This is a genomic window from Paraburkholderia sp. NMBU_R16 (assembly GCF_013282575.1).
Classification (GTDB): Bacteria; Pseudomonadota; Gammaproteobacteria; order Burkholderiales; family Burkholderiaceae; genus Trinickia.
In genome coordinates this window covers 112,106-201,045 of the sequence record NZ_JAAAYE010000002.1, presented here as the reverse complement: position 1 = coordinate 201,045, position 88,940 = coordinate 112,106, and the positions used below count along the sequence as shown (strand labels likewise).

General features: G+C 63.7%; 77 protein-coding genes and 2 pseudogenes (1 of these 79 cut by a window edge). 29 read left to right on the top strand and 50 right to left on the bottom strand.

Features of this window, described 5'->3' with window-relative positions:
- The first annotated feature begins 173 nt into the window (after positions 1 to 173).
- Entirely contained in the window at positions 174 to 1,070 is an 897-nt protein-coding gene (locus GWC77_RS01835) for a DMT family transporter (RefSeq protein ID WP_302181255.1), read from the top strand.
- Here the strand turns inward: GWC77_RS01835 and rsmA are convergent.
- The 4 genes from rsmA to GWC77_RS01815 all read right to left on the bottom strand — a co-directional run bounded on the left by rsmA (position 1,067) and on the right by GWC77_RS01815 (position 6,848).
- Positions 1,067 to 1,885: a 16S rRNA (adenine(1518)-N(6)/adenine(1519)-N(6))-dimethyltransferase RsmA gene (gene rsmA / locus GWC77_RS01830; protein WP_173255141.1), complete on the bottom strand. Its 819-nt coding sequence runs from the start codon at positions 1,883 to 1,885 to the stop codon at positions 1,067 to 1,069. The genes GWC77_RS01835 and rsmA overlap by 4 nt on opposite strands.
- 105 nt (positions 1,886 to 1,990) lie before the next feature.
- Positions 1,991 to 3,007, bottom strand: a complete 1,017-nt coding sequence (pdxA, locus tag GWC77_RS01825) for a 4-hydroxythreonine-4-phosphate dehydrogenase PdxA (protein WP_173255140.1) — start codon at positions 3,005 to 3,007, stop codon at positions 1,991 to 1,993.
- Between the two features lie 11 nt (positions 3,008 to 3,018).
- Entirely contained in the window at positions 3,019 to 4,389 is a 1,371-nt protein-coding gene (locus tag GWC77_RS01820; protein ID WP_173255139.1) for a peptidylprolyl isomerase, read from the bottom strand.
- 92 nt (positions 4,390 to 4,481) lie between these two features.
- Positions 4,482 to 6,848, bottom strand: coding sequence for an LPS-assembly protein LptD (locus tag GWC77_RS01815; RefSeq protein WP_173255138.1), 2,367 nt, complete (start codon positions 6,846 to 6,848; stop codon positions 4,482 to 4,484).
- A 211-nt stretch (positions 6,849 to 7,059) separates the two neighbouring features.
- Here GWC77_RS01815 and GWC77_RS01810 point away from each other — a divergent pair, with 211 nt between their 5' ends.
- The 3 genes from GWC77_RS01810 (at position 7,060) to GWC77_RS01800 (ending at position 10,228) form a co-directional block, all read left to right on the top strand.
- Positions 7,060 to 8,097, top strand: a complete 1,038-nt coding sequence (locus GWC77_RS01810; RefSeq protein ID WP_173255137.1) for an aminoglycoside phosphotransferase family protein — start codon at positions 7,060 to 7,062, stop codon at positions 8,095 to 8,097.
- A 20-nt stretch (positions 8,098 to 8,117) separates the two neighbouring features.
- Positions 8,118 to 8,843 carry an N-acetylmuramate alpha-1-phosphate uridylyltransferase MurU gene (gene murU, locus GWC77_RS01805; RefSeq protein WP_302181254.1) on the top strand — a complete coding sequence of 242 codons (726 nt, stop codon included), beginning with the start codon at positions 8,118 to 8,120 and terminating at the stop codon, positions 8,841 to 8,843.
- A 329-nt stretch (positions 8,844 to 9,172) separates the two neighbouring features.
- A complete protein-coding gene (locus GWC77_RS01800; protein WP_173255136.1) occupies positions 9,173 to 10,228 on the top strand; it encodes a hypothetical protein in 1,056 nt (351 codons plus the stop codon).
- Between the two features lie 139 nt (positions 10,229 to 10,367).
- On the opposite strand, the gene GWC77_RS01795 is transcribed toward GWC77_RS01800, so the two are convergent.
- Positions 10,368 to 12,266 carry an ABC transporter ATP-binding protein/permease gene (locus GWC77_RS01795; RefSeq protein WP_173255135.1) on the bottom strand — a complete coding sequence of 633 codons (1,899 nt, stop codon included), beginning with the start codon at positions 12,264 to 12,266 and terminating at the stop codon, positions 10,368 to 10,370.
- Positions 12,267 to 12,408: 142 nt separating this feature from the next.
- On the opposite strand from GWC77_RS01795, the gene GWC77_RS01790 reads away from it, so the two are divergent.
- Positions 12,409 to 12,801, top strand: coding sequence for an acyl-CoA thioesterase (locus GWC77_RS01790; protein ID WP_173255134.1), 393 nt, complete (start codon positions 12,409 to 12,411; stop codon positions 12,799 to 12,801).
- A 23-nt stretch (positions 12,802 to 12,824) separates the two neighbouring features.
- Here the strand turns inward: GWC77_RS01790 and GWC77_RS01785 are convergent, their stop codons facing one another.
- Both GWC77_RS01785 and GWC77_RS01780 read right to left on the bottom strand, forming a co-directional pair.
- Positions 12,825 to 15,923 carry an EAL domain-containing protein gene (locus GWC77_RS01785; protein ID WP_173255133.1) on the bottom strand — a complete coding sequence of 1,033 codons (3,099 nt, stop codon included), beginning with the start codon at positions 15,921 to 15,923 and terminating at the stop codon, positions 12,825 to 12,827.
- Between the two features lie 186 nt (positions 15,924 to 16,109).
- Positions 16,110 to 16,598: a nitrate reductase associated protein gene (locus GWC77_RS01780; RefSeq protein WP_173255132.1), complete on the bottom strand. Its 489-nt coding sequence runs from the start codon at positions 16,596 to 16,598 to the stop codon at positions 16,110 to 16,112.
- A 135-nt stretch (positions 16,599 to 16,733) separates the two neighbouring features.
- Here GWC77_RS01780 and fdhD point away from each other — a divergent pair, with 135 nt between their 5' ends.
- Positions 16,734 to 17,564, top strand: a complete 831-nt coding sequence (gene fdhD, locus GWC77_RS01775; protein ID WP_173255131.1) for a formate dehydrogenase accessory sulfurtransferase FdhD — start codon at positions 16,734 to 16,736, stop codon at positions 17,562 to 17,564.
- A 6-nt stretch (positions 17,565 to 17,570) separates the two neighbouring features.
- On the opposite strand, the gene GWC77_RS01770 is transcribed toward fdhD, so the two are convergent.
- The 18 genes and pseudogenes from GWC77_RS01770 to GWC77_RS01685 form a co-directional block, all read right to left on the bottom strand.
- Entirely contained in the window at positions 17,571 to 18,335 is a 765-nt protein-coding gene (locus tag GWC77_RS01770; RefSeq protein ID WP_173255130.1) for an enoyl-CoA hydratase, read from the bottom strand.
- A 107-nt stretch (positions 18,336 to 18,442) separates the two neighbouring features.
- Positions 18,443 to 19,642 (bottom strand): acetyl-CoA C-acyltransferase, encoded by a 1,200-nt coding sequence (locus GWC77_RS01765; protein WP_173255129.1) that lies wholly within the window; start codon positions 19,640 to 19,642, stop codon positions 18,443 to 18,445.
- A 25-nt stretch (positions 19,643 to 19,667) separates the two neighbouring features.
- Positions 19,668 to 22,106 carry a 3-hydroxyacyl-CoA dehydrogenase/enoyl-CoA hydratase family protein gene (locus GWC77_RS01760; protein ID WP_173255128.1) on the bottom strand — a complete coding sequence of 813 codons (2,439 nt, stop codon included), beginning with the start codon at positions 22,104 to 22,106 and terminating at the stop codon, positions 19,668 to 19,670.
- Between the two features lie 126 nt (positions 22,107 to 22,232).
- Positions 22,233 to 24,020, bottom strand: coding sequence for an acyl-CoA dehydrogenase C-terminal domain-containing protein (locus GWC77_RS01755; RefSeq protein WP_173255127.1), 1,788 nt, complete (start codon positions 24,018 to 24,020; stop codon positions 22,233 to 22,235).
- Positions 24,021 to 24,242: 222 nt separating this feature from the next.
- Positions 24,243 to 24,827 (bottom strand): annotated as a pseudogene (locus GWC77_RS01750) (TetR/AcrR family transcriptional regulator); the annotation flags it as partial.
- 178 nt (positions 24,828 to 25,005) lie between these two features.
- Complete coding sequence (locus GWC77_RS01745) at positions 25,006 to 26,253, bottom strand: phosphatidylserine/phosphatidylglycerophosphate/cardiolipin synthase family protein (protein ID WP_173255126.1); 1,248 nt, start codon at positions 26,251 to 26,253, stop codon at positions 25,006 to 25,008.
- Positions 26,250 to 26,726, bottom strand: coding sequence for a dihydroneopterin triphosphate diphosphatase (gene nudB / locus GWC77_RS01740; RefSeq protein WP_173255125.1), 477 nt, complete (start codon positions 26,724 to 26,726; stop codon positions 26,250 to 26,252). Before nudB ends, GWC77_RS01745 begins: the two co-directional genes overlap by 4 nt.
- Before the next feature lie 69 nt (positions 26,727 to 26,795).
- Positions 26,796 to 28,598 (bottom strand): aspartate--tRNA ligase, encoded by a 1,803-nt coding sequence (aspS, locus tag GWC77_RS01735; protein ID WP_173255124.1) that lies wholly within the window; start codon positions 28,596 to 28,598, stop codon positions 26,796 to 26,798.
- A gap of 58 nt (positions 28,599 to 28,656) precedes the next feature.
- Positions 28,657 to 29,307 carry a DUF502 domain-containing protein gene (locus GWC77_RS01730; protein ID WP_173255123.1) on the bottom strand — a complete coding sequence of 217 codons (651 nt, stop codon included), beginning with the start codon at positions 29,305 to 29,307 and terminating at the stop codon, positions 28,657 to 28,659.
- A 130-nt stretch (positions 29,308 to 29,437) separates the two neighbouring features.
- A complete protein-coding gene (locus GWC77_RS01725) occupies positions 29,438 to 29,803 on the bottom strand; it encodes an FmdB family zinc ribbon protein (protein ID WP_173255122.1) in 366 nt (121 codons plus the stop codon).
- Between the two features lie 155 nt (positions 29,804 to 29,958).
- Complete coding sequence (locus GWC77_RS01720; protein ID WP_173255121.1) at positions 29,959 to 30,579, bottom strand: methyltransferase domain-containing protein; 621 nt, start codon at positions 30,577 to 30,579, stop codon at positions 29,959 to 29,961.
- 16 nt (positions 30,580 to 30,595) lie between these two features.
- Positions 30,596 to 32,173 carry a ubiquinone biosynthesis regulatory protein kinase UbiB gene (gene ubiB, locus GWC77_RS01715; RefSeq protein ID WP_173255120.1) on the bottom strand — a complete coding sequence of 526 codons (1,578 nt, stop codon included), beginning with the start codon at positions 32,171 to 32,173 and terminating at the stop codon, positions 30,596 to 30,598.
- 19 nt (positions 32,174 to 32,192) lie between these two features.
- Positions 32,193 to 32,819, bottom strand: coding sequence for an SCP2 domain-containing protein (locus GWC77_RS01710; RefSeq protein ID WP_173255158.1), 627 nt, complete (start codon positions 32,817 to 32,819; stop codon positions 32,193 to 32,195).
- Positions 32,820 to 32,999: 180 nt separating this feature from the next.
- Positions 33,000 to 33,998, bottom strand: a complete 999-nt coding sequence (locus tag GWC77_RS01705) for a Tim44 domain-containing protein (RefSeq protein ID WP_173255119.1) — start codon at positions 33,996 to 33,998, stop codon at positions 33,000 to 33,002.
- A gap of 37 nt (positions 33,999 to 34,035) precedes the next feature.
- Entirely contained in the window at positions 34,036 to 34,767 is a 732-nt protein-coding gene (gene ubiE / locus GWC77_RS01700; RefSeq protein ID WP_173255118.1) for a bifunctional demethylmenaquinone methyltransferase/2-methoxy-6-polyprenyl-1,4-benzoquinol methylase UbiE, read from the bottom strand.
- A 31-nt stretch (positions 34,768 to 34,798) separates the two neighbouring features.
- Complete coding sequence (locus GWC77_RS01695; RefSeq protein WP_173255117.1) at positions 34,799 to 35,221, bottom strand: gamma-butyrobetaine hydroxylase-like domain-containing protein; 423 nt, start codon at positions 35,219 to 35,221, stop codon at positions 34,799 to 34,801.
- Positions 35,222 to 35,284: 63 nt separating this feature from the next.
- The gene (locus GWC77_RS01690; RefSeq protein WP_173255116.1) at positions 35,285 to 35,713 is read right to left on the bottom strand and encodes an HIT family protein; all 429 of its coding nucleotides are present in this window, start codon (positions 35,711 to 35,713) and stop codon (positions 35,285 to 35,287) included.
- Positions 35,714 to 35,779: 66 nt separating this feature from the next.
- Entirely contained in the window at positions 35,780 to 39,796 is a 4,017-nt protein-coding gene (locus GWC77_RS01685; RefSeq protein WP_173255115.1) for an FAD/FMN-binding oxidoreductase, read from the bottom strand.
- A gap of 460 nt (positions 39,797 to 40,256) precedes the next feature.
- Between GWC77_RS01685 and ilvA the strand changes: the two genes are divergently transcribed.
- Both ilvA and queF read left to right on the top strand, forming a co-directional pair.
- Positions 40,257 to 41,786: a threonine ammonia-lyase, biosynthetic gene (gene ilvA, locus GWC77_RS01680; protein WP_173255114.1), complete on the top strand. Its 1,530-nt coding sequence runs from the start codon at positions 40,257 to 40,259 to the stop codon at positions 41,784 to 41,786.
- A 41-nt stretch (positions 41,787 to 41,827) separates the two neighbouring features.
- Entirely contained in the window at positions 41,828 to 42,652 is an 825-nt protein-coding gene (gene queF, locus GWC77_RS01675; RefSeq protein ID WP_173255113.1) for an NADPH-dependent 7-cyano-7-deazaguanine reductase QueF, read from the top strand.
- Positions 42,653 to 42,686: 34 nt separating this feature from the next.
- Here queF and GWC77_RS01670 read toward each other — a convergent pair whose 3' ends face one another.
- Complete coding sequence (locus tag GWC77_RS01670) at positions 42,687 to 44,171, bottom strand: amidohydrolase family protein (RefSeq protein ID WP_173255112.1); 1,485 nt, start codon at positions 44,169 to 44,171, stop codon at positions 42,687 to 42,689.
- Between the two features lie 201 nt (positions 44,172 to 44,372).
- Here GWC77_RS01670 and GWC77_RS01665 point away from each other — a divergent pair, with 201 nt between their 5' ends.
- On the top strand, positions 44,373 to 45,647 hold the full coding sequence (locus GWC77_RS01665; RefSeq protein WP_173255111.1) for an amino acid deaminase: 1,275 nt from the start codon (positions 44,373 to 44,375) through the stop codon (positions 45,645 to 45,647).
- Here the strand turns inward: GWC77_RS01665 and GWC77_RS01660 are convergent.
- Both GWC77_RS01660 and GWC77_RS01655 read right to left on the bottom strand, forming a co-directional pair.
- Positions 45,611 to 46,081 (bottom strand): MarR family winged helix-turn-helix transcriptional regulator, encoded by a 471-nt coding sequence (locus GWC77_RS01660; RefSeq protein ID WP_173255110.1) that lies wholly within the window; start codon positions 46,079 to 46,081, stop codon positions 45,611 to 45,613. The genes GWC77_RS01665 and GWC77_RS01660 overlap by 37 nt on opposite strands.
- Before the next feature lie 25 nt (positions 46,082 to 46,106).
- On the bottom strand, positions 46,107 to 47,702 hold the full coding sequence (locus tag GWC77_RS01655; protein ID WP_173255109.1) for a DHA2 family efflux MFS transporter permease subunit: 1,596 nt from the start codon (positions 47,700 to 47,702) through the stop codon (positions 46,107 to 46,109).
- Positions 47,703 to 47,831: 129 nt separating this feature from the next.
- On the opposite strand from GWC77_RS01655, the gene GWC77_RS01650 reads away from it, so the two are divergent.
- The gene (locus GWC77_RS01650) at positions 47,832 to 48,683 is read left to right on the top strand and encodes an EcsC family protein (RefSeq protein ID WP_173255108.1); all 852 of its coding nucleotides are present in this window, start codon (positions 47,832 to 47,834) and stop codon (positions 48,681 to 48,683) included.
- Here GWC77_RS01650 and GWC77_RS01645 read toward each other — a convergent pair.
- The 9 genes and pseudogenes from GWC77_RS01645 to GWC77_RS01605 form a co-directional block, all read right to left on the bottom strand.
- Positions 48,650 to 49,612 carry an alpha/beta hydrolase fold domain-containing protein gene (locus GWC77_RS01645; protein ID WP_173255107.1) on the bottom strand — a complete coding sequence of 321 codons (963 nt, stop codon included), beginning with the start codon at positions 49,610 to 49,612 and terminating at the stop codon, positions 48,650 to 48,652. The genes GWC77_RS01650 and GWC77_RS01645 overlap by 34 nt on opposite strands.
- Positions 49,613 to 49,623: 11 nt before the next feature.
- The gene (locus GWC77_RS01640) at positions 49,624 to 50,061 is read right to left on the bottom strand and encodes a CHRD domain-containing protein (RefSeq protein WP_173255106.1); all 438 of its coding nucleotides are present in this window, start codon (positions 50,059 to 50,061) and stop codon (positions 49,624 to 49,626) included.
- Between the two features lie 146 nt (positions 50,062 to 50,207).
- Positions 50,208 to 50,600, bottom strand: a complete 393-nt coding sequence (locus GWC77_RS01635) for a surface-adhesin E family protein (RefSeq protein WP_173255105.1) — start codon at positions 50,598 to 50,600, stop codon at positions 50,208 to 50,210.
- 186 nt (positions 50,601 to 50,786) lie between these two features.
- Positions 50,787 to 51,398, bottom strand: a complete 612-nt coding sequence (locus GWC77_RS01630) for a lytic transglycosylase domain-containing protein (protein ID WP_173255104.1) — start codon at positions 51,396 to 51,398, stop codon at positions 50,787 to 50,789.
- 178 nt (positions 51,399 to 51,576) lie between these two features.
- Positions 51,577 to 52,155, bottom strand: coding sequence for an FMN reductase (gene msuE / locus GWC77_RS01625; protein WP_173255103.1), 579 nt, complete (start codon positions 52,153 to 52,155; stop codon positions 51,577 to 51,579).
- 27 nt (positions 52,156 to 52,182) lie between these two features.
- Positions 52,183 to 53,031 (bottom strand): annotated as a pseudogene (locus GWC77_RS01620) (ATP-binding cassette domain-containing protein); the annotation flags it as partial.
- Positions 52,917 to 53,780, bottom strand: a complete 864-nt coding sequence (ssuC, locus tag GWC77_RS01615; RefSeq protein WP_367948981.1) for an aliphatic sulfonate ABC transporter permease SsuC — start codon at positions 53,778 to 53,780, stop codon at positions 52,917 to 52,919. The gene ssuC and the pseudogene GWC77_RS01620, both read right to left, overlap by 115 nt.
- Positions 53,781 to 53,823: 43 nt before the next feature.
- On the bottom strand, positions 53,824 to 54,981 hold the full coding sequence (gene ssuD / locus GWC77_RS01610) for an FMNH2-dependent alkanesulfonate monooxygenase (RefSeq protein ID WP_173255156.1): 1,158 nt from the start codon (positions 54,979 to 54,981) through the stop codon (positions 53,824 to 53,826).
- 27 nt (positions 54,982 to 55,008) lie between these two features.
- A complete protein-coding gene (locus GWC77_RS01605) occupies positions 55,009 to 56,004 on the bottom strand; it encodes a sulfonate ABC transporter substrate-binding protein (protein WP_173255101.1) in 996 nt (331 codons plus the stop codon).
- Between the two features lie 129 nt (positions 56,005 to 56,133).
- On the opposite strand from GWC77_RS01605, the gene GWC77_RS01600 reads away from it, so the two are divergent.
- From GWC77_RS01600 to GWC77_RS01585, 4 genes are all read left to right on the top strand, one after another.
- Positions 56,134 to 57,597, top strand: coding sequence for an MFS transporter (locus GWC77_RS01600; RefSeq protein WP_173255100.1), 1,464 nt, complete (start codon positions 56,134 to 56,136; stop codon positions 57,595 to 57,597).
- Between the two features lie 57 nt (positions 57,598 to 57,654).
- On the top strand, positions 57,655 to 58,179 hold the full coding sequence (locus GWC77_RS01595; RefSeq protein WP_173255099.1) for a hypothetical protein: 525 nt from the start codon (positions 57,655 to 57,657) through the stop codon (positions 58,177 to 58,179).
- A complete protein-coding gene (locus GWC77_RS01590) occupies positions 58,154 to 58,885 on the top strand; it encodes a nucleotidyl transferase AbiEii/AbiGii toxin family protein (RefSeq protein WP_173255098.1) in 732 nt (243 codons plus the stop codon). Before GWC77_RS01595 ends, GWC77_RS01590 begins: the two co-directional genes overlap by 26 nt.
- 307 nt (positions 58,886 to 59,192) lie before the next feature.
- The gene (locus GWC77_RS01585) at positions 59,193 to 60,434 is read left to right on the top strand and encodes a glycosyl hydrolase family 28 protein (protein WP_173255097.1); all 1,242 of its coding nucleotides are present in this window, start codon (positions 59,193 to 59,195) and stop codon (positions 60,432 to 60,434) included.
- 225 nt (positions 60,435 to 60,659) lie between these two features.
- Here the strand turns inward: GWC77_RS01585 and GWC77_RS01580 are convergent, their stop codons facing one another.
- From GWC77_RS01580 to GWC77_RS01565, 4 genes are read right to left on the bottom strand one after another with little or no spacing between them, the layout of a single operon-like run.
- Entirely contained in the window at positions 60,660 to 61,115 is a 456-nt protein-coding gene (locus GWC77_RS01580) for a spore coat U domain-containing protein (RefSeq protein WP_173255096.1), read from the bottom strand.
- Positions 61,112 to 63,466, bottom strand: a complete 2,355-nt coding sequence (locus GWC77_RS01575) for a fimbria/pilus outer membrane usher protein (RefSeq protein ID WP_173255155.1) — start codon at positions 63,464 to 63,466, stop codon at positions 61,112 to 61,114. The genes GWC77_RS01580 and GWC77_RS01575 overlap by 4 nt, the downstream gene beginning before the upstream one ends.
- A gap of 52 nt (positions 63,467 to 63,518) precedes the next feature.
- Complete coding sequence (locus GWC77_RS01570) at positions 63,519 to 64,256, bottom strand: molecular chaperone (RefSeq protein ID WP_173255095.1); 738 nt, start codon at positions 64,254 to 64,256, stop codon at positions 63,519 to 63,521.
- Between the two features lie 19 nt (positions 64,257 to 64,275).
- Complete coding sequence (locus GWC77_RS01565) at positions 64,276 to 64,815, bottom strand: spore coat U domain-containing protein (RefSeq protein ID WP_173255094.1); 540 nt, start codon at positions 64,813 to 64,815, stop codon at positions 64,276 to 64,278.
- 449 nt (positions 64,816 to 65,264) lie between these two features.
- Between GWC77_RS01565 and GWC77_RS01560 the strand changes: the two genes are divergently transcribed.
- Positions 65,265 to 65,645 (top strand): nucleotidyltransferase family protein, encoded by a 381-nt coding sequence (locus GWC77_RS01560; RefSeq protein ID WP_173255093.1) that lies wholly within the window; start codon positions 65,265 to 65,267, stop codon positions 65,643 to 65,645.
- 325 nt (positions 65,646 to 65,970) lie between these two features.
- Here the strand turns inward: GWC77_RS01560 and GWC77_RS01555 are convergent, their stop codons facing one another.
- Together GWC77_RS01555 and GWC77_RS01550 are read right to left on the bottom strand one after the other, a co-directional pair.
- Positions 65,971 to 66,492, bottom strand: coding sequence for a single-stranded DNA-binding protein (locus GWC77_RS01555; RefSeq protein WP_173255092.1), 522 nt, complete (start codon positions 66,490 to 66,492; stop codon positions 65,971 to 65,973).
- Positions 66,493 to 66,509: 17 nt separating this feature from the next.
- Positions 66,510 to 67,721: an MFS transporter gene (locus GWC77_RS01550; protein WP_173255091.1), complete on the bottom strand. Its 1,212-nt coding sequence runs from the start codon at positions 67,719 to 67,721 to the stop codon at positions 66,510 to 66,512.
- Between the two features lie 163 nt (positions 67,722 to 67,884).
- Between GWC77_RS01550 and uvrA the strand changes: the two genes are divergently transcribed.
- Both uvrA and GWC77_RS01540 read left to right on the top strand, forming a co-directional pair.
- Positions 67,885 to 70,746, top strand: coding sequence for an excinuclease ABC subunit UvrA (uvrA, locus tag GWC77_RS01545; protein WP_173255090.1), 2,862 nt, complete (start codon positions 67,885 to 67,887; stop codon positions 70,744 to 70,746).
- A 71-nt stretch (positions 70,747 to 70,817) separates the two neighbouring features.
- Positions 70,818 to 71,903, top strand: coding sequence for an AI-2E family transporter (locus GWC77_RS01540; protein ID WP_173255089.1), 1,086 nt, complete (start codon positions 70,818 to 70,820; stop codon positions 71,901 to 71,903).
- Positions 71,904 to 71,918: 15 nt separating this feature from the next.
- Here GWC77_RS01540 and purU read toward each other — a convergent pair whose 3' ends face one another.
- From purU to GWC77_RS01515, 5 genes are all read right to left on the bottom strand, one after another.
- Positions 71,919 to 72,788, bottom strand: coding sequence for a formyltetrahydrofolate deformylase (gene purU / locus GWC77_RS01535; protein WP_173255088.1), 870 nt, complete (start codon positions 72,786 to 72,788; stop codon positions 71,919 to 71,921).
- A 41-nt stretch (positions 72,789 to 72,829) separates the two neighbouring features.
- Positions 72,830 to 73,687, bottom strand: a complete 858-nt coding sequence (locus tag GWC77_RS01530) for an NUDIX hydrolase family protein (protein WP_173255087.1) — start codon at positions 73,685 to 73,687, stop codon at positions 72,830 to 72,832.
- A gap of 17 nt (positions 73,688 to 73,704) precedes the next feature.
- Positions 73,705 to 74,319 carry a LysE family translocator gene (locus GWC77_RS01525; RefSeq protein ID WP_173255086.1) on the bottom strand — a complete coding sequence of 205 codons (615 nt, stop codon included), beginning with the start codon at positions 74,317 to 74,319 and terminating at the stop codon, positions 73,705 to 73,707.
- Positions 74,320 to 74,406: 87 nt separating this feature from the next.
- Positions 74,407 to 74,973 (bottom strand): adenine phosphoribosyltransferase, encoded by a 567-nt coding sequence (locus tag GWC77_RS01520; protein WP_173255085.1) that lies wholly within the window; start codon positions 74,971 to 74,973, stop codon positions 74,407 to 74,409.
- A gap of 81 nt (positions 74,974 to 75,054) precedes the next feature.
- On the bottom strand, positions 75,055 to 77,058 hold the full coding sequence (locus GWC77_RS01515; RefSeq protein WP_173255084.1) for a monovalent cation:proton antiporter family protein: 2,004 nt from the start codon (positions 77,056 to 77,058) through the stop codon (positions 75,055 to 75,057).
- 138 nt (positions 77,059 to 77,196) lie between these two features.
- Here GWC77_RS01515 and kdsD point away from each other — a divergent pair, with 138 nt between their 5' ends.
- From kdsD to GWC77_RS01460, 11 genes are all read left to right on the top strand, one after another.
- Positions 77,197 to 78,180: an arabinose 5-phosphate isomerase KdsD gene (gene kdsD, locus GWC77_RS01510; RefSeq protein WP_173255083.1), complete on the top strand. Its 984-nt coding sequence runs from the start codon at positions 77,197 to 77,199 to the stop codon at positions 78,178 to 78,180.
- Positions 78,180 to 78,728, top strand: a complete 549-nt coding sequence (locus GWC77_RS01505) for an HAD family hydrolase (RefSeq protein ID WP_173255082.1) — start codon at positions 78,180 to 78,182, stop codon at positions 78,726 to 78,728. The genes kdsD and GWC77_RS01505 overlap by 1 nt, the downstream gene beginning before the upstream one ends.
- Positions 78,725 to 79,324 (top strand): LPS export ABC transporter periplasmic protein LptC, encoded by a 600-nt coding sequence (gene lptC, locus GWC77_RS01500; RefSeq protein ID WP_173255081.1) that lies wholly within the window; start codon positions 78,725 to 78,727, stop codon positions 79,322 to 79,324. The genes GWC77_RS01505 and lptC overlap by 4 nt, the downstream gene beginning before the upstream one ends.
- A 29-nt stretch (positions 79,325 to 79,353) precedes the next feature.
- Entirely contained in the window at positions 79,354 to 80,016 is a 663-nt protein-coding gene (gene lptA, locus GWC77_RS01495; RefSeq protein ID WP_173255080.1) for a lipopolysaccharide transport periplasmic protein LptA, read from the top strand.
- A 77-nt stretch (positions 80,017 to 80,093) separates the two neighbouring features.
- Positions 80,094 to 80,819, top strand: a complete 726-nt coding sequence (gene lptB, locus GWC77_RS01490; protein ID WP_173255154.1) for an LPS export ABC transporter ATP-binding protein — start codon at positions 80,094 to 80,096, stop codon at positions 80,817 to 80,819.
- Positions 80,820 to 80,998: 179 nt separating this feature from the next.
- Entirely contained in the window at positions 80,999 to 82,504 is a 1,506-nt protein-coding gene (locus GWC77_RS01485) for an RNA polymerase factor sigma-54 (protein ID WP_173255079.1), read from the top strand.
- 171 nt (positions 82,505 to 82,675) lie between these two features.
- A complete protein-coding gene (raiA, locus tag GWC77_RS01480) occupies positions 82,676 to 83,032 on the top strand; it encodes a ribosome-associated translation inhibitor RaiA (protein ID WP_173255078.1) in 357 nt (118 codons plus the stop codon).
- Positions 83,033 to 83,324: 292 nt separating this feature from the next.
- On the top strand, positions 83,325 to 83,780 hold the full coding sequence (gene ptsN / locus GWC77_RS01475; protein WP_173255077.1) for a PTS IIA-like nitrogen regulatory protein PtsN: 456 nt from the start codon (positions 83,325 to 83,327) through the stop codon (positions 83,778 to 83,780).
- 122 nt (positions 83,781 to 83,902) lie between these two features.
- Positions 83,903 to 84,871 carry an HPr(Ser) kinase/phosphatase gene (hprK, locus tag GWC77_RS01470; protein WP_173255076.1) on the top strand — a complete coding sequence of 323 codons (969 nt, stop codon included), beginning with the start codon at positions 83,903 to 83,905 and terminating at the stop codon, positions 84,869 to 84,871.
- A gap of 94 nt (positions 84,872 to 84,965) precedes the next feature.
- Positions 84,966 to 85,865, top strand: a complete 900-nt coding sequence (gene rapZ, locus GWC77_RS01465) for an RNase adapter RapZ (protein WP_173255075.1) — start codon at positions 84,966 to 84,968, stop codon at positions 85,863 to 85,865.
- Positions 85,866 to 85,907: 42 nt separating this feature from the next.
- The gene (locus GWC77_RS01460; protein WP_173255074.1) at positions 85,908 to 86,543 is read left to right on the top strand and encodes an LON peptidase substrate-binding domain-containing protein; all 636 of its coding nucleotides are present in this window, start codon (positions 85,908 to 85,910) and stop codon (positions 86,541 to 86,543) included.
- A 67-nt stretch (positions 86,544 to 86,610) separates the two neighbouring features.
- On the opposite strand, the gene mutY is transcribed toward GWC77_RS01460, so the two are convergent.
- Together mutY and mutM are read right to left on the bottom strand one after the other, a co-directional pair.
- Positions 86,611 to 87,690: an A/G-specific adenine glycosylase gene (mutY, locus tag GWC77_RS01455; RefSeq protein WP_173255153.1), complete on the bottom strand. Its 1,080-nt coding sequence runs from the start codon at positions 87,688 to 87,690 to the stop codon at positions 86,611 to 86,613.
- Positions 87,691 to 87,761: 71 nt separating this feature from the next.
- Complete coding sequence (gene mutM / locus GWC77_RS01450) at positions 87,762 to 88,589, bottom strand: bifunctional DNA-formamidopyrimidine glycosylase/DNA-(apurinic or apyrimidinic site) lyase (RefSeq protein ID WP_173255073.1); 828 nt, start codon at positions 88,587 to 88,589, stop codon at positions 87,762 to 87,764.
- Between the two features lie 107 nt (positions 88,590 to 88,696).
- Here mutM and GWC77_RS01445 point away from each other — a divergent pair, with 107 nt between their 5' ends.
- Positions 88,697 to 88,940, top strand: the start of a protein-coding gene (locus GWC77_RS01445) for a tetratricopeptide repeat protein (RefSeq protein ID WP_173255072.1). The gene runs 1,601 nt beyond the window's last position; the window shows 244 of its 1,845 coding nt (coding positions 1-244); it begins with the start codon at positions 88,697 to 88,699; the stop codon falls past the right edge of the window.

The window sequence follows — 88,940 nt, the reverse complement described above, 5'->3', positions numbered from 1 at the left end:
ATGACGGGGGACTGCTCGGCGCGGCGTGGCGGCAGCGGTTCCGGGCTACGCCCTTCACCGCTGCCGCCACGCCAGTACTCTCATCCTGATTGACGCGCTGCTCTCATCTTGTTTGACGCGCGGCAGCCTCCGCCTCGCCGCCGCTACGGCGCGCACCGGACACTCTCGCCATTCTGACGATGATCGTGCTCTGCTCGATCTGGGGATTCCAGCAAGTCGCGATCAAATCGACGAACGGATTGATCGGGCCGATGCTGCAGGCCGCCCTGCGCTCGGCGATCGCCACAGCGCTCGTCTGGGGCTGGACACGCGCCCGCGGGACACGGCTTTTTGCGACGGACGGCACGCTCGGTGCCGGGCTCGTTGCCGGTCTGCTCTTTGCCGGTGAATTCATCTGCATTTTTCTCGGCCTGACTTTGACGAGCGCGTCCCGTATGGCGGTCTTCCTCTATACGGCGCCCTGTTTCACCGCGCTGGGGCTTCATCTTTTCGTACCGGGCGAACGCATGCGGGCCGTGCAATGGCTTGGCATCGTCATCGCCTTCGCAGGCATGGCGCTCGCGTTCGCCGACGGCTTCGCAGGCGCCCCCGCGGCCGGCGCGGTGCTCCCGGGCCTCGCCGGCGACGCGCTCGGCGTACTGGCCGGGGCCCTCTGGGCCGCGACGACGGTCGTCGTGAGAGCTACGTCGCTGTCGCACACGAGCGCCAGCAAGACGCTCTTTTATCAGCTCTCGGTTTCCGCCGTCGTACTGTTCGCGCTGGCGCTCCTGCGCGGCGAGACGCACACGGTTCATATCACCGCGCTGGCCGTGGCGAGCCTCGCCTACCAGGCGGTCATCGTGGCCTTCGTGAGCTATCTGACGTGGTTCTGGCTGTTGACGCGCTATATGGCGTCGCGCCTGTCCGTGTTCTCGTTCCTCACCCCGCTGTTCGGCGTGACCTTTGGCGTCGTATTGCTGGGGGAGTCGTTCAGCACCCGCTTTTTGGTCGCATCGGCCCTCGTCTTGGCCGGCATCGTACTCGTGAACGCACCCGCTCGTCGGTTCGGCGCGAGTACTCCATCCGCCTAGGAAGACGTCAGCGCCTGCGTCGCACGCACGTATTCCTCGACCGGAACGTCTTCCGCACGGCGCGCGAGATCGAAGCCGAGTGCCTCGAAGTCGATTCGGTCGCGATAGGCTGCAAGCGTGTTCCGCAGCATTTTTCGGCGCTGCGAAAAGGCCGCGGTGACCAGCTCGCCGAACGCCCGCTCGTCGACGGGCACGAGCTCGTCCGGTCGATAGGGAATCATTCGCACGATCGCGGAATCGACTTTCGGCGGGGGCTGGAACGATTCGGGCGGCACATCGAGCAGCTTGTCCATCGCATACCGGTACTGCAGCATCACCGAAAGCCGTCCGAACGCCTTCGTCCCGGGCTCGGCCACCATGCGCTCGACCACCTCGTTTTGCAGCATGAAATGCTGATCGACGACGATCGGCGCCCATGCCATCAAGTGAAAGAGCAGCGGACTCGAGATGTTGTAGGGCAGATTGCCGACGATACGCAGCGTTGGACGCGCTTGCGTGTCGACGAGCGTCGCGAAATCGAATGCCAGCGCATCCCCGGCGTGTAGCGCCAAGCGGTCTCCGAACTTGTTCTTCAGTCGCGCGATGAGATCGCGATCGAGCTCGATGGCGTGAAGCGGCGAACCGGGCGCGGCCACGTGCTCGATCAGCGGTTCTGTCAGCGCACCGAGCCCCGGGCCGATCTCGACCATCCGCTCGCCGGGCAACGGCCGAATGACCGCAACGATCGAGTCGATGACGCCCGGATCGACGAGGAAGTTCTGACCGAAACGCTTGCGCGCGAAATGGCCCTGATGCTGTTTGCTGCTGTTGGACATTGCGTCGTTGAAGCGCCGAATGAAAAACGATGAATTGCGAGCGGATAGGTTGCGGTTTCGCGCGGCCCGCCGACCCGGCCGGACGGATGGGGACCGCCGAAGCGATCAGCCGCCGCGCCGGTTGCGTGCCATTGCGACGGCGGTATCGATCGCGGCAATGAGACTGCCCGCGTCGGCGCGGCCGGTGCCGGCCAGATCGAGCGCCGTGCCGTGATCGACCGACGTTCTAATGATCGGCAAACCAAGCGTCACATTGATGCCCTCGCCGAACGTCGCGTACTTGAGCACCGGTAGACCTTGGTCATGGAACATCGCCAGCACGCAATCGGCTTGCTCGAGATAACGCGGCTGAAACAGCGTATCGGCCGGATAAGGGCCACGCGCATCGATCCCGCGCTGCGCCGCAATCGCCAGCGCCGGTGAAATCACATCGATCTCCTCGCGCCCCAAATAGCCGCTCTCGCCTGCGTGCGGGTTCAATCCGGTCACGAGAATACGCGGTACGGGCAGTCCAAAATCGCGGCGCAGGTCCCGATCGATGATGGCGAGCGTCTCGACGAGGCCATCGATCGTCAATGCGCCCGGGACATCCTTCAGCGGCAAGTGCGTGGTGGCCAGCGCGACCCGTAGCGGCCTCACACCCGTTCCCGCGAGCATCATGACGACGCGCGGCGTATTCGTCCTCTCGGCGAGATATTCGGTGTGGCCCGTGAAAGGCACCCCAGCGTCGTTGATCGTGCTCTTTTGCAGCGGAGCGGTGACGATGGCGTCGAGCCTGCCGGCCAGCGCGCCGTCGATGGCGTCATCGAGCAATCGCAGCACATAAGGGCCGTTCGCCGCATCGAGCCGCCCTGCCACCGCCGGCTTGGCGAGCGGCCGATGCTCGACGCACACGGACGCAGCCCGCCCCGGCGCTGCATCGGCGACGAGCGACGCCCAATCGACGCCCACCGCGCGCGCGCGGGCAGCGAGCAACGTGGCGTCGCCGAACACGGTGAAGCTTGCATCGGGCCAGTGCGCCGCGGCGCCGGCGAGCGCCATCGCCGTCAACTCAGGACCGACACCGGCGGGTTCACCGGTCGTAATCGCGATCCGCAGCGGGGAGTGAGGGGCGCGCACCATGGCTCAATGACTCATTGCTGCGCGAGCGAGCCGCCGAGCTTGTATTCGATGTACGCGGAATCGCGCAACTGGCGCAGCCAGTCCGCGTAGGCTTGCTCGGCCTTGCGCTGGCCGATCGCCTGCCGCGCGAGGTCCATTTGCTGCTGAACCGAGCCCTGTGCCTCGCGACGGCCAAGTACCTGTACGAGGTGGTAGCCGTATTCGGTGCGAATCGGTTGGCTGATCTCGCCGTCCTTGAGATTGTTCATCGCGCGCTCGAACTCCGGTACGGTCTCGCCCGGGCTGATCCATCCGAGATCGCCGCCTTGCGACGCCGAACCGTCTTGCGAGTAGGTCCGCGCAAACTTGCCGAAGTCGCCGCCGGCCTCGATCTGCTGACGGATATCGAGCTCCTGCTGGCGCGCCTGTTGTTCGGTGACTCCGCCCGGCCCCACGCGCAGCAGTATATGCCGCACGTGCGTCTGGACGAGCTTCGGCGCATCGCTTGCGGTACCGCCGACACCGGTGCGGCGATCGACGAGGCGCACGATCTCGAAGCCGTCCGCCGTGCGAACGAGATCGGGGCTCACCTCCCCTGGACGCAGCGCCGAGGACGCCTTGACGAACTCTTCGGGCAGCCGGGAAGGCGGCAGAAAGCCGAGGTCGCCGCCCTTTTTGGCGTCGGCGGCCTGGGACTCTTCTTTCGCGAGCGACTCGAATTTCGTGCCGCTCCTGGCGCGATCGAGGATCGACTGCGCCTTTTTCTGCGCGGCCGCCAGCGCATCCTGCGACGCGCCGTCCGGCACCTTGACGAGAATGTGCTCGATACGCAGGTCCTGCTGCACCTTCGCGTCGGGCCCGCGCTGGCTCGCGATGTAGTTCGCCACCTCGGCATCGGACACGGTGACCTTGCTGTCCACCTCGCGCTCGCGCAGCTTGGAAAGCGTCAACTCGGTACGCGCGTCGCGCGTAAACACCGACCACGGCACGCCCTGCGCCTCGATACGCGCGCGGTAGATCTCGAGCGACAAGTTGTTCGCCTTCGCGAGACGCTGCAGCGCCGCGTCGACAGCCGCGTCGTCCACGGTGATACCGTCTTCCTTCGCGCGCTGCAGTTGAATGCGCTCGAGGATCATCTGATCGAGCACCTGGCGCGTCAGCTGGTCGGCGGGCGGCACCGGCGCGTTTTGCTGCCGCAAGCGGCGCCCCACGAGATCGACGCGCAATTGCAGCTCGCGCTCCGTGATGACATCGTCGTTGACCACGGCCGCAACGGAGTCGACCGACTGCCCGCTCGGAGCTGCCACTGCCTGGGCCGCGGCCGGCCCCGCCGGCATGAAGACCAGCGCGGCCCCGATACCGGCCGCGAGCGTTGCCCAGCGAAGCTTATTCGAAATTGCCACAGCTACTCCATTCATATCGGGCCGCCGAAATCGAGCCCTGCCCCGTTTTGCGAAAATCGATCGCGCACATGCGAGCCCCGCATGGTCGCGCTTCATTCATAGTTCGAATAACGCGAAACCGGCAGCGGCGGGGGCGGCGGCGGTGTGTACCCCGCCACGCTGGCCCTGAATGCTGCCGTGAGTCCGTTGTCGACATTCGACAAGCCTTTCAGCGTCAACTGCGCGAGCATACGCGTCGACGAGCGGGCTCCGCCTGCCGAATTGATGCCGTTCGCGTAGCGCTGGACGCCGACGCCGAGCGTCCAGCAATCGGCATCGTACTGGAAGCCGACCAGCCCGTCGACGATGCGGTGACCGGCCAGATCGTAGTTGAACCGCCCGACGCCATAGAGCCGGCGCGTGATCGGCCATTCGCCCGACACCACGAACTGGTTGATCGGCTCATTGTCGAGCGTGTCGTTGGCCCGCGTGTAACGATAGGCCACGTTCACGACCTTGCGCGCCTCCGGACTGAAGCCGAAGCCGACGCTCGAACGCACCAACTGGTTGTTGTCGGCATTATATTGGAACGCCGTTTCCGAGGCGAAACCCGCGCCGAGCTTGATCGACGCGCCCGCGATCAGGTCCGAATGGCTCGTGGCCGGAATCGGGTCGCTCGACGTGAGTCTCACGCGTTGATCGCGGAAATAATACTGCTGCGCGATGACGAACCGCGCGCGCTCATCGCCCGTCGCCGCGTTGATGAAGCGCGTCGTGAGGCCGGCCGTGACGCGGTTCGCATCGGCAATGCGGTCGTTACCGACGAACGTATTGGGCGTGAAGATTTCCGCGAGCCCGAAGTCCGATTCCGCGGTATCGAACAGCGGCGCGAAGTTCTGATTGCGATAGGGCGTATAGACGTAGTAGAGCCGCGGCTCCAGCGTCTGGATATAGTCTTCGCCGAAAAGCCGCAGCGAGCGCTCGAAGATGAGGCCCGTATCGAAGCTGTAGGTCGGAATCGACTCGGTGAAGTTCTTCGGCTGGCCGGCGGGGGCCGACGAGCCGAGCGTCGTCAGGTTGTACGACGCGAAGTGCAGCTGCACTTTCGGCACGACGAAGTAGCCGGGCCCGATCAATCCGTACGAAAGGTACGGATTGAACATGAGCCGGTTGCCCTGCGTCGCATCGTCGGCCGTGATGTGGAAGCGGGTGTAGTCGGCTTCCACGCCGTAATCGAACCCGCCGACGTTGTACCGCGTGTATTTCACGTTCAACTGCGGTTCGCGGCCGTAGGGCGCCGCGGCATCGTTGTAGGTCTGCCAATGTTGCTCGCGCGCCAGCACGGACCAGGGCCCGTTGTTGTACGTGATACCCGCTTCCTGATCGTAGATGATCTGCGTGCCGACCAGGAACTGATTGCCGACGGTCGCGAGATCCTGCGAGTAGGTGTCGTCCGATACCCGGTTGTAGTTCACGTACGCGCCGAAGCCGCCGCCCAGGTTTTGGCTATGCTGCCAGTAGATCGCGTAGCGATCCTTGCGCTTGATCGCATCGTTCGGCAAATACTCGGCCGTGAACGTGCCGGTGTACGTCGGCGAAAGATATCGAAACGACCCTTGCGTCTGCACGCCGCGTTTCGAAATGATGCGCGGCGTGAGCGTGAAATCGCGATTCGGCGCAATGTTGAAGTAGTACGGCTGCGAGAATTCGATGCCGTTGGTCGAGCTCACCGAGAAAAGCGGCGGCAGCAGACCGCTGCGCCTTTCGCCGCTCAGCGGAAACGAGAGCCAGGGGCTCGCGAAAATCGGCACGCCCTGAAAAAACAGCACCGCATTGCGGGCCACGCCTTCATCCGAGCCGGTATCGAAATCGAACTCGCTGCCACGGATGTACCACGCGGGCCGCGTCTCGCATTGGCAGCCCGTATAGGTGCCATCGGTAAACACGGAGCGCTCGCGGTCGAGCAGTTCGACGCGCTTTGCGCTACCCGATCCGCCACGCAGCGAGAAGCGATATTTCGGTACGGGCATGTATCCCGCGTTCGCCTCGACCCACAAATGCGCCTCAGGCCCGGCAAACGACACGCCATTGCCGATCAGACGTACGTTGCCGTAGGCATCGGCGCGATCGGTATCTTCGTCGTAGTGAAGGGCATCGCCCTTGATGACGTTGGCCGGCCGCCGAATCTCGGCCGACCCTTTGGCCGCGACATCGCGATCGGCGGTACCGCTCGTGCCGTCGCCCAGCACGAACGTGGCAGGCGAAGCACCGGTCGCGATCGAATGCTCTTCGATCTGCGGAGCGAGTCTCAGGCCCCATGGCGCGTCGAGCTGCTGCGCTTCGGCGGCCGCGCCCGTCAGTTGCGCGTGCGAGACCGACGGCATCAGACCCGGCATGGCGATCAGCGCAGCCGCGAGGCGTTTCATGCGCGGCGCGCTATCGCCGGAGAAATTCGTTCGAAGAAACTGTCTGGGCGGCATGTATCGATTGGCGAATCGGCCCGGCAGCCAGGCACGGCGCCGTCGCACGACGTGCACCGCCGGTATCCGGTGGCGGTCTCGTCGTGCACGAGCGGCGTGCTCGACGCACGGGACGACGGGCGGTCAAACTGGACCGTGCAAAGGCCGACACGGGGCGCATCGTGAAAAGTCGTCGGGTATTATATGGCAAGACGTTTTGCCTCCCCCCGTTATGACGAATACTTGTCCGGCCGATGCCCGTATCGACGCGCTTGCCAATTGGCTGCGCGCGCACCAGGCCCGTTATGGCCTGAACCTCTCGACCCTCGCCCCTGCATCCGCCGATGCGAGTTTTCGCCGTTACTTCCGCCTCGAGAGCTCGGGCACGCATGGGCCGACACTGATTGCCGTCGATGCCCCGCCGCCGGAAAAATGCCGCGAGTTCGCACAGATCGCAGGTCTGCTCGCGAGTGCGGACGTCCATGTTCCGCGGGTACTCGAGTGCGATTTCGAGCAGGGCTTCATGCTCGTCACCGATCTGGGCACGACGCCCTACATCGAAGTACTCGATCCCGGCGACCCGCAAGCCGCGCGGCCGCTCCTGCGAGACGCGCTCGACGCCTTGATCCGCTGGCAGTCCGGCTCGCGCGAGGGCGTACTGCCGGTTTTCGACGAGGCGTTCTTGCGCCGCGAGATGGAACTGATGCCCGAATGGTTCATCGAGCGGCACCTCGGACGCACTGTCGACGAGAAGATCCGCGGCGTCCTCGATCGCACCTACACGCTGTTGATCGCCAGTGCGCGCGCGCAGCCGCAGGTCTATATGCTGCGCGACTTCATGCCGCGCAATCTGATGGTCTGCGAGCCGAATCCCGGCGTGCTCGATTTTCAGGACGCCGTCCATGGCCCGATCACGTACGATGTCGCGTCGCTGCTGCGCGATGCGTTCCTGAGCTGGGACGAGGAGTTCGAGCTCGATTGTTTCGCCTACTACTGGGAGCGCGCAAAAAAAGCGGGGCTGCCTGTCGATGCGGACTTCGGCGAGTTCTACCGGCAGATCGAGTGGATGGGGTTGCAGCGGCACATCAAGGTCCTGGGGCTTTTCTCACGACTCTTCCATCGCGATGGCAAATCGCGCTATCTCGCCGACTTACCGCGTTTCATGGGCTACGCTCGCAAGGTAAGCGAGCGCTACCGGCCGCTTGCGCCATTCGCACGATTGCTCGACGAGCTCGAGGGACGTGCGCGCGAAGTCGGCTATACATTTTGACCGCCCCGCGCACGATGAAGCTGAATCCACTTTTGACCCACGCGATGATTTTCGCGGCCGGGCGAGGCGAAAGAATGCGCCCGCTCACCGATACCTGTCCCAAACCATTGCTCGAAGTGGGTGGCAAGCCGCTCATCGTCTGGCAACTGGAGCGGCTGGCCCGGGCTGGTTTCGAGACGATCGTCATCAACCATGCGTGGCTCGGCGAACAGATCGAAGCGGCGCTCGGCGACGGTTCGATCTGGGGCGTACGCATCGCCTACTCGGCGGAAGGGGCCGCGCTCGAGACAGCCGGCGGCATCGCTCAGGCGTTGCCGCTGCTCGAGGAGGACGGAGCGCCTACGGTCTTCGCCGCGGTCAGCGGTGACATCTACTGCGACTTCGGCTATGAACGGCTTGCCGAGCCCGCCGCGCGACTCGCGGCGATGGCAGAGCCCGGCATGCATCTCGTGATGGTGCCGAATCCATCGTTTCATCCCGACGGCGACTTTGCGCTCGTCGACGGGGCGCTCTCGCTCGACGGTTCGCCACGTTATACGTTCGGCAATATCGGACTTTACGACACGCGGATGTTTCGGGGACTGGCGCGCGGCGAGCGGCGCGCGCTGCGGCCTTACTATCGCGAGACCCTTGCCGCCGGGCGCGCAAGTGGCGAAGTTTTCGATGGCTTATGGGAGAACGTCGGCACGCCGGCGCAGCTCGATGCGCTCGATCGACGGCTGAGGGACCGCAGATCTGTCCGATAACGAGCCGAGCCGGGCGAATTCGGCCATCGGAGAAGCCGCCAATCGGCGCCGAATAGCAGACGCCGTAGATTCGAGTACTCCCCTGCTTCATACACCACGGGCGTAAATCGCGCGCCGGGCATCGGCTGCGCGGCCGTCCGGCGCTGCACGTTCGTACCCATACCTCATTTGCCGTATAGCGGCCGACCCCGATTCATCTGCAGAATGGTTTCGCGCGGCCCCAGTGTCACGAGCCGGCGCGAGGACCTGCGATCGAACAGCGGTTCTTGTTTGAGACTACCCCTGCATTTCTCGTCGAGAGCTTTCGAAATTAATTAGGAGAACTAATTGTGAACTGGAATCGCGCCTTTACCGATTTGATCCGCAACGGTCGCCCGGCCTACTGGGGCAACTGGACGCTTTCACCTAAACTCGCCCCGGGCGCCGTCGGCATCATTACGCCGGACACGGGCGACTTCACGCTCGTCAGGGAGGCAACTCCGGGCATCGCCCACAGTAGCCGCACCGTTCCGAATCAGTGGAAGCTGTCGTCGAGCAACGTTCACCGCACGGAAACCCAAGTCAATCTCGACGGATCGGGTACCGATCCGGAGACGGGAACGAAGGTCAAGGCCGGCATCGAAGTGAAGTGGGAGTTTTCTTCCGCAGGCGCAATCGCATCGGAATTCAGCATTGAGTCGGAAAAGTACATCAATGACCTGACCTCACTGACGAAGCCTGAAACGCTGAAGTGGCTCGCCGAACAGGCCCAATCGGTAAGCATGGGCTCCGATGGGAAGATCTCGCAGGGCTTCGGCGTCATCACCAGTGCGATCTATGCGCATAGCGGCGTGAACGCGGGCTCCCAGGACAGCAGCTCGTCGTTTGCGCTGACCGGTTCGGCGAGCGCGGTGCATGACATGCTCGGCGGGGTCAACGGCAAAGGTTCGTTCCTCTCGGTCAACCAACAAAAAAGCGTCGATCAGCACCTGTGGCCGTTCAAGCCGGGAGAGATCGCTCCCGATGCCATACCGATCGCCTATACGGTTGCATCGTTCGATGGACAACTGCTGATTCCCAACTGGATCACGCGCCTCGGCGCGTTCGAGATTTTCTTCAACAACAAGCCCGGCTGCACTTACATCACGCATATCAAGTTGGCTTACGACACACCGCACGGACGGCAAGACAACGAATTTACGCTCTCCGGGGGTATTTCGAAGACCGTCAGCAACATCCCGCTGCATGCGACGAACATCCATGTCGAGGTGAAATTCAAAGGCGTGGTCAATGACGACGACTACACCTTCCATTGGGCCACTCCGTTGGGGCAATGGTTGACGGGACGTCGCGAGATCGAAATGAGCGGCGTCTGGCCGGGCGCCACCCACGCGCGGGAAGTGTAGAAGACGGCAGCGGCAAGCATGCACTAACCGGCATGCGTAGATTCAACGAGCGTGCGTACGGCCCGCAGTCCCCTACGCGACTGTCGGGCCGGCTCTCCCAAGCAATCCGGACCTGTCAGGGCATCGCACGCTTGCAGATCTAATCCGCTGCCTGCCGAAGTACCCCGTCATGCTGCTCACCTGAACCCATATCGCGAACCGCGCGCTGCTGCTGCAATGCCCACATCTGCGCGAACGCCCCGCCGGCAGCCAGCAATTGCGCGTGCGTTCCGCGCTCGACGATCCGGCCGTGCTCCATGACGATGATCTGATGCGCGTGAACGACAGTCGACAAGCGATGCGCGATCACGAGCGTCGTGCGCCCTCGCGCAATCTGATCGAGCTCCGCCTGGATGGCGCGCTCCGAGCGCGAATCGAGTGCCGACGTCGCCTCGTCGAACACGAGTATCGGCGGATTCTTCAGCAACGTGCGCGCAATCGCCACGCGTTGCTTCTCGCCGCCCGACAGCTTGAGCCCGCGCTCCCCCACCGGCGTCTCGTATCCTTTAGGCAGTCCCTCGATGAAATCGTGAATGTGCGCCGCGCGCGCGGCCGCAACGACTTCCTCCCGCGTTGCCGTCGGCCGGCCGTAAGCGATGTTGTAGTAGATCGTGTCGTTGAACAGCACCGTATCCTGCGGCACGATGCCGATTGCCTGACGCAGCGAGTCCTGCGTCACATCGCGAATGTCCTGCCCATCGATACGGATCGAACCGCCCGACGCGCGCTCAAGATCGTAAAAGCGAAACAAGAGCCGCGCGAGCGTCGACTTGCCGGAGCCGCTCGCGCCGACGACGGCGGTCGTCGTACCGGCCGCTATCGTAAAGCTCACGTCATACAAAATCTGCCGCGCGGCCTCGTAGCCGAACGACACGTGCCGGAATTCGAGTTCGGCCCCGCGCACCGCGAGCGCCTGGGCGCCAGGCTCGTCGGGGATCTCGCGCTCGGCGCCGAGCAGCGTGAACATGCGATCCATATCGGTGAGTGCCTGCTTGAGCTCGCGATAGACGACGCCCAGGAAGTTCAGCGGGATATAGAGCTGCAGCATGAACGTGTTGATGAGCACGAGGTCCCCGAGCGTGAGTCGCCCCGCCATCACGCCCGACGTCGCGCGCCATAGGATGAAAACCAGCGCGGTGCCGATGATCGTTTGCTGACCGAAATTCAACAGCGACAGCGAGTTCTGCGATTTGATCGCCGCTGCGCGAAATCGCTTGAGGTTTTCGTCGTAGCGCTGCGCTTCCCATGCTTCGTTGCCGAAGTACTTGACCGTCTCGTAGTTGAGCAGCGAATCGATTGCTCTAGAATTCGCGCGCGAATCGAGTTCGTTCATCGCGCGGCGCAAATGCGTGCGCCACTCGGTCACTTTCACCGTGAAGACGATGTAGACAACGAGGGCAACGAGCGCAACGATGGCGTAATACGCCTCGTACTTGACGATGAAGAACCCGAGGACGAGCCCGACTTCGACCAGTGTCGGCAAGATGCTGTACAGCGAATAGGAGATCAGTTGCTGAATGCCGCGCGTGCCGCGCTCGATATCGCGCGACATCCCGCCCGTTTGCCGTTCGAGGTGAAAGCGCAGCGAGAGCGAATGCAGATGGCGAAAAACCTTGAGCGCTAGCTCCCGCACAGCGCTTTCGGTGACCTTCGAAAAGAGAATCTCGCGCAACTCGGTGAAAAGCGAAGTCGATAGCCGCACGACGGCATAGGCGACGACCAGCAATCCGATCCCTCCCGCCAGCACGATCGCAGGATCGTTCGCCGCGCGGCCGAGCGCGGTCAGCTGCCGCATCGAGACCAGCCCATCGACGATGCGCTTCATGACGATCGGCACGCCCAGGTTGGCGACCTTGGCGCCGATCAGGCAAGCGAGCGCCAGTGCGACGCGTGCCTTGTAACCGGCCAGATAAGGCAACAGCGAGCGAATGGTTTGCCAATCGCGCCGCGGCGCGCTCGAAGGCGGGGCGAGTTCACTCGAAGCGGAATAGCGGCGCATGGCAGTATCGGGGGCCGTGAGGACGGCGGTTATCTGTACAATTCCTACGCTCGACTCAGCGCACCAAGTATTGTCGCAGAAGCGCATCGGGCGCGTTGGCGCCGTCCACGGCCGCGCCTTTTTCCCTTTTCACGGTGTTTTTATGACTTCCCCTCTGCTTCCGCAAAAGGTTTGCACGCTGCGCGTCGTGCCGCAGCCCGCCGACGCGAACGTCCACGGCGACGTCTTCGGCGGCTGGATCATGGCGCAAGTCGATATCGCAGGTTCGATTCCGGCCAGCCGGCGCGCCAACGGCCGCGTGGCGACGGTCGCCGTCAACTCGTTCGTCTTCAAGCAGCCCGTGTTCGTCGGCGACTTGCTGAGCTTTTATGCCGACATCGTCAAGACGGGGAATACGTCCGTCACCGTGGATGTGGAAGTGTTTGCGCAGCGCATGAGTTTGGCCGAAGAAGTCGTCAAGGTGACCGAGGCCACGCTCACTTATGTCGCGACCGACCACGAACGCCGTCCGCGCAAGCTGCCCGATCTCAAATAGCGCAACGGGCCCGCGCGGGACGCTCAGATTACTGCGGCGCCCGAGCGCTCCGCTTGCAGCAGATGCGGAATCGCGTCGTGCGGCATCGGGCGCGAAAAGAAATACCCCTGCATCTCGTGGCACGCGCGCTCTTTCAGGAAGTCGAGTTGCGCGGCCGTCTCGACGCCCTCGGCGATCACCTGCAGATCGAGCGAATGGGCGAGCGCGATGATCGCGGAGGTGATCGTCTCGTCGTCGCTCGACGCGCCGATGTCCGACACGAACGAGCGGTCGATCTTCAAGCGATCGACGGGGAAGCGCTTCAAGTAGCTGAGGCTCGAATAGCCCGTGCCGAAATCGTCGATCGCGAGCCCGATGCCGAGCGCATGCAGTTCATTGAGCATCACGACGGCCTCCTCGGCGTTTCGCATGATCGCGCTTTCGGTCAACTCGAGCTCGAGGTACTGGGGCTCGAGGCCAGTCTCCTCGAGAATCGACATGACGAGCCGCGCGATGTCGCGCTGCTGGAACTGCCGGGCCGAAAGGTTCACCGAGACGCGCGCAGGTGGCAGCCCGACGTCCTGCCAGGCCTTGTTCTGCCGGCACGCCTCGCGCAGCACCCACTCCGAAAGGGGGCCGATGAGCCCGCTCTCCTCCGCCACGGGAATGAAGGCGGAAGGCGGCACGAGCCCGACTTCGGGGTCCAGCCAGCGCACCAGCGCTTCCATGCCGACGATGCGGCCTGTTTCGATATCGACCTGCGGCTGGTAGTGCAGCAGGAACTCACCGTCGCGCAACGCGCGGCGAAGCCGTCTTTCGAGGTTGAGCCGGGCGCCGACGCTCGTGTTCATTTCGGGCTGATAGAACTGGAACGTATTGCGGCCCATGTCCTTTGCGCGATACATCGCGAGATCGGCCTTTTTCAGCAAGGTTTCCACATCCTCGCCGTCCTGCGGATAAAGGCTCGCCCCCATGCTGCATCCGACATAGAGCTCCGTGCCGTCCAGCATGACGGGCTCGGAGATCGTCGCGCGCACGCGCTCCATCCAATGAATCAGCGCGTCTTTTTCGACGAGATCCGCCAATACGATCACGAACTCGTCCCCGCCGTGGCGTGCAATCGTATCGCCCGGGCGCGCGCTGCGCGCGAGCCGGTCGGCGACGACGGCGAGCAGGCGGTCGCCGACGCTGTGGCCCAGGCTGTCATTGACGTTCTTGAAGCCGTCGAGATCGATGAAGACGACGGCGAGATTCAAGCCTCGCGCGATCGATTGCTGCAGACGTTCGCGCAATAGATTCCGATTGGGCAGCCTCGTCAGGCTGTCGTAGTTCGCCTGATACTCGAGTTGCTCCTGGTAGCGGATCAACTCGGTCACATCGTTGATGACGCCGATATGATGGGTCGTCTTGCCGTCGGGATCCGGCACCGGCGCGATAAACAGCTGATTCCAGAACAGCGCGCCATCCTTGCGATAGTTGCGCAGCACAGCGCTCACCTCGCGATTTGCCGCCAAGGCTTCGCGTATTTCCGCGAGACCCTCCTGGTCGCGGTCGTTGCGTTGAAGGAAACGGCAATCCTGGCCGACGACTTCGGCAGGATCGTAGCCCGTGATCCGCTTGAACGCGGGGTTCACGTATTCGATCAAATGTCCGCGTTCGGCGGCACCCGTGATCAAGATCGCATTGACGCTCGCGTCGAGCGCTCGGCTTTGCAATCGCAGCGCGAGATCGGAGCGCTTGCGATCGGTGACATCCGTATAGGAGCCCAGTACGCCGATGACCTTGCCATCACCGTTCGTCAGCGGAATCTTGCTCGTGATACCGGCGCGGTGCGCGCCGCCGATCATCACTTCGAACTCGGCGTTCATTTTCGGCACACCGGTTTCGATTACCTCGAGGTCGGAGCGCTGGAGCGCCTCGGCCATGTTCTTCCACGGCAAGTCGTAATCGGTCTTGCCGACGACCTGCTCCGTGTAGGCAAGCCCGGCGTCCCGGGCGAAGGCCATGTTGCAGCCGAGATAGCGCGATTCGCGGTCCTTCCAGAAAATGCGCTGAGGAATATTGTCGATGATGCTTTCGAGCATCTGGTTGGAACGCTGTGCCTCCGCTTCGGCCTGAATCTGCTCGGTCACGTCATCGGCCAACACGAACATTGCGGGGCGGCCCATGAAGCTCAGCGCGTGATTCGAAATATCGGCCGACAGCTGGGAGCCGTTGCGCCGCTGATGGTGCCAGACGCCCGCCATCACGCGGCCGCGCCTCGGCAGCGTAGCGCTGCGGTCGAGATACGTCTCGAGGCGGGGCAGTTCGTCGGAAGGATGGATATCCCGGATCGTCATCGAAAGCAACTCGCTTTCGGTATAGCCGTACTGCTCGAGCGCCGCGGCATTCACCGCCAAAAACCGCAGCGTTTCCCGGTCGTAAATCCACATCGGCACCGGGTGTGCGTCGAAGAGTTCGCGAAACCGCTCGTCGCTGCGCCGCATGGCCCGGGCAACGCGCAGCTTCGCGCGTGCGGCGCTTTCACGCGCGCCGAACATGTAGATAAGCAGGCCGCAACCGAGAACCATCGTGAGGACGACGAGCAATGTCGCAAGACGGGCCGAGCGCGTCGATTCGGCAAGCGATGCCTCGAGCGCCTCGTCCTCGCGAATGCGCAGCGCGGCGAGCGCATCGTCCACCCGATCGAATCTGGCCCCCAGCCGGGCGTACGCCGATGTCGCCCACCCATGTGCGTCGGAATCGTCATCGGCCGCCGCGCGTTCCAGCGCGGCAAGCGTTCCCGCTTCGGCGGCGTCGCCAGCTGCGAAAAGCGTCTCGAGCGGGGCGCTCATCGCCGGTTCGTCGGCCAGTTCGGCCGCAAGCCGCCCCTTGATGTCGGCAAGGCGGGCTTCCTGGGCGGCGGCGAGCGTCGGCGATACGGCCGAGCTGGAGATTTCGAACCGCCCAAGCGCGGCGAGGCCCGCTCCGAGCGTCATGCGGTACGCGTCGAGATCGCGCTTGACGCTCATCGAGCGCAGCGTACGCTCGTTCGTCGCACGCTCGCTGCGAATCTGGGTATAAGCGACAAACGCATTAGCGCCCACCGCGGCAGCCACGACTAGCAGGTTGATCAGCAGCCGCTTCGATAAAAAGGAAGTCATGGATTCGGAACGCCGTTCGAACGGGGGCTGAGCACGCCTCGGTCGCCGACGGCGCCGGGCTCACCAACCTATAGGGTGGCACCGCGAGTAAATCGAATTTTTGACGTGCCAACCTATCGATAACGGCAGCGATCGCGAAAACTTGAGGGGCACGCCCAGAAAATCGCCCCCAAAGGAAGTCCGGCGCTACGGTCGGGCGAGGTCCGCGAGCCCGAACTCGCGCATCGCAGGCACGAAATCGTGATTGCCGTCGGGTTTGCGCGAAAGCTTCGTCAGGACATACCGCTTGAATGGATCGAGCCCGGCCCAGCGCGCGGCCTCGACGGGCTCGAACCCGGCAATCCGGCACTGATTTTGCACCCCGTCGGGCACGACCGACGTCTCGCGCCACGCCGGGTTCGGCTCCGGCGCGAACCAATCGGGCTCGACGTTGGCGTGGGTACGCATCATTTCGAACAGCGCATGGTCGAAGTTCGGCTCGATGGCCGTGTCCTCGTCGACGGGAAACCGCGCCAGCAATACGCGATCGGCATGAGGCAGGCTCTGCCACTGGGCGAGTGAAATGCGCAGTCCGAAGCGATCCAGATTGAAGCGGACCGACATCGGCATGAATTTGAGGTTTTCCGACGATACGGCTTCGAAATCGAACATCAGCGGCGATTCGTGCAATCCCATGACCGAGTCCTCGTGTTTCGAGGCGGCGATGCCTCGTCCGGCAGGCTGAGCCGGCTTCGGGTATTTTAGAACCTTATTCGACCGACAACGGCGCAACGCACCGTCCGGTCGCCTGGAACATGCCGAGGAGCGACCTTGAACGACCCCCTGGACTACGCCGAGCAAGCCGGCGCGATCGAACAACCGGTGCGCCGGCACCGAGCGGGCGCGGTCGAGTCCGTGACCGACCGCATCGGCCAGGAATGGCCCGTCGCGCTCGTCTTCAACGGGATTTCGCATGCGGTGATGATGTGCACCCCGCGCGATCTGGAGGCGTTCGCCGTCGGGTTTTCGATTTCCGAGGGCATCGTCGAGCGCGGTAGCGATATCCATGACATCGAGGTTGCGATCCATGCCGACGCGGCACCCATTCCCTACGCCGAGGTGGCGCTGACGGTCGTTCAGCAGGCATTCGTCGCGCTCAAGGACCGCCGCCGCGCGCTGGCGGGCCGCACGGGCTGCGGCGTCTGCGGCATCGAAAGCATCGACTTGCTCGATCTCACCCCAGAACGAGTACCCGAGCATGGCTTTCTCGCGCGGCTGGCTCCCGATGCGATCGCGCGCGCGGCGCGCGAGTTGCCCGAGCATCAAGTCCTGACGAGACTCACGGGCGGCTTGCATGCCGCCGCCTGGTGCGACAGCGAGGGCTCCATCGTCGCGGCGTTCGAGGACGTGGGACGCCACAATGCGCTCGATAAACTGATCGGCCATCTCATACTGCAGCGCGCCGATACGACGAACGGGTTCGTCTTTCTATCGAGCCGCGCGAGCTATGAGCTCGTACGAAAAGCGGCACGTGTCGGCATCCCGATGGTCGCGACGATCTCGGCACCTTCGTCGCTGGCGGTTTCAATCGCCCGGCAAGCCGGAATTCGCTTGCTCAGTTTCTGCCGCGAAGCGGGCTACGTGGACTACACGACGGCCTAGGCCTGTTCAATCGAACTGCGTGAAATCGGGTTTGCGCTTTTGGAAAAACGCGGTCATCGCCTCGCGCGCCTCCGGCGAAAGCAGCATCTTGCCGAAGTGGACGACTTCGTCGTTCATGCGCTCGGCGACTTCATGCGCGTGCGCGTGTTTCATCAGCATCTTCGTGACGCGCAGCGACGAAGCGGGCAACGCAGCCAGCTTCGTCGCCTGCCCGAATGCAAAGGCTTCGAGGTCGGCAGCCGGTAGCAACCGATTCACGATCCCCATTCTGTGCGCTTCGTTGGCGTCGAACGGCTCGCCGAGCAACAGCTTCTCGGCCGCGAGCTGATGGCCGCAAAGACGCGGCAGCAGCAAGCTCGATGCGGCCTCGGGGCACAGCCCCAGTTGCACGAACGGCAGCGAAAAAACGGCAGATTCAGCGGCGTAGACGATATCGCAGTGAAGCAGCAGCGTCGTGCCGATGCCGACCGCGACGCCGGCGACCGATGCGACCACCGGCTTCTCGACCGTGCTGATGCTCCGCAGGAACTGCAGAACCGGCGCGTCGGCATCCGTCGGCGGCGATTTCATGAAGTCTTCGAGGTCGTTGCCCGCGCTGAACGCTGCCGTGCCGCCGCGAATCAGGATCGCGCGCACGCCGGCGTCGTCATGTGCCTGCGCGAGCGCATCGGTCATCGCACGATACATCGAGGACGTAATCGCGTTTTTCTTCTCCGGACGGTTGAACGTTATCGTCATGACGCCTTCGGCGCGCTCGACCAGAATATCCATTGCCTGCGTCTCCTCGAAGATTGCTACCGGACAAACCGTTCGCGGGCGGCAGGCGAGCGCCCGATCGCCTGCCTTCGCGAACTCCGTACACGGCCAGGTGCCGGCTCTCAAAGCCGCTCGATGATGCCCGCGGCGCCCATGCCCGTGCCGACGCACATCGTCACCATGCCGTACTTGAGATTGCGCCGGCGCAGACCATGGACGACCGTGGCCGCGCGGATCGCGCCCGTCGCACCGAGCGGATGACCAAGCGCGATTGCACCGCCCAACGGATTGACCTTGGCCGGATCGAGGCCCAATTCACGCATCACCGCCAGCGATTGCGCGGCGAATGCTTCATTGAGTTCGATCCAGTCGAGGTCGTCCTGCTTCAGCCCCGCGGCCTTCAGCGCCGCCGGAATCGCCTCTTTCGGGCCGATGCCCATGACTTCGGGCGGCACGCCGCGAACGGCGAAGCTCACGAAGCGAGCGAGCGGCGTCAGCCCGAACTGCTTCAGAATCTTTTCTGAGACGACGATCAGCGCACCCGCACCGTCGGACGTTTGCGAGCTGTTGCCCGCCGTCACCGAGCCCTTGTTGGCGAACACCGCACGCAGCTTTGCCAGCCCTTCGAGCGACGTATCGGGACGAGGACCTTCGTCGAGCGCGATTTCGCGCGTTTTGGTCCGGACCTCGCCGGTCGCGAGATCGGGCACGCGCTCGACGATCTGAAACGGTGCGATCTCATCGCGGAACTCGCCCGCCTGCTGTCCCGCGATCGCCTTGCGGTGCGATTCGAGCGAAAACTTGTCCTGATCCTCGCGGCTCACCTTCCACCGTTCGGCGACACGCTCGGCGGTAAGCCCCATGCCGTAGGCGATGCCGATATTTTCGTCGCGATCGAAAATGTGCGGCGACATCGACGGCGTGTTGCCCATCATCGGCACCATGCTCATCGATTCGCAACCGCCCGCGATCATCGCATCGGCCTCGCCGACGCGAATGCGATCGGCGGCCATGGCCAGCGCCGTCACACCCGATGCGCAAAACCGGTTGACGGTCACGCCGCCGACCGATTGCGGCAAGCCCGCCAGCAGCGCACCGATCCGCGCAACGTTGAGGCCTTGCTCCGCTTCGGGAATCGCGCAGCCGACGATCGCATCCTCGATCACTTTGGTATCGAGCCCCGGTACCTGCGCCACGGCCGCCTTGATCGCATGGACGAGCAGCTCGTCGGGCCGCGTGTTCCTGAACGCGCCGCGCGGCGCCTTGCCGATCGGCGTACGGCTCGCCGCGACGATATATGCGTCTTGCAACTGTTTGCTCATTTGCAGCTCCTGAATGCGACTCTCGTTAATTGCGCACCGGCTTGCCGGTCTGCAGCATGCCCATGATTCGCTCCTGCGTCTTTTGCGTGCCGAGCAAATCGACGAAAGCGCGCCGCTCGAGCGTCAGCAGCCATTCCTCATCGACGAGACTGCCGGCTTCCACGTCGCCACCGCAGATGACCTCGGCAATACGCGAAGCAATCAGGAAATCGTGGGCGCTGATGAAGTTGCCGTCGCGCATGTTGACCAACTGAGCCTTGATCGTCGAGATCGCGGAGCGGCCCGCCACCGGAATCTGCGTGGCACGCAACGGCGGACGGTAGCCCGCCGCGGCCAGCGCGCGCGCCTCTTTCTTCGCGGTATCGAGCAGTTCGAACACGTTGAAGACGATCGTGTCGGACGGCTTCAGATAACCCATTGCACGAGCCTCGAGCGCCGAGCCGGAGACTTTAGCCATCGCCGCGTTCTCGAACGATTTGCCGATGAACTTCAACAGTTCGCCCGCCGGCGCGCCGATCGCCGCGGCCGCGTCGGCGGCCCGCAATGCCGCTTCCTTGAGCCCGCCGCCGGCGGGCACCAGTCCGACACCCACTTCGACGAGTCCGATGTAGCTTTCGATGTGTGCGACGCGCTTCGCACTGTGCAGGACCAGCTCGCAGCCGCCACCGAGCGCGATGCCCGACACCGCCGCGACGACGGGTACGTTCGCATACTTGATTCGCAACATGCCCTGTTGGAACTTCTTCACGAACGGCTCGATGCCCTTGGCGCCGCCCATCATGAAAGCGGGCATGGCCTCCTCGAGATTGGCACCGGCTGAAAACGGACCGCCCGGCGTCCCGAGCTTGAGCGAGGTCGGCTGCCACACGACCACGGCCTTGTAGGCCTTCTCCGCGAGCTCGATCGCCTGCACGAGCCCGTCGATCACGCTCGGGCCGATCGTGTTCATCTTGCTCTTGAACGACACGATGACGACATCGTCTTCACCTGCGCGCGCATCGACCCAGGCGCGCACCGCATCGGTTTCGAAAAGCGTCTTACCGTAGGTCTTCGGATCGATCCCGGTTTCGCCGACGAGCGGCGCGCGGAACACCTGCTTGTCGTAGACGGGACGCGCGGGGCGCGGCACGAACTTGCCCGCGGCAGGCGACCACGAGCCCTCGTTCGTATGCACGCCACCGCCTTCGGCCACCGCACCTTCGAACACCCACGACGGCAGCGGCGCCTTCGAAAGCGCCTTGCCCGCGCTGACGTCTTCCTGCACCCATTCGGCGACCTGCTTCCAGCCGGCCGCCTGCCAACCCTCGAACGGTCCATCGTTCCAGCCGAAACCCCAACGGATCGCCAGATCGACGTCGCGCGCGTTATCGGCGATCGACTCGAGATGCACGGCGATGTAGTGGAATACGTCGCGGAAAATCGCCCACAGGAACTGGGCCTGCGGGTGCTCCGATTCGCGCAGCAGCTTCAGGCGCTCCGCGGCCGGCCGTTTGAGAATGCGGCCGACGAGCTCGTCCGCCTTGGCCCCGCCTTCGATATAGGTACCCGATTTCGGATCGAGCACCTTGATGGTCTTGCCTTCCTTCCTGTAAAAGCCCGCTCCGGTCTTCTGGCCGAGCGCGCCCTGCTTCACGAGCTCCGCCAGTACGGCCGGCGTTTCATAGACGGGCGCAAAGGGATCGTCGGCGAGATTGTCCTGCATCGTCTTGATGACATGGGCCATCGTGTCCAGGCCGACGACATCGGCGGTACGGAACGTCGCCGATTTGGCGCGGCCGAGCCGCGCGCCGGTCAGATCGTCGACCTCGTCGAAGCGCAGACCGAACTTCTGCGCTTCCGCGATCACGGCAAGAATCGAGAACACGCCGACGCGATTGGCGATGAAGTTCGGCGTATCCTTGGCCCGCACGACGCCCTTGCCGACGACGCTCGTCAAGAACGTCTCGAGATCGTCGAGAATCTGCGCACGCGTATGCTGCGTCGGAATCAGCTCGACGAGATGCATGTAGCGCGGCGGGTTGAAGAAATGCACGCCGCAAAAGCGCGCTTTGAGTTCGTCGGAGAATCCCTCCGACAGCTGGCCGATCGACAACCCCGAAGTATTCGTGGCGAAGATCGCATGCGGCGCGAGATGGGGCGAGACCTTCTTGTAGAGGTCATGCTTCCAGTCCATGCGCTCGGCGATGGCTTCGATCACGAGATCGCACTCGGCAAGTCGCACGAGGTCGTCTTCGTAATTGGCCGGCTCGAGAAAGCGTGCGTCGTCCTTGACGCCGAATGGCGCGGGCGAGAGCTTCTTGAGATTCTCGATCGCTTTCAGCGCGATCCCGTTTTTGGGGCCTTCCTTGGCCGGCAGATCGAAGAGCAGCACCGGAACTTTGGCGTTGATCAAATGCGCCGCGATCTGCGCACCCATCACGCCGGCACCGAGCACGGCCACCTTGCGAATGATCAGGTTGCTCACGTCAGTTCTCCCTCGGAGTCATGCGGTTTGCCGCCCGCCGCATGGCGCACCCTGGGCGCGCCATGCGGCAGCCGGCCGATATGAAACGAACGCGTCGAATAAGACGTCGGCGAATTCCGCCATCGTTCAGAAAAGCGCTTCGTCGATGTCCATCAACGGCTTTGCACCGGCACGCGCCATACGAATCGTGGCGGCCGTCTCGGGCAGCAGTTTGGCGAAGTAAAAACGCGCGGTGGCCAGTTTCGACTGATAGAACGGGTCCCCCGACGCCTCTTTGTCGAGCGCGATGCGCGCCATGCGGGCCCAGAAGTACGAAAACACGAGATGCCCCACGGTGCGCAGATACGGCACAGCCGCCGCCCCGACCTCGTCCGGGTTCTGCATGGCCTTCATGCCGATTTCCATCGTCAGCTTCTGCACTTTCTCGCCGATGTCGGCCAGCGGATTGACGAACTCCTGCATCTCGGGCTTCACGCCTTGCTCTTCGACGAAATCCGACACGAGCTTGCCGAATTTCTTGAGCTTCGCGCCCATGTCGCCGAGCACTTTGCGGCCCAGCAGATCGAGTGCCTGCACGGCGTTCGTGCCTTCGTAGATCATGTTGATGCGCGCGTCGCGCACGTACTGCTCCATTCCCCATTCGGAGATGAATCCATGGCCGCCGAAGATCTGCATGGCGTGATTCGTGCACTCGAATGCGTTGTCGGTCAGGAACGCCTTGATGATCGGCGTCAAGAGCGCGACGAGATCGGCCGCTTCCTTGCGCACCGATTCGTCGGCATGCGAGAGTTCCTTGTCGATCTGCAGTGCCGACCAGTACGTGAATGCCCGCCCACCCTCGGCATAGGCCTTTTGCGTCAGCAACAGGCGGCGCACATCAGGGTGCACGATGATCGGGTCCGCCGGCTTGTCCGGTGCTTTGGGCCCGGTCAGCGAGCGCATCTGCAAGCGCTCTTTCGCATAGGCGAGCGAGTTCTGATACGCGACTTCCGTGAGGCCGAGCCCTTGCATGCCGACGCCGAGCCGCGCCGCGTTCATCATGACGAACATGGCCTGCAGCCCGCGGTTCGGCTCGCCCACGAGCCAACCCTTCGCGTTGTCGAGATTCATGACGCAGGTGGCGTTACCGTGGATGCCCATCTTGTGCTCGATCGAGCCGCACTTGACACCATTGCGCTCGCCGATCTCGCCGCTCGCGTTCGGCACGAATTTCGGCACGATGAAAAGCGAAATGCCCTTCGTTCCCGGCGGCGCGTCGGGCAGCCGGGCGAGCACGAGGTGCACGATGTTTTCGGCGAGATCGTGCTCGCCGCTCGAAATGAAGATCTTGGTGCCGGTGATCGAGTAGGAGCCGTCGAGCGCGGGCTCGGCTTTCGTGCGCAGAATGCCGAGGTCGGTACCGCAATGAGGCTCGGTCAGGCACATCGTGCCCGTCCAGGTGCCGGCAACGAGCTTGGGCAGATAGACGCGCTGCTGCTCCGGCGTGCCATGCTCCCGCAAACATTCGTAGGCGCCATGAGAGAGCCCCGGATACATCGTCCAGGCCTGATTGGCCGAGTTGGCCATTTCATACAGCGCGTTATTGACGAATGCGGGCAGGCCCTGGCCGCCGTATTCAGGGTCGCAGCCGAGCGCAGGCCACCCTGCCGCGACGTATTGCGCGTACGCCTCTTTGAAACCCTTCGGCGTCGTGACGACACCGTCGCCCTGATAGACGCAGCCCTCGCGGTCGCCGGTCTGGTTCAGCGGGAAGAGCACCTCCGAACAGAACTTGCCGGCCTCCTCGAGCACCTGGTTGATCGTATCGGCATCCAGATCGGCATGTTTCGGCATGCCTTTCAGTTCGGATTCGACATCGAGCAGCTCGTGCATGACGAACTGCATGTCCCGCAACGGCGCGGCGTACTGACCCATGACTCCCCTCCCAAAATATGCAGCGACCAGCTCGGCCGTCGCGCGGGCGGGTATCGATGGCCCTCGCGCCCGCTAACGGCTTTCGCTCTGACTTTGCGATGAACCGCCCCCACGCTCACTTCGTTCACTGTCGGCTGGAGTTGGCGCTTCGGCGCTTACTCCGGCTCCATGCAAAGCTCCCCCCGAGGGGGTATCAGTGCGCTTGGGGCGGCCCGGCTCGCACTGATACAAAACGATCGTCTTTTCCAACGCGGCCCACGTCAGTCGCACCGCATCAGGCAGGTGCAGAAAGCGTGCATCATGATGCAGGCCGAGCGTGAAGCTATACAGTTCGAAGAGCATCAGATTCGGATCGGTATCCGGACGCAAATGTCCCTCCGCCAATGCCTGCGAAATCGCGCGCAGCAATGCCGCACGCCAGGTCGACACACTCGCGACGAGCTCTTCGCGCACCGGATTGTCGCCGCGATCGTCGTACTCGACTGCGCCGCTGATATAGATGCATCCCGTCGTCACTTCCTGGATGCGCTTCTCTATCCAGCGGCTCAGCATTGCACGCAAACGCGGCAACCCGCGCGGCTCGCGCAGGCTCGGGAAGAAGACTTCCTCCTCGAAGCGGCGGTGGTACTCGCGCACCACCTCCACCTGCAAATCCTCGCGCGAGCCAAAGTGCGCGAACACGCCGCTCTTGCTCATCTGCATCCGCTCGGCTAAAAGCCCGATCGTCAAACCCTCGAGCCCATCCCGGCTCGCGAGGTCAAGCGCAGCATCGAGAATCGCGGCGCGCGTCTGTTCACCTTTTCGCATGGCCAAATACCGTTCTTATGGGATCCCATCCAAAAACGAACGGCCGTACTATTATTGAGCGCAGCCGCCGTCGAAACAAGGACTTTATTAGAAAATCCGATCTAACCGGGCACAGTTCCGATGCTCGAGTATTGCCGCATTCGCCGGTATCGGGATAGAGGGCTTTCGCGGATTGCCCTCAGTCGTAGCCGCCGATCGTGAGCAGTTTCATTGCCAGACGGTAGACCACATAGGCCACCCGGTTCACGACCCGCTCGTGCCAGGGGCGTGCCGCATAGCGGACCGCGTCGATCGGTCTCGCATCGTCGAAGGCCGCCAGAATCGCGCGGCGCAAAAGACCGATTTCCTCGTGCTCGACGAGCACGACATTCGCTTCATTGTTGAGCACGAGGCTGAGCGCATCGAGATTGGACGAACCGATCGTCGCCCAGCTCGAATCGATGACCGCCACCTTCGCATGCAGCATCGTCTTTTCATACTCGCCGATATGCACGCCCGCCATCAACAATGTTCGATAGAGGTAGCGCACGGCGTGATCGAGCATGACGAATTCCTTTCTGCCGACGAGCACGCGCACAACCACGCCGCGCCTTGCCGCGCGCACGAGCGCGCGACGCATTCTGCGCCCCGGCATGAAGTAGGGGTTGGCGACGAGGATTTCGCGGCGCGCGCGGCCGATTGCCACGAGGTAGGCCTTTTCGATCGCGCGGCGGTTCACGAGGTTATCGCGCGCGACGAATGCGACGGCTGGCTCGCCGGCCGTCAAAGGCGCGGCGCGCCGAGCACGCCCGCCAGGCGCTGACGAAATACCCCGCATGCCCGCGCGTAGCGTGTCGAGCGGATTCGGCCGATGGCCGATCTCCAGACGGCGCCATTGAATGTCGAACGCCGCTCGTACCTGCGCAACGACGGGCCCGTTCAATTCCACGGCAAAATCCCAACGCGGGAACGGCAGGCGCAAAGCACCGGCATCGTAATCGTCGACGATATTGATCCCGCCGCAAAACGCGGCGATTCCGTCGACAAAAGCGATCTTCCGATGCGTGCGCGAAAAGCCGAACCGGCCGAACAGGTGCCGATTGTAGACACGGTGTTCGACGCCGGCTTCGCGCCACGCGTCGAACAGCGGAAGCCAACCCGTGCCGACGCCGTCGGTGATCACACGCACGCGCACGCCGCGCGCGGCCGCGCGCATCAGCGCCTCCGATACCGGGCGGCCTGCCGCATCGTCGCAATAGATATACGTTTCGAGCGCCACATCGTGCTGCGCGGCGTCGATGCGGGCAATGAGCGCCGCGAAGTAGGCATCGCCCGTGGTGAAAAGCCGCACGCGATTGCCGGCGGTGAAGGCAAGGCGAATCGAACGACGCCGCGATACCAGCGCCGCGCCGAAGCGCGCGAACCGGCGCGCGCCGTGACGGCTCATTCGCCGCGCACTCGCAAGCGACGCGGCAACTGCAGGATCGCGTCGCGGTTGGACGACGAAAAGCACCGGGCCGCCGCTTGCTCGTAGGGCAGCCAGACGTAAGCGGTGTGCTCGCGCGGTGCGAGCTTCACCTCGAGCCGCCGCGGCACTTCGAGCCCGAACCAGTGCTCCAGGTTGCGAGTGACGCCTTCGGCATAGCGATGGCGCCAGACCGGATAGATGTCGTACTCGATGTGGTGGCCCCAATCGACGAGCGCGCTCGCCGGCACGTCGGCACTGCCGATCGCGATGCCCGTTTCCTCCGCCACCTCGCGCATCGCGGTCTGCGCCAGCGGTTCATTAAGGCTGTCCTTCGACCCGGTCACGGATTGCCAGAACCCAGGGCGGTCGGCGCGCTCGATGATGAGAACGTCGAGCTCGGTCGTGTAAATGACGACGAGAACGGACTCCGGGATCTTCGGCGGTTTTTGCATGGCTTTGACAAAAGGCGCCGAAGCGCCTTTTCCGATGATCCGCGCGGCACGCCGCGCGAGAGCAACAGCTTACGCCTTCGGCTGCTCGGGCTGGCGCAGCCGGATATGCAGCTCGCGCAGTTGGCGCTCGTCGACGGGGCTCGGCGCTTGCGTCAGCAGACATTGCGCACGCTGCGTCTTCGGGAACGCAATGACATCGCGAATCGAATCGGCGCCCGCCATCATCGTCACGATGCGGTCCAGGCCGAACGCAATCCCGCCGTGCGGCGGCGCGCCGTACTGCAGCGCGTCGAGCAGGAAGCCGAATTTCGCCCGCGCCTCGTCCGGACCGATCTTCAGCGCGCGGAAGACCTTGCTTTGCACCTCTTCGCGATGGATCCGCACGGACCCGCCGCCGATCTCCCAGCCGTTGAGCACCATATCGTACGCTTTGGCGAGGCAACGGCCCGGGTCCGTCTCGAGATACTCGAGATGCTCGTCCTTCGGGCTCGTGAACGGATGGTGCGCGGCGACGTGACGCGCCTCTTCCTCGTCGTATTCGAACATCGGGAAATCGACGACCCACAGCGGCTTCCAGCCTTGCTCGACGAGGCCGTTCGCCTTGCCGAATTCCGAATGGCCGATCTTCAGACGTAATGCGCCGAGGCTGTCGTTGACCACCTTCGCGCGATCGGCGGCAAAGAAAATGATGTCGCCGTCTTGTGCGCCGGTGCGCTCGAGGATCGCCGCAATCGCCGCATCGTGCAGGTTCTTGACGATCGGGCTTTGCAGACCGTCGCGCCCTTTCGCGGCATCGTTGACCTTGATCCACGCAAGGCCCTTCGCGCCGTAGATGCGCACGAACTCGGTATAGCCGTCGATGTCGCCGCGCGAGAGCTCGCCGCCCTTGGGCACGCGCAGCGCCGCGACACGGCCGTCCTTCGTATTGGCAGGTGCGCTGAATACCTTGAACTCGACGTCCTTCATCGCATCGGTCAGCTCGGTGAACTCGAGCTTCACACGCAGATCGGGCTTGTCCGAACCGAAACGCGCCATCGCCTCGGCGTACTGCATGACCGGGAACGGATCGTCGAGCGCGACATCGATCGTTTCCTTGAACACGTGCCGGATCATTTTTTCGAAAAGATCGCGGATTTCCTGTTCCGAAAGGAACGACGTTTCGCAGTCGATTTGCGTGAATTCAGGCTGACGGTCGGCCCGCAGGTCCTCGTCGCGGAAGCATTTGACGATCTGATAGTAGCGATCGAAGTTCGCCACCATCAAAAGCTGCTTGAAAAGCTGGGGCGACTGCGGCAGCGCGAAGAACTGCCCGGCGTTCACACGCGACGGCACGAGGTAGTCGCGCGCGCCTTCGGGCGTGCTCTTCGTGAGCATCGGCGTTTCGATATCGATGAAGCCCTGCGCGTCGAGGTACTTGCGCACTTCGATCGCCACGCGGTAACGCAAACGCAGGTTGTGCTGCATCTGCGGACGGCGCAGGTCGAGCACACGGTGCGTCAGGCGCGTGGTTTCCGAGAGATTGTCGTCGTCGAGCTGGAACGGCGGCGTGACCGATGCGTTGAGCACGGTCAGCTCGTGGCAGAGCACTTCGATCTTGCCGCTCTTCAGGCCCGCGTTGATCGTTCCCTCAGGGCGATTGCGCACGACGCCGACAACGCGCACGCAAAACTCGTTGCGCACACCCTCGGCAGCTTTGAACATGTCGGCACGATCGGGATCGCAAACGACCTGGACCAGGCCCTCGCGGTCGCGCAGGTCGATGAAAATGACGCCGCCGTGGTCGCGCCGGCGATGCACCCACCCGCACAGCGCAACGGTTTGACCCAGCAGGTGTTCGGTCACCAGACCGCAGTATTCAGATCTCATCGACATGGTGTTCGTCTATCGTTTGCATGATTGAGCGATGAACGCTACGCGTTTCGCCCGGTATTTAAAGAGGCGGTTCGACGGGCCGGCGCGCCAGCGCGGCCGCGGACGGCGCCGCGGGGGCGACCACACCCATCGAGACGATGTACTTGAGCGCCGCATCGACGCTCATATCGAGCTCGATGACCTCGCTTTTCGGCACCATCAGGAAAAAACCGGAGGTGGGGTTGGGCGTTGTCGGCACGTAGACGCTCACGTGCTCGGTATTCAGGTGGTTGAGGACATCGCCGCCCGGCACGCCCGTCAAAAAAGCGATCGTATAGGAGCCGCGCCGCGGGTATTCGATCAGGAGCGCTTTTCGAAACGCATTGCCGCTGCTCGACAGCAGCGTGTCCGAGACTTGTTTCACGCTCGTATAGAGCGGACCCACGATTGGAATGTGACGCACGATAGCGTCCCACCAAGTCACGAGCTTCTGACCGACGAAGTTCTGGGTAAACAGACCGACGATGAAGATGAACGCCAGCGTCAGCAGCGCGCCGATGCCCGGCAGATGGAAGCCGAAGAGCTTCTCGGGCTGCCACGAGGCCGGCAGCAAGAGCAGCGTCTGGTCCATCGTACCGATGATGAGCCCGAGCACCCATAGCGTGATCGCCAGGGGCACGAGAACCAACAGACCGGTCAGGAATACGGATTTGAGCGTCGTCTTTTTCATGTATACCGCCAGAAAACCGCGGAAAAGGTTCGGCGCGGCGTCCGAAAGCGCATTCGAGGACGGCCAGCCTCGAGCACGCCGGAAGCCGCCCGGCTGCCTGCCCGGTCACCGATCGGCGCGATGCCGCGGATCAGGCGTCCGCCGTGCTGGGGGCCGTCGTACCGGAGCCGGTCGAGCCGCTCGCGCCCGTCGAAGCCGCGGACGTCGCGGAAGCCGACGAAGCGGTACCCGTACCGGTACCCGAATCACCCGACGCCGTCTTCGATTCGCCGCTGTCTTTTTGGCCATTCGCCGCGGCACCCGCGCCTTTGGAGCCGCCACGGAAATCGGTGACATACCAGCCGGAGCCCTTCAATTGAAAGCCCGCGGCCGTCACTTGCTTCCGAAATGCCTCGCTCTTGCACTCCGGACACTGCGTGAGCGGTGCGTCGCTCATTTTCTGAAGCACGTCTTTTTCGAATCCGCACGATTCGCAGCGATAAGCGTAGATGGGCATGATTCTCTTCCCGGCAATTCCGACAAAACGGTTCGGTGCGTACAAAGCGTTGAATTATAACCGCAACCGGCCCCCGGTCTGATTTCAGGCAGCCGGGGGCCGGGCCGTTCCGAGATGGGGGCGTCGGCGCGAAATTCAAGGCCCCGGAAAGGGCCTTAGCGCCGGCGCCACGTGAGCCAGCGTTCGCGCCCGGCGAAGACGGGTAGCGAGTCGTCGACCGGCGCGTCCTCGACGAGCTCGAACGACGGCGCGAAGAGCGCCTCGAGTTGGGCGCGCTCGATACCGAACGGCGGCCCCTTTGGCGTCGAGCCGTGGAAAAAGAAGCCGGCGAGCAAGCCGCCTGGCGCGAGGAGCTGCGCCATACGTTGGACGTAATCGGCGCGGCGTGCCGGCGGCAGCGCGCAGAAAAACGCCCGCTCGTAGATCCACCCCGGCTCGAACGGCGGCATGTAACTGAAAAAATCGGCCTGCTCGACCAGCGCGCCAAATTCTCCAAGCTGCGCGCGGGCGGCCGCCACCGCATCGGCCGAAAAATCGATCGCGCGCACGGTCCAGCCGGCTCGAGCGAGCGCGAGTGCCTCATACGCGCTACCGCAACCCGGGATCAATACGGGGCGCCGTTCGATGCGCGCCATGAAAGCGAGAAACGCATGCTGCACCCCCGCCTGATCCCAGGGCGTAACCCCCTTGCGAAAACGCTCGTCCCAGAACTGGGCCGAGCCGGGATCGCGGGAATCGAAGGGCGGCTCGCTGCCGCGCTGCGTCGGATTGCTCATAGAGGAGGCTCCGGTCTCACCCGCCGTATGCCAGCACGAGCCAGAACCGCGCGGCCACGGCGCCGACGCCCATTGCCACGCCGAACAGCAGCAGCGCCTGCAACAGCCGATTCGTACGGCGCTGCTCGACGAGCAGCATCTGAATCACCGCGTCCTGCGCCCCGCGCGCACCATCGTGGCGGGCGGCCAGCACATTGTGCATGAGGCGCGGCAACTGTGGCAGCGTCTTGCTCCACTGCGGCGCTTCGACGCGCAGCCGATCCAGCCAGCCGCGTATGCCGATCTGTTCGTTCATCCAGCGTTCGAGGTAGGGCTTCGCCGTCTTCCACAGATCGAGCTCCGGATCGAGCGAGCGCCCGAGCCCCTCGACATTGAGCATCGTCTTTTGCAACAACACGAGCTGCGGCTGAATCTCGACATTGAAGCGCCGCGAGGTCGAGAACAGCCTGAGCAGCACTTGGCCGAGCGAGATGTCTTTCAGGGCCCGGTCGAAATAGGGCTCGCACACCGCGCGAATCGCACTTTCGAGCTCTTCGACGCGAGTGGTGGGCGGAACCCATCCCGATTCCAAATGAAGCGTCGCCACGCGGTGGTAGTCGCGTTTGAAAAACGCCAGGAAGTTTTGCGCCAGATAATTTTTGTCGAAGTCCGACAGCGCGCCGATGATGCCGAAATCGAGCGCGATATAGCGCCCGAAATGCGCTGGATCGAGGCTGACCTGAATGTTGCCCGGGTGCATATCGGCATGAAAAAAGCCGTCCCGGAAAACTTGTGTGAAGAAAATCTCGACACCTTCGCGCGCGAGCTTTGGAATATCGACGCCCGCCTCGCGCAGCGTCTCGACCTGGCTGATCGGAACGCCGACCATGCGCTCCATGACGAGTACGTTCTGCGTACAGAACTCCCAGTACATCTCCGGGACGAGCAACAGATCGAGCCCGATGAAATTGCGGCGCAACTGGCTGCCGTTGGCGGCCTCGCGCATCAAGTCGAGTTCGTCGTGGAGGTACTTGTCGAATTCGGCGACGACTTCGCGTGGTTTTAGACGTTTGCCGTCCGCCCATAGCCGCTCCGCCCAGACCGCGATGTCGCGCAAAAGCGCCAGGTCGGAATCGATGACAGGCAGCATGTTCGGCCGCAGCACCTTGATGGCGACGGGCTTGCCTGCATGCTGCCCCGCCTTGGCCTTCGCGAAGTGCACTTGCGCAATCGATGCGCTCGCCACCGGCACGCGCTCGAATTCGTCGAACAGTGCGTCGACCTTGGCACCCAGCGATTTTTCGATGATCTCGATGGCGACATCCGAATCGAATGGCGGCACCTGATCCTGCAGCTTCGCCAGCTCGATCGCCACGTCGAGCGAAAGCAGATCCCGCCGTGTCGACAGCACTTGACCGAACTTGACGAAAATCGGGCCCAGGCTCTCGAGCGCGAGCCTCAGCCGCACCGCCGGCGGCGACTTGAAGCGACGCCCGATCGTGCTGATGCGCAGCAGGAACCGCACACGGCGGTCGTTGATGCGGGCCAGCATCATTTCGTCGAGGCCGAACCGGATGACCGTATAGACGATCTTGATAAAGCGCAGAAAACGCATGGAAAAGTCCGTGGCCTCGCTAGCGGGTGCCGCGCGAAATCGAAGCGCGGCCGACGCCGGCTCGGGTCTCGATGCGCTCGATGCGCTTTTCCAGGCGCGCAAGGGCATCGCGCGCCCGCGCGAGCTCGCTGTTGAAGCTTTCGAGCAACGTGCGCCGCACGAGCTGTGGGTTCTCGTCGAGCCAATACTCGGCCGCCGCGTCGCGCAAATTGCGTCCCGCACGCAGTGCCCGCTCGCCGGCCGTGCGCACGAGCGCCGCCACCCGGTAAGCACTGGCGTCTCCGATCAGCCGCGCGAGATCCTCTTCCGGCTCCCAGCGCAAATGCTCGGCCAGTTTGCCGAGTTGCGTCGCGAATTCGGCGTCGCCTTCGATCCTGACATGTTTCATGACCGCAGCCTGCCCACCCTGCACGAATGCCGATACCGCTTCGGCCGGCACCGCGATGGAGACATCGGGAAGCGCGCCCTCGTGCTCGTCGACCGCGTTGAGATAGCCCTCGGGCTGCACCGCCAAGGTCACGGAAAGCGAAGAGAAGACGAGACGTGCCGTTTTCCCGGAATATGGCACGAGCCGCTCTCGCGCCCAGGCTTCGCGGGCGAGCAGGTGATTGACGGCTGCGGCAAAGGGCTTGGCGGCAAGGATCATCGGGATCGACATGGCTCGTGACCGCAGTAACAGCTAAAGCAGCAACTGCGGTCGACAAAAAAGCCCGCGCGAGGCGGCTACCTGCGCGGGCCACTATTGTAACGTCGGTTCGCGCACGGCCGCCGCCGCATCGCGCGCGATGGTGCGGCGGCAACGCCGCACCCGAACGACGTGCCGCGCTCAGTGATGCGCGATTTGCTGGATGCCGGCCAGCAGCCAGCCCTCGCCCGTGCGGGCCGCCTTGGAGAGATTCCAGACCTCGTTGAACGGCCCGGCCGACTCACCGGCCGACTCGCGAATCAAGCCGCTGAACCTCACGCTCGCCAGATATTCGCTGCCGCGATCTTCGACGCCGATGAGCTCGGCGTTGAGCTGCACGACGTCGGTCTGATCGCGCTCGCGGCCTCGCGCATCGATATCGACCTTCAGTTCAGCGAACATTTCGGGGGTCGTGAATTCGCGGATGTCGGCGAGATTGCCCTCGTCCCACGCCGCCTGCAATCGAACGAAGTTGACCTTCGCGTGGCGCAGGAAGGTTTCGGTGTCGAACCCGGCTGGCAACGCGGCGCTTGATGCAGCACCCATCGCGACGCCCGGCATCGCTCCGCTCGAAGCGACCGGCTCGGCCGTCTGCATACGCGATACCCCGAAGTCCCGCGTCGGCGCGCCACCGGCGCCCGCCGCCGCGGCGCCATAAGCCGGCACCGGCTCCCGACGGCGCGACATGAATTTACGCACGAGCCAGATACCCGCCATCGCCAACAACGCGATCACGATGACGTTTGCCATCATGCTGGCAAACGCGCCGCCGAGCCCGAAGTGCGAAAGCAATGCTGCGATGCCGAGGCCGGCCGCCAACCCGGCGATGGGGCCGAGCCAGCGCGAACGCGCCGGCGCCGGCTGCGCCGGGCTCGACGGCGTGCGCGCGGCGGCCGCCGGTTGCGCCGACTGCATCGAGTTCTGCTGCGTCGACGACTGCGACTGCGTTGCCGTGGACGGCGCCATTTGCGTGGTCTGGGCCTGGCGCCCGACCGTGCGTCCGCCCCCCAATCGCTTCGCTTGCGCATCGAGCGAAACAACGGTGGTCACGGCAAGCACCGCAACCAGCGCAACGGACCCGATCCGCCTCGCGAGCGACTTAGAAAGGTTTTTGGAAGCAACAGGAAGGGGATCGACCATCTCTAAATTCCTCACGAAAAACAAGCGGTTAGCGGCGCTAATATTTAGTCGCCACGTGCAAGGCTACCACGCCAGCTGACAAATTGTAATGTTTGACGGCGTCGAGGCCTGCTTGTTCCATCATTGTTTTCAGTGTTTCCTGGTCCGGGTGCATGCGGATCGATTCGGCCAGGTAGCGGTAGCTGTCGGCGTCGCGGGCGAATTTGTTGCCGAGCCAAGGCAAGACCTTGAACGAATAGAGGTCGTACGCTTTTTTCAGCGGCTCCCAAACTTTCGAAAACTCGAGGACCAGCAGCCGACCGCCCGGTTTCAGCACGCGCCGCATCTCGGCAAGCGCGACTTCCTTGCGCGTCATGTTGCGCAGCCCGAAAGCGACCGTGACCACGTCGAAGTAATTATCGGGAAACGGAAGCTTCTCCGCATCGCACAGCAGGGCCGGCGTGATGACACCTTCATCGAGGAGCCGGTCCCGCCCCACCCGCAACATCGATTCGTTGATGTCGGTATGCCACACTTCGCCCGTCGGACCGGCCCGCTTCGCGAACGCCTTGGACAGATCGCCCGTGCCGCCCGCGATATCGAGCACCTTCGCGCCCGGACGCACGTTCGCCTGCGCGATGGTGAACTGCTTCCAGACCCGGTGCAGCCCCCCCGACATCAGGTCGTTCATCAAGTCGTAATTCGACGCGACGGAGTGGAACACGCCCGCGACCTTCCTGGCCTTGTCCCGCTCGTCGACCGTTTCGAAGCCGAAGTGGGTCTTGCTCATCGCGAATATCCTCCGCTTTTTATTCAATGGTTCAGTGGCAATGCCCATGCGGCGCAGCGGACGTGCCGGGCTCGCTCATCGGCGCATCGCGGTCCACTCCTGCCGCCGCGAGCTTGCCCAGGTATTCGCTCCAGTGTGCATCCTGGCGAGTGGCCAGATCGTAGAGCAAGTCCCATGAGTAAAGACCCGTGGAGTGCCCATCCGAGAATGTCGGCTGCAGTGCGTAGTTGCCGACCGGCGCAATGGAGACGATCGTCACGTCGCGCTTGCCGGTCTGGAGCGTTTCCTGGCCCGGTCCGTGCCCGCGCACCTCGGCTGACGGCGAATAGACGCGTAGCAGCTCGAACGGCACCCGGTAGCTCTGCCCGTCCGCATATTGCAATTCCAGTACACGCGATTTCGCATGGACGACGACGCCGGTTGGAACCGGGGTATCGGGATTGAGTCCGCTCATGACCGCCTCGATATTCGTTGTGTTCAGTGCCGCCGGCACCCGCAGCGCGCCCCGGATCGCAGATCAGGCAAACGCCTGCACGATCTCGCGGCGCACCGCATCGCCAAGCAGCGTCGCTTGTGCGCGGCGCGATGCGAGCAGCGCTTCGGACACCGCGCGCTGCCGCGGCGCCCAGATCGGCAAGGGGAAATGCGCGTCGTTCGTGAAACGCGGGATCGCGTGCCAATGCAGGTGCGGCACCTGATTGCCAAGGCTTGCGAGATTGACCTTGGCCGGCTGCATGACTGTGCGCAATGCTCGTTCGACAGCATAGACCACGCGCATCAACCGCTCGCGGTGAGCGGCGGAAAGATCGGAGAATTCGGCGACATGTGCATTCCAGATCACCCGGCAAAAGCCCGGATAATCGATCTCGTCGGTCAGCACGACGCGCATGGCGTCATCCTGCCAAAGCACCGTTCCCCCTTCCTCACGGCAAAACACGCAGTCCATGGTCGTCCTTTCGCGTCGTTGCGGCCCGATCGTCACCGATCGAGCCGCCGATGGCCGCTATCGCTATTACACCAGCACGCGCTCGATCCCGCCATCGTTGGCCTGGCGCACGTAGTTCACCATCCAGTCCTCGCCGAGCGTGCGCCGCGCGATTTCGACGACGATGTAGTCAGCCTCGATGTCCGCATCCTCGTTGTAGCGCTTCAGCCCTTGCAGGCATGAAGGACAGCTCGTGAGAATCTTGACGTTGGCTTCGCCGTTCGCAGCGGCCCCGGCGTTCGCATCGACGATCGGCAGCGCGCGCAATTTGGCCGCCCCCTTTCTGATCTCCTCTTCCTTGCGAAAGCGCACTTGCGTGGAGATGTCGGGGCGGCTCACGGCGAACGTGCCCGATTCGCCGCAGCAGCGGTCGTTCTTCTCGATTTTGTAGCCGTCCTTCTCGGCGCCCATCAGCTCGTTGACGAGCTTGACCGGATCCATCGTCTTGATCGGCGTATGGCAAGGATCGTGGTACATGTACCGCGTGCCCTTCACGCCGTCGAGCTTCATCCCCTTTTCGAGCAGGAATTCGTGGATGTCGATGATCCGGCAGCCCGGGAAGATCTTCTCGAATTCATAGCCGGCCAGTTGGTCGTAGCAGGTGCCGCACGAGACGACCACGGTCTTGATGTCGAGATAGTTCAATGTGTTCGCCACCCGGTGAAACAGCACGCGGTTGTCGGTCACGATCTTCTCGGCCTTGTCGTACTGGCCCGCACCGCGCTGCGGATAACCGCAGCATAGATAGCCCGGCGGCAGCACCGTCTGCACGCCCGCCTCCCACAGCATCGCCTGCGTCGCGAGGCCTACTTGCGAGAACAGGCGCTCGGAGCCGCAGCCCGGGAAGTAGAACACCGCCTCCGAATCGACCGTCGTCGTCTTCGGATTGCGAATGATCGGCACGATCTTGTTGTCTTCGATGTCTAGCAGCGCGCGCGCCGTCTTCTTCGGCAGATCGCCCGGCATCTTCTTGTTGATGAAGTGGATCACCTGCTCGACGACAGGCGGCTTGCCCGTCGTCGCCGGCGGATGCGCGGTCTGCTTTTTCGCGAACTGCTTGAGCAGATCGTTGCCGAGTCGCTGCGCCTTGTAGCCGACGCCCATCATCGCCGTGCGCGCCAGGTTGATCGTGCGCGGATTCGTCGCGTTCAGGAAGAACATGCCGGCGGTCGTGCCCGGGTTGAACTTCTTCTTGCCCATCTTGCGCAGGAGGTTGCGCATGTTCATCGACACGTCGCCGAAGTCGATCTTCACCGGACACGGCGTCACGCACTTGTGGCAGACCGTGCAATGGTCCGCGACATCGTTGAACTCGTCCCAATGCTTGATCGACACGCCGCGGCGCGTCTGCTCTTCGTAGAGGAACGCCTCGATCAGCAGCGACGTCGCCAGAATCTTGTTGCGCGGGCTGTAGAGCAGGTTCGCCCGCGGCACGTGCGTCGCGCACACCGGCTTGCACTTGCCGCAGCGCAAGCAGTCCTTCACCGAATCGGCGATCGCGCCGATGTCGGACTGCTGCATGATGAGCGACTCGTAACCCATCAGGCCGAAGCTCGGCGTATAGGCGTTGCGCAAGTCCGCCCCAGGCAGCAGCTTGCCCTTGTTGAACCGGCCTTGCGGGTCGATCCGCTCCTTGTAGGCGCGGAATTCGGCAATCTCGTCATCGGTCAGGAACTCGAGCTTGGTGATGCCGATGCCGTGTTCGCCCGAAATCACGCCGTCGAGCGAGCGCGCGAGTTTCATGATGCGCTCGACCGCCGCGTGCGCATCCTGCAGCATCGCGTAGTTGTCCGAGTTCACCGGAATATTCGTATGCACGTTGCCATCGCCCGCGTGCATATGCAGCGCGACGAAGACACGCCCGCGCAGCACCTGCTTATGGATGGCCTGCGCCTCTTCGAGGATCGGCTTGAACTCGCCGCCGTTGAAGATCTGCCTCAGCTCGGCGCGGATTTCCTGCTTCCACGACACGCGCACCGTGCGATCCTGCGTCACGTGAAAGACCGTTGCATCGGGCTGGCTGTCGACGCGGTCGGCGAACTTCTCGGCAAGCGCCTCGTAGCCTAGCTGCACGAGCGTATGCTGCGCCTCGCGAAGCGGCATATCGAGGCTCTCGCGCAGGAAGACCCAGCGCGCACGCACATGCGCCAGCAATGCCAGCGCCTGCTGGACACGGTCTTCGAGCAACTCCGCGCTCGGAATCTCGTTGGCATCGTCGGTCTTGCCGAGCGGCAGCTTGCCGGCCTTGAAAAATGCTTCGAGCGCATCGACGAGCTGCAGCTTGTTCTTGATCGACAGCTCGATGTTGATCCGCTCGATGCCGTCCGTGTATTCGCCCATGCGATCGAGCGGAATCACCACGTCTTCATTGATCTTGAACGCGTTCGTATGCTTGGCGATCGCCGCCGTGCGGCTGCGGTCGAGCCAAAAACGCTTGCGTGCCTCGGCGCTGACGGCGACGAACCCCTCGCCGCTCTTGCCGTTGGCCATGCGCACCACTTCCGAGGTGGCCGAGGCCACGGCATCGGCATCGTCACCGACGATGTCGCCGATCAATACCATCTTCGGGAACGCATTGCGCTTCGATTTGGTTGCATAACCGACCGCGCGCAAATAGCGTTCGTCCAGATGCTCGAGGCCCGCAAGGATGGCGCCGCCGCGCTTCGACGTCTCGAACAGGTAGTTCTTGATCTCGACGATGCTCGGTATCGCCTCGCGCGCCTGGCCGAAAAATTCCAGGCAGACCGTGCGCGTATGCGCGGGCATCTTGTGCAGCACCCAGCGCGCCGACGTGATGAGGCCGTCGCAGCCCTCCTTTTGCACGCCGGGCAACCCGGACAGGAACTTGTCGGTGACGTCCTTGCCGAGACCTTCCTTGCGAAAGCGCCGACCCTCGATCGCCAATGTTTCCGTACGCAAAAGGCGCTCGCCCGGCGCGTGTTCGCCGTCGAACCACTTCAGCTCGAAGCGCGCCATGTCGACATCGTGGATCTTGCCGAGGTTGTGGCCGAGCCGCGTCACTTCGAGCCAGTTGCCCTCCGGATCGACCATGCGCCACCAGGCGAGATTGTCGAGCGCCGTGCCCCAGAGCACGGCCTTCTTGCCGCCCGCATTCATCGCGATGTTGCCGCCGATGCAAGAGGCGTCGAGCGAAGTCGGATCGACCGCGAACACATAGCCGGCAGCCTCGGCCGCTTCCGTGACGCGACGCGTGACGACGCCCGCGCCCGAGAAGATCGTCGGCACTTTGAGTGCGAGCCCGGGGAGTTCCATGAGCTCGATTGCGCCCAGTTGCTCGAGCTTTTCCGTATTGATGACGGCCGAAAACGGCGTGAGTGGCACAGCCCCACCCGTATAGCCGGTGCCGCCGCCGCGCGGGATCACCGTCAGGCCCAGTTCGAAGCACGCCTTCACGAGACGCGCGATTTCCTGCTCGGTGTCCGGCGTGAGCACGACGAACGGATATTCGACGCGCCAGTCGGTCGCGTCGGTCACGTGCGAGACACGCGACAAGCCGTCGAAGCGGATGTTGTCTTTCTGCGTGCAGCGTCCGAGCACCTTCAGCGCACGGCGGCGCAAGTCCGCCAGCGCCGCGAATTCGCCGGCAAACGCGTCCACCGCGCGGCGCGCGGCGGCGACCAATGTTTCCACGCGCGCGGCCCGCTCGCGCCCCGCGTCGTCGCGATGCTCGGCGAGATCGGCGTGCCGCCGCTTCTCGATTTCATTGAGCCGATGCTCGAGCGCCTCGATGAGCAGCGTGCGCCGCTTGGGATTGTCGAGCAGATCGTCTTGCAGATACGGGTTGCGGCGCACGACCCAGATGTCGCCGAGCACCTCGTAGAGCATGCGGGCCGAGCGGCCGGTGCGGCGCTCGTTGCGCAGTTCGTCGAGGATGCTCCAGGCTTCGGTGCCGAGGAGCCGGATGACGATCTCGCGATCGGAAAACGACGTGTAGTTGTAGGGAATCTCGCGCAGCCGCGGTTCGGGATCGGCGGCCAATGCGGCGGCGGCGCCGTGCGGGTCGAATACTTGTGGTGCGTTCATGGTCGGACGGGTCGATGGGCCGGCTTGCGAATCGGGTCGATCACGCAAACGGCGGCGCGCGTCACGCGCAATGTTTGGAAACTGGGCTTGAAAGCGTTTGGCTGCCGCTCGATGCGGCGCCGGCAAGCCTTCATGGGCTAAAGGCTCATGCGTGACGCGATCGCGCGTGACGGACATACTTTTCCGCCGCGGGACGCGCTTCTCGCGGAGCGGGGATCAAGTGGGCGGTCCGAGGCTGCCAGCGCATTTTCCGGTCCTGGTCTCAAACTGGAATTCTACCGCATCGAACGGGCCGCTGCTTGCATCGGCCAGCGCCGCCGGGCGTCGCGCCACGCATTGCTCGACCGACCGGACGGCCGGCAGATGACGAGGTGCGGAGAGCCGAAACCACCGCCGTTGGCGCTATCATTGACTATTTCCGCCTCTGCCGGCACTGCAAGCGCTTTGCGCGCACCGTCCCATGACCTCCTCGTCCCACGATTACCTCAAAAAAATCCTCACGGCCCGCGTCTACGACGTGGCGCGCGAAACGGAACTCGAACCCGCGCGTAACCTTTCGGCACGCTTGGCGAACCGCGTCTATCTGAAGCGAGAGGACAACCAGCCGGTCTTTTCGTTCAAGCTGCGCGGCGCTTACAACAAGATGGTCCATATTCCGACCGACGCGAGCGCACGCGGCGTCATTACGGCCTCGGCCGGCAACCATGCGCAAGGCGTGGCCTACTCGGCCGCGCGCCTCGGCGTGAAGGCCGTCATCGTCGTGCCCGTCACGACGCCGCAGGTGAAGGTCGACGCGGTGCGCGCCCACGGGGGCCCGACCGTCGAGGTGGTGCAAGTCGGCGAATCGTATAGCGATGCCTACGCGCATGCGCTCGAAATGCAGGAAGCGCGCGGATTGACGTTCGTCCATCCGTTCGACGACCCGTATGTGATCGCGGGCCAGGGCACGATCGCCATGGAAATCCTGAGCCAGCACCAGGCGCCCATTTACGCGATCTTCGTGCCGATCGGCGGCGGCGGTCTCGCGGCGGGCGTAGCGGCCTATGTCAAAGCGGTACGTCCCGAAATCAAGGTGATCGGCGTGCAGACCGAGGATTCGTGCGCCATGGCGCAGTCGATCAAGGCGTCCGAGCGCGTCACGCTCGCCGAAGTCGGGCTCTTTTCGGACGGCACCGCCGTCAAGCTCGTCGGAACCGAGACGTTCCGGCTGTGCCGCGAGTATCTCGACGACGTTCTCATCGTGAATACCGATGCGCTTTGCGCCGCCATCAAAGACGTCTTCCAGGATACGCGCAGCCTGCTCGAGCCGGCTGGCGCCCTCGCCGTTGCGGGCGCCAAGCAATACGCCGAGCGCACCGGCATCGAAAACGAAACGCTCGTCGCCGTCACGTCGGGCGCGAACATGAATTTCGACCGCATGCGTTTCGTCGCCGAGCGTGCCGAAGTCGGCGAGGCGCGCGAAGCCGTCTTCGCCGTCACGATTCCCGAGGAACGCGGCAGCTTCAAGCGCTTTTGCGAACTCGTCGGCGAGCGCAGCGTCACCGAATTCAACTACCGCATCGCCGACGCGAGCGCCGCTCATATCTTCGTCGGCGTGCAGATCAAAAGCCGCGACGAATCGGCCGCCATTGCGCGCGCGTTCGAGGCGCACGGCTTCGCCACCGTCGACCTGACCAACGACGAGCTCTCGAAGCAGCACATCCGCTATATGGTGGGCGGGCGCTCGCCGCTCGCGCACGACGAGCGCCTCTTTCGCTTCGAGTTTCCGGAGCGCCCGGGCGCATTGATGCGCTTCCTCTCGTCGATGGCGCCGGACTGGAACATCAGCCTTTTCCACTACCGGAACCAGGGCGCGGACTACAGCTCGATCCTGGTCGGTATCCAGGTACCCGTTGCGGACAACGAGGCGTTCGTGCGCTTTTTGTCGACGCTCGGGTATCCGTATTGGGACGAGAGCAGCAACCCCGTTTATCGCCTGTTTCTGGCCTGAGCGCGCTTTCGCGTGCCGGGCACCGTGTATCGAGCATCGCCATGACTCCCGAACAATCGCCGCTGGGCAAACCGGCCGCGTATACCGAACAGTACGATTCGTCGCTGTTGTTTCCGATCGCTCGCGCGCTCGCGCGCGAGGCGATCGGCATCGGCGCGCAGTTGCCGTTTTTCGGCACGGACATCTGGAACGCCTACGAGCTTTCGTGGCTCAACGCGCGCGGCAAGCCGCAAATCGCCATCGCGACGTTTCTCGTGCCGGCCGAATCGCCGAACATCGTCGAATCGAAGTCGTTCAAGCTCTATCTGGGATCGTTCGCGCAAACCCGCATCGAATCCGCCGATGCCTTGCGCGACATGCTCAAGCGCGACGTATCGGCGGCCTGCGGCGCGAGCGTGTCGGTGCGTCTCGCCACACCGGCGGAGTTCCACAAGCTCGCGCTCGACGAACTCGACGGGCTCTCGCTCGACAGGCTCGATCTCGAAGCCGACGTCTATCATCCCGAGCCCGCGCTGCTGAGCGCAGCGCATGGTGAAGCGCCGGTCGAAGAAACGCTCGTCTCGAATCTGCTGAAATCGAATTGCCCGGTCACGGGCCAGCCGGACTGGGGCAGCCTCCAGATTCATTACGTCGGACCACAGATCGATCACGCCGGGCTCTTGCGCTACATCATCTCGTATCGCAATCACACGGGGTTTCACGAGCAGTGCGTCGAGCGCATCTTCGTCGACATCCTGCGCGAATGCCGGCCCGTCAAGCTCGCCGTCTATGCGCGCTATACGCGCCGCGGCGGGCTCGACATCAATCCGTTTCGTACCAACTACAACCAGCCGATGCCGGACAATGCGCGCACCGCGCGGCAGTGACGCCGGCGCTTAGAGGGTCTGCGGCGCCCGGCGCTTAGAAGGCCTGCGGCGCGTCGTCGCCGCTCGCCCTCGGACCACGTGCGACGAAGCAGCCGGCCCGCTCCCCGGTCGGCTCGCCGCCGCGATAGCTTGCAACGCCGTTGACCCAGACCGCGTCGATCCCGACGGCAGCCTGCTGCGGACGCTCGAACGTCGCCGCGTCGAGCACGCGCGCGGGATCGAACAGCACGAGGTCGGCGTGCGCGCCGCGCCGCACTTCGCCGCGCCCCTCGAGACCGAAGCGCCGAGCCGGAAGACCGGTCATCTTGCGAACGGCCTCCTCGAGCGGCAGCAGTTGCTCGTCGCGCGCGTAATGGCCGAGCACGCGCGGAAATGCGCCCCATAGACGCGGATGCGGCAGGGGATCGTTCGGTAACCCGTCCGAGCCGATCATCGTTGCCGGATGCGACAGAATCCGGCGCACGTCGTCCTCCGACATGTTGTGATAGACGGCGCCCGCCGGTTGCAGGCGCGCAGCCGCTTCCCGTTCGCTGACACCCCATTCGCGCGCGATTGCCGACACGCGCTTGCCCGCCTGCTCCGGATGCGGCGTCGACCACGTCACCGTGATCTCGATATCGCCCGTCACCTGCGCGAGGTCGAGCGTCGTGGAGCTGCGATCGTACGGATAACAGTCGCAACCGATCGGCTGCAAGCGCCGTGCGGAGTCGAACGAAGCGAGGACTTCTTTGCTGCGGCCCCAGTTGCGCGGGCCCGCGCATTTCAGGTGCGAGATGACCACCGGCACGCGCGCATGCCGGCCGATGCGGCAGGCTTCGTCGAATGCATCGAGGATCGCGTCGAACTCGCTGCGCATATGCGTCGTGTAGATCGCGCCGGCCGCCGCGAGCGGCTCGGCGAGCGCCATCACCTCTTCGGTCGGGGCCGCATTGGCCGACCCATACGCGAGCCCGGAACTCAGGCCGAGCGCGCCATGTGCAAGTGCTTCTTCGAGCTGCGCGCGCATCGCCGCGAGCTCTTCTTGCGAGGCGGCGCGATCGAGCCGGTCCATGTGATTGTTGCGCAGCGCGGTATGACCGACCAGCGCCGCGACATTGACCGCAGGCCGCGCCGCATCGACGGCGGCGCGGTAGGCCGCGAAACTCGGATAGCAAAAGGCGTCGGCGCCGCCGAGCAGGTTCATCGGGTCGGGCGGATCGCCCGCGAGCGTGACGGGCGAAGCGCTGATGCCGCAATTGCCGACGATCACCGTCGTCACGCCCTGCGTCAGCTTGGGCAGCATCTGCGGCGAGCGGATCGCGTGGATGTCGTCGTGCGTATGCACGTCGATGAAACCGGGCGCCAGCGCGCGCCCTTCGGCTTCGACGAACTCCTCGGCAACCCAGTTCGACAGGTTGCCGATCGCGGCGATCCGGCCGTCGCGCACGGCCACGTCGCGCTCGACGGGCGGGTTGCCGGTGCCGTCGTAAAGCATCGCGCCGAGGATCAGCGTATCTGCGGCTTCAGGATGGGAATGCATGCACGAGCTCCTACAGCGGATGCGGCGCCGGCAGGGACACGGGCGCGCCATGCGCACGATCGTACTCGACCATTACGCCCGATGCACGCAATGCGGCCGTTTCCGCTGGCGGATGGCCGGCCGGCCTCGTACCATCGGCGTCTGAGCGGCCTGCCTGGATCCATGCCAGCGCCGCATTCGCAACGCTCCACCAGGATCGCCATGAAAATCGCCTACCAAACCGCCACGATCGACCCTTACGGCAAGGGGCTCGGCGCCGTGCCGAGCGCCAGCGTGCCGCTGAACCAGGCTGTCAACCTCGAGTGGAATCTGTTGGCCGAGGACGTGAGCCTGCCCGCCGCGGTGTTGCGCGCCGAGCGCATGGAGCACAACCTCAGATGGATGCAGGCCTTCATGGCCGAATACGGCGTGAAGCTCGCGCCGCACGGCAAAACGACGATGGCGCCGCAGCTCTTTCGCCGCCAGCTAGCCGCGGGCGCCTGGGGCATTACGCTCGCCACCGCGCACCAGACGCGCGCGGCCTATGCGGCGGGTGTGCAGCGCGTGCTGATGGCGAACCAGCTTGTCGGGCGACGCAATATGGCCATGATCGCCGAGCTGTTGACCGATCCGGATTTCGAGTTTTTCTGCCTCGTCGATTCAGCCGACGGTGTCGATCAGCTGGGCGCGTTCTTCCGCTCCGTGCGTAAGCCGCTCCCGGTGCTGCTGGAGCTGGGCGTGCCCCGAGGACGTACGGGCGTGCGTGACGATGTACAGCGCGACGCCGTATTGGCCGCGCTCGAGCGCAACGCCGATACGGTCAAGCTCGCGGGCGTCGAACTCTACGAGGGCATTCTCGCCGACGAGCAAGCCGTGCGCGCGTTCTTGCGCCGAGCGCTCGATACGACCCGCCTGCTCGCGGCGCAAGGACGGTTCGCCCGCACGCCGGCCATTCTCTCGGGCGCGGGCTCGGCATGGTACGACGTCGTGGCCGAAGAGTTCGCCCACGAATCGGCCAGCGGACGCGTCGAAGTGGTGTTGCGCCCCGGCTGCTATCTGACGCACGATGCCGGCGTCTATGCGAAAGCCCAGGCGGGTGTACTCGCGCGCAACCCGATTGCCCGCAAAATGGGGCAAGCGTTGCTGCCCGCGCTGCAGCTGTGGGCCTACGTGCAATCGATTCCCGAACCTGATCGCGCGATCGTCGGCTTCGGCAAACGCGATACGGCGTTCGATGCGGGCGCGCCTGTTGCCGCGCGCCACTACCGCCCGGGAACACAGGCACCGCGCGACATCGCGCTCGAGGAAGGCTTCGAAGTCACGAACATGATGGATCAGCATGCCTACCTGCGCATTGCGCCGGGTACCGACCTCAAAGTGGGCGACATGCTTGCATTCGACATCTCGCATCCATGCCTGACGTTCGACAAATGGCGGCAAATCCTCGTCGTCGACGCCGACTATCGTGTGACGGAGGTCGTGGAGACCTGCTTTTGAGCCGGTTCGACGGTTTGTGCGATGCGCGCTTCGAGTTGGCACAGCGCCGACGACAGCGCGGCTCGCGCGTCGGCGGGTAGCGCTCCCATCGTCTCGCGCAAGAACGCGTTGCGCCGCGGCAGGCTCTCGTCGACGGCGGCGGCACCCGCGCGCGTCAGCACGACGTTGGTGATGCGGTTGTCGCGCGCATCGGTGCTGCGCGCGACCCAGCCGAGCAGTTCGAGTGCCTTCAATTGCCGCGTGAGCGCGCCCGGATCGATACGGAGTTGTTCGACGAGCCGCTTTTGCGACCACTCCCCTTCGTCCGACGCCAGCGCGCGCAAGATCCGCCAACGCGTCATCGGATGCCCGACTTGCGCTTCGAACGCGGACATGAATGCGCGGTAGGTCCGCCCGAATTGCTGGACGGTGGCGACGTAATCGTGTTCTTCCATGGGGCGTGGTGGCTGACTTCCAAATTCACTCTGCGGCGGGCACCGGCTCGGCGGCCCTCGTAATCTTGATGCGCGGCACGCGCCGGCACTGCCAGATCGAAAATACGGCGACCACCAGTGCGACGGCAATGCCGGCATGGATGGCTGCGACGAGCGCCTCGCGCGAAGCTTCGATCAACGCAGCGCCATCGAAGCCTCGAACGGCCAGCTCTCGCGCGAGCGAGCGCTGAGCATCGATATTCACGAGGATCTGCGGATCGCGAAATCGAGCGATCCATTCCGTAGCACGGTCCGTCGCAAGCGCGTCGCGCACGCCATGCTCGTACATCCGCGTGACGAGCGTCCCCGTGAATGCGGTGCCGATCATACCCCCGATCATGCGCAACGACTGCAAAAGCGCCGTCGCGATCCCGAGATGCTCGCGGCCCGCGGTCTGTTGCGCGAACACCGTCAGGTTCGGCAGCACGAAGCCCAAGCCGAGCCCGCCCGCCATCATGAATGCCATCAGTACTGCGTGCGGCATGGTGCGCGTGGCGAGCACGGTGCCCAAACACGCCAGTGCAATGAGCATGAAGCCCGCGTAGAGCATCGTATTCGGATTGCGAACGCGCGTGACGACCCGCCCATTCACGATGCTGCCGATCGTGATGAACACGACCAACGGCGTGACGACGAGACCGGCATCGCGCGGCGAAAGGCCGAAGCCGCCTTGCAGCAACAGCGGCGCATAGAACAGCAGCGAAAACATCGAAAAGCCGCCGAGCACCGAAAGCGAGAACAGTGCGGCCAGCGAGCGATTGCGGAACATGTCGAGCGGAAGGATCGGTTGGGCGTTCGAGCGTTCCCACTTCAGCAAGCCAACCGCTGAGCCGAGGCCCACCACTGCCAGCGCGACGACGCTCGGCGTGAATCCATCGTGCGCGCCCCATTCGACGAAAAGCTGCAGCGCGCTGAGCGCAACGGCAATCAAAAGCGCCCCGATCCAATCGAGCCGCACGCGTGCGGTATGCGCCATATGCCGGAGATGCGGCAAATAGCGCCACACGAAGACGAGCGAGAGCAACCCGACGGGCAGATTCACTAAGAACGCCCACCGCCATCCCCAGTACTGCGTGAGAAAGCCACCGAGCGAAGGGCCGATGGCATTCGCAATCCCGAAGGCCGAACTCATCATGACCTGCCAGCGCAGGCGCACGACCGAATCGGGGAAAAGATCGGCGATACAGGCGAACGCGGTGCCGACGAGCATGCCGCCGCCAACGCCCTGCAGGCCTCGCGCGAGCACGAGGAACAGCATGCTGTTGGCCGCGCCGCATAGCGCCGACGCGCCGGTGAAAAGCGCGATCGATACAAGGACGAAAGGCTTGCGCCCGTAATAGTCGCCGAGCCGGCCGAAGATCGGGACGGTGATGACCGAGGTGAGCAGATACGACGTGGCCACCCACGCGTAGAGTTCGAAGCCTTTGAGTTCGGCCACGATGGTGGGCAAAGCCGTGCCGACCACTGTCTGATCGAACGCGACGAGCATGGTCACGAAAGAGATGCCGAGCATCGCGAGCAACGACTCACGAAACGGCAGTACCTGCGCACGGGAATGATGAGCGGCGGTATGGACAGCCATTTTTTGTCGATACAATCGTTGAGCCGTCAAAGATATCGTAATGCTAGCATGAGGCAGGCGACGGCGCTGGCGAGCGTGCGGACCACCGCTTGCGCGGGCCGTTTCGTATTCGAGCGAGTTCTTCTGACGATGAAAACGATTCCAATCACTGCTACAACGCTGACTGAAGACGACCGCGCCGCTTTGACGCGCGCGAAGGAAGCGTTGGAGCGCCAGCCGCTTGCAATGAAGCTTGCCGCTGCCGTCGGCGCCCCGATCGAGCGGCTGATCGAGCGTCTGCCGGCGGCGGCGCACGATACGGTAGCCGCCGCGACGCGCGCGGCGCTCGAAAAATGCCTTCACGTGGCGCTGGCGAGCGTCCCCAAACCAGGGCGGAGTGCGCCCGGGCCGCTGCGCCCCGCGCGTGACATCTGGCACAAGGTGGCCGTAGCGACGACCGGCGCGGCCGGCGGCGCATTCGGCCTCGTGGCGCTGCCGGCAGAGTTGCCGGTGACGACGGCCCTCATGTTTCGCTCGATCTGCGACATCGCGCGCAGCGAAGGGGAAGACTTGAACTCGGCCGAAACGCGGCTCCAATGTTTATCGGTTTTCGGGCTGGGCGGCGGTGCGGCGCGGCACGCCAGCACCGACGAGGATGCCGATTTCGGCTATTTCATCGCACGCGGCGCGCTCGCGCAGGCGATCTCGAAAGCGTCGTCCGAGTTGGCGTCGAAAGGGGCCGCGGCGCACGGCGCGTCCGCGCTGATGAGGCTCACCAATGCGATTGCCGCGCGCTTTTCGGTGCAGGTCAGCGAACAGGTCGCGGCCAAGTCGATTCCGGCCATCGGCGCAGTGCTCGGCGCACTCGTCAATACGGCCTTCATCGATCACTTTCAGCAGACAGCCCACGGTCATTTCACGGTACGCCGCCTCGAACGTCAATACGGCACCGACGCGGTGCGCCTCGCCTACGAGGCGATCGAACGCTCGGCACGCGGCTGAACGCGGCACGCCTTCGCGTGGCGGCGCGCGAACGCGGCAGCCCGCTCGAGCGCCGCGCGCCCCTCGGGGATGAACGGCACGAACAATTGCCAGACATGCGGCATCTTCGGCCAGATTTCGAAATCCACTTCGACTTGCACCGCCCGCGCCCGCTCGGCCACCCGCCGGGCATCATCGAGCAGCACCTCCGTGCTGCCGACCTGGATCAGCAAGGGCGGCAGGCCCGTCAGATCGGCGTAGAGCGGCGAGGCGTAAGGATGCGTGGGGCTCGTCGCGCCGAGATAGAACCGGGCCGCGCGCGCAATGGCCGCGCCCCGGAACATCGGATCCAGACCGTCGTTGCTGACGAGCGTCGCGCCTGTCGCGGCGAGGTCGGTCCACGGAGAAAACAGCAAGCCCGCCGCGGGCAACGCATCGCCGGCATCGCGCAGCGCCACGAGCAGCGCCAGCGCGAGGCCGCCGCCGGCCGAATCGCCGGCCACGACGATCGACTCCGGCGGTGTGCCGTCCTGGACCAATTGCCGATACGCTGCGAGCGCATCGTCGAGCGCTGCCGGAAACGGGTGCTCCGGTGCGAGCCGATAGTCGAGAGAAAACGTGCGGGCACCGGTGTGCACCGCGAGCGGAAACACGAGCGACCGATGCGAGCTGGGCGAGCAGAAGTAGTACCCTCCGCCATGCAGGTAAAGCAGTGTGCGCAGCGGTGCGGCGCGCGCCATATCCGCGATCGGCTCGAGCCATTCCCCAGCAAGCGGCGCGCGGTTTCGCCCGCTGCTGTCGATGAAGCGCCACCCGGCCGGTACGCGCGGCGACCATATACGCGCGGCCGTCCTGGCCCGCGCGCGCTCCACGCTCGCATGGGGGTTTTCGGTCTCCGGACGAAACTGCCGTTCGAGAAGCCAGCAGGCGACCCGGCTTTGCCAGCTCACGGATTCACCGCTCAGTGCGACGGCAGCAGTTGACCGCGGATCTCGCCCCCCTTGTTCTTCGCCGTATGTACGTTGAAGTACCACTTGCCGTTTTCAAGGTCGGCGATCTGCGCATCGGTCAGCGTCTGCGTTCCGGACACATTGCCGGACGCCGCCTCCGGCACTTTCACCGGAATCACGGGCGCTGCGTTTTGTCCGACCGCCGCGGGCCCATGAAAGTGCGCCGCCATCGCGGGCCCAGTGAGTCCTTCATAGCTGACCGTCCATTTGAATGCTTTTGTCGCCGTATCGAGTGTAGCGTCGACCGAACCCTTGCCCGGGCTCGTTGTGGGCGGCACCTCGGCCGAGGCTGTCAGCGTCGCCTTGTATGCGACTTCCTCGGCATACACGGCGCTGGTCGCCGCGACCGAAAGCAGCACGGCCATGCTCAGTTTGCGCATAAGTCCCATCTTGTTCTCCTTTCAGTGGATGCCGCCCACGCCGGAACGACGCGCCCGCGAAGCGGTGTCCACATAGTAGGCCATACCCCGGAACATTTCTTCGAGACGCTTGGGCGTCTTGGGCCCTTGGACCGACCGACAGCGCGCCCTGCGCTTCAGCAGGCTTTGCGGAACATGATGTCGACGACGGTGCCGGGACCGATTGCAGTCCACTCGGGGTTGGTCGGATGGACGAGGCCTGCTGGGGTGCCGTCGGCGGCGAGATAGTGCGTATCGACCGCGCGCCATCGCTTGTGGCTGCAATCGATCTGATAGCGGGTGAGCGAAACGGCGACGGGTTGAGCGGCTCCCTGCACCTTCTCCGGGACTTTCCACGTCGTCTTTCCGATGTATTCGATGTAGCCGTCGGCATCGGTGGCGACGCTATCGGTATCCACTGCATAGGAGAGATCGCGTTCGCCCGACAGGTAGCTCCACTGTGTGGCTTGCGCATGAACCATGGCGCCGAGGGGCATCAGACAGACGAGCAATCGACGGAGCAATTTCATTGGTGGTTCCGATTGTGCGAAATTGGCCCAGCTACGTCGATTGAATTATCGTTTTTACTGCTTTTCGCTTATGCGCGCGGCGCACGACGTCGATCGATTCTAGCAGAGCGATCTGCCATGACACCCAGGGATACGAGAAATTCACACGACACGCGAAGCGCGGCAATGCCGCTGTGCAAAGCCGTTTTAGCGGTCGGCGCTTGCGCTTGTGCCACTCGCGCCGGCGTTCAATTCGAAATCGTGCGCATGCAGACTCACTTTGCGGGCATAAGCCGTCGAGCCGCCATAATTCTTGAGTGCGGCGGCCACATCTCCCTGAGCAGATTCGATATAGCCGCGCAGGATGGCCGAGCCCGCATCGATATTGGCGGCCGGCTGCGTGAGATCGATATGCTGCACGAGCCGGCGGTGCGCCGCGGGAACGACCTGCATGAGGCCCGTCGCGCCGTGCGCGCCGTGCGCCGTCTCCTTGAACCTCGATTCGATCGAAATGATCGACAGCACCAGTGCCGGAGGCAGCGAGTACTTCGAGGCGGAAGCCATGACGGCCTGAGTGATCTGCTCCGCCTTCGCTCGCGCAAGACCGAATTTGCGCACGAGCATGCTCGATAGCTTGTGCATCTCCCCGACGGCGGCCGATTCGCTTGCAGCGGCCGGCGCAGACGCGAGCGCATCGCCCGGTGCCTGGGGCGACGAAGCGGCGATCGCGCGAATCGTTTCGGGCTCCTCAGCAATCGCGTGCGTGAAAGAGCCGAGCGAAACCAGCGATGCGCATAAGATTCGAAGGGTTCGGAGCATGAAACATAATATGAATGAGCGCCCCGCATTATAGCGATATCGATCCTTTTGGATAGCGCACTGTTTGCCATTCGATGACCGTCATAGCGATGCGCTAAAGGAATGTTTAGCTCGATTTAAGTAGTAACTTACCTCCCGAAGGCGGCAAAAATCGATCGCGGAATTGGCGAGGGACTCGTCAGGCCGCGACAATTTCGCTCGCGGCGGCAGCCGACGCAGCCCTTCCTTCGAGCCATGGCGCGGCGCGCTCGACGGCCAGCGCAATTCGTTGTCGCAGGGCCGTGCTCGCGATTTCGTAGCCATCGAAGTCGTGCTCCGAGGCATAGACACCGAGGGGCAACGTAAGCGTTTGAAAGAACGCGAAAAGCGGTCGCAGCTGATGTTCGATCACGAGCGAATGACGCTCGCTTCCGCCCGTGGCGGCAAGCAAGACCGGTTTATCGACGAGTGCATCCTGGCCGACCAGATCGAACAAATGCTTGAAAAGGCCCGTGAAAGAGCCGCGGAACACGGGACTCGCGACCACGAGCGCATCGGCCCCTTCGATCGCTTCGACGTGCGCCCTCGCCTCCGACGGCAATTGATTGCGGTACACGGTCCGTCCCAGCGCGGGAGCCATTTCGCCAAGCTCGACGAGCCGAACGTCCAGCGCGACGACCGCACTCAACGCCGCCACGATCTCTTCGACAAGTACCAGTGTGCGCGAGGGCCGCTGAAGTCCGCCCGATACCGCAACCAATTTCAATTGCTTCGTCATCGCTCATGTCCTCTTGAATGCCGGGTGCAGCACACGCTGCAACACATCGTTTTCGATCGCGGCGAAAGCGGCGGCGCCACGCGCCCGCGGTCGCGGCAGGTCGACTGCTCGCTCGAGTGCCACGCGTCCGTGCTCGATGAGCACGATGCGCTGCGCCAATGCCACCGCCTCGTGAACGTCGTGCGTGACGAGCAGCGCGGTGAAACGGTATTCGCGCCAGAGCCGCTCGATGAGCTCATGCATTTCGATGCGCGTCAGCGCATCGAGCGCGCCGAGCGGTTCGTCGAGTAGCAGCAGGTCGGGGCGATGAACGAGTGCGCGCGCGAGCGCCACACGTTGGCGCTGTCCGCCGGAAAGCTGCGCCGGCCAATCGTGTTCGCGCGAGCCCAGCCCGACCTCCTGCAGCGCCGCGCGCGCATCGTCACGCGCGGCGCGAGGCAGACCGAGCATTACGTTGCCGAGCACGCTCTTCCACGGCAGCAGACGTGCGTCCTGGTACATGATCCGGGTACGCGGCGCCGCCGCGTCCTCGTCGTGCGCCGAATCGTGCTCGCGCGCACCGATATCGACCTCGCCCTCGTCGGCCGTGTCGAGGCCGGCCACGAGCCGCAGCAGCGTCGACTTTCCACACCCGCTGTGCCCGATGACCGCGATGAAACTGCCTTTGTCGATCGTCAGATCGAGACGGTCGAGAACGGTGCGCGGTCCGTAGCGCTTCGTCACCGCGCGTAACCGGACCGCGGCTTCCAGTGCGGTTGCCGTCATGCCTTCGCTCCCTTGAACGAGCCCGATGGCCGCCGGATCGCTCTCGCCCAGCGCAACACACGGTGCCGCGCGCCGGCACTGCGCGCAGCTGCGGCGAATGCGGGATGCCACGGCATCAACTGCCGCTCGAGCCAGCGGGCGAGCACATCGGCCAGCTTGCCCAGCACTGCGTATAGCAAGATGCCCAATACCACGACATCGGTCTGCATGAATTCGCGCGCATTCATCGTCATATAGCCGATACCGGACTGCGCCGAAATGGTCTCGGCGACGATCAGCATCGTCCACATGAGGCCCAACGCAAACCGTACGCCGAGCAGTATCGTGGGCAACGCGCCCGGCAGGATCACGTCGCGATACAGTGCGAATCCGCGCACGTCGTAGCTCTTCGCCATTTCGACGAGATTCGCGTCGACCGAACGGATGCCGTGAAACGTATTCACATAGATCGGGAAAAATACGCCGAGCGCGACGAGAAAAAGCTTCGCCTGCTCTTCGATGCCGAACCAGAGTATGACGAGCGGAATCATCGCCAGGGCGGGAATGTTGCGAATCATCTGGACGGTCGAATCGAGCGCCGCCTCGACCGGCTTGAACAGTCCGCAGGCCAGGCCGCATACGAATCCGGCACCGCCTCCGATCGCAAACCCCGTGAGCGCGCGCCACGCGCTCACTTTCACGTCGGCCGATATCTCTCCGCTGCGCCAGAGCCTCCATGCCGCATCGGCCACCGCAAGCGGCTCGGGCAACACGCGCGCAGCGAGCCATCCGGCGCGTGCGCTCGCCTCCCATAGCGCAACGATCAGCGCCGGCACGATCCATGGCGCAATGCGTTTGATCAGGACTCCTTGCCATTTCACGATGCTTTCTCCCAGGATTGCAGTTGCGGTTATCGGCCCGTCATCAGCTTTGCGAAACCTTCGGCAAATAGTGATTACCCACCACCTCGCCGAATGGGCCGGACAATGGCGCCTCGATACGTTCCCGAACGCGCCCAGGCAACCGTGGGAAGACGAGTTCAGCAAAGCGATAGGCCTCCTCGAGATGGGGATAGCCCGACAGAATGAATGTCCCAATGCCAAGCTCGGCGTACTCGCTCATCCGTGCCGCAACTTGCTTCGCGTCTCCGACGAGGGCCGTCCCCGCGCCGCCTCGCACGAGCCCGACGCCGGCCCAGAGATTGGGGTAGATCTCGAGGTCCGCCCTTGTACGCCCCTTGCCGCCGTGCAGTGCCGCCATGCGGCGCTGCCCCTCGGAATCCATCTTTGAAAACGCCGTTTGCGCGCGGCCGATCGTTTCGTCGTCCAGGCGGCTGATGAGCCTGTCAGCCGCGGCCCACGCTTCGTCGGCCGTCTCGCGCACGATCACGTGCAAGCGAATGCCGAATTGAAGTTCGCGGCCTTGCTCGCGCGCCTTGGCGCGTACGTCGGCGATCTTTTTTTCGACGGCTTGCGGCGGCTCGCCCCAAGTGAGATAGGTGTCGACGTGCGAGGCAGCGATAGTGTGCGCGGCCGGCGAGGAACCGCCGAACCACAGCGGCGGATGCGGGCGCTGCACGCTGGGGTACAGCAGCTTGCCGCCCTTCGATGCCAGATGCGCGCCTAGATAGTCGACTGTGCCGCCTTCGTGAGCCGTCCGAAGCTGTTCTCGCCAGATCGTCAAAAACTCGTCCGTGATCTCGTAACGCGTGTCGTGATCGGCAAAGACACCGTCGCCCTCGAGTTCCGCCGAGTCGCCACCCGTGACGACGTTGATGAGCAATCGCCCATTCGAGAGACGATCGAACGTGGCCGCCATGCGCGCCGAGAGCGCCGGCGAACTCAACCCCGGCCGTATCGCGACGAGAAACTTCAGGCGCTGCGTGACCGGGATCAAGCTCGATGCGACGACCCATGCATCCTCGCAGGAGCGCCCCGTCGGCAGAAGCACGCCGTCGTAGCCGAGCGTATCGGCCGCCACCGCGACTTGTTTGAAGTAATCGTAGGTCGCCGCCCTCGCGCCGTCGGACGTCCCCAGGTAACGCGTATCGCCATGCGTCGGAATGAACCAGAACACCCGCATCATCGTTCTCCTTCTCGTCTCATGGTTTCATGCGAGCCACTGTGCGTCATGCACGGCGATGCGCTTCGGAATCAATTTGAGTTCGCCGAACGTATCGGCGATCGCCTGCTGCGAGGCCAGCACCTGAGCGGTGACCGGCGTCGCGCCATAGGCCGCGCGGCGCGCCGCGAGTTCGACCGTGGACGCGTCCAGGCCGACGAGCGGCGCAAGCTCCCGCGCCACTTCGGCGGGGTGGGCCTTGGCCCACGCGTCCGCCTTGGCGAGCTCTTCGAGGACCGCATGCACGAGCTTCGGCTCGGCCGCCGCGAACTTGCGCGCGGCGAGATAGAACTGCGTGTTGTCGACGAGGCCCGTTCCGTCCACGAGCACGCGCGCTTCGGCCTGTCGCTGGATAGCCGCAAAGTACGGGTCCCAGATCACCCAGGCATCGACGCTGCCTTGCGTGAATGCCGCGCGCGCATCCGCCGGCGCCAGGTAGGCGGGCTGAATGTCGGCGTAATCGAGACCGGCATGCCGCAGCGCACGCACGAGCAGGTAGTGAACGTTGGAGCCCCGGTTCAGCGCGACTCTCTTGCCGCGTAGATCGGCAACCGTCTTGATCGGCGAATTGCGTGGGACGACGATGGCTTCGGACGTCGGTGCCGGCGGCTCGTTGGCGACATAGACGAAATCGACCCCTGCCGCTTGCGCGAAGATCGGCGGCGTTTCGCCCACCGTGCCGAAATCGATGGCCCCCGCGTTGAGGCCCTCGAGCAATTGCGGCCCGGCGGGGAACTCGAGCCATTTCACCGTGACGCCCTCGTTTGCAACGCGCTTTTCGAGCGTGCCGCGTGCTTTCAGCAGTACGAGGGTGCCGTATTTCTGATAACCGATCCGCAATGTTTTCGCAGGCCCTTGCGCGAATACGGCGGGTCCGAAGCCGGCGGCAGCCGCCCCCGACGCGAGCATCGCACCGCCTACCGCTGCGGCTTTGAGCCAGCGGCGGCGGCCCGCCACGTGTTGGTTGTCGTTTGCTGAAGACATAGATTCCCCATGGAGCGTTTTTACGCGCCAGTCAAAATATTCAGGTGTGCAAATTGATCGGAACAAAGGCACCGTTGCGAGCGCAACCGGAAGAGCCAGTCTAGAAAACGATGGGCTCGGCGTGAACGATTGATTTCAGCTTTGCTCGTGACGAATCGTCATATCCGGGCTGGGTTGATTTCGTGTTCGTATTTCTTGTTCGATTTTTATATCGGACACTTGCATATCGAATTCATCCACGATGCGAAAGGCAACGACATGGCGATAGACGAGCACATCGATCCGCGACTGCTTCGAGCTGTTTTCGCGACATCGCTGCTCGATGGCCTCGCCCTCTTCGATCTGACCGTGTTCGGCTTCTTCGCCGCGATCATCGGCGATCGATTCTTTCCTTTCACCGAGCCGATGACCTCCCTGCTGCTCGTTGGGGCTACGTTCGGTGTCGGCTTTTTCGCTCGGCCGCTCGGGGCGTTATTGCTGGGTGCCTACGCGGATCGTCGTGGGCGGCTGCGGGCATTGATTCTGAGCTGCTGGCTCGCGGCGCTGGGCACCGCGGCGCTCGCGGTCTGCCCGACGTATGAGCATATCGGCATGGCCGCACCGCTTGCTTTTGTCGTGGCCCGGTTGCTTCAGGGGTTCGCGGTCGGGGGCGAAATCGGCAGCGCCGCCGCGCTGATGATCGAAGCCGCTCCGTCATCGCGACGCGGGTTTCTCCTGGGCTGCCAGTTGGCGGGTCACGGACTCGCGCCGTTTTTCGCGGCGACGCTGTGCGCACTGCTCGGCAACGTGCTCATGCCGGCGCAGCTTTTTGACTGGGGGTGGCGCCTCGCATTTGCCATGGGCCTGCCGCTGATCGGCGTCGCCTACTATCTGCGGCTCCAGCTTCAGGCGCGCGGCGCGTTCGAAGACATCGCACCGCCCGACGATCGATTCCGGCCGATCGTGCAGCTCTTCCGCCATCGCCGCGTCTTTCTCATCTGCGCGACGATTCTGATGGGCTTTCGTACGGCGCCGCTGTATGCAATCGTCCATCTCGTCCTGGCATACGTCACGAACCGCATCATCGATAAGCCGATGCAGGTCGGTTTGCTTGCGGCAGCGTTCTCTGGCGCTCTGATCGCTGCATTGTCTCCGGTGGCCGGCATGGTCATCGACAAGCTGGCGCGACGCAAGCCGGTGCTTTTCGTTTGCATCGGCGGGACGGCGCTCGGTGTCTACTTGCTCTTCGCCGCGATGACGAAAGCCACTGGTGCTGCGGCGTTCGTCATCGGCATCGCTTCTATTACGGCGTTGATCGTTCTTGGCGGATGTGCGTCGACTGTATTGCTATTGGAGGCCGTGCCGCGCTCGGAACGTGCGACGGCGTATGGAGCGGCCTATGCGCTCGGCGCCGGCGTATTCGGGAGCACCGCGCCCCTCGCGGTGACAGCGTCGATGAAATGGACAGCGGACCCTTTGTCGGTCGGCTGGTATCTCGTTGCGTGTTGCCTGCTGGGTGCGTGCGCGGCGATGGCGATAAAAGAGTGCGGTCTCGGCGCAGATGGATCGCGTGCCGAGAGCGGCTCAGCATGGGGCGTCCAACGCAAGAATTGATCATTCGATCAATTCCTGTAAACTAGTTGCTGGTGGGGGGACACCAGGAAGCAGACCATGGCAACTCAATTTGACGATGGCGCGCTCATCGCGGAGATTTTCCGGGCCGCCGCACGCAAAAATCTGTCGCAAAAGGTGCTGGCCTCGCGAGCCGAACTCTCGGAGGAAGCCCTGTCGCGTATAAAAAAACGCGGCTCCGCTCGTCTGTCCGCGGTCTTGAAACTGGCTCGCGCTGCCGGCGTGCGCGTCGCCATCATTCCCGAAGCGTCGCACTCGACAGCCAGTCCTCCGATATCGGAACGCCACGCGGCAGCGGGGCAACCCAAACGGTTTCGCGATCGCCACCCCGAACTCGTGTGGTCAAATCGTGGAGCCGACGATGCGGTCTATATCCAGCGCGCATTACTAGATCCCCGGTTCACGACATTACTCGACGCGGCTCGGGAATTCGGCATCGGCAGGCTTGAACGCGAGTGGGAAATGCTCACGGCCTCGCCCAATAGCGAGGTTCGGCGCGCACAACCGGTAACAAGCCGCATCTTGAGGAACATTCGCTGTGGATTCGAGCAAGCTTCGCGTTGATACCCGCGCCGTATGGGAGCAACTGGACGGTCACCCCCTTCTGAGAGGGTTCGTGTTGATCGGCGGCACCGCGCTCACCTTGCGCATCGGACACCGTGTAAGCGAGGATTTGGACCTCGCATACGCGGCGGGTGGGCATCTACCTCGCAACAAGCTTGACGTGCTTGCTCGGTCGATGCGCGACAGGGGCATCAAGTTCGCACTGAACCAAAATCCGCAGGCGGAAGAGGACTTTCTGGATGCAGGGCTCGAACTCGCGAATTACCAACAAGACTTCTTGGCGAATGACACCGTCAAGGTGTCATTCATTGCACCCGATCCTCCGGAACAGCTAGTTATCGCCGGCGACTCTGCACGGCCTCTTCGCGTCGCTACGCCGGACGAGATCTTTGCGCTCAAGAGCCTCGTTTGCGCTGAGCGCTCCAAAACTCGGGACTGGTTCGATCTGTATATCCTGATGACGCAGCACGGTTTTTCGGTCGTCGACTTCTATGAAGTCTTTTTGCGCTACAACGCAATGCCTAAGTTCGAGAATGCGCAAATGCGACTGCGAAGGTGTAAAGCAGATGCCGGCGACGAAGGCTACGAACCATTGCTAACCGATGCGCCAAGTCTGGATGCGATCCGAGCTTTCTTCCGGACACATTTGGACCAGCTCGAGGTCCGGCTCGCAAAACAGGAGTTCAGTAGCCCCTCCGACGAGTGAATCCGCAACGACCGCTCTGCAGTTGGCAACGAATAACCCTTGTTTCAAAAATGAAACCGAGCCGGCTGCCACCTCGAAGCAGCCGGCCCTTGCCTGAATAAGCCGCAGAAACCCGCGCACCTTCGGTAACGCAAGTTCCATCCGAACGTCTGCCGCCACCCTTACACCAATTGCCGGATTTCCCTACGCGCGCAAACGTTAAAACGCAGCATTCGTACGAATACAATTCGCCGGAACAATGGCAGGCATTCAACTGCGCGCATTGTCTCGCACGCAATAAAGAAGCTCGACCACGATAGGGGTGACAATGAAAACAAAACGTAAATTGGGCCTGCTGTTTGCTGGAATTCTGTTCGTTGCCGGATCGGCGCACGCGCAGACCCTGGCGACCGGCGATAGTCGCACTGTGACTGAACCGGTTTATCCTGCCGTCTGCAAGACGCTCTATGCGAATTTCTCCAGTTCGTTGCGTTCATCGCCGCCGAGCACCGATGATACGAGCCGCATTCAGGATGCGTTAACTGCATGCGCGGGTACGGGACAAAGCGTGGTGCTTGCACCGTCCGGCTCCAACGACGCGTTCTACACGGGAAGCCTGACGATCAACGGCGCGGGCCTCGTCATCGGTCCCGGCGCAACGCTGATCGGGAACAACTATGCGAGCAACGCCAACCTACTGGCATTCTCGGGCACCCATGCATCGTTGATGGGACCGGGTACGGTCGACGGCCGCGGCGATCTCATTTCCGGAACGCCGAGGCTCGTGCAGGCCAGCAAAATCTCGAACTTCATCGTCTATAACATCACGCTGACACAGGCCGCGCACCCGAACCTGTACGTCGAGGGCGGCAACGGATTTACAGCGTGGGGCGTGTCCATTCGTACACCCGCAACGCGCAAGAACGCCGACGGTATCGACATCGATAGCCTGACCAACGCTACGGTCATCCATTCGACCATCGAGGCCGGCGACGACGGCATCGCCATCAAGACCAATTCCGGAAACATTTCGAACGTCACTGTATCCGACACGAGGCTCTACGGCACCCATGGTTTGTCCGTCGGCAGCATCGATAAAAACACGGTCTCGAACATTCTGTTCACGGACAATTACGTGTACGGCTATGACTTGAACGGCATGCTGTCGACGAACGACAACGGTATCAACGTCAAGACTGGACCGTGTTCGCTGACAGTGAAGAACGTGAGCTACGTCAATACATGCATGATCCATGTCAAGCACATGATCGTCATGGATACGAACTACAACAGTTGCACGACAGGCGGTAGTCCTGCGCTGTCGAACATCTTCGTCAATGGGGCTTACTCGATCCAATCGGTGTCGGGCGCCTATACGAAGATAGCCGGGCTCAATTCGAGTTATCCGGTCGGCGCGTATCTGGCCAACATCAATCTCGATGCAACAGGCCAAAACGGGGACCAGTATGCGAACGTCGGCCTGTATAACTCGAACGATGTCCCCGCGGGAACGGGCGTGGCCACGTCGAGCTTCACGACGACAGGTAGCGTGCCGAGCTGCTCGTTTTGATGCAGTTACGCGATCCGTGATGCTCAGCGTTACATCGACTCGATCGGTGCGTCTCGGAAGACAGTGATAACCCGCCGTGCAAACTCGCGCTTACGCCTGCAAATGGACGTTGGAGAGCTTCTCGCACAGCGCAATGAGCCGGCCTGGAGAACAGCGCCCCGCGTCTGCGGGTTTGGAGCCGCACAGCCTGCGCTCATCGGTCATAGCCGTCCGTTCGGAATACTTTCAATACGTTACCGTCACAATGATGACGTCGGTATAGGCGCCGGGGCTGGCCACGCGGTTCGCCGAGATGCGACCGTACACTTGATGGGTCGAGGTGCCACCCAGCAGCGGAATGCTACCGGTGCCGACAACGACAGAGCTGCCGCCGGTGCCGTCGCCCCAAATCTGGCTGTGCGCCGCATCGGAGTAAAGCTGGTAGGGCAGCACCGAACTACCGTTGCTCATCCGCCGCCCGGCGTAGCTGCCGCCACCGCCGGCGCTGAGCGCGATGCTGTAGTTCCCAAGGCCGGACGCCACACTGCATATGATCGTCACCGCACCGGTGGCATCCGTGGGCGTGGCGACGGACGGGTTGTACACGCCGAACGCGACGCCCAGGGAGGATACGGTACAGATGGCCTTTGCCGCCGCCGGCGCGAGCAGCATCAGCGCCGTCAGGCTGAGCCGCCGCCTCACGGCCGTTGTTCCAGGCAAGGCAGTGGTCCAATCGTCGGGATATCGCCCGGGATGGGCCGGTAGTCGAAGGCGACATGACAGCGCCGGCCGTCTGGCTGCTCCACGTCGAGTTCGTCGTGGGCTTGGAGGTCCTCCACATACGCATTGCCGTCATAGCCCACGGGGACGACTGCGCCCGTTGCACGCAGCGTGGCGACGCTGCCGGCGTCCAACGGTGTGCCGGCGCCGTCGACCAGTCGCAGCAATGCGCCATGACTGTTCCGCACCGGGAATCTGACCACTACGCCGGAGCGGTCCTGAGGCCGCACGTCGCGCGTGATGAACGGAATTGTGACGTCCGGCGGGATATCCGTCGGCTCGATGCCGATGTGATTGACATCGAACGAACGCAGGTCGGGCACCAGCAGCCGCCCGGCGGAGTCGGTGCGGCCCGCGTCGCGGTTCTCGTACAGGACGCGGACATGTGCAAGTCCATCGGTGTCGACCACGGCAAAGCTGTCGTCGATCGCGTTGGACGCAAACAGGCCGCCATCGACGAACGAAAGCGAACCCTGGGATTCCAGGCGCGCCGATGTCTGCCCGTCGATCCGGTCTGCGCCAGCCTCGAGGAGAGCCCAAGGCGACTTGTATCGCAGTTGGGCGAATTCGTGCCGGAACCTGCTGTCTGAGCCGTAGATTTGGTAACCCCAGTCGCCGATCGACACCGGTGACTGCGCCGCCTGCAACTGCTTATAGCTGCCGCCCGTGGCAACCCCCACGCTCGCATCAACCGAACTGCGCTTGCCGATCGGCATCGCAAATCCGACCATCATTGCGCTGCCACCGCCGTTGGCGAAATCACGATACCCCGTGACATAGAGTGACATGGAGCGCACCGGGACGGAATAGCTGGCGGAGAGGATATGCGTGTGTTGGGCCGGCTGGAAGAAGACGGTCCCGCTCGATGAGGTGCTCTGTGCCAGCGCGCTGCCCGGCGGAACGTACTGCCTGACCATAGTGGGGGCGGTGTCGCGGTCCACTCCAGCATACGCTAGCCCCACGGAGCCCAATCGCCCCAGCGACAGGCCGACGCTGGCGTTCAGCCGCACGCGTGGAACCGGGTCGCCGTTCATCGCCGCGACATCCCGAAAGTTGTGGCCGGCCACCGATACGGCGGCGCTGAAGCTGAATATCCTGCCGATACGCTGGATGCCGGCGGAGAGCTGCGCACTGGCGCCTGCGGAGCCGGCGCTGGCTGCTATCGCGGCATTGAATACGGCGAAATTGCCGAGGTTCATCACGGCACCGCCGCCTGCCATGAACAAGCCCGCAGTGGCTTCTGTGCTGGCTTCGGCCGTCACCGCCAAGGACAGTCCGCGACGATAGGTTGCGGTGCCCGCAAAGCGGCCATAGTCGTTGCTGAGCACGCCCCAGTTGCGCCGCACCGCACCCGCTTGCATCGAGAAGGTCTGCAGACCGGGGGCGAGTAACGCGGCGCTGGCGTAGAACGGTAGCGTCGTGACCACCTGTTGGCCCAGCGCGTTGGTCAGCGCCATCGAGATTGTGCCGGCGCCTGTTACCACCGGTAGTTGCGAAATTTCGAAGGGGCCCGCCTGGATCTGACGCGACAACAATCGAGTGCCGTTGGCCAGTACGTCGACGGTGGTGGGAACTGCGGTGACGCCGCTAATCGAGGGCAGCGGGAAAGTTACCAGATCGGGTCGCATGGTGAAATCCGAGGTCAACTGGGCTCCCCCGAGGCGAACCGAACGGGTCCAGGCGAGCCCCCCCGTGATCAAGTCGCCCATACGATAGCGACGCAGCGTCTCGGGGTTCGAAAGCGTATAGCTCGAGTCCAGGCGTATCGTCGATGGCATGCTGCGGCCCCCCTGGCCTCTGCCCGCATAGGCCAGCAATCCGGAGCTGGCAACGCCCCAAGGCGAGAATATCCGCAGGTCGAGTAGTCCGCTGGCGACGTCCTGGCCGGCGGTGGAGGTGCCGGCGATGTCATAGTTGAGCGTCGCACCCGTGCCGCTCTCGACCGCACCACTGCTTCCGGCACTTGCCCCAGTCGTCAACAGCGTCGGCAGCAGACGGTCGTTGGGGGCGGTGACGTACAAGGTCTGACTCGCTTGATCCAGGCGCCAAATCAACCCGGGCAGGCTCGACAGAGCGATCAAGCCGTCAGCCCCGATGGCGAGGGCGCCGGGAACCCGGAACCCAAGGTCGCGCAGTTCGTCGTGCCGCGCCATCAGTGCACCGTCGCGCAGCGTGAACTCACCAATCTTGCCGGTGGAGTGCCCATTGACCTCTACTTCCAGTAACAACATTTGGTCGGCGGCTCGGGTTAGTTGCGGCATGATGATCAGCATCAGCACGACGATTGCCGCGCGGCCGAGCCACGCGATGCCCGCCCGCGGATGACTAAGGCGCCGCAACCACGGGAACCGCTTGTTCGAAGGCACCACTATCCGCACGTGCGCTCAGACGCGCGATTGCACCGGGTACGGGAAGGTTCTGCGCGACAATGCGCCAACTGTGTGTGGTGCCGGCGAGAACATACGGTGAGGCGTTGGTCTCGACCTTCAACCCGCTGCCATCGCTCGCTGTCAGCGCGATGTCGCGGATCGCTTCGTGGCTTCCTCCGTCATTGAGTGCTACGAGGGATGCTTGGCGGGCGTTGCTCTCGATGTGAAACTGCAAGTGTGGGACGGCCCGGGTCTGCGGTTGGGCGAAGATGGGAATGGACAAGCGCAGCGCGATACGCACTGTCCCCGGCGCAGCCGGCGGCGGGAGCTGGTCGAGCAGGATGCGATAGGTGGCCTCGCGTCCCAACGGCCGGCGGCGTAGCACCAGACGCACGATCTGCGTGTCACCCGGTGGGATCATGGCGAGTGGTGGACTGGCCAGCACCTCATCGGAGGTCGTAAGCTGGTCTTTGCCCTCAGGCTGGCTCCAGGCGAAGGTGCGGATCTGGATGGTAGTCTCGCTGTCCCCCTGATTGATGATTCTCAGGATGCTCGTCATTTGTCCTGGCACCATCTGAACGGCAATCGGCAGCACCGTGAGCGACTGCGCCCGGGCTGCGCGGCCCGGCAGCGCAACGATGAGAACCGTGAGCGCCCCGACCGCCAGACGTCGGGCAATCGTAGCAGGCATCATTTCGCGTCACCGACATCGATCAGTAGGTGACGGTGGCCGTAATCGTGTCGGCGTACGCGCCCGGCGCGACAAGCTGCCCTGCCGCCACCCGCCCATAGACTGGGATCGTCTGGGGCAGGCCGGTGCCAACTCCAGATACGAGGCCGGTGCCGCCGGTGTCACCCCAATTGACCGTCCGCCCGCTGTCCGAGAACAGCGCATACAACAGCGTGCCTGCGGGAGTGCCAGCCATTTGCCGGGCTGTCGCGGTTCCGCCGCTCGTCCCGGCACCGAGGCCGATAGAATAGGAGGTCGTGTTGGTACAGGTCACCAAGAGGGAAGTCGCGGCATCGTTTTGTACTCCCGTATAGACGCCGAAAGCCAGCGGGGCCGCCGAGATGGCACACGTCGCCAGAACCGTCGCGCTGACGGCCATGGTGGCTGTGGCTGTGGCTGCGACGGCTGACGGAGGACCAAAGGCGAATACCCCAGCGAAGCCGACACCTCCGAGAAGAAACTTTAGAGTTCGTATGTGCAGGGGACGGTCAGCTTCTTTATTCAACAAATTGCGGTTAGCCATGGTGAATCTCCGGCGGCAAATCGGTCGAGCAACGTATTTGCGCAACCTTATTATATTATAATAAGTCGATTAACCGACCGAGGCCAGATTTATTTTATTATTCGAATCTACGCTGAATGCGGCGAGCGTAGACTGTGCGTTCCCTGGATTCCTTTTGTAAGCGGGTCTTCGCGCTCGTGCCCCAGATTCAGTGGGGCCGCATGTGAGGCTTTACGGCGCTCGTCGCTAAAGAAGCACGAGAATTTCGAGGGCCGCACCCCCGAGTTGGACGAGCACATATGCCAGTTAACGGCCGCACTGGCCTGTACTATTTATTCGCCCTGAATACAAAAATACCGAGAGCATCATCAGTATGAAACGTAGCTTTCTATTGATCGGCGATAAGTCGTCCGTCGGCGGCACGGTGACAGACGGCGTCCCAAGGTGAGTCAAAGGCATGGAACGAGACGATGTTTGCCGAGCTCTTCGGTGGGGCGGGTCGCTTCAAAGCCCTCCGCTACCTGTTCGAACATCCGAACGAAGAATTCAGCGCCAGGGAACTGGCTACCAAAGCCAAACTGGACCCTAGTGATATGCACCGATGGTTGCAGCGCTGGCAGGCTGCCGGACTCGTGAGGCACGGTACGACGAACGCTGCCTATCGGGTCGCGCGAGACCCGGCCCTCGCACCGCTAATCACACTCTTTCATCAAAGCAGCGCACTTGTCGCGGATCTCCAGCACGTGTTGCGCGAGAGACCTGGCGTACAAGCGGCCTTCATTTTTGGATCGTTCGCGCGGCATGACGAAAAGGCGGAGAGTGATATCGATCGACGTGCTTGTGCTCGGTGAAGTGTCCGAACTTAGGACAAATGCGCTCCTGCGCCCACTCGCCCGCAAATATAATCGTCCGTTCAACGCCACCGTTTTCACGAGTGAGCAATTTCGAGCCTTGCTCGCGCAACGCGATCCTTTCGCGACCGAAGTTATGCGGCAGCCTAGGATTGACTTGATAGGGGAGTCGCTGCTCGATGACTTGCTGGATTTACCAGACACACCGCTGGTCCGAGTAACGTCCAAACCGGGCCATCAAGAAAAAGGCCGGAAAACCGCACGTAATCGTTCGATTGCGCTTGGTGTTCCGGCCCGGGTTCAGCAGCCGATGGACGGATTCCGTTTAGAACGGAATATCGTCATCCATCTCATCCAACCCACCGCCGGCCGGCGCGCTCGGGCGGCTTCCACCGCCACCGCTGCGCGCAGCACCTGCGCCGCCACCCGAACGGCCACCGCCACGTTCAGCGCTCTCGCGGCTATATCCACCCTCATCGCCCATGCCGCCACTGCTGCTACCGCCCGAACCGCCACGGCCACCGAGCATCTGCATCTGATCGGCCACGATTTCGGTCGAATAGCGATCCTGCCCATCCGTGCCCTGCCACTTGCGCGTGCGCAAGCGACCTTCGACATACACGGCCGACCCTTTCTTCAGATATTCGTTGACGATCTCGGCCAAGCGCCCAAAAAACACCACTCGGTGCCATTCGGTGGCTTCCTTCATTTCGCCGCTCGTCTTGTCCTTGTAGCGATCGGTCGTCGCCAGCCTGATGTTCGCGATGGCGTCCCCGCTCGGCAGATAACGCACTTCCGGGTCGGCGCCCAGGTTACCGACGAGAATGACCTTGTTCACGGATGCCATGTGTTTCTCCAGTTAACTCACGCTTCGCCGCGGCCTGCGGCTTGTACCTTGCGCGGCGGCGTCTTCATATTGGCGGCGATTATAAGCCACCCCAGTACCAGACCCGAGCACGCAAAAAACACGGCGTTCGGCCCCGCCGACTTCATGAGCCATCCCCCCACGACACCCCCGAGCGCAAGCCCGATCGACTGTGTCGTGTTATAGACGCCGGCTGCCGCCCCCTTGCGTGTGCCCGGTGCCAGCTTCGACACGAGCGACGGCTGAGACGCCTCGAGAATATTGAAGCCGAGAAAGTAGACGAAGAGAATCGCCGCCACAGTGAGAATCGTATGCGGTGCGGTACCGAGCAGCAATTGGCCGAACAGGATAAGCCCGATGGCACCGACCAGCACGGGCTTCATCTTGCCGCGTTTTTCGGCCGCGATGATGGCAGGCACCATCATGACGAACGACAAGCCCATCACGGGCAGATACACCTTCCAATGCGATGCAACGGGCAGGCCACCGCTCTCGAGAATCCGCGGCACGACGAGAAAGAGCGCCGTTTGCGTCGCATGCAGCACGAGCACGCCGAAGTTCAGGCGCAAGAGCTCGACGTTTCGCAGCACCTCGGCAAACGGTGCGCGCACATGCACGGGTTTCGGCGCATCGGGCACGATCCACAGCACCACGCCCACCGCAAGCACCGACAGCACGCCGACGAGCGTAAACAGCCCGCTCATGCCCACCCAATGAAAGACGATAGGCGCGCCGACGATCGCAACGGCGAACGAGATGCCGATGCTGCCGCCCACCATGGCCATGGCTTTCGTCCGATGTTCCTCGGCCGTGAGATCCGCGATGAAGGCAATGACGGCCGACGAGACGGCGCCCATCCCCTGAATCACGCGGCCCACGATGATCCAGGCCATCGAATGGCCGATCGCCGCGACGAAACTGCCGATCGCGAAAATCAGCAAACCGGCTGCAATGACGGGCTTGCGCCCAAGCTTGTCCGATGCCCATCCATAAAAGATGTAGAGCATCGACTGCGTCACGCCATACGCACCGAGCGCGATGCCGACGAGCAGCACGTTGTCGCCACCGGGAATCGTCTTCGCGTAGACGGAGAAGACCGGCATGATCATGAATAGACCAAGCATGCGCAACGCGAAAATGCCCGCGAGCGCCACGGTCGCGCGCAACTCGGGCGCACTCATGCGTGAGGAGGTAACGGAAGCGTTCGACATCGAAGGCGAGCCGGAGATCTGCAGGGGGTCTTGTCTGGGAATCGCCGAAAGCGACGGCATTCACGCCCGCCGTTGACACCTTCTCGCGCGCTGTAAGGACACCGTAACGGCGGTCTGGAAAAGTCGTTATAGTAGCAGGTTTGGCCTTCTCCCTCGCCAGGTTATGGAACAGATTCGCATCCGTGGAGCCCGCACCCACAACCTGAAAAACGTCAATCTCGACCTGCCGCGCCATCAGCTCATCGTGATCACGGGCCTGTCGGGTTCCGGCAAATCGTCGCTCGCCTTCGATACGCTCTACGCCGAAGGCCAGCGCCGCTACGTCGAGAGCCTGTCGGCCTACGCGCGGCAGTTCCTGCAGTTGATGGAGAAGCCCGATGTCGATCTCATCGAGGGGCTGTCGCCCGCCATCTCGATCGAGCAGAAGGCGACCTCGCACAACCCGCGCTCGACGGTCGGCACGGTCACCGAAATCCACGACTACCTGCGCCTGCTCTATGCCCGCGTCGGCACGCCCTACTGCCCCGATCACAATATCGCGCTCGAGGCGCAAAGCGTCTCGCAGATGGTCGACGCCGCACTCGCGCTGCCCGAGGAAACGAAGCTGATGATCCTCGCGCCCGTCGTGGCGAACCGCAAGGGCGAACATGCCGAGCTCTTCGAGCAGATGCAGGCGCAAGGCTTCATCCGCTTTCGGATCCGCTCGGGCGGCGGCACCGCCAACGAAGGCAGCGCAACGGTCTGCGATGTCGATTCGCTGCCCAAGCTGAAGAAGAACGACAAGCATTCGATCGACGTGGTCGTGGACCGCCTGAAAGTGCGCGCCGATATGAAGCAGCGCCTTGCGGAATCGTTCGAAACGGCGCTGCGGCTCGCCGACGGCCGTGCGGTCGTCCTCGAAATGGATACGGGACAAGAGCATATGTTCAGCTCGAAGTTCGCGTGTCCCGTCTGCTCGTATTCGTTGCCCGAACTCGAGCCGCGTCTTTTCTCGTTCAACAACCCGATGGGCGCGTGCCCGGATTGCGACGGGCTCGGCCAGATCACCTTCTTCGACCCGAAGCGCGTGGTGGCCTACCCGTCGATTTCGCTCGCGGCGGGTGCCGTCAAAGGCTGGGACCGGCGCAATCAGTTCTATTTCCAGATGCTGCAAAGCCTCGCGGCCTATTACGAATTCGATATCGATACGGCGTTCGAAGACTTGCCCGAGAAGATCAAGAAACTGATTCTCTTCGGCTCGGGCAAGGAGACGATCCCGTTCTCGTACATCAACGAGCGCGGCCGCGCGAGCGTGCGCGAACACGTCTTCGAAGGCATCATCCCGAACCTGGAGCGGCGCTACCGCGAAACGGACTCGGCCGCGGTGCGCGAAGAACTCGCCAAGTACCAGAACAATCAGCCGTGCCCGTCATGCGACGGCTCGCGGCTGCGCCGAGAGGCGCGTTTCGTGCGGCTCGGCACCGATGGTCAGGCACGCGCCATCTATGAAATCAGCGGCTCGCCGCTGCGCGATGCGCTCGGCTATTTCCAGACCTTGTCGCTCGAAGGCGCGAAACGCGAGATCGGCGAAAAAGTCATCAAGGAAATCGTCGCCCGGCTCATGTTTCTCAACAACGTCGGGCTGGATTATCTCTCGCTCGAACGCAGCGCGGATACGCTTTCGGGCGGCGAGGCGCAGCGCATCCGCCTCGCTTCGCAGATCGGCTCGGGCCTCACCGGCGTCATGTACGTACTCGACGAGCCGTCGATCGGCCTGCACCAGCGCGACAACGACCGGCTCATCGCGACGCTGAAGCATCTGCGCGATCTCGGCAACTCGGTCATCGTCGTCGAGCACGACGAGGACATGATCCGCATGGCCGACTACGTCGTGGACATGGGCCCCGGCGCGGGCGAGCACGGTGGCATGATCATCTCGCAGGGCACACCCGACGAGGTCGAGGGTGATGCCGCTTCGATGACGGGTCAGTATCTCGCCGGCGCGCGCCGAATCGAATTTCCCGATGAGCGCAAGGACCCGGACGAGCGACATCTGCGCATCGTCGAAGCGCATGGCAACAACCTCAAGCATGTGACGCTCGACCTGCCGGTCGGCCTGCTCACCTGCGTGACGGGCGTGTCGGGCTCCGGCAAATCGACGCTGATCAACGACACGCTCTATAACGCAGTCGCGCAACATCTGTATGGTTCGACGACCGAGCCGGCGCCCTACGAATCGATCGAGGGGCTCGAGCACTTCGACAAGGTCATCAACGTCGATCAATCGCCTATCGGCCGCACGCCGCGCTCGAATCCTGCCACCTACACGGGCGTGTTCACGCCGATCCGCGAGCTCTTTGCCGGCGTGCCCACGGCCAAGGAGCGCGGCTACGACCCGGGACGATTCTCGTTCAACGTCAAGGGCGGCCGTTGCGAAGCCTGCCAGGGCGACGGCGTGCTGAAGGTGGAGATGCATTTTCTGCCCGATGTCTATGTGCCGTGCGACGTCTGCCACGGCAAGCGCTACAACCGCGAGACGCTCGAAGTTCAATACAAGGGCAAGAACATCAGCGAGGTGCTCGACATGACCGTCGAGCATGCGTACGAATTCTTCGGCGCGGTTCCTGTCATTTCGCGCAAGCTCAAGACGCTGCTCGATGTGGGCCTCGGGTACATCCGCCTGGGGCAATCGGCCACCACGCTATCGGGCGGCGAAGCGCAACGCGTCAAACTATCGCTTGAACTTTCGAAGCGCGATACGGGACGAACACTTTATATCCTTGACGAACCGACGACGGGCCTGCATTTTCATGACATCGCCTTGCTGCTGGAAGTCATCCACCGGTTACGCGATCATGGCAATAGTGTCGTAATCATCGAGCATAATCTCGATGTCATAAAAACTGCGGACTGGGTCATCGATCTCGGTCCCGAAGGCGGAGCCGGAGGCGGGCAGATCATCGCGCAGGGTACGCCCGAACAGATTGCGAGATCTAAAGCGAGCTTCACGGGGAAATATCTTGCGCCGCTGCTCGCGCGCCGCTAACGCGGCATATTGCGCTGCAACGCACAAGAAATAGGCATCGCGGCCTGAACTGGCTGGAGACGAAAGGCGTCATGGTCAAGCGCAATGAAGCACAGGAAGATTTGCCCGTACGGGAGCAGCCGCCGCGTCAGGTGCGGCTTACGAGCGACATGAGCCTGCCGAGGCTGTCGGCGGTCGAAATTGGCAGCTACGCCGTCGTGCTGTTCGGCATGTGGGCGGTGATCGAATGGAAGCTGCTGGGCGCGCTGCTCGCCGGCATGCTCGTGTACCAGCTCGTGCATACGATCGCACCCGCGATCGAGCGGCATATGTCGAGCCAGCGGGCGCGCTGGCTGGCGGTCGTCATCCTCGCAATGGTCGTCGTGGGCGGCCTGACGAGCCTGGCCATCGGCATGATCGAGCACTTCGAGCATACGGTGCCCAATATCCAGACTTTGCTCGATCAGGTGATGCAGATCGTGGAGCAGGCCCGCGGGCGCGCTCCAGAATGGATCTCGGCGATGCTGCCCGTCGATGCCGCGCAAATGAAGGAAAAGGCCGGCATGCTCGTGCATACGCACATGGGCCAGCTCCAGCAAGGCGGGAAAAACGTCGCGCGCGGGTTCGGACATGTTCTCTTCGGCATGATCATCGGCGCGATGATCGCGATCACGACCGAGCGCCACGTTCAGCGGCTGCCGCTCGCGCGGGCGTTCGCGACACGCGTCGCCCGCTTTGCGGATGCCTTCAGGCGCATCGTTTTCGCGCAGATCAAGATCTCGGCCATCAATGCCGTGTTCACGGCGCTTTACCTGTTGCTCGCCCTGCCCATCTTTCATCAACGGCTGCCGCTGTCGAAAACGCTTGTCCTCATTACGTTCATCGCGGGCCTTTTGCCCGTCATCGGCAATCTGATCTCGAATACGCTGATCGTGGCTGTCTCGCTCTCCGTGAGCCTGCCGACGGCTATCGCCTCGCTCGGCTTTCTCGTGGCGATCCACAAGCTCGAGTACTTCCTGAACGCGCGCATCGTCGGCGGACAGATCGAAGCCCGCGCCTGGGAGTTGCTGCTCGCCATGCTGATCATGGAAGCGGCGTTCGGCATACCGGGGCTTGTCGCCGCGCCCATCTTCTACGCCTATATCAAGCGCGAGCTCATCTATTTGCGGCTGATCTGAGACGCTGGCAGCCGCTCACCGGAACACGACGGTCTTCGTTCCGTTGAGCACGATGCGGTGCTCGACATGCCACTTCACCGCACGCGCGAGCGTCACGCACTCCACGTCCCTTCCGATCGCCGTCAACTGGTCGGGCGTCATGCTGTGATCGACCCGCTCGACTTCCTGCTCGATGATCGGGCCTTCGTCGAGATCGGTCGTCACGTAATGCGCCGTCGCACCGATCAGCTTCACGCCACGATCGAACGCCTGGTAATAAGGCTTCGCGCCTTTGAAGCTCGGCAGGAACGAATGATGGATGTTGATCGCGCGACCGGCGAGCTTCTCGCACAGCGCCGGCGAAAGGATCTGCATGTAGCGCGCGAGCACGACGAGATCGACGTCGCTTCGCTCGATCACTTCATAGACGCGCGCTTCCTGTGCGGCTTTCGCGGCGTCCGTCGATTCCGTCAACGGGAAATGATGAAACGGTATGTCGTAGCTCGCGGCCAGTTGATAAAAGTCTCGATGGTTCGAAATGATCGCGGGGATTTCGATCGGCAGTTGACCCGTGCGATAGCGAAACAGCAAATCGTTCAGGCAATGGCCGATCTTCGACACCATGATGACGACGCGCGGCTTCACCGTCGCGTCGTGCACCTCCCAGCGCATCGAAAACTGCTCGGCCAGCTCCGAAAAAGCAGTGCGCAGCGCGTCGAGCGCCGGTCCGCCGCCGACCTGCTGGAAATGCACGCGCATGAAGAACTCGCCGGTACGGCTATCGCCGAATTGCGCCGAATCGAGGATATTGCTGCCGCGCTCGAACAGGAATCCGGAAACGGCGTGAACGATGCCGGGCCGGTCGGGACAGGACAGTTTGAGGATGAAGCTGTGTTCGGTCGACATGACCTGCGAACTCCTTTGTTGATTCGATAGCGCGCGCCGCGCTAAATCGATGCGGGCGGCGGCGCAATGAAGAGCGTGTCGATGCCAGCGCAGCTCTCTTCGTCGATCCAGCGGTGCCGCAAGAAACATTCGAGGCTGGCGAGGCTCGCGTCCACCGTCATCGCGCCTTCCTCGATCCACCGCGCGACTTCATCGACGCGCGCCAGACGGTGCTCGCTGACTTCGCCGTCCTGATTGCGCGGCGAGAAGTCCTGCGGCAGCATCAGATCGTAGACGAAGATCTGCTCCGACTGCGTGCCCTCGGGAATCGTCTGCAGCACATGCACGGCGCGCCCAGCGACGGCGCGCGAAGCGAGCGCCTCGCCGATGCCGGCCTCTTCCCAGCACTCCTTGGCGAGCGTCGCCTCGATGCCGAGCCCCCACGCAATGCCGCCGGCGACGACGTTATCGAGCAGCCCCGGATCGGTCGCCTTGGTGTCGCTGCGGCGCGCGATCCAAAGCTGCGGTGCGCGATCCGGGTATTTTACGATGCCGTTCAGATGCACCGCATACGTCATCGTGCCGAAAAAGCGCGCGGCGGCGCGTTCGATATAGGCGAGCGGCGGCTCGTCGAACCTGTTGCGCACTGCGTAGATCTCGTCGCGCCAGCCTACGATCCGGCCGGCGGCCGCCAGCGCGCCGATGACGGCCCCGAGCGCCGCCGAACGCGTGTCGGCGTTTTCGTCGAAGCGCGCGGCAAGCGTGACGCGCGCCGCCTCGAGCATGAAAACGTCGGGCCAACGCGCGAGCAGCGAGACGTCGGACTCGCGAATCCACCCGACCTGCCGCCCGGCGAGCCAGAACGGTCGATGGGCGCGCGCGTCGAAACACCGCGCGGCGGCGATACAAGGCAAGCTCATGGTTCCTCCGTTGCCGCTCAATCGCGCAGCGCGACGCGCAAGCCGAGCGCGACGAAGGTCGCACCGGCCAGCCGGTCGAGCCAGACGCCGATGCGTGGCCGGCGCTTGAGCCATGCGTCGATCGCCCCCGCCGACAGCCCGAAAAGCGAAAAGATCACAACCGTCTCGAGCATGAACACGAGACCGAGCCCGATCATCTGCACGGCCACGCTCGTCGCCGCGGCGGGGTCGACGAATTGCGGTAAAAACACGATGAAAAAGAGCGTGACCTTCGGATTGAGCATGTTGCCGAGCACGCTTTGCCGAAAGACGGTCGAAAGCCGCTGCTGCGGCCTCGCATGCGCCTCGCTGAGGCCGCGGCTCATCAGGGCTTTCACGCCGATCCAGATCAGATATGCGCCGCCCGCAAGCTTGACGAGATGAAACGCGAACGGGGAGGCGCGCAAGAGCGCGGCAATGCCGAAAGCGGCAAGCGTCGTATGGAAAACGACGCCGGCCGCGAATCCGAGCGCTGCAACCAAGCCGGCCGCCCGCCCCTGCGAGATGCCGCGCGCAATGACTTGCAGATTGTCGGGCCCGGGCGCGACGGTGATGGCGGCCGAGGCCGCGGCAAAAAGCGCTATCTGGTTCATCCGTTGGCTTCCTGTCTAGGTGGGACAGTCGACGGGCGAAGCCGCGGCAGCACACGAGCTCGTGCGCCGAAGCAACGCCGCGCCGGCTCAATGGCCCGAGAATTCGGCGATCGTATAGAGCGGCAGCCCGTTGTCGCGCAACAGCTTGGAGCCGCCGAGATCGGGCAGATCGATGATCGCGGCGCCTTCGATCACGTGCGCGCCAAGCCGCTCGAGCAGTTTCTTGCCTGCCATCATCGTGCCGCCTGTTGCGATGAGATCGTCGACGATGACGACGCGATCGCCGGCCTTGCAGGCATCCTCGTGAATTTCCACGGTGGCCGTGCCGTACTCGAGCGAATACGATTCGGACACCGTGCGAAACGGCAGCTTGCCGATCTTGCGGATCGGAACGAACCCCAGATTGAGCTCATAGGCGACGATCGGCGCAATGATGAAGCCGCGTGCGTCGAGCCCGGCGATGTAGTCGAGCTTCGCCTCGACATAACGCTCGATGAACAGGTCGATCAGCACGCGCAGCGTTTTCGGGCGCTGCAAGAGCGGCGTGATATCGCGGAACTGGACCCCGGGCATCGGCCAGTCGGGAATCGTGCGGATCTGGCTTTTGATGAACGCGGCGGCGTCGTGCGGCTCGTGCTCGGGCGGGTTGGACATGGAAACTCTCCGAAGGACGGCCCGCCTCGCCCGGCAGGCCCGATCGATCAAAAACGAAAATGCGCTCGCCGGCGCCGCGCGTCAGACGGTCGCCGCCCCGGCGCGGCGGTTCTTCGAGAGCCGCGCCTCGGCCAGCGCGAGCGCCTCGGGCACCCCTCGCAGCACGACGATATCGGCCTCGCGCAGCTTGGTTTCGGGACCCGGCTCGACACCGCGAATGCCATGCCGCCGAATGGCCGTCACCTCGACGCCGAGCTCGCTCAAGCCAAGTTCCTCGAGCGTGCGGCCGACAGCCTCGGCGTTGCCGTCGACGGGCACCGATTGTAGCCGCACCTGCTCATGGCCGTCGTCATCGCCCAGATCGTCGGCGCCGCGGAAATAGCCGCGCAACAGGCTGTAGCGCGCATCGCGCATTTCCTCGACGCGCCGCACGACGCGCCGCATCGGCACGCCCATCAGCACGAGCGTGTGCGAAGCCAGCATGAGGCTGCCCTCGACGATCTCGGGGATGACCTCCGTCGCGCCGGCGGCGAGCAGCCGTTCGAGGTCGGCGTCGTCGACGGTGCGCACGATGATCGGCAGCGCCGGTTCGAGCTCGTGCACGTTGTGCAGTACGCGCAGCGCGGACGACGTATTGGCGTAGGTGATCGCAACGGTCGCCGCGCGGTGAATACCGGCCGCAACGAGCGATTCGCGGCGCGCGGCATCGCCGAACACGACGGACTCGCCGGCCGCTGCGGCGGCGTTCACACGATCGGGATCGAGATCGAGCGCGACATACGACAGCCCTTCATGCTCGAGCATGCGCGCGAGGTTCTGCCCCGAGCGGCCGTATCCGCAGATGATGACATGGCCTTGCTGCCGCAGGCTTTGCGTCGCGATACGGGTCATCTGCAGCGACTGCTGCATCCATTCCGTCGACGAAAGCCGCAGGACGATACGGTCGGCGTTCTGGATGATGAGCGGCGCCGCCAGCATCGACAGCAGCATCGAAGCGAGAATCACCTGCAGCAGCACCGGATCGACGAGGTGCTTGTCCTCGATCAGGTTCAGCAGCACAAAGCCGAATTCGCCGGCCTGCGCGAGGCCGAGCCCGGTACGCATCGCTACGCCCGGTGTCGCGCCGAAAAGCCGCGTGAGCCCTGTCACCATGACAGCTTTCAGCAGCACCGGTCCGACGAGCAACGCCAGCACCAGCAACGGATGCGAAACGAGCACGCGCGGATTGAGCAGCATACCCGTCGTCACGAAGAACAGTCCGAGCAGCACATCGCGAAACGGCTTGATGTCTTCTTCCACCTGATGCCGATAGGGCGTCTCCGCGATCAGCATGCCGGCAATGAACGCCCCGAGCGCAAGCGAGAGCCCGAACTTGTCGGTGATGAACGCGGCACCGAGCGTCACGAGCAACAGGTTCAGAACGAAGAGTTCCTGCGAGCGCCGGCGCGCCACCAGATCGAACCAGCGCGTCATGAACCGCTGCCCGACCATCAGCAGGACCGCGAGCGCGACCACGATCTTCAGCGCGGCCACGCCGAGCGTCGCAGCAAGGTTGCGGGAATCGCCGCCGAGCGCCGCGATGATGATGAGCAGCGGCACCACGGCGAGATCCTGAAAGAGCAATACGCCGAAGATGTTGCGTCCATGCTCGGTCTCGATCTCGAGCCGCTCGGCGAGCATCTTGCTGACGATGGCCGTCGACGACATCGCGAGCGCGCCGCCGAGCGCGATACACCCTTGCCACGGAACGTGCATCCAGCGCTCGAGCGCGAGCCCGCCCAGCAGTGCAAGCGCGACCGTGCCGATCACCTGCAGCAGCCCCAGCCCGAAAACGAGCGTCTTCATCGCACGCAGCTTCGTCAGCGAGAATTCGAGCCCGATCGAGAACATCAAGAAGACGATGCCGAATTCGGCCAGATTCTGAGCCCGTTCCGTATTCGGTGCGATGCCGAGCGCGTGCGGCCCGACGATGATGCCGACGGCCAGGTAGCCGAGCATCGGAGGCATATTGAGATAGCGAAACAGCACGACCCCTGCCACGGATGCCAGGAGCAGCAACAGCGTCATCTCGAGCGGGGATATCACGTGCGATGCGTCCTCTTTGTCTGCGGATGAGCGCCGCGCGTTGAGAAAGGCGTGCCTGCGCCTCAGGACTTCCCGCCCGCTTGCCGAGGTTCGCGCAGGCTGGCCGGGCGCGGCGAACGCCTTTGTTATACTCCGCGAATGATAGCGAAAATCAATGGCAACCGGGCATTGGCGCTCGCCCGGGAGGTGCTCGAGATCGAGGCTGACGCCGTACGCGCCTTGCGCGATCGCATCGACGAGAGCTTCGTCACCGCGATCGATCTGCTTCTGAGCTGCCGCGGCCGTGTCGTGGTCTCGGGTATCGGCAAATCGGGGCATGTGGCGCGCAAACTCGCGGCCACGCTCGCGAGTACGGGCACGCCGGCGTTTTTCGTGCATCCGGCCGAAGCGAGCCACGGAGACCTCGGCATGATCGCGGCCGACGACGTCTTCATCGCGCTGTCGAACTCGGGGGAATCGGAGGAGCTCGTTGCCATTTTGCCGCTCGTGAAGCGCATCGGCGCCAAGCTCATCGCCATGACGGGCCGTCCCGAATCGAGCCTCGCCCGCCTCGCGGATGTCCACCTGAACGCGGGCGTCGAAAAGGAAGCCTGTCCGCTCAATCTCGCGCCGACGGCGAGCACGACGGCCGCGCTCGCGCTCGGCGACGCGCTCGCGGTGGCCGTCCTCGATGCCCGCGGCTTCGGCGCCGACGATTTCGCGCGCTCGCACCCGGGCGGTGCCCTGGGCCGGCGGCTGCTCACCTACGTGCGCGATGTCATGCGTACCGGCGATCAGGTGCCGAAGGTTGCGACGGCCGCGACCGTGCGCGACGCCCTGTTCCAGCTCACGGCCAAGCGCATGGGTATGACGGCGATCGTCGACGAGGACGACCGCGTCGCGGGCATCTTCACCGACGGCGATTTGCGTCGTGTGCTCGAGCGCACGGGCGACTTCCGCGAGCTGCCGATCGCCGATGTCATGACCCGCTCGCCGCGCGCGATCGGTGCGGACCGCCTGGCCGTGGAAGCCGTGGAACTGATGGAGCGCCACCGCATCAATCAGATGCTCGTGATCGACGACGCCGGCAAGCTGATCGGCGCGCTCAACATGCACGACCTCTTTTCGAAGAAGGTGATCTGATGACCGCAACACCGCTGAGCGCTACCGAACGCGCGAGCCGCGTGAAGCTGATGGTGTTCGACGTGGACGGCGTACTGACCGACGGCGCATTGCACTTCACGGCCGAAGGCGACTTCATGAAGTCCTTCAATTCGATGGACGGCCATGGACTGAAGCTGCTGCGCGAAGCCGGCGTCGAAACGGCCATCATCACGGGACGGCGCTCGGAAATCGTGGCACGGCGCGCTGAAGAGCTGCGCATTTCGCATCTTTACCAAGGGGCCGACGAAAAGGCCACGGTGCTTGCGGAACTGCTGCGCGCAACGAGGGTTTCGGCGGACGCTTGCGGCTATATGGGCGACGATTGGCCCGACCTCGCGTCCATGCTCCAATGCGGCTTCGCGGCCGCTCCGGCCAACGCGCATCCCGAGGTGATCGCGCGCGCACACTGGGTCTCGAAGGCGCGCGGCGGCTACGGTGCCGTCCGCGAACTCTGCGAGACGATCCTGCACGCACAGCATCGCTACGACGCGCTGCTCGCAGCGGCATGCGGAGTGCGCAGCGCATGAATGCTTCGCGCTTCACGTCGATGGTTTCGCTCGTCGCGATGGCGGCACTGGCCGGCGGCACTTACTGGCTGCTGCAGGCAACGCGGCCGCCCGCCGCGGCCGGGACCGCGGCTCCGAAGACCCATTCGCCCGACTATTTCGCCGATAACTTCTCGGTATCCGAGCTCGATAACTCGGGCTTGACGCAGTACCGGCTCACCGCCATCCGCATGGTGCACTACGAGGACGACGAAAAAAGCGACCTCACGCACCCCGCGATCCGCGCCTTCCAGCCCGGCAAGCCCGTCGTGACGGCGACGGGCGAGCGCGGCACCGTGAACGCCGATGCCTCGGTCGTCGATCTTTACGACAACGCGCGGATTCTGCGCGCGGCCGGCATGGGCGACCCGGAAATGCAGGCGGATTCGTCGCACTTTCGCGTGCTCGTGAACGACGATGTGATCGAGACGGAAAAGCCGGTTAAACTGCGGCGCGGCCAGTCCGTCATGACGGCCAGCGCGATGAAGTACAACAACGTCACCCGGTTCATGCAGCTCTTCGGCAATGTACGCGGCGCCATCGCCCCGTCTGAACAGTCCGGCAGCGCGCCGAAATGACCGGTTGATCCCAAACGTAGCGTGACCGCATGAACCCATCGTTCTTTTTTTCCGAGTACCGCCGCGCGTGCGCCTGTCTCAAGGCCGTGCTGCTGGCCGCCGCCTGCGGCGTCGGCCTCGGCGGCGCGCCGCTCGCGCATGCCGAGCGCGCCGATCGCGACAAGCCGCTCAATATCGAAGCGGACAACATGACCTACGATGACCTCAAGCAGGTCAACATCTTCACGGGTCACGTGGTTGCCACGAAGGGCACGATCGTCATCAAGGCCGACCGCGTCGAAGTGAAGCAGGACCCTCAGGGTTACCAATATGCGACGGGCACGATGACGGGCCACGGGCTCGCTTATTTCCGCCAAAAGCGCGATGGCGTCGACGAATACGTCGACGGCACCGCTGAACGCATCGACTACGACGGCAAACAGGACTTGACGACACTGACGACGAATGCGACGGTGAGACGCTTGCAGGGCCTTTCGACGGTGATGGATCAGGTGCATGGCAGCGTCATCACCTATGACGGCCAGAAAGAGTTCTATACCGCGCGCGCGGGCAAGGACGTCGCGGGACCGGGCAATCCGACCGGACGCGTGCGCGCGATGCTCTCGCCGCGCAACGGCGCGCCGGGGCCGCTCAACGGCAGCCCCGCCACGCTCGCGCCGGCCACGGGAATTCAAGGGACACCGCAGCAGTGAATACGCTTTCCACTACCGAGGCCGGGGCGAATGCCGCCGCTCACGCCACCGCACCCGCAAAAACGAGCTCGCTCGTCGTGCGCAACCTGAGGAAACGCTACGGTTCGCGCACCGTCGTGAAAGACGTCTCGCTCGACGTGAAAAGCGGCGAGGTGGTGGGGCTGCTCGGCCCCAACGGCGCGGGCAAGACCACATCGTTTTACATGATCGTCGGTCTCGTGCCGCTCGACGCGGGGGACATCATGCTCGACGGCAACCCGATCAGCTTCATGCCGATCCACAAGCGCGCGGCGCTCGGTCTGTCCTATCTGCCGCAGGAAGCGTCGGTGTTTCGCAAGCTGACCGTGGAACAGAATATCCGCGCCGTGCTCGAACTGCTGCATGACGAGAACGGCAAGCGGCTCGGGAAACAAGCCATCGAGGCCCGCACCGAGGCGCTGCTCGACGAGCTGCAGATCGGCCATCTGCGCGAAAACCCGGCGCTCTCGCTTTCCGGCGGCGAACGCCGGCGCGTCGAGATCGCGCGCGCGCTCGCGACGAATCCGAGCTTCATCCTGCTCGACGAGCCATTTGCCGGTGTGGACCCGATCGCGGTGCTCGAAATCCAGAAAATCGTCAAATTCCTCAAGCAGCGCAACATCGGCGTACTGATCACCGATCACAACGTGCGTGAAACGCTCGGTATCTGCGATCACGCCTACATCATCAGCGATGGCAGCGTGCTGGCCGCCGGCGCGCCGCGCGAAATCATCGAAAACGAGAGCGTGCGGCGCGTCTATCTCGGCGAGCATTTCCGCATGTAACGTGCTCGGGCCGGGGCGCGGCACCCTGTCGGCCCGATCGGCCCGGCCTTTTCCGTCCGTCTGCAATTTTTACCCCCTCCCGCGCCCCGGGGCGCGCGGCCCGACCTCGATCGGGAAAAACCGCGCGCGGCGAGGTTTCGCGCTTGTGGCAAAGTCTCTACAATGAAACCCAACTTGCCATGAAAGCCAGCCTTCAACTTCGCCTGTCGCAGCATCTTGCGCTGACCCCTCAACTGCAACAGTCCATTCGGCTGCTGCAGCTGTCCACGCTCGAACTTCAGCAGGAAGTGGCGATGGCGGTCGCGCAAAACCCCTTGCTCGAAAGCGAGGAGGAATGGATCGCGAGTCCGTTGCGCGTGGCCGGTGACGGCTCCGTGATCGCCCAGACGCCCGGACCCAGCGCGCCGGAGCCGATGAGCGGCAACGCCTCCGACGGCGCGTCGGAGCACGCGGGAACGAGCGACTCGGGTCCCACGGACGAGTACAACGGCCTATCCTCGTCGGACAGCGGCGATGCGTCGCAGTGGAACCTGGACGACTACGGCCGCTCGTCGACTCCCTCGGACGACGACGACCTGCCGCCGCTGCAGATCCACGAGCCGACGACAACCCTGCGCGACCACCTGATGGCGCAGCTGCGTGTCACGCAGGCAGGCCTGCGCGACCGGGCACTGATCACTTTCCTGATCGAGTCGCTCGATGACGATGGCTACCTCACCGCGTCGCTCGACGAAGTAATCGCCGATCTGCCGGAAGAGCTGGAAGTCGATCTCGACGAGCTGAATGCCGCGCTCGCGCTGTTGCACAGCTTCGATCCCGCCGGCGTCGGTGCGCGCTCCGCCTCCGAGTGCCTGCGGCTGCAGTTGCTGCGGCTGCCCGATACACCGACACGCAAGCTCGCCCTGGAGATCGTGGGGCAGCATCTCGAGTTGCTGGCCGCGCGCGATTTCACGCGTTTGAAGAAACAGCTTAAGACGACCGATGACGCGCTGCGTGAAGCGCACGCGCTGATCCGCTCGCTCGAGCCCTTTCCAGGCGCGGCCTACGGCAAAGCCGAAGCCGATTATGTGGTGCCGGATATCATCGTGAGAAAGACCGGCCAGGGATGGCAGGCCGAGCTGAACCCGGAGGTGGTTCCCCGGCTGCGGATCAACCACCTCTACGCGAACATCCTGCGCAACAATCGCGGCGACCCGGGCAGCGGCTCGTTGCGCCAGCAACTGCAGGAAGCCCGTTGGTTGATCAAGAACATCCAGCAACGCTTCGAAACGATCCTGCGCGTCGCGCAGGCCATCGTCGAGCGTCAGAAGAGCTTTTTCGTGCACGGCGAAATCGCCATGCGCCCCTTGGTTTTGCGGGAAATAGCTGATACGCTGGGCTTACACGAATCGACGGTCTCGCGCGTCACTACCGGCAAGTACATGCTCACCCCATTCGGGACGCTGGAATTCAAGTACTTTTTCGGGTCGCACGTCTCGACCGACACAGGGGGGGCCGCCTCATCCACGGCCATTCGCGCGCTCATCAAGCAACTGATAGGAGCAGAAGACTCGAAAACGCCTCTTTCAGACAGCCGCATAGCCGAACTGCTGGCCGAACAGGGCTTCGTGGTAGCGCGTAGAACCGTCGCCAAATACCGCGAAGCGCTGAAGATCCCGGCAGTCAACCTGCGCAAGTCTCTGTAGCTTTTCGCGTTTACGCGGAAGGCATTTTCCGGCCGCGATGCCATTGGCGCGAGGGCCGGCCGAGACGACCCGCCGCTCGTCAGTCACGCGGGGTGATGTTCGAGCGGGCCGCTTTCCGACCGGTTACGTCGCGCCCATGTGCGTGAGAAGGCCATTTGTTTGGAGAGCCCTATGAATCTGAAGATCAGTGGACGCCATCTCGAAGTAACGCCAGCACTGCGCGAATATGTGGTTACCAAGCTGGACAAGGTGCTACGACACTTCGATCAGGTGATTGATGGCAACGTGGTCCTCTCGGTCGACAATCAGAAGGAAAAGGACAAGCGGCAAAAAGTGGAAATCAATCTCCATCTAAAGGGCAAAGACATCTTCATCGAAAGCGCCAACGGCGATCTGTACGCCGCTATCGATCTCATGATCGACCGGCTCGATCGGCAGGTCATGCGCCACAAAGAGCGCATCCAGGAACATCAACACGACGCCATCAAGCACCAGGAGGCGCCGCTAGGCGAGCAGCCACAGCCCTGAGTCGAGCGGGCGACACGCAGGACGCGCGCCGCTCACCCCGCGAAGCCGCCCTGAAACGGGCGGTTTTTTCATGCGTGCGCCGCACCGCCCGAACCGCTCGAATTGCGCGTTCGTCCGCACGTTTGCGCAGTGCAACACCCTATCCGGCTGATTTATAATGTGCCGGTCATTTGCGGGGCAGCCGGCCAAGTCGCCGTTCGAGGCACGGGCCACGAATCCGACCGGCCCGGTCGAAACCGACAACCCGTCAGTTGCCGCGAGGAGCGCCCAGGCGACGCGTTAGCCTGCCAACATGAATCGTTTAGCCAAATTCCTTCCCCTCGAAAACGTCGTCATCGAACTATCCGTCACGAGCAAGAAGCGCGTATTCGAGCAAGCGGGGCTGATTTTCGAAAACCAGAACGGAATCGCACGCAGCGCAGTGACGGACAACCTGTTCGCGCGCGAACGCCTCGGCTCGACAGGTCTCGGCGAAGGTGTCGCCATTCCGCACGGCCGGATCAAAGGCCTCAAGCAGCCGCTCGCCGCCTTCGTGCGCCTGGAGCAGCCGATTCCATTCGAAGCCCCGGACGGCCAGCCCGTTTCGCTCCTGATCTTCCTGCTCGTCCCCGAGCAGGCCACGCAGCAGCACCTCGAAATCCTGTCCGAGATCGCCCAGTTGCTCTCCGATCGCGAAACGCGCGAACGACTGCATACGGAAGCAAGCCGCGAGGAGTTGCATCGGCTGCTCACCCAGTGGCACCCTTGAAACTATCGTGAACTCGCCCGGGAGGGCATTCGCACACGGCACGGACGCGCAGCCCGTCGATCGGCGGCGCGCGTCGACGGCCGGCGGGCTGTAGCAGTCTATTTGGACGGAGTCAGGGATTCATGGATACTTCCAGCATCAACGCCCAGAGCATCTTCGACGACAACGCAGCCTCGCTCAAATTGAGCTGGCTGACGGGGCATGAAGGCTGGGAACGCGGCTTTTCGGCGGAGACCGTCGCCAATGCAACCTCGAGCGCGGATCTCGTCGGCCACCTGAATCTCATCCATCCGAACCGGATCCAGGTGCTGGGCGATGCCGAGGTCAACTACTATCAGCGGCAAACGGACGAGGACCGCTCGCGCCATATGGCGGAGCTGATCGCGCTCGAGCCGCCGTTTCTCGTCGTTGCGGGCGGAGTCGCCGCGCCGCCCGAGCTCGTGCTGCGCTGTACGCGCTCGTCTACGCCGCTTTTCATGACGCCGGTGTCGGCCGCCGCCGTCATCGACAATCTGCGCCTTTACATGTCGCGCATTCTTGCTCCGCGCGCGACACTGCATGGCGTATTTCTCGACATCCTCGGCATGGGCGTATTGCTGACCGGCGACTCCGGTCTCGGCAAAAGCGAACTCGGTCTCGAACTCATCAGCCGCGGCCACGGACTCGTGGCCGATGACGCCGTCGACTTCGTCCGACTCGGCCCCGATTTCGTCGAAGGCCGCTGCCCGCCGCTGTTGCAAAACCTGCTCGAAGTGCGCGGCCTCGGCTTGCTCGACATCAAGACGATCTTCGGCGAAACGGCGGTGCGCCGGAAGATGAAGCTGAAACTGATCGTCCAGCTCGTACGCCGCCCGGACGGCGAATTCCAACGGCTGCCGCTCGAAAGCCAGACGGTCGACGTGCTGGGCCTGCCGATCAGCAAAGTCACGATCCAGGTGGCCGCCGGGCGCAACCTCGCCGTGCTCGTCGAGGCCGCGGTGCGCAATACGATCCTGCAGTTGCGCGGTATCGACACGCTGCGCGATTTCATGGACCGCCAACGCCTCGCAATGCAGGATCCCGACAGCCAGTTGCCCGGCAAGCTCATGTGATCGATGGCCGGACAGGCGCATGCCGCCCCCGCCCATTGTCCGATCGAACGAGGCCCGATGCTGGTGATATGATGAGACGAACGACTCTTCTCCCATGCGTATAGTCCTGATCACCGGCATTTCCGGCTCCGGCAAATCTGTCGCACTGAACGCGCTCGCGGACGCGGGGTATTACTGCGTCGACAACCTGCCGCCGCGCTTTTTGCCGTCGCTCGTGCAATACCTGGCAACCGAGGACGATGGGCAGGAGCGGCTCGCGGTCGCCATCGATGCCCGTTCGAGCGCCTCGCTCGACGAGATGCCCGGCATCATCCGCGATCTGGCCAGCGAACACGATGTGCGCGTGCTGTTCCTCAATGCGAGCACCCAGTCGCTCATCCAGCGCTTTTCCGAAACTCGGCGCCGTCATCCGCTTTCGGGCACGCCGGCGCACGATGCCGATGTCGGATTGCTCGCCTCGCTCGAAGAAGCGATCGAGCGGGAGCGGCACCTGGTGGCGCCGCTCGCGGAGTTCGGGCATCAGATCGATACCAGCAGCTTGCGCGCGAACGTGTTGAGGGCGTGGGTGACCCGCTTCATCGAAGATCAGCGCGAAGGCTTGATGCTGATGTTCGAATCGTTCGGGTTCAAGCGCGGCTTGCCGCTCGACGCCGACTTCGTATTCGATGTGCGCGCTTTGCCGAACCCGTACTACGATGATCGTCTGCGTCCACTGACCGGACGCGATAAAGCGGTCATCGATTACCTGGATGCACTGCCGATCGTTCACGAGATGATCGACGATATTCATACCTTCGTGATGAAGTGGCTGCCGCGGTTCCGCGAAGACAACCGCAGCTACTTGACCGTCGCGATCGGATGCACGGGCGGGCAGCACCGCTCCGTGTTCATCGCGGAGACGCTCGCCGCGCGTCTTGCCCGCGAAGCGACCGTCATCGTGCGGCACCGGGACGCGCCGGTTCAAATCGGCGAATCGTCGAGACTAGTGGCTTAACCCGCCGCGCTCAAGGCAGCGGCTCTTTCGAAGCGTTGCGCCATGTCCTCCAATCCTGCCGTCTACGCCGATCTACCGCTCTTTCCCCTGCACACGGTGCTGTTCCCCGACGGGACCTTGCCGCTTAAGATTTTCGAGGCGCGCTATCTCGACATGGCACGAACGTGCTTGCGCGAGGATGCCCCCTTCGGCGTGTGCCTGCTGAAAAGCGGAAGCGAAGTGGCGCACGGCGACGAGCCCGCCGTGCCCGAAGCAATCGGTTGTCTCGCGCGCATCGAGCATTGCGATGTCGACGAGTTCGGCATGCTGCACGTTCGCGCCCGCGGCACCGGGCGCTTCCGGCTGCTCTCGCACCGGGTGGAAGCGAGCGGTCTGCTCGTCGGCATGGCCGAGCCGCTCGCCCCGGACATTCCGCTCGAAGGCGCCGACGCCCTGGCGAAGTTCGGTGCCTGCGCGGAAGTGCTCGAACGCATCATCGAAACGCTTCGCGAGCGCGACCCGGAGTGTCAGCCGTTCGGCGAGCCGCTGCGCTTCGACGATCCCACGTGGGTCTCGAATCGGCTCTCGGAAGTGTTGCAAATCCCGTTGCGGGCGCGCCAGAGACTCATGGAGCTCGTCGACGTCAACGCTCGCATCGATTGCGTCCACCACTATATGCAGCAGCATCAGTTGCTCTAGCCGGACGGTCGATGTTCGAAGCGCGTGTTTTACGTGAATAGCTCGCCATGGCGCTGGGGCCCCCGCGTCATAGCAACGAGCCCGTCAGGCCCTTGAGCCCCTCGAGCAGCTTGCGCACCGGCGCAGGCACGCCATAGGCGTCGAGTTCGTCCAGCGGCACCCATTCGCTCTGTTCGTCGCGTAGCTCGCTCGCACCTTGCGCCGCGCGCACATCGTAGACCGCCAGGCGCGGTTCGATATCGAGCCTGAAGTGGGTAAACGTATGCGTGAGCGGCGCGAGGCGAGCCAGCGCATTCGTCGCGCCGAGTTCGCCCGCCCGCGCGGCGAGCGCGGCTTCATCGGCCGCTTCGGGCAAGCTCCATAGTCCGCCCCAGATGCCCGTGGGCGGACGCCGTTCGAGCAGCACGGCGGGCCCGTCGCGCAATATCAACATCCAGGTACGGCGAGTGGGAATCGTCTTTTTCGGGCGCGCGACGGGTAGCTCGCGCTGCCGCCCCGTCAAGTTGGCCACGCATTCGGCGGCAAATGGACAGCGCGCACAATCGGGTTTGCCGCGTACGCACAGCGTCGCGCCAAGATCCATCAGACCTTGGGTGTAGGCACTTACTTGGGCGCTGCTGGCGTCCGCGCCCGGCATCAGCGTGTCGGCCAGCGCCCACATGGCTATCTCCACGCGTTTGTCGCCAGGAAATCCGTCGATGCCGAAGATGCGGGCGAGCACACGCTTGACGTTGCCATCGAGGATCGTCGCACGCGCGCCGAATGCGAACGACGCGATCGCAGCCGCAGTCGATCGGCCAATGCCGGGCAGCGTGGCGAGCGCGTCCGGCGATGCCGGAAATTCGCCGCCATGCTGCGCGACGACGACTTGTGCGCAGCGGTGCAAATTGCGCGCACGGGTGTAGTAACCGAGGCCCGCCCAAAGCGCCATGACGTCGTCGACGCTCGCCGCGGCCAGCGCGGCGACATCGGGAAAGCGCGAGAGGAACCGGGCGTAGTAGGGAATCACCGTTGCGACTTGCGTCTGTTGCAACATGATCTCGGAGAGCCAGATCCGATAAGGGTCGCGCGTGTTTTGCCACGGCAGGTCATGACGGCCGTGCCGGCGCTGCCAGGCGATGAGACGCTCGGCAAAGACGGCACGCATCTCGACTGGGGCAGGCGCCGTGCAATCGGGCGCGATCAGAGCAAGGTCGGACATGAGAGAAAAAGTTGAAGTCAGCGCTGGCAATGCGCACAGAAATACGTCGAGCGCTGCCCCTGCACGAGATGCCGGATAGGGGTGCCGCAAACGCGGCACGGCAAGCCGGCCCGGTCGTAGACATGGCAATCGAGCTGGAAGTAGCCGCTTTCGCCGTCGCTGCCGACGAAATCGCGCAGCGTGCTGCCGCCGCGCTCGATCGCCGCGGCAAGCGTGGCGCACACGGCTTGCGCGAGCCGCTCGCAGCGCGTGTTCGACAGGCGACCGGCCGCGGTCGTCGGCCGGATACCGGCTCGAAACAGGCTCTCGGAAGCGTAAATGTTGCCGACGCCTACGACGATGTCTCCCGCCAGGAGCGCCTGCTTGATCGACACCTTGCGCCCGCGCGTGCGCTGGTGAATCAGCGCACCCGTGAACTCGGGCGAGAACGGTTCGACCCCGAGGCCGGCCAACAGCGGATGAGTATCGATGCTGCCAGCGGTGCGCGGATGCCAAAGGACGGCCCCGAAGCGGCGCGGATCGCGGTAGCGCAGCACGAATTCATCGAAGATCCAGTCGATATGGTCGTGCCTGGCTGGCGCCGGAATGCCGGCGTGCGGCAAGACGCGCAGCGTGCCGGTCATGCCGAGATGGACGATGAACCAGCCGGCGTCGATCTCGAACAGCAGGTACTTGCCGCGTCGCCCCACTGCCCTGATCTGCTGCCGGGCCAGCGTGGCCGCGAGTTGCGCCGGAATGGGCCAGCGCAAAGCCGGCGTGCGCACGTCGACGCGCTCCACGCGGCGCCCGCGCACGTAGGGCTCGATACCGCGGCGGGTCACTTCGACTTCTGGCAGCTCTGGCATGTCAATTGGCTGTGAATCACTGGAGATAGGGCGCTACTTGCGCGGTCGAATCTGCGTGTATTGTAGCGAGCGCGTTACAATCGACTGAAACCCTCGAACGGATCTCCATGATTTTGTCCCTGAAGCTGCCTTCGACGCGCCCGGACAGCGTGCGCTCAGCCCGACGCGGCGCCCCTGTCGGCCGGATCGCCGCGGGCCTTGTCACCGCATTCGCGCTCGCCGCGTATCCCGCGTTCGCACAAGATCCGGCGCCGTCCGACGATTCGGCCACGGCCTCATCGAGCACCGACCTTTTCTCTTCCTCGCTGCCCGAGGAGACAAAAGGCTTGCCGGACGTGCCGCTCACGAGCC

Bases quoted from the DNA above. Each gene is read 5' to 3' on its own strand.
- GWC77_RS01565 (WP_173255094.1), bottom strand. From the start codon at position 64,815: ATGGCTAACCGCAATTTGTTGAATAAAGAAGCTGACCGTCCCCTGCAC.
- GWC77_RS01665 (WP_173255111.1), top strand. From the start codon at position 44,373: ATGAAAATCGCCTACCAAACCGCCACGATCGACCCTTACGGCAAGGGG.
- msuE (WP_173255103.1), bottom strand. From the start codon at position 52,155: ATGACGAAGCAATTGAAATTGGTTGCGGTATCGGGCGGACTTCAGCGG.
- GWC77_RS01575 (WP_173255155.1), bottom strand. From the start codon at position 63,466: ATGCTGATCATCATGCCGCAACTAACCCGAGCCGCCGACCAAATGTTG.
- GWC77_RS01770 (WP_173255130.1), bottom strand. From the start codon at position 18,335: ATGGATATTCTGGTCGAGCGCGCCGAAGGCGTCATGACGATAACGTTC.
- GWC77_RS01530 (WP_173255087.1), bottom strand. From the start codon at position 73,687: ATGAGCTTGCCTTGTATCGCCGCCGCGCGGTGTTTCGACGCGCGCGCC.
- GWC77_RS01725 (WP_173255122.1), bottom strand. From the start codon at position 29,803: ATGCCCATCTACGCTTATCGCTGCGAATCGTGCGGATTCGAAAAAGAC.
- GWC77_RS01630 (WP_173255104.1), bottom strand. From the start codon at position 51,398: ATGCTCCGAACCCTTCGAATCTTATGCGCATCGCTGGTTTCGCTCGGC.
- GWC77_RS01540 (WP_173255089.1), top strand. From the start codon at position 70,818: ATGGTCAAGCGCAATGAAGCACAGGAAGATTTGCCCGTACGGGAGCAG.
- GWC77_RS01720 (WP_173255121.1), bottom strand. From the start codon at position 30,579: ATGAGCAATCCGACGCAGCGCGGCAGCGAGCCGCCCTTCGATTCCCGC.
- GWC77_RS01485 (WP_173255079.1), top strand. From the start codon at position 80,999: ATGAAAGCCAGCCTTCAACTTCGCCTGTCGCAGCATCTTGCGCTGACC.
- rapZ (WP_173255075.1), top strand. From the start codon at position 84,966: ATGCGTATAGTCCTGATCACCGGCATTTCCGGCTCCGGCAAATCTGTC.
- GWC77_RS01550 (WP_173255091.1), bottom strand. From the start codon at position 67,721: ATGTCGAACGCTTCCGTTACCTCCTCACGCATGAGTGCGCCCGAGTTG.
- GWC77_RS01525 (WP_173255086.1), bottom strand. From the start codon at position 74,319: ATGAACCAGATAGCGCTTTTTGCCGCGGCCTCGGCCGCCATCACCGTC.
- ssuD (WP_173255156.1), bottom strand. From the start codon at position 54,981: ATGCGGGTGTTCTGGTTCATTCCGACGCATGGCGATACGCGTTACCTG.
- GWC77_RS01460 (WP_173255074.1), top strand. From the start codon at position 85,908: ATGTCCTCCAATCCTGCCGTCTACGCCGATCTACCGCTCTTTCCCCTG.
- ubiB (WP_173255120.1), bottom strand. From the start codon at position 32,173: ATGCGTTTTCTGCGCTTTATCAAGATCGTCTATACGGTCATCCGGTTC.
- aspS (WP_173255124.1), bottom strand. From the start codon at position 28,598: ATGTCGATGAGATCTGAATACTGCGGTCTGGTGACCGAACACCTGCTG.
- GWC77_RS01785 (WP_173255133.1), bottom strand. From the start codon at position 15,923: ATGACTTCCTTTTTATCGAAGCGGCTGCTGATCAACCTGCTAGTCGTG.
- GWC77_RS01635 (WP_173255105.1), bottom strand. From the start codon at position 50,600: ATGAAATTGCTCCGTCGATTGCTCGTCTGTCTGATGCCCCTCGGCGCC.
- GWC77_RS01520 (WP_173255085.1), bottom strand. From the start codon at position 74,973: ATGTCCAACCCGCCCGAGCACGAGCCGCACGACGCCGCCGCGTTCATC.
- GWC77_RS01690 (WP_173255116.1), bottom strand. From the start codon at position 35,713: ATGGACTGCGTGTTTTGCCGTGAGGAAGGGGGAACGGTGCTTTGGCAG.
- GWC77_RS01655 (WP_173255109.1), bottom strand. From the start codon at position 47,702: ATGGCTGTCCATACCGCCGCTCATCATTCCCGTGCGCAGGTACTGCCG.
- GWC77_RS01810 (WP_173255137.1), top strand. From the start codon at position 7,060: ATGACGAATACTTGTCCGGCCGATGCCCGTATCGACGCGCTTGCCAAT.
- GWC77_RS01790 (WP_173255134.1), top strand. From the start codon at position 12,409: ATGACTTCCCCTCTGCTTCCGCAAAAGGTTTGCACGCTGCGCGTCGTG.
- GWC77_RS01755 (WP_173255127.1), bottom strand. From the start codon at position 24,020: ATGGGTCAGTACGCCGCGCCGTTGCGGGACATGCAGTTCGTCATGCAC.
- GWC77_RS01640 (WP_173255106.1), bottom strand. From the start codon at position 50,061: ATGGGACTTATGCGCAAACTGAGCATGGCCGTGCTGCTTTCGGTCGCG.
- rsmA (WP_173255141.1), bottom strand. From the start codon at position 1,885: ATGTCCAACAGCAGCAAACAGCATCAGGGCCATTTCGCGCGCAAGCGT.
- raiA (WP_173255078.1), top strand. From the start codon at position 82,676: ATGAATCTGAAGATCAGTGGACGCCATCTCGAAGTAACGCCAGCACTG.
- kdsD (WP_173255083.1), top strand. From the start codon at position 77,197: ATGATAGCGAAAATCAATGGCAACCGGGCATTGGCGCTCGCCCGGGAG.
- GWC77_RS01765 (WP_173255129.1), bottom strand. From the start codon at position 19,642: ATGAGCAAACAGTTGCAAGACGCATATATCGTCGCGGCGAGCCGTACG.
- pdxA (WP_173255140.1), bottom strand. From the start codon at position 3,007: ATGGTGCGCGCCCCTCACTCCCCGCTGCGGATCGCGATTACGACCGGT.
- uvrA (WP_173255090.1), top strand. From the start codon at position 67,885: ATGGAACAGATTCGCATCCGTGGAGCCCGCACCCACAACCTGAAAAAC.
- GWC77_RS01560 (WP_173255093.1), top strand. From the start codon at position 65,265: ATGTTTGCCGAGCTCTTCGGTGGGGCGGGTCGCTTCAAAGCCCTCCGC.
- GWC77_RS01660 (WP_173255110.1), bottom strand. From the start codon at position 46,081: ATGGAAGAACACGATTACGTCGCCACCGTCCAGCAATTCGGGCGGACC.
- queF (WP_173255113.1), top strand. From the start codon at position 41,828: ATGACTCCCGAACAATCGCCGCTGGGCAAACCGGCCGCGTATACCGAA.
- ubiE (WP_173255118.1), bottom strand. From the start codon at position 34,767: ATGAGCAAGACCCACTTCGGCTTCGAAACGGTCGACGAGCGGGACAAG.
- GWC77_RS01595 (WP_173255099.1), top strand. From the start codon at position 57,655: ATGGCAACTCAATTTGACGATGGCGCGCTCATCGCGGAGATTTTCCGG.
- GWC77_RS01815 (WP_173255138.1), bottom strand. From the start codon at position 6,848: ATGCCGCCCAGACAGTTTCTTCGAACGAATTTCTCCGGCGATAGCGCG.
- GWC77_RS01555 (WP_173255092.1), bottom strand. From the start codon at position 66,492: ATGGCATCCGTGAACAAGGTCATTCTCGTCGGTAACCTGGGCGCCGAC.
- purU (WP_173255088.1), bottom strand. From the start codon at position 72,788: ATGTCGACCGAACACAGCTTCATCCTCAAACTGTCCTGTCCCGACCGG.
- GWC77_RS01745 (WP_173255126.1), bottom strand. From the start codon at position 26,253: ATGAGCCGTCACGGCGCGCGCCGGTTCGCGCGCTTCGGCGCGGCGCTG.
- GWC77_RS01685 (WP_173255115.1), bottom strand. From the start codon at position 39,796: ATGAACGCACCACAAGTATTCGACCCGCACGGCGCCGCCGCCGCATTG.
- mutM (WP_173255073.1), bottom strand. From the start codon at position 88,589: ATGCCAGAGCTGCCAGAAGTCGAAGTGACCCGCCGCGGTATCGAGCCC.
- ilvA (WP_173255114.1), top strand. From the start codon at position 40,257: ATGACCTCCTCGTCCCACGATTACCTCAAAAAAATCCTCACGGCCCGC.
- GWC77_RS01650 (WP_173255108.1), top strand. From the start codon at position 47,832: ATGAAAACGATTCCAATCACTGCTACAACGCTGACTGAAGACGACCGC.
- lptA (WP_173255080.1), top strand. From the start codon at position 79,354: ATGAACCCATCGTTCTTTTTTTCCGAGTACCGCCGCGCGTGCGCCTGT.
- GWC77_RS01670 (WP_173255112.1), bottom strand. From the start codon at position 44,171: ATGCATTCCCATCCTGAAGCCGCAGATACGCTGATCCTCGGCGCGATG.
- ptsN (WP_173255077.1), top strand. From the start codon at position 83,325: ATGAATCGTTTAGCCAAATTCCTTCCCCTCGAAAACGTCGTCATCGAA.
- GWC77_RS01710 (WP_173255158.1), bottom strand. From the start codon at position 32,819: ATGATCCTTGCCGCCAAGCCCTTTGCCGCAGCCGTCAATCACCTGCTC.
- GWC77_RS01730 (WP_173255123.1), bottom strand. From the start codon at position 29,307: ATGAAAAAGACGACGCTCAAATCCGTATTCCTGACCGGTCTGTTGGTT.
- GWC77_RS01705 (WP_173255119.1), bottom strand. From the start codon at position 33,998: ATGGTCGATCCCCTTCCTGTTGCTTCCAAAAACCTTTCTAAGTCGCTC.
- GWC77_RS01570 (WP_173255095.1), bottom strand. From the start codon at position 64,256: ATGATGCCTGCTACGATTGCCCGACGTCTGGCGGTCGGGGCGCTCACG.
- GWC77_RS01585 (WP_173255097.1), top strand. From the start codon at position 59,193: ATGAAAACAAAACGTAAATTGGGCCTGCTGTTTGCTGGAATTCTGTTC.
- GWC77_RS01795 (WP_173255135.1), bottom strand. From the start codon at position 12,266: ATGCGCCGCTATTCCGCTTCGAGTGAACTCGCCCCGCCTTCGAGCGCG.
- GWC77_RS01605 (WP_173255101.1), bottom strand. From the start codon at position 56,004: ATGTCTTCAGCAAACGACAACCAACACGTGGCGGGCCGCCGCCGCTGG.
- GWC77_RS01695 (WP_173255117.1), bottom strand. From the start codon at position 35,221: ATGAGCGGACTCAATCCCGATACCCCGGTTCCAACCGGCGTCGTCGTC.
- GWC77_RS01780 (WP_173255132.1), bottom strand. From the start codon at position 16,598: ATGGGATTGCACGAATCGCCGCTGATGTTCGATTTCGAAGCCGTATCG.
- hprK (WP_173255076.1), top strand. From the start codon at position 83,903: ATGGATACTTCCAGCATCAACGCCCAGAGCATCTTCGACGACAACGCA.
- lptC (WP_173255081.1), top strand. From the start codon at position 78,725: ATGAATGCTTCGCGCTTCACGTCGATGGTTTCGCTCGTCGCGATGGCG.
- nudB (WP_173255125.1), bottom strand. From the start codon at position 26,726: ATGCAAAAACCGCCGAAGATCCCGGAGTCCGTTCTCGTCGTCATTTAC.
- mutY (WP_173255153.1), bottom strand. From the start codon at position 87,690: ATGCGTGCCGTCTTTGCCGAGCGTCTCATCGCCTGGCAGCGCCGGCAC.
- GWC77_RS01505 (WP_173255082.1), top strand. From the start codon at position 78,180: ATGACCGCAACACCGCTGAGCGCTACCGAACGCGCGAGCCGCGTGAAG.